Annotated in this window: 105 protein-coding genes (2 of these 105 running past the window's edge); 44 read left to right on the top strand and 61 right to left on the bottom strand. The window is 60.2% G+C overall.

Annotation, left to right across the window (positions count from 1 at the left end; genetic code table 11):
* The 5 genes in view from ACTJK9_RS15330 to ACTJK9_RS15310 are tightly spaced (each overlapping or abutting the next) and all read right to left on the bottom strand, a layout consistent with a single transcriptional unit that may run on beyond the window.
* Nucleotides 1–30 carry the beginning of a class I SAM-dependent methyltransferase gene (locus ACTJK9_RS15330; RefSeq protein ID WP_085612457.1) on the bottom strand. It extends 789 nt beyond the left edge of the window, so 30 of the gene's 819 nt are visible here — the first part of the coding sequence; the start codon lies at nt 28–30; the stop codon falls past the left edge of the window.
* Entirely contained in the window at nt 24–1,178 is a 1,155-nt protein-coding gene (locus ACTJK9_RS15325; RefSeq protein ID WP_440814679.1) for an acyltransferase family protein, read from the bottom strand. The genes ACTJK9_RS15330 and ACTJK9_RS15325 overlap by 7 nt, the downstream gene beginning before the upstream one ends.
* Complete coding sequence (locus ACTJK9_RS15320) at nt 1,175–2,059, bottom strand: class I SAM-dependent methyltransferase (RefSeq protein WP_221398380.1); 885 nt, start codon at nt 2,057–2,059, stop codon at nt 1,175–1,177. Before ACTJK9_RS15320 ends, ACTJK9_RS15325 begins: the two co-directional genes overlap by 4 nt.
* Nucleotides 2,056–3,360: a glycosyltransferase gene (locus tag ACTJK9_RS15315; RefSeq protein ID WP_440814676.1), complete on the bottom strand. Its 1,305-nt coding sequence runs from the start codon at nt 3,358–3,360 to the stop codon at nt 2,056–2,058. Before ACTJK9_RS15315 ends, ACTJK9_RS15320 begins: the two co-directional genes overlap by 4 nt.
* A complete protein-coding gene (locus ACTJK9_RS15310; protein WP_440814673.1) occupies nt 3,354–4,901 on the bottom strand; it encodes a glycosyltransferase in 1,548 nt (515 codons plus the stop codon). The genes ACTJK9_RS15315 and ACTJK9_RS15310 overlap by 7 nt, the downstream gene beginning before the upstream one ends.
* 426 nt (nt 4,902–5,327) lie before the next feature.
* Between ACTJK9_RS15310 and ACTJK9_RS15305 the strand changes: the two genes are divergently transcribed.
* Genes ACTJK9_RS15305 through ACTJK9_RS15270 form a run of 8 tightly spaced genes read left to right on the top strand, consistent with a single transcriptional unit; the run spans nt 5,328 to nt 14,313 of the window.
* Nucleotides 5,328–6,242, top strand: coding sequence for a GDP-mannose 4,6-dehydratase (locus ACTJK9_RS15305; RefSeq protein WP_085612462.1), 915 nt, complete (start codon nt 5,328–5,330; stop codon nt 6,240–6,242).
* Nucleotides 6,239–7,210 (top strand): GDP-mannose 4,6-dehydratase, encoded by a 972-nt coding sequence (gmd, locus tag ACTJK9_RS15300; RefSeq protein WP_039765008.1) that lies wholly within the window; start codon nt 6,239–6,241, stop codon nt 7,208–7,210. Before ACTJK9_RS15305 ends, gmd begins: the two co-directional genes overlap by 4 nt.
* A 3-nt stretch (nt 7,211–7,213) precedes the next feature.
* Nucleotides 7,214–8,656 (top strand): mannose-1-phosphate guanylyltransferase/mannose-6-phosphate isomerase, encoded by a 1,443-nt coding sequence (locus ACTJK9_RS15295; RefSeq protein ID WP_085612463.1) that lies wholly within the window; start codon nt 7,214–7,216, stop codon nt 8,654–8,656.
* Nucleotides 8,657–9,454 (top strand): ABC transporter permease, encoded by a 798-nt coding sequence (locus tag ACTJK9_RS15290; protein WP_440814669.1) that lies wholly within the window; start codon nt 8,657–8,659, stop codon nt 9,452–9,454.
* Nucleotides 9,454–10,704, top strand: a complete 1,251-nt coding sequence (locus ACTJK9_RS15285; RefSeq protein ID WP_085612465.1) for an ABC transporter ATP-binding protein — start codon at nt 9,454–9,456, stop codon at nt 10,702–10,704. Before ACTJK9_RS15290 ends, ACTJK9_RS15285 begins: the two co-directional genes overlap by 1 nt.
* Nucleotides 10,701–12,068: a glycosyltransferase family 4 protein gene (locus ACTJK9_RS15280; protein WP_440814666.1), complete on the top strand. Its 1,368-nt coding sequence runs from the start codon at nt 10,701–10,703 to the stop codon at nt 12,066–12,068. The genes ACTJK9_RS15285 and ACTJK9_RS15280 overlap by 4 nt, the downstream gene beginning before the upstream one ends.
* Entirely contained in the window at nt 12,052–13,182 is a 1,131-nt protein-coding gene (locus ACTJK9_RS15275) for a glycosyltransferase family 4 protein (RefSeq protein WP_085612524.1), read from the top strand. The genes ACTJK9_RS15280 and ACTJK9_RS15275 overlap by 17 nt, the downstream gene beginning before the upstream one ends.
* On the top strand, nt 13,183–14,313 hold the full coding sequence (locus ACTJK9_RS15270) for a glycosyltransferase family 4 protein (protein WP_064600616.1): 1,131 nt from the start codon (nt 13,183–13,185) through the stop codon (nt 14,311–14,313). It begins immediately after the preceding gene.
* A 4-nt stretch (nt 14,314–14,317) separates the two neighbouring features.
* Here the strand turns inward: ACTJK9_RS15270 and ACTJK9_RS15265 are convergent, their stop codons facing one another.
* The 20 genes from ACTJK9_RS15265 to mnmG form a co-directional block, all read right to left on the bottom strand.
* Nucleotides 14,318–16,348: a 2Fe-2S iron-sulfur cluster-binding protein gene (locus ACTJK9_RS15265; RefSeq protein WP_236187640.1), complete on the bottom strand. Its 2,031-nt coding sequence runs from the start codon at nt 16,346–16,348 to the stop codon at nt 14,318–14,320.
* Between the two features lie 38 nt (nt 16,349–16,386).
* Entirely contained in the window at nt 16,387–17,013 is a 627-nt protein-coding gene (locus tag ACTJK9_RS15260) for a glutathione S-transferase family protein (RefSeq protein WP_085612468.1), read from the bottom strand.
* A 104-nt stretch (nt 17,014–17,117) separates the two neighbouring features.
* The gene (locus ACTJK9_RS15255; RefSeq protein WP_085612469.1) at nt 17,118–18,044 is read right to left on the bottom strand and encodes a LysR family transcriptional regulator; all 927 of its coding nucleotides are present in this window, start codon (nt 18,042–18,044) and stop codon (nt 17,118–17,120) included.
* A gap of 10 nt (nt 18,045–18,054) precedes the next feature.
* Nucleotides 18,055–19,254, bottom strand: a complete 1,200-nt coding sequence (locus ACTJK9_RS15250; RefSeq protein ID WP_440814661.1) for a Fic family protein — start codon at nt 19,252–19,254, stop codon at nt 18,055–18,057.
* 199 nt (nt 19,255–19,453) lie between these two features.
* Nucleotides 19,454–21,286 (bottom strand): glutamine--fructose-6-phosphate transaminase (isomerizing), encoded by a 1,833-nt coding sequence (gene glmS, locus ACTJK9_RS15245; protein WP_085647147.1) that lies wholly within the window; start codon nt 21,284–21,286, stop codon nt 19,454–19,456.
* Between the two features lie 2 nt (nt 21,287–21,288).
* Nucleotides 21,289–22,065, bottom strand: a complete 777-nt coding sequence (locus tag ACTJK9_RS15240) for a DeoR/GlpR family DNA-binding transcription regulator (protein ID WP_085612471.1) — start codon at nt 22,063–22,065, stop codon at nt 21,289–21,291.
* Nucleotides 22,066–22,195: 130 nt separating this feature from the next.
* Nucleotides 22,196–23,563, bottom strand: coding sequence for a bifunctional UDP-N-acetylglucosamine diphosphorylase/glucosamine-1-phosphate N-acetyltransferase GlmU (gene glmU / locus ACTJK9_RS15235; protein ID WP_085612472.1), 1,368 nt, complete (start codon nt 23,561–23,563; stop codon nt 22,196–22,198).
* A gap of 118 nt (nt 23,564–23,681) precedes the next feature.
* On the bottom strand, nt 23,682–24,107 hold the full coding sequence (locus ACTJK9_RS15230) for a F0F1 ATP synthase subunit epsilon (protein ID WP_007954164.1): 426 nt from the start codon (nt 24,105–24,107) through the stop codon (nt 23,682–23,684).
* A 45-nt stretch (nt 24,108–24,152) separates the two neighbouring features.
* Entirely contained in the window at nt 24,153–25,529 is a 1,377-nt protein-coding gene (gene atpD, locus ACTJK9_RS15225; protein ID WP_007954162.1) for a F0F1 ATP synthase subunit beta, read from the bottom strand.
* Between the two features lie 27 nt (nt 25,530–25,556).
* Nucleotides 25,557–26,417, bottom strand: coding sequence for a F0F1 ATP synthase subunit gamma (atpG, locus tag ACTJK9_RS15220; RefSeq protein ID WP_007954161.1), 861 nt, complete (start codon nt 26,415–26,417; stop codon nt 25,557–25,559).
* 50 nt (nt 26,418–26,467) lie between these two features.
* Entirely contained in the window at nt 26,468–28,012 is a 1,545-nt protein-coding gene (gene atpA / locus ACTJK9_RS15215; protein WP_039764983.1) for a F0F1 ATP synthase subunit alpha, read from the bottom strand.
* 21 nt (nt 28,013–28,033) lie between these two features.
* Complete coding sequence (locus ACTJK9_RS15210) at nt 28,034–28,570, bottom strand: F0F1 ATP synthase subunit delta (protein WP_007911956.1); 537 nt, start codon at nt 28,568–28,570, stop codon at nt 28,034–28,036.
* Nucleotides 28,571–28,582: 12 nt separating this feature from the next.
* Nucleotides 28,583–29,053: a F0F1 ATP synthase subunit B gene (locus tag ACTJK9_RS15205; protein WP_007954149.1), complete on the bottom strand. Its 471-nt coding sequence runs from the start codon at nt 29,051–29,053 to the stop codon at nt 28,583–28,585.
* Nucleotides 29,054–29,110: 57 nt separating this feature from the next.
* A complete protein-coding gene (atpE, locus tag ACTJK9_RS15200; RefSeq protein ID WP_003097235.1) occupies nt 29,111–29,368 on the bottom strand; it encodes a F0F1 ATP synthase subunit C in 258 nt (85 codons plus the stop codon).
* A 134-nt stretch (nt 29,369–29,502) separates the two neighbouring features.
* Nucleotides 29,503–30,372, bottom strand: a complete 870-nt coding sequence (atpB, locus tag ACTJK9_RS15195; RefSeq protein WP_042607991.1) for a F0F1 ATP synthase subunit A — start codon at nt 30,370–30,372, stop codon at nt 29,503–29,505.
* Between the two features lie 16 nt (nt 30,373–30,388).
* Nucleotides 30,389–30,796: a F0F1 ATP synthase subunit I gene (locus tag ACTJK9_RS15190; RefSeq protein ID WP_003229783.1), complete on the bottom strand. Its 408-nt coding sequence runs from the start codon at nt 30,794–30,796 to the stop codon at nt 30,389–30,391.
* A 148-nt stretch (nt 30,797–30,944) separates the two neighbouring features.
* A complete protein-coding gene (locus ACTJK9_RS15185) occupies nt 30,945–31,817 on the bottom strand; it encodes a ParB/RepB/Spo0J family partition protein (protein WP_064600630.1) in 873 nt (290 codons plus the stop codon).
* Nucleotides 31,818–31,826: 9 nt separating this feature from the next.
* Entirely contained in the window at nt 31,827–32,624 is a 798-nt protein-coding gene (locus tag ACTJK9_RS15180) for a ParA family protein (protein ID WP_007954142.1), read from the bottom strand.
* An 18-nt stretch (nt 32,625–32,642) separates the two neighbouring features.
* Entirely contained in the window at nt 32,643–33,287 is a 645-nt protein-coding gene (gene rsmG / locus ACTJK9_RS15175; protein ID WP_007911906.1) for a 16S rRNA (guanine(527)-N(7))-methyltransferase RsmG, read from the bottom strand.
* Complete coding sequence (mnmG, locus tag ACTJK9_RS15170; protein WP_440814652.1) at nt 33,284–35,182, bottom strand: tRNA uridine-5-carboxymethylaminomethyl(34) synthesis enzyme MnmG; 1,899 nt, start codon at nt 35,180–35,182, stop codon at nt 33,284–33,286. Before mnmG ends, rsmG begins: the two co-directional genes overlap by 4 nt.
* 571 nt (nt 35,183–35,753) lie before the next feature.
* On the opposite strand from mnmG, the gene ACTJK9_RS15165 reads away from it, so the two are divergent.
* From ACTJK9_RS15165 to ACTJK9_RS15155, 3 genes are all read left to right on the top strand, one after another.
* Nucleotides 35,754–36,260, top strand: a complete 507-nt coding sequence (locus ACTJK9_RS15165; protein ID WP_085612475.1) for a sigma-70 family RNA polymerase sigma factor — start codon at nt 35,754–35,756, stop codon at nt 36,258–36,260.
* Nucleotides 36,260–37,207: a FecR domain-containing protein gene (locus tag ACTJK9_RS15160; RefSeq protein ID WP_085612476.1), complete on the top strand. Its 948-nt coding sequence runs from the start codon at nt 36,260–36,262 to the stop codon at nt 37,205–37,207. Before ACTJK9_RS15165 ends, ACTJK9_RS15160 begins: the two co-directional genes overlap by 1 nt.
* A gap of 120 nt (nt 37,208–37,327) precedes the next feature.
* Complete coding sequence (locus tag ACTJK9_RS15155; RefSeq protein WP_085612477.1) at nt 37,328–39,763, top strand: TonB-dependent siderophore receptor; 2,436 nt, start codon at nt 37,328–37,330, stop codon at nt 39,761–39,763.
* A 43-nt stretch (nt 39,764–39,806) separates the two neighbouring features.
* Here ACTJK9_RS15155 and mnmE read toward each other — a convergent pair whose 3' ends face one another.
* From mnmE to rpmH, 5 genes are all read right to left on the bottom strand, one after another.
* Complete coding sequence (mnmE, locus tag ACTJK9_RS15150) at nt 39,807–41,177, bottom strand: tRNA uridine-5-carboxymethylaminomethyl(34) synthesis GTPase MnmE (protein WP_440814648.1); 1,371 nt, start codon at nt 41,175–41,177, stop codon at nt 39,807–39,809.
* Nucleotides 41,178–41,258: 81 nt separating this feature from the next.
* Nucleotides 41,259–42,941: a membrane protein insertase YidC gene (yidC, locus tag ACTJK9_RS15145; RefSeq protein ID WP_085612479.1), complete on the bottom strand. Its 1,683-nt coding sequence runs from the start codon at nt 42,939–42,941 to the stop codon at nt 41,259–41,261.
* Nucleotides 42,942–42,943: 2 nt separating this feature from the next.
* On the bottom strand, nt 42,944–43,189 hold the full coding sequence (yidD, locus tag ACTJK9_RS15140; RefSeq protein ID WP_010465488.1) for a membrane protein insertion efficiency factor YidD: 246 nt from the start codon (nt 43,187–43,189) through the stop codon (nt 42,944–42,946).
* The gene (gene rnpA / locus ACTJK9_RS15135) at nt 43,182–43,583 is read right to left on the bottom strand and encodes a ribonuclease P protein component (RefSeq protein ID WP_218191696.1); all 402 of its coding nucleotides are present in this window, start codon (nt 43,581–43,583) and stop codon (nt 43,182–43,184) included. The genes yidD and rnpA overlap by 8 nt, the downstream gene beginning before the upstream one ends.
* Before the next feature lie 16 nt (nt 43,584–43,599).
* The gene (gene rpmH / locus ACTJK9_RS15130; RefSeq protein WP_003213577.1) at nt 43,600–43,734 is read right to left on the bottom strand and encodes a 50S ribosomal protein L34; all 135 of its coding nucleotides are present in this window, start codon (nt 43,732–43,734) and stop codon (nt 43,600–43,602) included.
* A 567-nt stretch (nt 43,735–44,301) separates the two neighbouring features.
* Here rpmH and dnaA point away from each other — a divergent pair.
* From dnaA to gyrB, 4 genes are read left to right on the top strand one after another with little or no spacing between them, the layout of a single operon-like run.
* Nucleotides 44,302–45,825, top strand: coding sequence for a chromosomal replication initiator protein DnaA (gene dnaA / locus ACTJK9_RS15125; RefSeq protein WP_085612481.1), 1,524 nt, complete (start codon nt 44,302–44,304; stop codon nt 45,823–45,825).
* A gap of 39 nt (nt 45,826–45,864) precedes the next feature.
* The gene (gene dnaN / locus ACTJK9_RS15120) at nt 45,865–46,968 is read left to right on the top strand and encodes a DNA polymerase III subunit beta (protein ID WP_011331733.1); all 1,104 of its coding nucleotides are present in this window, start codon (nt 45,865–45,867) and stop codon (nt 46,966–46,968) included.
* A 14-nt stretch (nt 46,969–46,982) separates the two neighbouring features.
* Entirely contained in the window at nt 46,983–48,086 is a 1,104-nt protein-coding gene (gene recF, locus ACTJK9_RS15115; protein WP_003220208.1) for a DNA replication/repair protein RecF, read from the top strand.
* Nucleotides 48,087–48,091: 5 nt separating this feature from the next.
* On the top strand, nt 48,092–50,509 hold the full coding sequence (gyrB, locus tag ACTJK9_RS15110) for a DNA topoisomerase (ATP-hydrolyzing) subunit B (RefSeq protein WP_011331734.1): 2,418 nt from the start codon (nt 48,092–48,094) through the stop codon (nt 50,507–50,509).
* A 63-nt stretch (nt 50,510–50,572) separates the two neighbouring features.
* Here gyrB and ACTJK9_RS15105 read toward each other — a convergent pair whose 3' ends face one another.
* Complete coding sequence (locus ACTJK9_RS15105; protein ID WP_064592400.1) at nt 50,573–51,289, bottom strand: response regulator transcription factor; 717 nt, start codon at nt 51,287–51,289, stop codon at nt 50,573–50,575.
* Between the two features lie 166 nt (nt 51,290–51,455).
* On the opposite strand from ACTJK9_RS15105, the gene ACTJK9_RS15100 reads away from it, so the two are divergent.
* The gene (locus tag ACTJK9_RS15100) at nt 51,456–52,997 is read left to right on the top strand and encodes a sensor histidine kinase (RefSeq protein ID WP_440814644.1); all 1,542 of its coding nucleotides are present in this window, start codon (nt 51,456–51,458) and stop codon (nt 52,995–52,997) included.
* A gap of 157 nt (nt 52,998–53,154) precedes the next feature.
* Here the strand turns inward: ACTJK9_RS15100 and ACTJK9_RS15095 are convergent, their stop codons facing one another.
* The 4 genes from ACTJK9_RS15095 to glyQ form a co-directional block, all read right to left on the bottom strand.
* Nucleotides 53,155–53,934 (bottom strand): lysophospholipid acyltransferase family protein, encoded by a 780-nt coding sequence (locus tag ACTJK9_RS15095; protein ID WP_064592402.1) that lies wholly within the window; start codon nt 53,932–53,934, stop codon nt 53,155–53,157.
* Between the two features lie 82 nt (nt 53,935–54,016).
* The gene (gene gmhB, locus ACTJK9_RS15090) at nt 54,017–54,556 is read right to left on the bottom strand and encodes a D-glycero-beta-D-manno-heptose 1,7-bisphosphate 7-phosphatase (RefSeq protein WP_164872121.1); all 540 of its coding nucleotides are present in this window, start codon (nt 54,554–54,556) and stop codon (nt 54,017–54,019) included.
* A gap of 4 nt (nt 54,557–54,560) precedes the next feature.
* A complete protein-coding gene (gene glyS, locus ACTJK9_RS15085) occupies nt 54,561–56,615 on the bottom strand; it encodes a glycine--tRNA ligase subunit beta (RefSeq protein WP_085612486.1) in 2,055 nt (684 codons plus the stop codon).
* Complete coding sequence (glyQ, locus tag ACTJK9_RS15080; RefSeq protein ID WP_003187265.1) at nt 56,612–57,565, bottom strand: glycine--tRNA ligase subunit alpha; 954 nt, start codon at nt 57,563–57,565, stop codon at nt 56,612–56,614. The genes glyS and glyQ overlap by 4 nt, the downstream gene beginning before the upstream one ends.
* An 81-nt stretch (nt 57,566–57,646) precedes the next feature.
* Here glyQ and tag point away from each other — a divergent pair, with 81 nt between their 5' ends.
* Together tag and ACTJK9_RS15070 are read left to right on the top strand one after the other, a co-directional pair.
* Nucleotides 57,647–58,204: a DNA-3-methyladenine glycosylase I gene (gene tag, locus ACTJK9_RS15075; RefSeq protein WP_064592405.1), complete on the top strand. Its 558-nt coding sequence runs from the start codon at nt 57,647–57,649 to the stop codon at nt 58,202–58,204.
* A gap of 40 nt (nt 58,205–58,244) precedes the next feature.
* Complete coding sequence (locus ACTJK9_RS15070; protein ID WP_085612487.1) at nt 58,245–59,132, top strand: lysophospholipid acyltransferase; 888 nt, start codon at nt 58,245–58,247, stop codon at nt 59,130–59,132.
* Nucleotides 59,133–59,183: 51 nt separating this feature from the next.
* Here ACTJK9_RS15070 and ACTJK9_RS15065 read toward each other — a convergent pair whose 3' ends face one another.
* Genes ACTJK9_RS15065 through def form a run of 5 tightly spaced genes read right to left on the bottom strand, consistent with a single transcriptional unit; the run spans nt 59,184 to nt 63,746 of the window.
* Nucleotides 59,184–59,498: a tetratricopeptide repeat protein gene (locus tag ACTJK9_RS15065; RefSeq protein ID WP_085647159.1), complete on the bottom strand. Its 315-nt coding sequence runs from the start codon at nt 59,496–59,498 to the stop codon at nt 59,184–59,186.
* Between the two features lie 19 nt (nt 59,499–59,517).
* Complete coding sequence (gene trkA / locus ACTJK9_RS15060; RefSeq protein WP_039764938.1) at nt 59,518–60,894, bottom strand: Trk system potassium transporter TrkA; 1,377 nt, start codon at nt 60,892–60,894, stop codon at nt 59,518–59,520.
* A gap of 22 nt (nt 60,895–60,916) precedes the next feature.
* Nucleotides 60,917–62,227: a 16S rRNA (cytosine(967)-C(5))-methyltransferase RsmB gene (rsmB, locus tag ACTJK9_RS15055; protein WP_085612489.1), complete on the bottom strand. Its 1,311-nt coding sequence runs from the start codon at nt 62,225–62,227 to the stop codon at nt 60,917–60,919.
* Nucleotides 62,224–63,183, bottom strand: coding sequence for a methionyl-tRNA formyltransferase (fmt, locus tag ACTJK9_RS15050; protein WP_085612490.1), 960 nt, complete (start codon nt 63,181–63,183; stop codon nt 62,224–62,226). The genes rsmB and fmt overlap by 4 nt, the downstream gene beginning before the upstream one ends.
* A 56-nt stretch (nt 63,184–63,239) precedes the next feature.
* Nucleotides 63,240–63,746 (bottom strand): peptide deformylase, encoded by a 507-nt coding sequence (gene def, locus ACTJK9_RS15045; protein ID WP_007954104.1) that lies wholly within the window; start codon nt 63,744–63,746, stop codon nt 63,240–63,242.
* Between the two features lie 169 nt (nt 63,747–63,915).
* Here def and ACTJK9_RS15040 point away from each other — a divergent pair, with 169 nt between their 5' ends.
* From ACTJK9_RS15040 to ACTJK9_RS15005, 8 genes are all read left to right on the top strand, one after another.
* Nucleotides 63,916–64,941 (top strand): LysM peptidoglycan-binding domain-containing protein, encoded by a 1,026-nt coding sequence (locus ACTJK9_RS15040; protein WP_440814637.1) that lies wholly within the window; start codon nt 63,916–63,918, stop codon nt 64,939–64,941.
* A gap of 79 nt (nt 64,942–65,020) precedes the next feature.
* Nucleotides 65,021–66,121 carry a DNA-processing protein DprA gene (dprA, locus tag ACTJK9_RS15035; RefSeq protein WP_440814635.1) on the top strand — a complete coding sequence of 367 codons (1,101 nt, stop codon included), beginning with the start codon at nt 65,021–65,023 and terminating at the stop codon, nt 66,119–66,121.
* Nucleotides 66,122–66,175: 54 nt separating this feature from the next.
* Complete coding sequence (locus ACTJK9_RS15030) at nt 66,176–66,733, top strand: L-threonylcarbamoyladenylate synthase (protein ID WP_085612492.1); 558 nt, start codon at nt 66,176–66,178, stop codon at nt 66,731–66,733.
* Nucleotides 66,734–67,004: 271 nt separating this feature from the next.
* Entirely contained in the window at nt 67,005–67,676 is a 672-nt protein-coding gene (locus ACTJK9_RS15025; protein ID WP_085612493.1) for a hypothetical protein, read from the top strand.
* On the top strand, nt 67,654–68,388 hold the full coding sequence (locus ACTJK9_RS15020; protein ID WP_085612494.1) for an iron-containing redox enzyme family protein: 735 nt from the start codon (nt 67,654–67,656) through the stop codon (nt 68,386–68,388). The genes ACTJK9_RS15025 and ACTJK9_RS15020 overlap by 23 nt, the downstream gene beginning before the upstream one ends.
* A gap of 42 nt (nt 68,389–68,430) precedes the next feature.
* Complete coding sequence (locus ACTJK9_RS15015) at nt 68,431–69,525, top strand: DUF3419 family protein (protein WP_221398402.1); 1,095 nt, start codon at nt 68,431–68,433, stop codon at nt 69,523–69,525.
* Nucleotides 69,522–70,790: an aminotransferase class I/II-fold pyridoxal phosphate-dependent enzyme gene (locus ACTJK9_RS15010; RefSeq protein ID WP_085612496.1), complete on the top strand. Its 1,269-nt coding sequence runs from the start codon at nt 69,522–69,524 to the stop codon at nt 70,788–70,790. Before ACTJK9_RS15015 ends, ACTJK9_RS15010 begins: the two co-directional genes overlap by 4 nt.
* On the top strand, nt 70,780–72,078 hold the full coding sequence (locus ACTJK9_RS15005; protein WP_440814629.1) for a phenylacetate--CoA ligase family protein: 1,299 nt from the start codon (nt 70,780–70,782) through the stop codon (nt 72,076–72,078). The genes ACTJK9_RS15010 and ACTJK9_RS15005 overlap by 11 nt, the downstream gene beginning before the upstream one ends.
* 23 nt (nt 72,079–72,101) lie before the next feature.
* Here the strand turns inward: ACTJK9_RS15005 and ACTJK9_RS15000 are convergent, their stop codons facing one another.
* The gene (locus ACTJK9_RS15000; RefSeq protein WP_221398404.1) at nt 72,102–73,079 is read right to left on the bottom strand and encodes an NADPH:quinone reductase; all 978 of its coding nucleotides are present in this window, start codon (nt 73,077–73,079) and stop codon (nt 72,102–72,104) included.
* Nucleotides 73,080–73,226: 147 nt separating this feature from the next.
* On the opposite strand from ACTJK9_RS15000, the gene hemF reads away from it, so the two are divergent.
* Both hemF and aroE read left to right on the top strand, forming a co-directional pair.
* Nucleotides 73,227–74,141, top strand: coding sequence for an oxygen-dependent coproporphyrinogen oxidase (gene hemF / locus ACTJK9_RS14995; protein ID WP_007954079.1), 915 nt, complete (start codon nt 73,227–73,229; stop codon nt 74,139–74,141).
* A gap of 9 nt (nt 74,142–74,150) precedes the next feature.
* A complete protein-coding gene (aroE, locus tag ACTJK9_RS14990; RefSeq protein ID WP_085612499.1) occupies nt 74,151–74,972 on the top strand; it encodes a shikimate dehydrogenase in 822 nt (273 codons plus the stop codon).
* 105 nt (nt 74,973–75,077) lie between these two features.
* On the opposite strand, the gene ACTJK9_RS14985 is transcribed toward aroE, so the two are convergent.
* The 3 genes from ACTJK9_RS14985 to betC all read right to left on the bottom strand — a co-directional run bounded on the left by ACTJK9_RS14985 (nt 75,078) and on the right by betC (nt 79,197).
* The gene (locus ACTJK9_RS14985) at nt 75,078–76,646 is read right to left on the bottom strand and encodes a SulP family inorganic anion transporter (protein ID WP_440814627.1); all 1,569 of its coding nucleotides are present in this window, start codon (nt 76,644–76,646) and stop codon (nt 75,078–75,080) included.
* Between the two features lie 102 nt (nt 76,647–76,748).
* Nucleotides 76,749–77,666: a choline ABC transporter substrate-binding protein gene (gene choX, locus ACTJK9_RS14980; protein WP_085612501.1), complete on the bottom strand. Its 918-nt coding sequence runs from the start codon at nt 77,664–77,666 to the stop codon at nt 76,749–76,751.
* A gap of 16 nt (nt 77,667–77,682) precedes the next feature.
* Nucleotides 77,683–79,197, bottom strand: a complete 1,515-nt coding sequence (gene betC / locus ACTJK9_RS14975) for a choline-sulfatase (protein WP_221398405.1) — start codon at nt 79,195–79,197, stop codon at nt 77,683–77,685.
* Between the two features lie 114 nt (nt 79,198–79,311).
* Here betC and ACTJK9_RS14970 point away from each other — a divergent pair, with 114 nt between their 5' ends.
* On the top strand, nt 79,312–80,262 hold the full coding sequence (locus ACTJK9_RS14970; RefSeq protein WP_440814623.1) for a choline sulfate utilization transcriptional regulator: 951 nt from the start codon (nt 79,312–79,314) through the stop codon (nt 80,260–80,262).
* A gap of 4 nt (nt 80,263–80,266) precedes the next feature.
* On the opposite strand, the gene ACTJK9_RS14965 is transcribed toward ACTJK9_RS14970, so the two are convergent.
* Complete coding sequence (locus tag ACTJK9_RS14965) at nt 80,267–80,926, bottom strand: NAD(P)-dependent oxidoreductase (RefSeq protein ID WP_064592438.1); 660 nt, start codon at nt 80,924–80,926, stop codon at nt 80,267–80,269.
* An 84-nt stretch (nt 80,927–81,010) separates the two neighbouring features.
* On the opposite strand from ACTJK9_RS14965, the gene ACTJK9_RS14960 reads away from it, so the two are divergent.
* A complete protein-coding gene (locus ACTJK9_RS14960) occupies nt 81,011–81,337 on the top strand; it encodes a DOPA 4,5-dioxygenase family protein (RefSeq protein ID WP_074689769.1) in 327 nt (108 codons plus the stop codon).
* Here the strand turns inward: ACTJK9_RS14960 and ACTJK9_RS14955 are convergent, their stop codons facing one another.
* Genes ACTJK9_RS14955 through ACTJK9_RS14945 form a run of 3 tightly spaced genes read right to left on the bottom strand, consistent with a single transcriptional unit; the run spans nt 81,338 to nt 83,274 of the window.
* Nucleotides 81,338–81,739 carry a GFA family protein gene (locus tag ACTJK9_RS14955; RefSeq protein WP_085612505.1) on the bottom strand — a complete coding sequence of 134 codons (402 nt, stop codon included), beginning with the start codon at nt 81,737–81,739 and terminating at the stop codon, nt 81,338–81,340.
* An 18-nt stretch (nt 81,740–81,757) separates the two neighbouring features.
* Complete coding sequence (locus ACTJK9_RS14950; RefSeq protein ID WP_143492957.1) at nt 81,758–82,264, bottom strand: hypothetical protein; 507 nt, start codon at nt 82,262–82,264, stop codon at nt 81,758–81,760.
* Complete coding sequence (locus ACTJK9_RS14945) at nt 82,261–83,274, bottom strand: AAA family ATPase (protein ID WP_440814619.1); 1,014 nt, start codon at nt 83,272–83,274, stop codon at nt 82,261–82,263. The genes ACTJK9_RS14950 and ACTJK9_RS14945 overlap by 4 nt, the downstream gene beginning before the upstream one ends.
* Nucleotides 83,275–83,690: 416 nt before the next feature.
* On the opposite strand from ACTJK9_RS14945, the gene ACTJK9_RS14940 reads away from it, so the two are divergent.
* The 9 genes from ACTJK9_RS14940 to ACTJK9_RS14900 all read left to right on the top strand — a co-directional run bounded on the left by ACTJK9_RS14940 (nt 83,691) and on the right by ACTJK9_RS14900 (nt 93,868).
* Nucleotides 83,691–84,998 (top strand): CitMHS family transporter, encoded by a 1,308-nt coding sequence (locus ACTJK9_RS14940; protein WP_007954069.1) that lies wholly within the window; start codon nt 83,691–83,693, stop codon nt 84,996–84,998.
* 71 nt (nt 84,999–85,069) lie between these two features.
* Entirely contained in the window at nt 85,070–85,837 is a 768-nt protein-coding gene (locus tag ACTJK9_RS14935) for a TerC family protein (RefSeq protein ID WP_039764900.1), read from the top strand.
* 214 nt (nt 85,838–86,051) lie between these two features.
* Nucleotides 86,052–87,710, top strand: a complete 1,659-nt coding sequence (locus ACTJK9_RS14930; protein ID WP_108558906.1) for a Na/Pi cotransporter family protein — start codon at nt 86,052–86,054, stop codon at nt 87,708–87,710.
* Nucleotides 87,711–87,804: 94 nt separating this feature from the next.
* A complete protein-coding gene (locus ACTJK9_RS14925; RefSeq protein WP_440814615.1) occupies nt 87,805–89,196 on the top strand; it encodes a M16 family metallopeptidase in 1,392 nt (463 codons plus the stop codon).
* 76 nt (nt 89,197–89,272) lie between these two features.
* Nucleotides 89,273–90,301 (top strand): DUF5924 family protein, encoded by a 1,029-nt coding sequence (locus tag ACTJK9_RS14920; RefSeq protein ID WP_440814613.1) that lies wholly within the window; start codon nt 89,273–89,275, stop codon nt 90,299–90,301.
* A gap of 55 nt (nt 90,302–90,356) precedes the next feature.
* Complete coding sequence (locus ACTJK9_RS14915) at nt 90,357–91,505, top strand: ABC transporter permease (RefSeq protein WP_064592455.1); 1,149 nt, start codon at nt 90,357–90,359, stop codon at nt 91,503–91,505.
* Complete coding sequence (locus ACTJK9_RS14910; protein ID WP_039764888.1) at nt 91,502–92,305, top strand: ABC transporter ATP-binding protein; 804 nt, start codon at nt 91,502–91,504, stop codon at nt 92,303–92,305. Before ACTJK9_RS14915 ends, ACTJK9_RS14910 begins: the two co-directional genes overlap by 4 nt.
* A gap of 1 nt (nt 92,306) precedes the next feature.
* Nucleotides 92,307–93,245 (top strand): MlaD family protein, encoded by a 939-nt coding sequence (locus tag ACTJK9_RS14905; RefSeq protein ID WP_039764886.1) that lies wholly within the window; start codon nt 92,307–92,309, stop codon nt 93,243–93,245.
* Complete coding sequence (locus tag ACTJK9_RS14900; RefSeq protein ID WP_440814609.1) at nt 93,242–93,868, top strand: ABC-type transport auxiliary lipoprotein family protein; 627 nt, start codon at nt 93,242–93,244, stop codon at nt 93,866–93,868. The genes ACTJK9_RS14905 and ACTJK9_RS14900 overlap by 4 nt, the downstream gene beginning before the upstream one ends.
* A 3-nt stretch (nt 93,869–93,871) precedes the next feature.
* On the opposite strand, the gene ACTJK9_RS14895 is transcribed toward ACTJK9_RS14900, so the two are convergent.
* The 5 genes from ACTJK9_RS14895 to ACTJK9_RS14875 all read right to left on the bottom strand — a co-directional run bounded on the left by ACTJK9_RS14895 (nt 93,872) and on the right by ACTJK9_RS14875 (nt 98,216).
* Complete coding sequence (locus tag ACTJK9_RS14895) at nt 93,872–95,101, bottom strand: nucleoside recognition domain-containing protein (protein WP_007954056.1); 1,230 nt, start codon at nt 95,099–95,101, stop codon at nt 93,872–93,874.
* A gap of 102 nt (nt 95,102–95,203) precedes the next feature.
* Nucleotides 95,204–96,535, bottom strand: coding sequence for a glutamate/aspartate:proton symporter GltP (gene gltP, locus ACTJK9_RS14890; RefSeq protein ID WP_085612511.1), 1,332 nt, complete (start codon nt 96,533–96,535; stop codon nt 95,204–95,206).
* A gap of 697 nt (nt 96,536–97,232) precedes the next feature.
* The gene (locus ACTJK9_RS14885) at nt 97,233–97,697 is read right to left on the bottom strand and encodes an inhibitor of vertebrate lysozyme family protein (protein ID WP_440814605.1); all 465 of its coding nucleotides are present in this window, start codon (nt 97,695–97,697) and stop codon (nt 97,233–97,235) included.
* Nucleotides 97,698–97,699: 2 nt separating this feature from the next.
* Nucleotides 97,700–97,864: a DUF1328 domain-containing protein gene (locus ACTJK9_RS14880; protein ID WP_003177151.1), complete on the bottom strand. Its 165-nt coding sequence runs from the start codon at nt 97,862–97,864 to the stop codon at nt 97,700–97,702.
* A 67-nt stretch (nt 97,865–97,931) separates the two neighbouring features.
* Nucleotides 97,932–98,216, bottom strand: a complete 285-nt coding sequence (locus ACTJK9_RS14875; RefSeq protein ID WP_039764878.1) for a hypothetical protein — start codon at nt 98,214–98,216, stop codon at nt 97,932–97,934.
* 427 nt (nt 98,217–98,643) lie between these two features.
* Between ACTJK9_RS14875 and algB the strand changes: the two genes are divergently transcribed.
* Nucleotides 98,644–99,990, top strand: a complete 1,347-nt coding sequence (algB, locus tag ACTJK9_RS14870) for a sigma-54-dependent response regulator transcription factor AlgB (RefSeq protein WP_039764876.1) — start codon at nt 98,644–98,646, stop codon at nt 99,988–99,990.
* A gap of 10 nt (nt 99,991–100,000) precedes the next feature.
* Nucleotides 100,001–101,791 (top strand): KinB sensor domain-containing domain, encoded by a 1,791-nt coding sequence (locus ACTJK9_RS14865; RefSeq protein WP_085612512.1) that lies wholly within the window; start codon nt 100,001–100,003, stop codon nt 101,789–101,791.
* On the opposite strand, the gene ACTJK9_RS14860 is transcribed toward ACTJK9_RS14865, so the two are convergent.
* The 7 genes from ACTJK9_RS14860 to ACTJK9_RS14830 form a co-directional block, all read right to left on the bottom strand.
* Nucleotides 101,788–103,404 carry an EAL domain-containing protein gene (locus ACTJK9_RS14860; protein WP_440814600.1) on the bottom strand — a complete coding sequence of 539 codons (1,617 nt, stop codon included), beginning with the start codon at nt 103,402–103,404 and terminating at the stop codon, nt 101,788–101,790. The genes ACTJK9_RS14865 and ACTJK9_RS14860 overlap by 4 nt on opposite strands.
* A 72-nt stretch (nt 103,405–103,476) precedes the next feature.
* Nucleotides 103,477–104,256: an N-acetylmuramoyl-L-alanine amidase gene (locus ACTJK9_RS14855; protein WP_039764871.1), complete on the bottom strand. Its 780-nt coding sequence runs from the start codon at nt 104,254–104,256 to the stop codon at nt 103,477–103,479.
* Nucleotides 104,257–104,357: 101 nt separating this feature from the next.
* On the bottom strand, nt 104,358–106,448 hold the full coding sequence (locus ACTJK9_RS14850) for a diguanylate cyclase (protein WP_440814597.1): 2,091 nt from the start codon (nt 106,446–106,448) through the stop codon (nt 104,358–104,360).
* On the bottom strand, nt 106,445–107,323 hold the full coding sequence (locus ACTJK9_RS14845) for an endonuclease/exonuclease/phosphatase family protein (RefSeq protein ID WP_440814594.1): 879 nt from the start codon (nt 107,321–107,323) through the stop codon (nt 106,445–106,447). The genes ACTJK9_RS14850 and ACTJK9_RS14845 overlap by 4 nt, the downstream gene beginning before the upstream one ends.
* A gap of 14 nt (nt 107,324–107,337) precedes the next feature.
* On the bottom strand, nt 107,338–107,979 hold the full coding sequence (locus ACTJK9_RS14840) for a thiol:disulfide interchange protein DsbA/DsbL (protein ID WP_007954043.1): 642 nt from the start codon (nt 107,977–107,979) through the stop codon (nt 107,338–107,340).
* Nucleotides 107,980–108,179: 200 nt separating this feature from the next.
* Nucleotides 108,180–108,791: a c-type cytochrome gene (locus ACTJK9_RS14835; protein ID WP_085612514.1), complete on the bottom strand. Its 612-nt coding sequence runs from the start codon at nt 108,789–108,791 to the stop codon at nt 108,180–108,182.
* A gap of 32 nt (nt 108,792–108,823) precedes the next feature.
* Entirely contained in the window at nt 108,824–109,129 is a 306-nt protein-coding gene (locus ACTJK9_RS14830; RefSeq protein ID WP_041475093.1) for a c-type cytochrome, read from the bottom strand.
* Nucleotides 109,130–109,320: 191 nt separating this feature from the next.
* On the opposite strand from ACTJK9_RS14830, the gene yihA reads away from it, so the two are divergent.
* Nucleotides 109,321–109,965: a ribosome biogenesis GTP-binding protein YihA/YsxC gene (yihA, locus tag ACTJK9_RS14825; RefSeq protein WP_011331778.1), complete on the top strand. Its 645-nt coding sequence runs from the start codon at nt 109,321–109,323 to the stop codon at nt 109,963–109,965.
* Nucleotides 109,966–110,248: 283 nt separating this feature from the next.
* On the opposite strand, the gene polA is transcribed toward yihA, so the two are convergent.
* Nucleotides 110,249–113,053 carry a DNA polymerase I gene (polA, locus tag ACTJK9_RS14820; protein ID WP_440814589.1) on the bottom strand — a complete coding sequence of 935 codons (2,805 nt, stop codon included), beginning with the start codon at nt 113,051–113,053 and terminating at the stop codon, nt 110,249–110,251.
* Between the two features lie 74 nt (nt 113,054–113,127).
* Here polA and ACTJK9_RS14815 point away from each other — a divergent pair, with 74 nt between their 5' ends.
* Both ACTJK9_RS14815 and ACTJK9_RS14810 read left to right on the top strand, forming a co-directional pair.
* Complete coding sequence (locus ACTJK9_RS14815) at nt 113,128–113,424, top strand: DUF2782 domain-containing protein (protein WP_011331780.1); 297 nt, start codon at nt 113,128–113,130, stop codon at nt 113,422–113,424.
* Between the two features lie 61 nt (nt 113,425–113,485).
* Nucleotides 113,486–114,132, top strand: the 5' portion of a protein-coding gene (locus tag ACTJK9_RS14810; RefSeq protein WP_085612516.1) for a homoserine kinase. It continues 307 nt past the right edge of the window; only the first 647 of its 954 coding nucleotides appear in the window; it begins with the start codon at nt 113,486–113,488; its stop codon lies beyond the right edge, outside the window.

Here is a 114,132-nt window from a genome sequence, read left to right as displayed (position 1 = left end):
CGCCGTGAGTTTTTTCAGAAGGCTCAGCATGAGGTGGCTCCAGGGGACGAGACGACGGTTCGCGAAGTGGCGAGGCGTTTCACCAGCGTGGCGCCTCGATTGCGCATGGGCATTTCGATCAAGCGGTAATTGAGTTCGCTGAGCAGCACGATCAGGCCACCGGCAATCAGCAGTGTCAGGATCGGATGTCCCGCCGGGCTCGGTAGGCCGGCGCCCTGCAAACGAAAGATCAGTTCTCGCACCAGTTGATAGGCCGGGATGTGAATCAGGTAAATGCCGTAGGAGCGGCTGCCGATCCAGGCCATCAGCCGTTGCAGGCCACCGGCCGGCAGCAGGTAATTGCGGTCGTATGAAGCAATCCACACCAGCACGGCGCTGAGCACGGCGATCGACCCGATGCGGTAACCGGCGAAGGTGAAACGGTCGGTGGCCATGAAGCTCAGCAGCGCTCCGAAGCCGATCAGCGCGAATACTCCGGCCCATGGCCGCCGCAGGAATACCGGCTCCCAACGGCGATAACCCGGCTGCACGCTCCACATGGCCAACAGCACACCCAGCGCCAGCGCATCGGTACGAATCACCATCAGCAGCGGCGTGCGCACCGTGAACAATTGCACCGCCACCAGCGCCAGCAATGCCCACACCAGATATTTGCGGCACAGCATGATCACAAGCGGGAACAACAGGTAGAACTGCTCCTCCAGCGCCAGGCTCCAGTAGACAAAACTGCTGCCGTATTCGTAATGAAAGAACGCATCGGCAAAGCGGAAATTGGCGTACTGCAGCACCCCGGCCAACGTGGCCTGAACGTTGGCGGACCACGTCCCGAACGCGCCTGATCGATTCAGAAACACGCACGCCAGCAGCATCAACGCCAGCCACAGCCAGGCCGAGGGCAACAGACGAAACGCCCGACGCAGCCAGAAATTGCGCGTCTGCTCCCAGTATTCCTGGCGATTGCTGCAACCGCGCAGCGCCGGGATCAGGCTGCGGGCGATGACAAACCCCGAGATCGCAAAAAACAGGTCAACGCCCCACCATGGCTGCGCCCAGGCATGGATCCTTTCAAGCAGCGGCACCGGGTCGGTGAACAGGCTGCCTTGCAAGTGATGAAACAGCACGCCGAGTACCGCGACAGCGCGCAGGACTTCAATGTCCATGATCCGCTTGCCGCTCATGACACACGTCCTGCATCGAGCGGTTTGCGGGCGATGATCACCTGACTCTTGGGCATGAACCGGTCGAGCATCTGCTTGATCGCCAAACCGTCTGGCTGCGCCAGCAAGTCCTGCCAGGTTCTGGCCCAACTCTCCATCAACGGTGGATACGGCGCCTGGATCCGGTCGCGCACGGCACCGCCCAGGTCACGTCCTGCAGCCCGTTCGCTGGCCCAGAAAAAGATCATGCCCATGACCCAGAAAAATCCCGTGGCCTGACGATGCTCAATCACCAGACCGGCATCCTCAACCAATGCCGCGAAGCGCTCCGGGGTGAAGATCTGCACATGATTGGGTGACTGGTAATAACCCGCCGGGGCAATGCCCTGCTGCAAATGCTCGCCCACCGGCGCCGGCACACTGAGCAGGTACAGCGCACCGGGACGGCCCATGCGTACCAGCTCGGCCATGAACGGCTCGGGATGATCGATGTGTTCCAGCACTTCCATGCACACGACCTTGCTCGCACAGCCGTCGCTCAGCGGCAATGGCAGGCTGTTGCTGACCAGACCGAGACTGGCCTTGCGGCTCTGCGCTTCGACTTGTCGGGCGAGGTCGCGCACCTTGTCGTGCTCGCTGTCGGTGAAGATCACCGAGGCGCCCTGGCGCACGGCGAACAATGTCGCCACACCCTCGCCACACCCCACGTCGAGCAGGGTGTCGTCCGCGTCAATGACAAAGCCCTTGAGCAACTCACCACTGTCGCCGTGAAACCAGCCGTCGAGCATGGCGTCATGCAGACCCACATCCCTGGGCGACACGCCCGCGGCAACCGGTTCAGGCACGGATACCGGCGCCGGATGCGCAACTGGACGCAAACGCCTCAGCAATGCGCGGATCATGTGCCCGTGGCTTCCGTTGCAGCGACAGCGCGGAGCTCGTGCACTTGAGCGAGAAAATCGCGCAAACGCTGCTCGGCCACCGCCTGACTGCAGAACGCCTGGAGACTGGCAACGGCTTGCGCCGACATTTGCGCATAACGCCCGGGATCGTTCTTCGCCACCTCATAGCTGTCGCGATAGGCCACGCAGACCGATGCCCAGTTGGTCATGTAGCGCAACGTGCGGAACGCCTTGCGCGGATCGTGAGGCCAGGCGGTGAGTTCATCGGTGGACTCGACCAGGAACGCGTTGTCGGTACTCAGATAATCGATCATCGCCGTGGTCCGCGGCGCCACGGCCGGTTTGCCGCAGGACATGAATTCCATCAGCGGCAGGCACTGGCCCTCGCCGTAGGAAGTGTTCACCACGTAACGGGTGGCCTGCACCAGACGCTCGTAGTCGGCATCCGCGAGGTAGCCGTAAATCAGCACGATGCGGCAGCGGTAGGACTGGTTCTTGTACAGGTGATGAAGAATGTCGCCGAGCGCTTCTTCGGCATCGTGGTGCGTGAGCTTGAGCACCAGCGTCGCGTCTTCGACCTCGCGAAACGTCACGCAGAAGGCGCTGAGCATGTCTTCCCAGTTCTTGCGTCCGTCACCGGGATTGAACACCGATGTGTAGACGACACCGTCCAGCAGCAGCTCCTGCTCGCGCGCCGGCGCCTGGAAATCGATGCCCTTGCCACGGCGCAGGTGTTTCGGGCCGAACGCGTCGAGATCGAGCTGACGACTGTCGGCGACCAGCCCCTTGATCGTCAGGCGCACCGGCCCTGTCGAGGGCTGGCCCTGAAGCTGCGCGCCACGGGCCGCGAAGCGATCCCACACCGGCGCCGGCACCGCGACGATCGGGTAATCGGCGCCCATGGCCTCGCGCACGGCGTTGACCGTGTAGCTGGAATGGGTGATCGCCGCGCCGCAGGCCCGGAGCACCGTGCGCCAGTCATTGCGCGGCTCGTTGTCGAAGGGTTCGTTGGGGATGGTGCTGAATTCCCAGGCGAACACCGGCAGCGTCGGACACGCCAGGTGGATCGGCGTGCGGTGCGGCGGCGAGAACGACAGGAACACGCACGGCTCGCCACGGGCTAGGCACTCCAGGTACAGCGCATCGACTTCGCGCGCCGGGTCGACGACCTCCACCACACGACCAAGGCGTTCGAGCACCGGCCGGTATTCCTTGAGGACGAAGTAATAGCTGTACTCCGAACGCCCGAGGTTTTGCGCGATGGTGTGCTGGTTGGTTTCCGAATGAATGATGATCAGCATGAGGCGTTGTCCGTCACGGGGGCGGCATCGGCAGCCAGCGGCACGAGGCCGAAAAAGTCCGCCATGCGCCGCTGCACCGGAGCAAACGCGCAGTAGTCGTGCATGCGTTCGACAGCGGCGGCAGACATGCGCGCGTATTCCTGCGGCTGCGCCTTGGCCATCCGGTAGCTGTTCTCATAGGCGCTTTTGAGCGAAGCCCAATCCGGCCGGTAGCGCAGGGTGCGGTAAATGATGCGGGTGTCCTGGGGCCAGATCGTCAGCTCTTCGCTGGACTGCACGACGAAGGCCACGCTGTCGTCGATGTAGTCTTCCATGGCCGTGTGATCCGGGGCGATCACCGGTTTGCCGCTGGACATGAACTCCATCAACGGCAGGCACAGGCCTTCGCAGCGTGAGGCGTTCACGTAGAAACTCGCAGCCTGGTAGAGCCGTGCGTATTGCGCGTCGTCCAGATAACCGTGCATTACCAGCACCCGGCAGGCGAACGGTGTCAGTTGAGCGAGCAGGGTCATCAGTTCGCTGTAGTAGGACGCCAGATCGTTCTGCGTGATCTTCAGCACCAGCGTCGCGTCAGGCGTTTCGCGAAAGGCCCAACAGAAGGCGGTAACCAGATGATGCCAGTTCTTGCGGCCGTCCCTGGGGTTGAACACCGTCACGTAGATCACGCCTTCCACCGTGGTCTCGACCACCGAGGACGTGTCCGGCAGATCCAGCGGCGGTGGCTCGGCCACGGCCACGGCATGCGGTGCGGCAATGGCCGGCAGGCGTTTCTCGAGCCAGGCGTGTGTGCGATCCGACAGCAGATCCTGCACACCTTCCCAGTACCAGTGATGCAGGAACTTCACCCGTTCTTCACCCGCCCCCAGCCTCCACAGACGCAGATAATGGCGGGCAATGACCAGGCGGCGTTTGAACGTCAGCGGTGGCGGGCGTAGCGCCTCGATTTCAGCCAGTTGTTCGGCAGTCAGCGGCTTGGGCAACAGGTCGTCGGCAGATAACGCCAGCGTGCGACTGTCGAAAATGCAGCCCTTGATGGCCAGGGTCGCGCCGGGATTGATCGGCGCACTGACATGCTGCTCACGAATGGCGGCGAAGTTTTCCCACAAGGGCGTCGGCAGCACGAGTACCGGAAAGTCCTCGCCCATGGCGCGGCGAATCGCGCGGGCGGTGTGGCTCGACAGCGTGATGACCCGTCCCTGTCGGGCGAGCATCTGCGTCCAGTCGTGGCGCGGATCATCGTCCCATGACTCATCGGGGATCGAATCGAATTCCCATGCAATCACGCAGATCGTCGGGCATTCAAGGTCGGTCGGGGTATTTTGTGGCGGCGTGAAGGACAGGAAAACGCTGCTTTCACCGACGGCGAGCAGTTGTCGGTAGAGTGGATCAACCTCGGCGCTGGTGGACACCACATGCACTCGCCCCAGGCTTTCCAGCACCGGGCGATAGGCCTTGAGCACGAAGTAGTAGCTGTATTCGGGACGCCCCAGACTCTGGCTGATGGAGCGGTCGTTGACGTCCGAGTAGAGAATGAAATTCATGGCATCCCACGGTGCAACCGCCATCCCGGCAGCTTCACGCTATGACGGCCGAGCGTCGGATCGAACCGGCATCAGCGCGGTTCGTCCTGCATCATCGGGCACGTCTCTGTTCTTGTTTTAATGGTCGGTTTTACCCTGTCGCACGATCCTTGCGAGCAGCCGCCGGGGATCGCGACGAGGGGCATTCTAAACACATCCGTCGCGCATTCGGGAACCGCCCGGCGAGAAAAAACCGACTACTCTGACGAGAACTGACCAGTCACGATTTGCCCTGTTGAAATTGCTGCGCAATTGGCACAGATTGGCAACCAAACAACTACAACAACGACTTCACCCGTTGTCTCGGCCGGATTTTCTCTCGGTCTGACAGACATCCCCTTATAGCCTGTGGGAAGAGGTGAAAGTTAAAGACCAAGGGGTCGCTGTTTGAAAAAAAGTCTGTTCATCACGGGTCTCAGTGGATTCGTGGGACAACACATCCAGTCACGCCTCCAGGGGGAAGACGCGTCGTGGGAGCTGCTGCCTGCCGCCTCACCCTACGACCTGACAAACCCGGACAGCCTCATCGATCTGTGGCCGCAACTGCCCGATGCGGTCATTCATCTCGCCGGCCAGACCTTTGTTCCTGAAGCGTTCCGCGATCCGGCACGAACCTTCGACATCAACCTGCTCGGCACCCTGAACCTGTTGCAGGCCCTCAAGGCCCGCGGCTTCAAGGGCACGTTCCTGTATGTCAGCTCGGGCGATGTCTACGGCCAGGTCGAAGAACCCGCGCTGCCGATCACCGAACAACAACCACCCTGCCCGCGCAATCCCTATGCAGTCAGCAAGCTGTCGGCGGAGTTCCTCAGCCTGCAATGGGGGCTGAGCGAAGGCTGGCCGGTACTGGTCGCGCGGCCGTTCAACCACATCGGCACCGGGCAGAAGGAAAGCTTCGTCATCGCCAGCGCCGCGCGGCAGATCAACCGCATCAAGCAAGGGCTGCAAGCGCCGCGCCTGGAAGTCGGCGACATCGATGTCACCCGCGATTTCCTCGACGTCAGAGACGTAGTCTCGGCCTATTTCGCCCTGCTGGAAAAAGGCACGCCGGGACAGGTCTACAACATTTGCTCAGGCCATGAGCAAAGCATCCGCAGCCTCATCGAACAGATGGGCGACCTGGCCCAGGTCAAGCTGCAACTGGTTCAGGATCCGGCACGCATGCGCCGCGCGGATCAGCGTCGCGTCTGCGGCAGCCACCAACGGCTGGCCCGGACCACAGGATGGACGCCGCAAATCACTACACAACAATCCCTGCGGGCGATCCTGTCCGACTGGGAGAAGCGAGTACAACAAGAATGACAAAAAGTGCATTGATCACCGGGATCACCGGCCAGGACGGCGCGTATCTGGCCAAGCTGCTGCTCGACAAGGGTTACAAGGTTCACGGCCTTGTTGCACGGCGCAGCAGCGATTCACGCTGGCGCCTGCGGGAGATGGGCGTCGAAGCGGACATCGTCTACCTGGATGGCGACATGGCCGATGCCTGCTCGGTGCAGCGCGCGGTGATCAAGTCGGCGCCGGACGAGGTGTATAACCTGGCAGCCCAGAGCTTCGTCGCGGCCTCCTGGGACCAACCGGTGACGACCGGCATCGTCGATGGCCTGGGCGTGACCCACCTGCTCGAAGCGATCCGGCAGTTCAGCCCGCACACGCGTTTCTATCAGGCGTCCACCAGCGAAATGTTCGGTCTGATCCAGGCCGAGCAACAGGACGAGAACACCCCGTTCTACCCGCGCAGTCCTTACGGTGTGGCCAAACTCTATGGCCACTGGATCACCGTCAACTACCGCGAAAGCTTCAACCTGCACGCCAGCAGCGGCATTTTGTTCAATCATGAATCGCCCCTGCGCGGCATCGAATTCGTGACCCGCAAGGTCACCGACGCCGCCGCCCGGATCAAACAGGGCAAACAGCAGGAGCTGGCCCTGGGCAACATCGACGCCAAACGCGACTGGGGCTTTGCCGGTGATTACGTCGAGGCGATGTGGCTGATGCTGCAACAGGACAAGCCCGACGATTTCGTGGTCGCCACCGGCGTCACCACCACCGTGCGCGAGATGTGCCGCATCGCCTTCGATCACGTCGGCCTGAACTACCGGGATTACGTGAAGATCGACCCGGCGTTTTTCCGCCCGGCGGAAGTCGAAGTGCTGCTCGGCAACCCGGCCAAGGCCCAGCGCGTGCTCGGCTGGAAACCCAGGACCGACCTCGACACCCTGATTCGCATGATGATGGATGCGGACATGAAGCGCGTCGCCAAGGAGTAGGCCATGCTGATCCCCGTGATTCTGTCCGGCGGTGCCGGCACCCGTTTGTGGCCGGTGTCCCGCGAGGGCCATCCGAAGCCGTTCATGACCCTGCCCGACGGCCAGTCGCTGCTGGGCAAGACCTACCGGCGCGCCGCTGCGCTGCTGGATGGCTGGGGCGACATCGTCACGGTGACCAACCGCGAGTATTACTTCCAGAGCAAGGATCACTATCAGGCCGCGCGCCTGTCCCGGCATCGCGGGCACTTCCTGCTCGAGCCCACCGGGCGCAACACGGCCCCGGCCATCGCGGCGGCAGCGCTGTCGCTGCAAGCGCTGCACGGTGATGCGGCAATCATGGTGGTGATGCCCGCCGACCATTTGATCGTCAACGAAGACGCGCTCAAAAGCGCGGTCGAGCACGCGGTCAATCTGGCGAAGGACGGTTATCTGGTGACCTTTGGCGTGGTGCCGACCGCACCGGAAACCGGATTCGGCTACATCGAGACCGGCGCCCCGCTGAATGACCGGGGCGCGGCCAAAGTCCAGCGATTCGTGGAAAAACCCGACCTGCAGACCGCCACCCATTATCTGGAGAGCGGCAACTTCCTGTGGAATTCGGGGATGTTCTGTTTCTCCACCGCAACGGTGATCGCCGAGCTGGCGCTGCACGCCCCCGAGCTGCTGGAACAGGCCCGCGCCTGCATGGCCGCCAGCGAACCGGTGGAAACCGCTGGTTGTCTGCAACAGGAATTGTCCGCGCAGCTGTTCGCCGAAATCACCGACATTTCCATCGACTACGCACTGATGGAGCGCTCGGAAAAGGTTGTGGTGGTGCCGGCGGGTTTCGACTGGAGCGACATTGGGTCCTGGGGTGCAGTGGCCGCGCTGGTGCCGGCCGACGCCGATAACAACCGCGCCAGCGGCGAGGCGATCTTCATCGACAGCCGCAACAACTTCGTTCAAAGCGATGGCCGGCTGGTGGCCGCCGTCGGTGTGGAAGACCTGATAATCATCGACACCGCCGACGCCGTGCTGGTAGCCCATGCCGACCGTGCGCAGGATGTGCGACGCGTGGCCAAGCAGCTCAAGGACAAGTCCCACGAAGCCTATCGCCTGCACCGTACGGTCAGCCGTCCGTGGGGCACCTACACCGTGCTCGAGGAAGGCCCGCGCTTCAAGATCAAGCGCATCGTGGTCAAACCCGGCGGCAAGCTGTCGCTGCAGATGCACCATCACCGCAATGAACACTGGGTGGTGGTCGAAGGCATGGCCAAGGTCACCAACAACGGCAGCGGCACGACCCTGGTGGCGAAGAACGAATCGACGTTCATTGCCGCCGGTCACAAGCACCGTCTGGAAAACCCCGGCGTGATCGACCTGGTGATCATCGAAGTGCAAAGCGGCGAATACCTGGGAGAGGACGACATCGTCCGCTTCGAAGACCAATACGGCAGGACGGTGTGAATGCTGCTTTCCCTGTACCGCTCGCTGCACGACTACCGGGGTTTCATCCTCGGTAGCGTCAAGCGGGAGTTTCAAGCGCGGTATCGCAATTCGCTGTTCGGCGCGGTGTGGACGGTACTCAACCCGCTGTCGATGATCATCGTGTACACGGTGATCTTTTCCCACATCATGCACGCCCGTCTGCCCGGCGTGGACGACGGCATGGCCTACAGCGTCTACCTGTGCGCCGGGCTGCTGACCTGGGGCCTGTTCTCGGAAATCACCCTGCGCAGCCAGAACATGTTTCTGGAAAACGCCAACCTGCTGAAGAAAATCAGCTTCCCGCGCCTCTGCCTGCCGGTGATCGTGCTGCTCAATGCCGGAATCAACTTCGCGATCATCATCGGCCTGTTCCTCGGGTTTCTGTTGATCAGCGGACGCTGGCCGGGCATGGCATTGCTGGCACTGGTGCCGCTGCTGGCGCTGCAAGTGCTGTTCTGCGCCGGACTGGGCATGATCCTCGGCGTGCTCAACGTGTTCTTTCGCGATGTCGGGCAATTGTTCGCCATATGCCTGCAATTCTGGTTCTGGCTGACGCCGATCGTGTATCCGCTGAGCATCCTGCCCGAGTGGGTGCAGCGCCTGCTGCAACTCAATCCGCTGACCAACCTGATCGGCAGTTACCAGAACCTGTTTCTCTACGGTCAGTGGCCGGTGTGGAGTTCGCTGCTGCCGATCTTCGTGATCGGCCTGCTGCTGTGCGCGATCGGCCTGCGCCTGTTTCGTCGGCGGGTCGGGGAAATGGTGGATGAACTCTGATGGGGCACATACGCGTCACAGGCCTGGGCAAGGCCTACAAGCAGTACCCCACCCGCTGGAGTCGCCTGGCCGAATGGCTGATTCCGTTTTCGCCGATGCGTCATCGTCAGCACTGGGTGCTGCAGGACGTGAATTTTGAAATCGCTCCCGGTGAAGCGGTGGGTATTGTCGGGGTCAACGGCGCCGGCAAAAGCACCCTGCTGAAAATGATCACCGGCACCACTCAACCGACCTGCGGCCAGATTCAACTCGAGGGCCGGGTCGCGGCGCTGCTGGAACTGGGCATGGGGTTTCACCCGGACTTCACCGGCCGACAGAACGCAATCATGGCCGGGCAACTGCTGGGCATGCAGGTCGAAGACATCGAAGCCCTGATGCCGGACATCGAACGCTTTGCGGAAATCGGCGAGGCCATCGATCACCCGGTGCGCACCTACTCCAGTGGCATGCAGATGCGCCTGGCCTTCAGCGTCGCCACCGCGCGCCGCCCGGACATTCTGATCGTCGACGAAGCGCTGTCGGTGGGCGATGCCTACTTCCAGCACAAGAGCTTCGACCGCATCCGCAGCTTCCGCAAGGCCGGCACCACGCTGTTGATCGTGTCCCACGACCGCTCCGCGATCCAGTCGATCTGCGACTCGGCGATCCTGCTTGAAGGCGGCCACATGGTGATGCACGACAAGCCCGAAGCGGTCATGGATTACTACAACGCCCTGCTCGCCGAACGCGAAGGCCAGACCGTGCGCCAGGAACTGCTCGACGGCGGCCAGGTACGCACCGTGTCCGGCACCGGCGAGGCAGGGATCCTCAGCGTGCGCCTGCTCGATGAACGCGGACGCTCCATCGACGCCGCCGAAGTCGGTCAGCCGGTGACGCTGGAAGTCGAGGTGGAGATTCGCCAGGACATCGAACGGCTGGTGCTCGGCTTCATGATCAAGGATCGCCTGGGCCAGGCCATGTACGGGATCAACACCCACCGTCAGAACCAGGCGCTGGAAGACCTGCGTGCGGGTGAACGCATCACCTATCGCTTCGCCTTCGTCATGGGCCTGGGCAAGGGCAATTACTCCGTGGCCCTGAGCCTGTCGCGACTGGACTCGCACCTGGACCGCAACTTCGAATGGCGTGACTACGGCCTGGTGTTCCACGTGATCAACAACCGTCAGGAAGATTTCGTCGGCTGTTCCTGGCTGGGCGCCAGCACCTCGATCACCCGCCACGCGCACAGCCTCGCGGAGCGCGCGCCATGACCCGCCTGCTGGTTGAATGCACCCACGTGTTCAAACACCCGAAGGTCAATTCAGGGATTCAGCGGGTGGTGCGCAACGTCATCAAACAGCTGCCGCCGAGCGCCGAAGGCGTCGAATGCGTGCCGGTGGTTCTGCTCAAGGGCCAGTTGTACCGAGTGAAGCGTCTGGCGCCGCTGGATTCGCCGCTGTTCAATGCCATCGTCACGTTTGGCGAACGCCTGGAGCGGCTGGCCCATCGTTTCTGGCAACTGCATCAGCGGCTGGATACCGGTTGCCGCACAAAACTGGTACGACGCCTGTTGTACGTCGGCTATCGCCTGACCTCGTTCGGTGCATTCGGAATACCGCTGCGGCTGGTCGAGCAGGTCAATCGCTATCAATTGCCTCAACGCTGCGAACCACTGCAACACCAGACTGGCGATCATCTGGTGCTGCTGGATTCGTCCTGGCATTCGGACTTTTTCCTGCATGCCGAGCGCCTCAAACAGGAAGGCCTGGGCATCGTTGCAGTGATCTACGATCTGATTCCCCTGTCCCACCCGCAGTTCTACGACACGCGGCTGGTCGAGGTGTACAGAGAGTGGTTCGACTGGATCGCCCGTAATGCCGACGGTTTCATGGCCATCTCCGCCACTGTGCGCGATCAGCTGCGTGCAGAACTGCAACGTCGCCTTGGTTCGGCACAAGTCGGCAAACGTTGGTTCGACTACTTTCACCTCGGTTCGGAGCTGGATCTGCAGAGCGTCGAAGCCGCCGTCGAACCGCGTCTGCAAAAGCTGTTCGCAATAAAGGAGCCGGTGTTCCTGATGGTCAGCACCATCGAACCGCGCAAGAACCACGACTATCTGCTGGATGCCTTCGACCATGCCTGGGCGAACGGCTCGAACGCCCGGTTGTGCATCGCTGGGCGCATCGGCTGGAAGTGCGACGCGCTGCTGGCCCGGATTCGCCATCATCCGGAGCTGAACCGGCGCCTGTTCATGTTCAACGACTTGAGCGACACCAGCCTCGAACACGCCTACGCCCATGCCAGTGCGCTGGTGTTTCCGTCGTTCGTCGAAGGCTTTGGTCTGCCGCTGGTGGAAGCCATGCAACGCGGGCTGCCGGCGATGGGCAGCGATATCCCGGTGTTTCGCGAGATCGGCGGTGAGTTCATGGCGTATTTCGATCTGCAATCGCCACAAAGCCTCGCCGATCTGCTGCAGACCTTTGAGCGCAGCGGTCGATTCCCCGCCGCTCGCGATGTGAGTGACTGGCAATGGATCGGCTGGCGGGAAGCCAGCGCGCAACTGGCCGAGCGTACCGCGCGCCAGGTGCTGGAGGCACCTCAGGTGTCAGCGAGGCAACATGCGCATAGCCCTTAACGCCCGCATCCTCCAGGCACCGCGCACCGGCATCGGCCATTACGTGGCCGAACTGGTGAATGCCTTGCACGCTGAAACCGATATCGAGCTGGCGTTGTTCCATGGCTGGGGCTGGAGTTCGCAACTGCCGGAAGCAGCGATGCCCGGTTATTCGCGCCTGACGCCGCTGCTGCGGCAGATCCCCGGCGCCTATCAGGCGCGCCGCTGGCTGGAGCAGAAACGCTTCGATCAGGGCCCGGCGCAACCGGTCGATCTGTACCACGAACCGAGCCTGTGGCCGCTGGCCTTCGATGGCCCGACCGTGATTACCCTGCACGATCTCACGCACCTGCATTTCCCCGAGACCCAGCCGCCGGCGCGGCTGCGGGAAATCGAGCGCCGGCTCACCGAAGGCGTACGCCAGGCGCGGATCATTCTGACCGACTCGCAAGCCATCGCTGACGAGGCCCGGGAGTATTTCGGACTGCCTGCCGAGCGCTTCGTGGTCGCGCCGCTGGGTGTCGCCGAGCGTTTCAGGCCGCGCGATCCACAAGACATCGATGCGGTGCTCAAGGCCCATGCGGTCGAGTACCGGGAGTACTTCCTCTGCGTCGGCACCCTGGAGCCGCGCAAGAATCTGAACCTGGCCCTGCGCGCCCACGCGCTGTTGCCAGATCGGGTGCGCCAGCGTTTCCCGCTGTTGATCGTCGGCATGGCCGGCTGGCAGCGCGACCAGTTCAGTGATGAATTGAATCAGGCGCTGGCTTGCGGGCACGTGTGCCTGCTCGGCTACCTGCCCGATGAGCAAGTCGCGCAATTGCTGGCCGGCGCCCGGGCGCTGATTTTTCCGTCGCTGTATGAAGGTTTCGGCCTGCCGGTGCTGGAAGCGATGGCCAGCGGCACGCCAGTGGTAATCACCCGCTCTTCGGCCATGCCGGAAGTGGCGGGCGACGCCGGCAACTATATTGAAGCTGAAGATGCAGACGGCTTGCGTGATGCGATGAGCCGACTGATCGATGATCAAGCGCACTGGCAGGCATGCCGGGAAGCCGGATTGCAGCAGGCACGGCTTTTTTCCTGGAAGCGTTGCGCGCAGGCCACGGCCGGCGCCTACCACCAGGCCATGGGAGGTTGAATGCGAGTTCTTCATTTCTTCAAGACGTACCTGCCGGACTCGGTCGGCGGTATCGAGCAAGTGATCTTTCAACTCTGCGAAAGTGGCGCCCAGCACGGCATCGAAGGCCAGGTGCTGACCCTCAGCGCCAATCCAGAACCTGCGGTGGTGCGTCTCGGCCAGCATGAAGTGCATCGGGCCAAACTGGATATCCAGTTCGCCTCCACGGGTTTTTCCTGGAGCGTGTTCAAGCAGTTTCGTGAACTGGCCGCCGAAGCCGACGTAATCAACTACCACTTCCCGTGGCCGTTCATGGATCTCGTGCATTTTGCCAGCGGCGTGAACAAACCGACGGTGGTGACCTATCACTCGGACATCATTCGCCAGAAGCACCTGCTCAAACTCTATCGCCCGCTGATGAACCGCTTTCTCGCCAGCGCCGACCGGATTGTCGCGGCTTCGCCAAACTATCTGCACACCAGTGATGTGTTGCAGCAATTCCAGGACAAGACTCGCGTCATCCCCTATGGCTTGAACAAGGCCGGTTATCCACAGCCTGACGTCGAGCGCATGAACCGCTGGCGTCAGCAGCTTGGGGACAAGTTTTTCCTGTTCGTCGGGGTGATGCGCTATTACAAAGGCCTGCACATCCTGCTCGAAGCCTTGAAAGACGTGGACTATCCGGTAGTGATCGTCGGCGCCGGCCCGCTGGAGCAGGAACTGCACGCCCAGGCCGCGGCCCTGGGTCTGCGCAACATTCATTTCCTCGGGCGGCTGAGCGATGAAGACAAGGTCGCCCTGCTGCAACTGAGCTACGCCATCGTCTTCCCATCGCACCTGCGCTCGGAAGCGTTCGGCATTTCGCTGCTCGAAGGCGCGATGTACGGCAAACCGATGATCTCCAGCGAAATCGGCACCGGCACCAGCTACATCAACATCCACAACGAAACCGGACTGGTGGTGCCACCGAGTCATCCTCCGGCATTTCGCGAAGCGATGCGCACCCTGTGGGAAAACCCGGCCCGCGCCGCCGAAATGGGCCTCAAGGCTGAAGCCCGCTATCGGCAGTTATTCACAGCCGATGAAATGGGCCGCAAGTGGACCGAGCTGTATCAGGAGCTGCTGGAGGAAAAGGCGTTGTCCTACGCCTGATCCGTTACAGATCCAGCACCAGCGGCTGGGCACTCTGCGCCGGCACCGCGCAGCAAATCAGCACCTGCCCCTCCTCCGGCACTTCTGCCGGAGGCTGTGGATAATTCACCGCGCCGCTGATCAGCCGCGTCCTGCAGGTGCCGCACGAACCCCCGCGACAACTGAATTCCGGACGCAGGCCGCGACTTTCCGCCAGCTCCAGCAAACTGCCGCCATCGGGCTGCCAGCGCGCTTCCTTGGCTGAACGTTCGAACACCACCGGCACCGACGTGGTCGCAGCCGGCGGTTGTTCCATCACGATCGCGTCCGGATCGGCCTGGCGCTTGAGGGTCGAAGGGCCGAAGGTTTCGGCATGGATCTGCCCGTCCCGCACATCCAGTTCGCGCAAGATGTCATAAATACCTTGGGTAAAACCGCCGGGACCGCAGAGCACGAAGTCGACCTGATCGAAGTCCTCGTCGGTCAGCAGATTGCGCAACAGATCGCCATCGATACGGCCACGCAGGTCGAAGTCTTTTCCTTCGACCAGATCGTCTTCCGGCTGACTTAGCACTCGCAACACTTTCACGGCATCACCGGCATCCTCCAGCAACCGATCCACCTCTGCGCGGAACGGCTGGTCGGCGAGGCTGCGGGAACTCTGAACAAACAGGGTCGGACGAATCCGCCGGGTCCGCAGGCCCTGATACACCACCTCACGCAGCATCGACAGCAGCGGCGTAATGCCGACGCCGGCCGCCAACAGCACCAGTGGACGACGCTCCAGCGCCGCGACCGTGAAATGCCCTTGAGGCAAGCGCGCCTCCAGCACATCGCCCACGCGAATCTGCTCATGCAGGTGCGTCGACACCCGTCCTTCGCGCTTGACGCTGATCCGGAAAAAATCGTCCGACGGCGCGCCGGACAGGCTGTAGGTACGGATGTGCACCTCGCCATCGAGAGTGAACCGCAGCGGCAGATGCTGCCCGGCGAGAAACACCGGCAGTCCTGCGCCATCGTCCGGCTCCAGATAAATCGAGCGGATGTGACGGCTTTCCATTTCGACTTTTGCCACGCGCAACGGCCGCCAGCTGTCCCCCAATGCCTTGGCCTGCAACCGTGCATCGGCCTGGGCCCAGTTACCGGTCAGCAGGCTGGTGGGTGACATGCCGTCGAAGCGCCAGCGAAGAGCCAGCGCTGCCGGACGCCGAACCAGTTTTTCCACCTCGAAAGTCCACAACCGTTCGGCGCCCTGGAAGGCCTCGATCTGCGGCGCCTCGAGAATGATCTCGGTGCGACCGCTGAGCTGCAACACATCGCCTGTGGAAAAGTCGATGAACAGCAACCCGGCCAAGGGATTGAGCAGCAGATTGCCGAGTGTGTTGAAGTGCAGGTTGCCGGCAAAATCAGGGATCGTCAGGCGATTACCCTCGATTCGCACAAAACCGGGTTGACCGCCGCGGTGGGAAACATCCACCGAACGCTCGCCATCAACATCGACATAACTGGCGACGAAGAAAGTATCGGCGCTTTCGATCAGCGCAATGGCGGCGTCATCTAGGCTGTCACGGTGTTCGGCTTTGCGGGTCTGCGGATCGGTCAGCGGCACCCGCTGAAACTGACGCAATTGAATGTATTGCGGGCAGTTGCCGAACGATTGATCCACCGTCAGCCCGAAGCCGTTCGCGTCAAGATTATCGATGTGGCCATTGAGCCGATTGCGCCGGCGGGTGTGCAGTTCGATACCAAGCAGACCGATGGCGGCGCCGGCTTGTAACTGCGCCGGGTCATCAGCAGCCGGCAGACTGGCGAACTGCAGTTGCGTCGGCTCGGGAGAGTGAGCAAAGCCCGGTTCGCCCTCCAGCACACTGGCCCAGGGGCGACCTTCGGCATCCACCGCGCCATACAGCATGAAGGGCAATTGCTCATAGAACTGACGGTGCTGATCCGGCATCCAGGTGCGAATCACCTTACGCCCGAATTCCGCCATGCGCTCGGCAACGCCGACATGGGCCTGTAACTGTTGCTCGCCAGCGTGCCACGGTGAACGTTCCATCACGGTCTCTCCCCTGCGCCATCGGCACAGATTGAATGTCAGACGGTGGTTTGCAGGCCGGCAACGGTGCGCGGCATGCCGACAAAACCGGGCAGCGCCTCGATGCGCGAGAGCCAGGCGCGAACGTTAGCGTAGTCGTCCAGCGACACATTGCCTTCCGGTGCGTGGGCGATGTAGCTGTAGGCCGCCACGTCAGCGATGGTCGGCTCAGTACCTGCCAAATACGGGGTTTTGCCCAATTCCAGGTCCATCACCTTGAGAAAATTGTGCGCGCGGGTGATGACTTCCTCGGCGTTGAACTTCGCCCCGAACACCGTGATCAGGCGGGCGGCGGCAGGGCCGAAAGCAATCGGCCCGGCGGCAGCGGACAACCAGCGCTGCACATGCGCGGCGCCGACCGGATCGCTTGGCAGCCAGCGACCATTACCGTATTTCTGTGCCAGGTAGACGAGAATCGCGTTGGAGTCGGCGAGTACCACGCCATTGTCATCAATGGCCGGAACCTGACCAAAGCTGTTGATAGCCAGGTATGGCGCCTGTTTATGCTCGCCCTTGGCCAGATCGACAAAGATCAGCTCGGTCGGCAGTTGCAACAGTGACAACATCAGTTCGACGCGATGGGCGTGGCCGGAACGCGGGAAGTTGTAGAGTTTGATCGCTTGCATGGTCGACTCCGCTGGATGAAGGCGCCGTTCAGGGTGGACGGCGGCCGTGGGAGCCATCTTCCACCTATCGTGAAAACAACAGAATTACCAGCAAACGCAATCCATTATTTCTCTGGATGAAATAAAGCGGCATTTTTCAAGGCGGGATGCTCACGCAATGCGTTCACCATGAAGTCGACAAAACTGCGCACCCGCGCCGGCGCCTTGCGTCCGCCCTGATACACCACATGGATCGGCAACGCAGGCAGTTCGAACTCGGCGAGGACGATTTCCAGTTCGCCGGAGGCGACCTTGCCGGCCACCTGATAAGACAGCACCCGGGTCAGCCCCAGGCCCAGCGACGCCGCCGTGATCGCAGCCTGATTGGCCGTGACCACCAGACGCGGTTCCGGTTTTACGCCGATGAGTTCACCGTGTTCCATGAATGGCCAACTGCGCTGTTGACCGATGGCCGATGTCGCCACCACCGGCGCCCCTGCCAATGCCTGTGGATGGGCAGGCCGACCATGGACCGCGAAGTATTCCGGCGAGCCGCAAATCACCCGCCGTACCTCACCGACCCGGATCGCATGCTGATTGCTGTCCGGCAACTCGCCGATACGCACCGCGACGTCGATGCCCTCCTCGACCATGCTTACCACGCGGTCGAGCAACAGGGCGTTGATGGAAACGTCCGGGTATTGCGTCAGATAACGCGCCATCACCGGCGTGACGAATTGTTCACCGAATAAAACCGGCGCCGTCACCGTCAACTGCCCACGGGGCTGGGTATGACTGCCGGCAGCGGAATCCTCCGCTTCCTGCACCTCGGCGAGAATTCTCCGACAGTCTTCCAGGAAACGCAGACCGGCTTCGCTCAAATGCACGCTGCGGGTGGTACGGATCAACAACTGCGTGCCGATCCGCTGCTCCAGCGCGGCCACCGCCCGGGTCACGCTGGCTGCCGACAAACCCAGGCGCCGCGCGGCAGCGGAGAAGCCCTGCTCCTGGGCGACGATGGCGAAAACCTGCATTTCCTGGAAGCGATCCACTGTTTAACTCCTAAACCGCGGCGTTTATCCGCTGATGCAAGTCCGGGAACAGCAGTTGAGCAAACCAGATCGGCAATCCCGGATAGAGATCACGCGCCTTGGGCGTTGCACTTTCGACCAGCCCCAACTGTACGAGACTTTTCAATTGATCCGTTGCCACCCGATCGGACAATCCCGTGAAGATCTTGAAATCCGCGCGGCTCAACGTGCCTTGCGTCAGCAGAACATGCAAGGCCCGTGCGGTTTCCAGCTTGATCCCCGCCCGTTTGATCCGCTCGTCCCAAGCAAAAATGGTTTGCAACCTTTCGCGCATATTGGAGATGTTCAACGCCTGCTCTGTGTAACGCATCTGGTCGAGACAAGTTTCCAGCATGAACCCGACAAATTCGAACAAACCGGCTTGCGTCAGTTGACCACGACCATCCAGATCCCCACGACGCGGCTTGTCGGCGTTTGCCAGTCGGGCGTAATAGGACGCTTGCTGTCGAGCAAGCCCGCGGGATAAGGACCAGAGCGGCGAAACCAACCCGAGTTTCTGCAACTGGAGATGCGTCACCAGCCTGACTGTCCGTCCATTTCCGTCAACGAAAGGATGCACCCACGCCAATCGATGGTGATAAGCCATGACGGCAAGCAGTCGACTCCGTGCGTCCGGCAAACGACCGTATATCTGCTGCATTCGGTTAAGCATGGGCGATACGGATTGGCAGGGGGGGGCCGCGTGATTGCCAACGAGCACTTCCTGACCCGCCACATCCCGTAACTGACCAGGCACCAGTTGACTCCCGTCACTCAGACTCAGCTGCTCGTCGCCAGCACCGAGAAACAGACGCTTGTGCAGGCGCGCAACGAATGCCGAACTGAACAGGGTTTCCCATGACAGGTCCTTGTGCATAGTCAGCGCTCGTTCGAATGCCTGCTGCGTGCCGATGTGCGTCATAGCCAGCTCTGTGAGCTCTTTGCGGTGACGTTTTGGAGCTGTCGGAGCAAGCGTCAAAGGCTCCGTGAACTGACCTTCTATCAAGTTGCTGTAGAAACTGCTGGTGACACGCAGTAGACCGCCGACCCGTTGCAGCATGGGGGGAGAAACCATAGCGCTGAGTTTTCCAGCCTGGAAGGGCACTTGCTCGGCCAGTTGCAATATTTCACTTGGAAATACCGGCATCAGCGGCTCGAGCCAATGGTTTCCCAAGACAGATTCAGCACTCATAAAATCTCCAGAATCGCGGATTTTTTTGCGAATTCAAGATTACGCTCAAAGCCTTTATTTACCTAGCCTTGAGTAATGTAGGAGATTTCATGAATGGGTGTAGTTAGCGGATTTGTTTGCGGATTTACTGTAGGAATTTACTGCTGTGTATCTGTGTTCTGCACAAGAGCGCGAATAACTCGCGCTCTTGTGCAACCCATCACTCCACCGTCACCGACTTCGCCAGGTTACGCGGCTGATCCACGTCCGTGCCCTTGAGCACCGCAACGTAGTACGACAGCAGTTGCAGCGGAATGGTGTAGAGGATCGGCGACAGGATGTCGTGGATGTGAGGCATCTGCACCACGTGTGTGCCTTCGCCGTTGGTCATCCCGGCCTTTTCGTCGGCGAACACGACCAGTTCGCCACCGCGGGCGCGGACTTCCTGCAGGTTGGACTTCAGTTTCTCCAGCAGTTCGTTGTTCGGTGCGACGGTCACCACCGGCATGTCGTTATCCACAAGCGCCAGCGGACCGTGCTTCAGTTCGCCGGCCGGGTAGGCTTCGGCGTGGATGTACGAGATTTCCTTGAGCTTCAAGGCCCCTTCCATCGCCACCGGGAATTGCGCGCCACGGCCCAGGAACAGGGTGTGGTTCTTCTCGGCGAACAGCTCTGCGATTTTTTCCACGGTGCTGTCCATCGCCAAGGCTTCGCCCAGACGGGTTGGCAGGCGACGCAGTTCTTCGACCAGCGTGGCTTCAACGCCTTTGCCCAAAGTACCGCGCACCTGACCCAGAGACAGGGTCAGCAGCAGCAGACCGACCAACTGCGTAGTGAACGCCTTGGTCGAGGCCACGCCGATTTCACGACCAGCCTGGGTCAGCAGGGTCAGGTCGGACTCGCGCACCAGCGAGCTGATGCCGACGTTGCAGATCGCCAGACTTGCGAGGAAGCCCAGTTCCTTGGCGTTGCGCAGGGCGGCCAGGGTGTCGGCGGTTTCGCCGGACTGGGAGATGGTGACGAACAGGGTGTCCGGCTGCACCACCACCTTGCGGTAGCGGAACTCGCTGGCGACTTCGACCTGGCACGGAATGCCGGCCAGCTCTTCGAGCCAGTAACGGGCAACCATGCCGGCGTGATAGCTGGTGCCACACGCCACGATCTGCACGTTGCGCACTTTGGCGAACAATTCGGCCGCTTGCGGGCCAAACGCCTGCACCAGCACCTGGTCCGCACTCAACCGACCTTCCAGGGTGCGCTGCACCACGGATGGCTGCTCGTGGATTTCCTTGAGCATGTAGTGACGGAACTCGCCTTTGTCGGCGGCTTCGGCGCCATCGGTGTACTGGACGGTCTGGCGCTCGACGGCTTTGCCGGTCACGTCCCAGATCTGCACCTTGTCGCGCTGGATTTCGGCGATATCGCCCTCTTCCAGGTACATGAAACGGTCGGTGACCTGACGCAGGGCCAGTTGATCGGAAGCGAGGAAGTTTTCGCCCAGGCCCAGACCGATCACCAGCGGGCTGCCGCTGCGAGCAGCAACGAGTCGATCCGGTTGCTTTGCGTGGATAACCGCCAGACCGTAAGCGCCATGCAGCTCCTTGACCGCAGCCTTCAGCGCATCGGCGAGGTCTGGCAACGACTTGAGTTTTTCGGTCAGCAGGTGAGCGATGACTTCGGTGTCGGTGTCCGAGGTGAACACGTAGCCCAGTGCTTTCAGTTGTTCACGCAGCGCCTCGTGGTTTTCGATGATGCCGTTGTGCACGACAGCGACGTCACCGGAGAAATGCGGGTGGGCATTGCGCTCGCTCGGCGCACCATGGGTGGCCCAGCGGGTGTGGGCAATACCGAGACGGCCAACCAGCGGATGTTCGGCCAGCGCCGCGTCGAGTTCGCTGACCTTGCCCACACGACGAGTGCGTTCCAGAATGCCGTCATTGGTGTACACCGCCACACCGGCACTGTCATAGCCCCGGTATTCGAGGCGTTTGAGGCCTTCGACCAGAATGGCGGTGATGTTACGTTCAGCTACCGCACCGACGATTCCACACATGCTTATTTCTCCTGACTGACAGTCGCGCAAATCAAGTTGATACCGCGCGCCTGAATCTGATCGCGCGCATCCAGAGGCAGGCGATCATCGGTAATTAGGGTATGGACGCTGCTCCATGGCAGCTCCAGGTTGGGGATCTTGCGGCCGATCTTGTCGGCCTCGACCATCACGATCACTTCCCGCGCCACTTCCGCCATCACCCGGCTCAGGCCGAGCAATTCATTGAAGGTGGTGGTGCCACGCACCAGGTCGATGCCATCGGCACCGATAAACAACTGGTCGAAGTCGTAAGAGCGTAGTACCTGCTCGGCGACCTGGCCCTGAAAGGATTCCGAGTGCGGATCCCAGGTTCCGCCGGTCATCAACAGCACAGGCTCGTGTTCAAGTTCGCTCAGGGCGTTGGCTACGTGCAGGGAGTTGGTCATCACCACCAGGCCTGGCTGTTGGCCGAGCTCGGGAATCATGGCGGCGGTAGTGCTGCCGCTATCGATGATGATGCGGGCGTGCTCGCGGATGCGTGTAACCGCAGCGCGGGCGATCGCCTGTTTGTATTTGGAAACGTTGAGGCTCGTGTCCGCCACCAGTTCCTGCGGCATGGTGATCGCACCACCATAGCGACGCAGCAGCAAGCCATGACTTTCAAGGACGGCGAGATCCTTGCGAATCGTAACTTCCGAAGTTTCGAAGCGCTTGGCCAGTTCATCCACACTCACCTCGCCCTGCTCATTGAGCAAAGCCAGAATGTTGTGACGGCGCTGAGGTGTGTTGCGTTTCGACATGGCTAATTAAGTTTCGATTCGAAAGATAACGGAAGCAATCAAAACCTATCAGCTGCGAATCGTCAAGCTGGCGCCCCAAAAAAAAGACCGCTGGCGGCGGTCTTTTTGTGATTCGAGCTTTGTGGATAACTCAGCTCTTCTTGATCTTCTCCGGCCGCTTCCAGCCATCGATGTTCTTCTGGCGTGCGCGGCCAACAGCCAATTGCGCGTTATCCACATTCTGGGTGATGGTCGAACCGGCAGCGGTGGTTGCACCGGCAGAGATATCCACAGGCGCCACCAGCGAATTGTTGGAACCGATGAACACGTCTTCACCCAACACGGTTTTCCACTTGTTGGCGCCGTCGTAGTTGCAGGTAATGGTGCCGGCGCCGATGTTGGTTCGCGCACCGATCTCGGCGTCGCCCAGGTAAGTGAGGTGCCCGGCCTTGGCGCCTTCGCCCATGCGCGCGTTTTTCAACTCGACGAAGTTACCCACATGGGCGCGGGCTTCCAGCACAGTGCCCGGACGCAGACGGGCAAACGGGCCGGCATCGCTGCCTTCGCCCAGCACCGCGCCTTCGATGTGACTGTTGGCCTTGACCACCACGCCCTTGCGCAGGGTGCTGTCCTTGATCACGCAGTTCGGGCCGATCACCACGTCGTCCTCTATGACAACCTTGCCTTCGAGAATCACGTTGATGTCGATCAGCACATCGCGCCCCACGGTCACTTCGCCACGTACATCAAAGCGCGCCGGGTCACGCAGGGTGACACCCTGAGCCATCAAACGGCGACCGGCACGCAATTGGTAATGACGCTCCAGCTCGGAGAGCTGTTTGCGATCGTTGGCGCCCTGCACTTCCATCGGATCGTGAGGTTGTTCGGTGGCGACGGTCAGGCCATCGCTGACCGCCATCTCGATCACGTCGGTCAGGTAGTACTCGCCCTGAGCGTTGTTGTTCGACAGGCGACTCATCCAGTCCGCCAGACGATTGGCCGGCACTGCCAGGATGCCGGTGTTGCCTTCAGTGATCGCCCGTTGCGCTTCGCTGGCGTCCTTGTGTTCGACGATGGCGGCAACCTTGCCGTCGGCATCGCGCACGATGCGGCCATAACCGGTCGGATCGTCCAGCTCGACGGTGAGCAAGCCCATCTGCCCGGGTACAACGTGCTTGAGCAGACGTTGCAGGGTCTCGACTTCGATCAACGGCACATCGCCGTAGAGAATCAGTACGGTATCGGCGGTGATGAAAGGAACAGCCTGGGCCGTGGCGTGGCCGGTGCCCAGCTGCTTGTCCTGCAATACGAAATTCAGATCGTCAGCGGCCAGACGCTCGCGCACTACATCGGCGCCATGGCCGATGACGACATGAATGCGCTGTGGATCAAGTTGACGGGCGCTGTGGATAACATGGCCAAGCATGGAATCGCCGGCAATCGGATGCAGCACTTTTGGCAGCGCGGAACGCATGCGGGTGCCTTGACCGGCCGCGAGGATAACGATTTCAAGAGACATGACTGGCTACCAATCCTGGGTGGTCAGCAACTGCGACCGGGTTTGTAGAATTCTGAAAAGAAAAAAGGGTAGCCGAGGCTACCCTTTTTTATCAATCGCACAAGAAGTGGCTGACGGATCAACCGCCAAACTTCTTGCGGATCTGCTGGACGGTGCGCAGCTGAGCTGCAGCCTCGGCCAGACGTGCGGACGCAGCTCCGTAGTCGAAATCTGCGCTCTTCTCATGCAGAGCAGCTTCGGCAGCCTTGAGAGCTGCTTGAGCCTGAGCTTCATCCAGGTCGGCGGCACGTTGCACGGTATCGGCAAGCACCTTGACCATGTTCGGCTGAACCTCGAGGAAACCACCGGAGATGTAGAACACCTCGGCTTCCCCGCCTTGCTTGATCAGGCGGATCGGACCTGGCTTCAGATTAGTGATCAGCGGCGCGTGGCCCAGAGCGATACCAAGATCACCCAGAGCACCGTGCGCAATCACCATCTCGACCAGGCCGGAAAAGATTTCTCCTTCCGCGCTGACGATGTCGCAATGGACTGTCATAGCCATCTGATTGCCTCAACCTAAATTAGCGCCCGTTGCCGGGCGCCTGGATTACAGTTTCTTGGCTTTCTCGATCGCTTCTTCGATGCCGCCGACCATGTAGAACGCTTGTTCTGGCAGGTGGTCGTAGTCACCGTTGAGGATGCCTTTGAAGCCAGCAATGGTGTCTTTCAGGGAAACGTATTTACCCGAAGCACCGGTGAAGACTTCAGCCACGAAGAACGGCTGCGACAAGAAGCGCTGGATCTTACGAGCACGGTTTACCAACTGCTTGTCGGCTTCCGACAGCTCGTCCATACCCAGGATCGCGATGATGTCCTTCAGCTCTTTGTAACGCTGCAGCACGTACTGAACACCACGAGCGGTCTCGTAGTGATCGTTGCCGATCACGTTCGGGTCCAGCTGACGCGAAGTCGAGTCCAGTGGGTCTACCGCCGGGTAGATACCCAGGGAAGCGATGTCACGGGACAGAACGACGGTGGCGTCCAGGTGAGCAAACGTGGTCGCTGGCGACGGGTCAGTCAAGTCGTCCGCTGGTACGTATACGGCCTGGATCGAAGTAATCGAACCTTGTTTGGTCGAAGTGATGCGCTCTTGCAGCACGCCCATCTCTTCAGCCAGGGTCGGCTGGTAACCTACTGCCGAAGGCATACGGCCCAACAGTGCGGATACTTCGGTACCGGCCAGGGTGTAACGATAGATGTTGTCGACGAACAGCAGAACGTCGTTACCTTCGTCACGGAACTTCTCGGCCATGGTCAGACCGGTCAGCGCTACGCGCAGACGGTTTCCCGGTGGCTCGTTCATCTGACCGTAGACCAGGGCTACCTTGTCGAGAACGTTGGAGTCCTTCATCTCGTGGTAGAAGTCGTTACCCTCACGAGTACGCTCACCCACACCGGCGAACACGGAATAACCGCTGTGCTCGATGGCGATGTTACGGATCAGTTCCATCATGTTCACGGTCTTGCCTACACCGGCACCACCGAACAGACCGACTTTACCGCCCTTGGCGAACGGGCAAACCAGGTCGATAACCTTGATGCCTGTTTCCAGCAGCTCGTTGCCACCGGCCTGTTCAGCGAAGGAAGGAGCGGCGCGGTGGATACCCCAGCGCTCTTCTTCGCCGATCGGGCCAGCTTCGTCGATCGGGTTGCCCAGTACGTCCATGATCCGGCCCAGAGTCGCTTTACCGACCGGTACGGAGATGGCTGCGCCAGTGTTGTTGACGTCCAGACCGCGCTTCAAGCCTTCGGTGGAGCCCATCGCAATGGTACGAACCACGCCGTCGCCCAGCTGCTGCTGAACTTCCAGAGTGGTTTCGGCGCCTTGAACCTTCAAGGCGTCGTAGATGCTCGGTACGCTGTCGCGTGGAAATTCCACGTCGATAACGGCGCCGATGATTTGAACGATACGTCCGCTACTCATAGCTGGATCCTCTGAATATTTGAACCGTTAAACCGCGGCAGCGCCGCCGACGATTTCCGAGATCTCTTGGGTGATCGCAGCCTGACGCGCCTTGTTGTAGATCAGCTGCAAATCGCTGATCAAATCACCGGCGTTGTCGGTAGCGTTCTTCATCGCGATCATCCGCGCAGCCTGTTCAGCCGCGTTGTTCTCGACCACCGCCTGGTACACCTGCGACTCCACGTAACGCACCATCAAGCCGTCAAGCAGCTCTTTGGCGTCTGGTTCGTAGAGGTAGTCCCAGTGGTGCTTGAGTTCTTGATCCGGGGTCGCCACCAATGGAATCAACTGCTCCACGGTAGGCTGTTGCGTCATGGTGTTGATGAACTTGTTGGATACCACGGACAGGCGGTCAATACGGCCGTCCAGGTAGGCATCCAGCATCACCTTGACGCTGCCGATCAGATCATTGATCGACGGCTCTTCACCCAGGTGGCTGATAGCTGCAACGACGTTACCGCCGAAGTTGCGGAAAAAGGCCGCACCCTTGCTACCAACGACACACAGATCGATCTCGACGCCGTTTTCGCGGTTTACCGCCATGTCCTTGACCAGGGCCTTGAACAGGTTGGTGTTCAAGCCGCCGCACAGACCACGGTCACTGCTCACGACGACATAACCGACGCGTTTAACTTCGCGATCGATCATGAACGGGTGGCGGTATTCCGGGTTGGCGTTGGCCAGATGCCCAATTACCTGGCGGATACGCTCCGCATAAGGACGGCTAGCAGCCATGCGCATTTGTGCCTTGCGCATTTTGCTGACCGCCACTTTTTCCATGGCGCTGGTAATTTTTTGCGTGCTTTTGATGCTCGCAATCTTACTGCGAATCTCTTTTGCGCCTGCCATGTAACACCTATCAGGTTAGCAAGCGGGAGCCTTGCGGCTCCCGCTGCGGCTTACCAGGTTTGGGTGGCCTTGAACTTCTCGATACCAGCCTTCAGGCCAGCGTCGATTTCGTCATTGAAGTCACCTTTAACGTTGATCTTCGCCATCAAGTCGGCGTGATCGCGGTTGAAGAAAGCGATCAGCGCTTGTTCGAAGCTGCCGATCTTGGCGATTTCAATGTCAGTCAGGAACCCACGCTCAGCGGCATACAGCGACAGCGACATGTCGGCAATCGACATTGGCGCGTATTGCTTCTGCTTCATCAGCTCGGTAACGCGCTGACCATGCTCAAGTTGCTTGCGGGTCGCTTCGTCCAGGTCAGAAGCGAACTGGGCGAATGCCGCCAGTTCACGGTACTGAGCCAGAGCGGTACGGATACCACCGGACAGCTTCTTGATGATCTTGGTCTGAGCGGCACCACCCACACGGGATACCGAAACACCGGCGTTCACTGCAGGGCGGATGCCCGAGTTGAACATGGCCGATTCCAGGAAGATCTGACCGTCGGTGATGGAAATCACGTTGGTCGGAACGAACGCGGAAACGTCGCCAGCCTGGGTTTCGATGATCGGCAGTGCGGTCAGGGAACCGGTTTTGCCGGTCACTGCGCCGTTGGTGAACTTCTCTACGTACTCTTCCGAAACGCGGGATGCACGCTCCAGCAGACGGGAGTGGAGATAGAACACGTCGCCTGGGTAAGCTTCACGGCCTGGTGGACGGCGCAGCAGCAGGGAAATCTGGCGGTAAGCCACTGCTTGCTTGGACAGATCGTCATAAACGATCAGCGCGTCTTCACCGCGGTCGCGGAAGAATTCACCCATGGTGCAACCGGAGTACGGAGCCAGGAATTGCAGTGCTGCAGATTCCGAAGCGCTCGCTGCAACGATGATGGTGTTAGCCAGTGCACCGTTTTCTTCCAGCTTGCGAACCACGTTGGCGATGGTCGATTGCTTCTGACCGATTGCCACGTAGACGCAGAAAATGCCGCTGTCTTTCTGGTTGATGATCGCGTCGATCGCCAGAGCGGTTTTACCGATCTGACGGTCACCGATGATCAGCTCACGCTGGCCACGGCCGACAGGGATCATGGCATCGACAGCCTTGTAGCCAGTCTGTACAGGCTGGTCTACCGACTTACGCCAGATCACGCCCGGAGCAACTTTCTCGACCGCGTCGGTCTCGGTGTTGCCCAGTGGACCTTTGCCGTCAACAGGGTTACCCAGTGCGTCGACAACGCGACCCAGCAGTTCCTTACCAACCGGAACTTCGAGGATGCGGCCGGTGCACTTGGCGCTCATGCCTTCAGCCAGACTGGTGTATGCGCCCAGTACAACGGCACCTACGGAGTCTTGCTCCAGGTTGAGGGCCATACCGTAGACGCCGCCCGGAAACTCGATCATCTCGCCGTACATGACGTCGGCCAGACCGTGAATCCGCACGATACCGTCAGATACGCTGACGACAGTGCCTTCGTTACGGGCTTGGGAGGTCACATCGAGCTTTTCGATGCGGCCCTTGATAATTTCACTTATTTCGGAAGGATTGAGTTGCTGCATTGCTCTGCTGCCCCTTCAAACTCAAGATTTCAATGCTTCGGCAAGTTTCGCGATTTTGCCGCGAATCGAGCCATCGATAACCAGGTCGCCGGCGCGGATAACGACACCACCTATAAGGGCAGCATCCTCCGCAACTTGCAGGCGCACTTCCCGGTTGAGTCGTGCACTGAGAACCTTGGCGAGTTTGTCTTGCTGTTCTTGGTTCAATGCAAAAGCACTGGTCACTTCAACGTCTACCGATTTCTCTTGCTCGGCCTTGTACAGGTCGAAAAGAGCGGCGATCTCCGGCAGAAGCGGGAGACGGTCGTTTTCGGCAACGACATTGATGAAGTTCTGTGCCTTGGCATCAAACTTGTCGCCGCACACGTCAATGAACGTGGCGGCCTTTTCTGCGCTCGTCAGTCGCGGGGCCTTGAGCACGCGCTGCATGGTGTCGTCTTGCGACACCGCTGCTGCCAGGCCGAGCATGGCTGACCAATTGGCCAGTTGCTGGTGGGCCTGAGCGTGCTCGAAGGCCGCCTTAGCGTAAGGTCGGGCCAACGTGGTCAGTTCTGCCATGATCGCCCTCGCTTAGATTTCAGCAGCCAGTTGGTTAACCAGCTCTGCGTGCGCGTTTTGATCGATTGTGGCACCCAGGATCTTCTCGGCGCCGCCGACAGCCAGCAAGCCCACTTGGGCGCGCAGCTTGTCTTTGACACTGTTCAGTTCCTGTTCGATCTCGGCTTGAGCCTGAACCTTCACACGGTCAGCGTCGACGCGGGCCTTTTCAACGGCCTCTTCGACAATCTGGTTACCGCGTTTCTTGGCTTGCTCGATGATTTCAGCTGCCTGAGCTTTCGCTTCGCGCAGTTGCTGACCCGCTTTCTCTTGGGCCAACTCCAGGTCGCGAGCTGCACGGCTGGCAGCGTCCAGACCATCAGCGATCTTCTTTTGACGTTCGTGCAGAGCCGCGATGACCGGAGGCCATACGAACTTCATGCAGAACAGTACAAAAATCAGGAACGCAACGGACTGGCCAATCAGGGTCGCATTAATGTTCACGCCAACACCTCGCAGTTACGTTGTCCATCACACCAAATCACTCGGAGATCCGAATGATTAGCCAGCGATCTGACCAACGAACGGGTTCGCAAAGGTGAAGAACAGAGCGATACCAACACCGATCATGGTTACGGCGTCGAGCAGACCGGCAACGATGAACATTTTAACTTGCAGCATTGGAACCATTTCTGGCTGACGCGCTGCGCCTTCCAGGAACTTGCCGCCCAGCAGGCCGAAACCAATTGCGGTACCCAGTGCGCCCAGGCCGATCAACAGTGCAACAGCGATAGCGGTTAGACCAACTACAGTTTCCATCTTTCCTCCCGACTTTTACGTCGTATGGTTTAGGTTTTTTAGATTAAAGCGGTAAAACAAATCGTTTCATGGTGCCCCGTGAGGAGCCCCTTCCCGTTTGACCGGGAAGGACATCAGACTAGTCGAGACTGGTCTTAATGGTTTTCTTCGTGCGCCATCGACAGGTAGACGATGGTCAGCATCATGAAGATGAACGCCTGCAGGGTAATGATCAGGATGTGGAACACAGCCCACGCCCACTGCAGGACAACGCCCAGGCCGCTGAGCCAGAGCAGGCCGCTGCCGAACATCACAGCGATCAGGATGAACACCAGCTCGCCGGCATACATGTTGCCGAACAGACGCAGAGCCAGAGAGATCGGTTTGGCGATCAGGGTCACGAATTCCAGCAGGAAGTTCACCGGGATCAGCAGGGCCTGAACGAAGATGTTCTTGCTGCCGAACGGGTGCAGGGTCAGTTCGCCGATGAAACCGCCGATGCCCTTGACCTTGATGCTATAGAAAATGATCAGTGCGAAAACCGAGAACGCCATGCCCAGGGTCGCGTTCGGGTCGGTCGTCGACACGGCGCGGAACGGGATGTGGTGATCGCCGGAGATCAGGATGGCCAGCTGAGGAATCCAGTCGACCGGTACCAGGTCGACGGCGTTCATCAGGAACACCCAGACGAAGATGGTCAGTGCCAGCGGTGCAATCACCGGGCTACGGCCATGGAAGCTGTCTTTCACGCTGCCATCGACGAATTCGACCAGGACTTCAACGAAGTTCTGCAGTGCACCCGGCTGACCGGAAGTCGCCTTCTTGGCCGCCATGCGGAAAAGAAGAACGAAAATCAGACCCAGCGCGACCGACCAGCCGAGAGTATCGACGTGGAAAGCCCAGAAGCCCATTTCCTTGGCTTCTGCTGCGGTGTGGGCAAAGCCCCAGCCGCCGTTGGGTAGCTGACCGAAGGTCAGGTTCTGCAAGTGGTGCTGGATATAGCCCGAAGCGGTTGTTTCTGCCATGGTTGCCTCAAACGCCCTAAGGTCTCGAAAGTCTTGTTCTCATCAGCAGGGGAGCGAACCAGCTGACCGACTGAGTCAGCACGAAGGCGCCGAATACAGCGATCGGCGCCAGTGGCTTCACACCTGCAAACACCAGTGCAAACAGCACTGCCGTCAAAATCAGTTTGCCTGCCTCGCCGGCATAGAAAGACCGGACGATGGACTGGGCTGCTCGGGCGCCGGAAAACCGAAATGCCTTGTGAGCGAAATAAACATTGGGCAGCAAGGCTATCAGGCCTCCGCAAAGTCCCGAGTATCCGGCAACGACTCCGTGCCATTGCCAGAGCGCCAAAGCGGCAATGAGCAAAATGACAAATTGAGCCATTAACACCGGAAAAACCGCCAGGCGATGGAACGGCAGGCGGTTTGGCTTGCGGGTTTCCATCACTATTGCTCTCCAATGGCCGGCTGCCGAAATTCAATAACTTGGCATAATTTGTGCCGACAAAATGCGCGCAGAGTATAGGGGCGGTTCTGCCCCTATTCAACTGTCAGGTAGTGATTTCCGACTGCGCGCTACAAGAGGAATTGTTTCAGCGGATGTGTGCGAGCACACCTTGAAGCTCATCGAGGGAGTTGTAACCGATCACCAGCTGACCCTTGCCCTTCTTCCCGTGGCGGATCTGCACCGCAGAGCCCAGGCGCTCGGCCAGACGCTGTTCGAGGCGGGCGATATCCGGGTCGGGTTTGGACGGTTCGACCGGCTCCGGTTTGCCACTCAACCATTGGCGAACCAGTGCCTCAGTTTGGCGCACGGTGAGACCGCGTGCGACAACATGTCGCGCCCCTTCCACCTGCTGATTGTCCGGCAGACCAAGCAATGCACGGGCATGACCCATCTCCAGGTCGCCATGGGACAGCATGGTCTTGATCACTTCCGGCAGCGCAATCAGGCGCAACAGATTGGCCACGGTGACGCGGGACTTACCCACAGCCTCGGCAACCTGTTGCTGAGTGAGCTGGAATTCCTGCTGCAAGCGCTGCAGGGCTACCGCCTCTTCAATCGGGTTCAGGTCTTCGCGCTGGATGTTCTCGATCAGCGCAATGGCGATTGCCGTTTCATCCGGCACATCACGCACCATCGCCGGAATGGTTTCCTGCCCGGCTTGTTGACTCGCGCGCCAGCGACGTTCGCCGGCAATGATTTCAAAACGACCACCACCAATCGGGCGAACCACGATCGGCTGCATCACGCCCTGGGCCTTGATCGACTGCGCCAGCTCTTCCAGCGCCTGCGGATCCATGTCCCGGCGTGGCTGATACTTGCCGCGCTGCAGCAGGTCCAGCGGCAGGTGCTGCAACTCGCGGCTGTCAGCCTGCGCCGCTTGTTCTTCCAGCGAGCTGACAGTCGGACCGCTCAACAGCGCATCCAGTCCTCGTCCGAGACCTCGTTTCTTGACGGCCATGGGGATTCCTTAAGTTGGCTGGGCAGCGGCGATGCGTGAATTTTTGCGCTGACGGCGAACCATCTCGCCCGCCAGGGCCAGATAGGCCAGCGCGCCACGCGATTGCTTGTCGTAGGCCAGCGCCGGCATGCCGTAGCTCGGTGCTTCGGCCAGACGAATGTTGCGCGGGATCACCGTGTCGTACAGCTGATCGCCGAAGTGTTCCTTGAGCTGGGCCGAAACGTCGTTCATCAGGCTCAGGCGCGGGTCGTACATGGTCCGCAACAGGCCTTCGACTTTCAGGTTCGGGTTCAGCAGTTCAGCGATGCGCTTGATGTTATCCACAAGGTCGCTCAGACCTTCGAGCGCAAAGTACTCGCACTGCATGGGGATAATGACCCCGTCAGCGGCGACCAGTGCGTTCAGTGTGAGCATCGACAGTGACGGCGGGCAGTCGATCAGAATGTAATCGTAGTTCTCGCGGATCGGCGCCAGCGCGCTGCGCAGACGGCTTTCCTTCATCTGCATTTCCAGCAGCACCACTTCGGCCGCCGTCAGGTCACGGTTGGCCGGCAGCAGTTGATAACCGCCATGTTCGGAGTAGTGCATCGCCTGGGCCAGATCGCATTCGCCGATCAGCAGGTCGTAGACCGAGTTTTCCAGGCCATGCTTATCCACACCGCTACCCATGGTGGCGTTGCCCTGTGGATCGAGATCGATCAACAGCACCCGGCGCTTGGTCGCGACCAGGGATGCTGCGAGGTTGATGCAGGTGGTGGTCTTGCCCACACCACCCTTCTGGTTCGCTATCGCGAATACCTTAGCCATTCTTGCTTGTGTTCCCAATCATGCCGTGCGGCGCAGTATCAGCAGATGGCGTTGGCCTTGGCAACCGGGTACGGCCAGGGCGTGTTCGCTATCGAGTTTGAAGTCTGCCGGCAATGCTACCAGCTCATCCGCCGGATGGACGCCCTTCATTGCCAGCCAGCGCGTATCGGCGTCGCCGAGGTGGCGAGTCCAGTTGGTGAAGTTCTCCATGCTGCTGAACGCCCGGGAAATGATCCCGTTGAACGGCTGTGCAGGCTGGAAGGCTTCGACGCGACTGTGGATAACTTGCAGGTTATCCAGTTTGAGTTCGAGTTTGACCTGGGTCAGGAAGCGGGTTTTCTTGCCGTTGCTGTCCAGACAGGTCACCTGCGAGTCCGGATACAGGATCGCCAGAGGGATCCCCGGCATTCCGCCGCCGCTGCCGACATCCAGCCAGCGCCCATTTTCGATGAACGACATCACGCTGAGGCTATCGAGCAAGTGGCGGGAGACCATTTCGTCCGGATCGCGAACGGCAGTCAGGTTGTAGGCCTGGTTCCATTTGATCAACAGGGCCAGATAACCCAGCAGCAGTTCGTGCTGGGTTTCAGTGAGATTGACACCGAGCTCGCGGGCTCCTGTGGATAACTCTTCGGCGTGTTGCGAAGTGACCTTAGAACTCAAGCGCTTTGCTCCAACTGACGGCCCGCGCCGCGTTTTTTCAAATGAATCATCAACAGCGAGATCGCTGCCGGGGTCACACCGGGGATCCGCGAAGCCTGGCCCAGCGTCTCGGGACGCGTGGCACCCAGCTTGCTCTGGATCTCCTTGGAGAGACCGGAAATGTTGGTGTAATCGATATCCACAGGCAGTTTCGTGTCTTCACTGGCGCGCAGACGGGCGATTTCGTCCTGTTGACGATCGATGTAACCGGCGTACTTGGTCTTGATCTCGACCTGTTCGGCGACCTGTGGATCTTCGGCGCCCTGCCCGGTCACTTCGACCAGACCAGCGTAGTCGATTTCCGGACGGCTCAAGAGATTGAGCAAGTTGTATTCGTGAGTCAGCGGCGTGCCGAATTTTTCGGCAATCGCATCGCCCTGCGGGGTGCCCGGGCGAACCCAGGTGCTTTTCAGGCGTTGCTCTTCGAGTTCGATGCTTTCGCGTTTCTTGCAGAACGCCGCCCAACGCGCGTCATCGACCAGACCCAGCTCGCGACCTTTTTCGGTCAGACGCAGGTCGGCGTTGTCCTCACGCAGGATCAGGCGGTACTCGGCACGGGAAGTGAACATGCGGTACGGCTCTTGAGTACCGAGGGTGATCAGGTCGTCGACCAATACCCCGATGTAGGCTTCATCGCGACGCGGACACCAGGCTTCTTTGCCTTTCGCACGCAGTGCAGCGTTCGCGCCAGCCAGCAAACCCTGGGCGCCGGCTTCTTCGTAACCGGTGGTGCCGTTGATCTGGCCAGCGAAGAAAAGACCGCCGATGACTTTGGTTTCCAGACTGTACTTCAGGTCGCGCGGATCGAAGTAGTCGTACTCGATCGCATAACCCGGACGCACGATGTGCGCGTTTTCCATGCCGCGGATCGATTGCACGATCTGCAATTGCACGTCGAACGGCAGGCTTGTGGATATCCCGTTCGGATACAGTTCATGGGTGGTCAGGCCTTCCGGCTCGATGAACACCTGATGGCTTTCCTTGTCGGCAAAGCGGTGGATCTTGTCTTCGATCGACGGGCAATAACGCGGACCGACGCCCTCGATTTCGCCTGCAGCGGAATACATCGGCGAACGGTCGAGGTTCGCGGCAATGATTTCGTGGGTGCGGGCGTTGGTGTGGGTAATCCAGCAACTGACTTGCCGTGGGTGCTGTTCCTTGTTGCCCATGAACGACATCACCGGGATCGGCGTATCGCCTGGCTGCTCGGTCATCACCGAGAAATCCACAGACTTGCCGTCGATACGTGGTGGCGTACCGGTCTTCAGGCGACCGACGCGCAGCGGCAGTTCACGCAGACGATGCGCCAGGGCGATCGACGGTGGATCACCAGCACGACCGCCGGAGAAATTCTGCAAACCGATGTGGATAAGTCCGCCGAGGAACGTACCGGTGGTCAATACCACGGAATCGGCAAAGAAACGCAGACCCATTTGGGTGACAACACCGCGTACCTGTTCCTGCTCGACGATCAGGTCGTCAGCGGCTTGTTGAAATATCCACAGGTTCGGCTGGTTTTCCAGAATTTCGCGGACAGCGGCCTTGTACAGAATACGGTCCGCTTGCGCACGGGTCGCCCGTACGGCCGGGCCTTTGCGGCTGTTCAATACGCGAAACTGGATGCCGCCCTTATCGGTAGCCATGGCCATCGCGCCGCCGAGGGCGTCGATTTCCTTGACCAGGTGGCTTTTGCCAATGCCGCCGATGGCCGGGTTGCAACTCATGGCACCGAGGGTTTCCACGTTGTGCGTCAGCAGAAGGGTTTTTGCACCCATGCGTGCTGAGGCCAGTGCTGCCTCGGTACCGGCATGACCGCCGCCGATGACGATCACTTCAAAACGGGAAGGGAAATCCACCACGCACCTCGTGCCTGCTTAAGTAGGTAATTCAGGAATAGTTTGAGATCAGGTTTCTGGACCTGGTCGGCAAGTATAGGGACTTCGCCCTTCCTAAAGAACCCTTTGCACAAAATTTAACCAGCTGTGGAGAACTCGCGGATAAAAGAATAAAAAAGAGAGAAATTTATAAAACCTTTGTTTTAAAGCTTATTCTTACTGCCCATGATATCTGTGGATAGATTTACACAGGCCTTTATTTTCAATGTGTACAGAGATTTAAAACCCTGTGGCCATGTCGCCATGAGGCCCTTGGATAACCGGTGTAAGCCTGTGGATGGATGAGGTGGTTATCCACAGCGGCAGTTATGTTCAGTTTTCATGCCCTGTTATCAACTGCCCTTAGCGGCAGTTATTCACAGGGCTTAATCCACAGAAAATCGACGAAACGGCTTTTTCAGGGCGTCATGAAAGCGCCTGTCCGGGGGCAAATGACGGCGGAGAAGCTGATGGAGGGAAGTGCCAGGGCTATTGTGAGAGAACGTAACAGAGGCTAATAATAGCCATTATCATTAACTCGCCAGTTGCTCTCATGTCCCTACCCGCCCATAACGCTGCGATCGAGCAAATCTACGAGCAACACCATTCGTGGCTATATGGATGGCTGAAGGGAAAATTGCATGACGCCTGCGATGCGGCCGATGTCGCGCATGACACGTTTGTGCGGATCCTGGCCGCCCGCAATGCGGCTCAGATTCGCGAACCTCGGGATTATCTGGCCACCGTTGCACGCGGCCTGGTCATTGACCGGTATAGAAGACGCGCGATCGAGGCCGCGTATTTGCAGACCCTCGCCGCCAGACCTGAAGCCACGGCCATCAGCGAAGAAGACAAGGCGCTGATCATCGAAACCCTGGTTGCTGTGGATAAAGCCTTGGCCGGTCTTGGCGCACGAACCCAGCGGATCTTCATGCTTTCGCAGATCGATGGGCTGACTTATCAACAGATCGCCGTGCAGTTGAAGGTGTCGCTGACAACAGTGAAGAAGCACATGATCCGCGCTTTGACGGAATGTGCCCTGATCATGGCGCAGCGTTGATGGCCATCGCACCCAGCCGCAAGGTTTTCGAAACCGCCGCCAGTTGGTACGTGCAGTTTCAAGCCGACCCGCCGACCCTCACCGAACAGAAAGCCTGGCAACTGTGGATAGATAGTGATCCAGCGCATCTGGCGGCGTGGAATCAGATGGAACAACTACAGCGTCACCTCGGCACCCTGCCGCAGGATTTGAAACGTCGTGCGCTGAATACCGGCCAGCAACGGCGCCAGGTACTGAAGTTGTTGTTGCTCGCCGCAGGAACTGGTTTCGTTGGCTGGAATGTTCAGCAGCGTACCTCCCTTGGCGATGTCTGGGCCGACTATAAAACCGGCGTCGGCCAGCGCCGCAACATTACATTGGCCGATGGCAGCCAGATTCAGCTCAATACCGGCACAGCGATTGATGTGTCTTTTGACGCAGCCCAGCGACTGATCCGTTTACGCTCTGGAGAGATCCTGATTCAAACCGGCAAGCTCGGTGATCAACGGCCTTTTTTCGTCGAAACCCGCAATGGCCGGATTCAAGCGCTGGGTACCCGATTCTCTGTACATCAGTTGTCGGTTTCTACCCGTGTGGGTGTGCTGGAAGACCGGGTCAGCGTCCAGCCGGCCGATCTGTCGACAACCGCAATCATCCTGAAGGCGGGCGAAGGCGCCGACTTTGATAGTCGGCACATCGGGTTGATTCATCCTTTCAAATCCTCGGAAGTAGCGTGGACCAACGGTCAGTTGATTGTGCTCAATGCCCGGTTGGGCGAGGTGATCGACGAGTTGGGGCGCTATCGCAGCGGTGTTTTGCATTGCGATACCCGTGCCCGGGATCTTCGGGTTTCCGGCACCTTTCGTCTCGACTCCACCGACGCAGTGCTGGCCAATCTTCAGGCGTCCTTGCCGATCAAGGTCCGCTACTTCACCCGTTACTGGGTTTCGATCAGTCAGGACGCCTGAGCGAAAAAATACCTGGGGAAAAATAATTGAACACAAGGGTTATCTTTTTTTGCCCTGACCCGGCCCTACAGGTAATCGCGATAAACGCGGCTCTTTGCCACTTTCAGAGCTTATCCACACATGCGTCTTCCCACGTTCCGTCAGCGTTTTTCCCACCACTGCATTGCCTACAGCTTACTGATGACCAGTGCTGCGTCCTGCCTGGTCATCACCGATGACGCCTTCGCTGCAACAGCGGCTCAGCGGTACGCCATTGCTGCGGGACCGCTCGATACCGCCCTGAGCCAGTTCGCCTCGGCCGCGAATGTGATTCTGTCGTTCTCGCCGCAACAGACCAGCCGTTTGCGCAGCGCCGGGCTGAACGGCAACTTCAGCGTGGAACAAGGGTTTGCCCAACTGCTGCAGGGGTCGGGATTGCAAGCCGTGCCACAGGCGCCGGGCAGCTACATTCTGCAGGCACTGCCAAACGGCGATTCGCTGGAGCTGGCACCGACCAATATCAATGGTCAGTTGGCCAACCCGATGAACCTGGATTACGCCGACGACGTCGGTTACAAGGCACAGAACAGTCGGGTCGGTACGAAAACCAGTACGCCGTTGTCGCAAACACCACGTTCGGTGTCAGTCGTAACCGCCCAACGCATGAAGGATCAGAAATCTCAGACACTCACCGAAGTACTTGGCTACGTACCGGGGATCTTTGCCCCACCGTTTGCCGCCGGCGACAGTCTGGCGGGGGATCTGTTCTACATTCGCGGTTTCAACGCCACCGATTACGGCTACGGTCTGTTGCGTGATGGACTACGCGTACAGGGCAACCGGTATGACACCAGCACCGAGCCTTATGGCCTTGAGCGAGTGGAGATTTTCCGAGGTCCTTCTTCGCTGCTTTATGGGGAGAACGCACCGGGCGGGCTGGTGAATCTGGTGAGCAAACGTCCAACCGCTGTACCCCAGGGTGAAGTGCAACTGAGCTATGGCTCGAACAATCGCCGGCAGGTCGGCGTCGATGTATCCGGTCCGCTCAACGACAGCGGCAACATTCTCGGGCGGGTGGTGATGCTCGGACGTAAATCGGACACCCAGACCGATCATGTCCCCGATGACCGGATCTACGTTGCTCCATCCCTGACCCTGAATTTTGACGACTTCAATACCCTGACCCTGCTGGCCAACTACCAGAAGGATCACACCAACATGGAACTTGGCCTGCCGGCCGCCGGGACTTTGCTGACAAACCCCAACGGCAAGTTATCCAAAGGCACCATGCTCGGAGACCCGGACTGGAACACCTTCGAAAGGGAAACGTGGAGCACTGGCTACGAATTCAGCCACTCGTTCAACGATGACTGGCAGTTCCGTCAGAACTCTCGCTACATGCAGTCGCGCATCACCCGACATGAGACCTGGCCGGGCAACCTTAACAACGCCGGGTTCGGCACACGTCTGAACATGACCGCCTACGATCGCTTCAATAAGTCGATGGTGTACTCGCTGGATAACCAACTGGAGGGCAAATTCCAGGTCGGTGGCTTGGAGAATACGGTGCTGGTCGGCGCCAGCTATGATCGTACCTCCTTCAATCAGGACTGGAATGCAGGGCTGGTCGGGTCGATTGATGTGTATAACCCCGTCTACCTGCGCGATCCGACCACGCCGATCGCGGTGCAAAACACCTTGCTCGAACAACAGATGAAAGGTGTTTATGCACAGATCCAGAGCAAATACGACCGCTGGCTGTTCCTGCTCGGTGGTCGTCAGGACTGGGTCGACAGTGATTTCCGCGACAAGGTGGCCCGCTCCAGCGACATCAGTTCCGAGGACAAGAAGTTCACCTATCAGGGCGGAGTGATGTACCAGTTCGACAACGGTATGACGCCGTATGTCAGCTATTCCACCTCGTTCGTGCCGGTACAACAGATCTCCAACGCCGGCGCGCCTCTCGATCCGATCACCAGCAGCCAGTACGAAGTGGGTCTCAAGTACGAACCGATCGGCTGGGACACCGCATTCACGGCGTCGGTGTATGACCTGCGCAAAAAGGACGACACCTACTTCGATGCCACGACGTCGAGTTACCGTCAGGTGGGCGAAAGCCGTTCCAAAGGTGCAGAACTTGAACTCAACAGCAATCTGACACAGAACCTGAATGTCACTGCGGCCTACACCTATACCGACGCCCGAATCACCAAAGACGCGACGACATCATTGGTCAAAGGCCACCAGATGACGGGCGTGCCGCGTAATCAGGCCTCGGTCTGGGCCAAATACCGCTTCCTTGATGGCGATCTGAAAGGATTGTACGTAGGAGGTGGTGTGCGTTACTTCGACAGTGCGTTCGCCTACACCTCGCCTTCGCTATACGGAAAGCTGGACGCCGGCGATGTGACGTTGGTGGATGCGGCGATCGGTTATCAGATCGACACGCACTGGAGCGTCGACCTGAACGCGAAGAACCTGTTCGACAAGGAATATGTGTCGGGATGCAACGATGCCGGCCGCTGTTACTGGGGCGAGGACCGCACCTTGCTCGGTACGGTTTCTTATAACTGGTAAGACGAAAAAGGGGCTGTGGATAAAATGTCCACAGCCCCTTTTATCATTTGCCGATACAGAAGCTGGAAAAGATCCTTCCCAGCAGATCATCGGAACTGAAGGCCCCGGTGATTTCACCCAGAGAATGCTGGGCCTGACGCAAATCCTCAGCGAGCAATTCGCCAGCACCCGCCAACGTCAGTTGGGCACGTCCATGTTCCAAGGCATCACTGGCATGACGCAGGGCTTCCAGGTGCCGGCGGCGTGCGCTGAAGCTGCTTTCCGATGTTTGTTCATAGCCCATGCAGGCTTTGAGGTGATCACGTAGCAGGTCCAGACCTTCACCTGCAGACTTGGCGCTCAGGCTGATCGTCACATGGCCATCCTCACTGACTTCCAGGGCAATGGCTTCGCCAGTCAGATCGGCTTTGTTCCGGATCAATGTGACTTTCGCCGGATCCGGCCGGGTTTCGAGGAATTCGGGCCACAAGGCGAACGGATCAGCGGCCTCTGGCGCAGTGGCGTCGACGACCAGCAGCACTCGGTCAGCCTCGCCAATGGCTTTCAATGCTCGTTCAACGCCGATCTTTTCCACATGGTCATCGGTATCGCGCAGACCAGCGGTGTCCACAACGTGCAGCGGCATGCCGTCGATGTGGATATGTTCGCGCAGGATATCCCGGGTAGTGCCGGCGATTTCGGTCACGATCGCGGCTTCACGACCGGCCAGAGCGTTGAGCAGGCTGGATTTGCCGGCATTCGGACGACCGGCGATCACCACGGTCATGCCGTCACGCAGCAACGCGCCCTGCCCGGCTTCGCGCAATACGGTGGATAACTCGTTACGAACCTTGTCGAGCATGCTCAGCACGTGGCCGTCGGCGAGGAAGTCGATTTCTTCTTCCGGGAAATCGATAGCCGCTTCTACATAGATCCGCAGGCCGATGAGCTGTTCGGTGAGGTTATGCACACGTTGGGAAAATGCACCTTGCAAGGAGCGCAAGGCATTGCGCGCGGCCTGTGCAGAACTGGCTTCGATCAGGTCGGCGATGGCCTCGGCCTGAGCCAGGTCGAGTTTGTCATTGAGGAATGCTCTTTCGCTGAATTCTCCGGGACGGGCCAGACGGCAGCCCAGTTCCAGGCATCGCTTGAGCAACATGTCGAGGACGATCGGGCCGCCGTGGCCCTGCAGTTCCAGTACGTCCTCGCCGGTGAACGAGTTCGGCCCGGGGAAATACAGCGCCAGACCTTCATCCAGCACCTGTTGATCGTCAGTTAAGAACGGGCCGTAGTGGGCAAATCGTGGTTTCAGTTCACGGCCGCTGATGGCTTTGGCAGCAACGCCGGCCAGCGGCCCGGAAATTCGAACGATGCCCACACCACCACGGCCTTGGGCGGTGGCGACAGCTGCGATGGTTTCACGAGGTGCGCTCATAAACCGGTATCCAGACAAAAATGGCAGATAGCAAAACGCCCCACTAGGGGGCGTTTTGAGTGGTGTTATCCACAGAGTAAGTTACGCCTCGGCTTTTTTCGTCGCCGCTTCGATCTTACGCGTGATGTACCACTGTTGGGCAATCGACAGGCAGTTGTTCACAACCCAGTACAGCACCAGACCTGCCGGGAACCACAGGAAGAAGAAGGTGAAGATGATCGGCATCATTTTCATCACCTTGGCCTGCATCGGATCCGGAGGTGTAGGGTTCAGACGCTGCTGGATGAACATGGTCGCGCCCATGATGATCGGCAGGATGAAGAACGGATCCTTGATCGACAGGTCGGTAATCCACAGCATGAATGGCGCCTGGCGCATTTCCACGCTTTCCAGCAAAACCCAGTACAGGGAAAGGAAAACCGGCATCTGCACCAGGATCGGCAAGCAGCCACCCAGCGGATTGATCTTCTCTTTCTTGTACAGCTCCATCATGGCTTGCGACATTTTCTGCCGGTCATCGCCATGTTGCTCTTTCAGTGCAGCCAGCTTCGGAGCCACGGCGCGCATGCGGGCCATCGACTTGTAACTGGCGGCCGACAGAGGAAAGAAAATCCCTTTGATCAGCATGGTCAGGAAGATGATCGACCAGCCCCAGTTGCCGACGATGCTGTGGATATGTTGCAGCAGCCAGAAGATTGGCTGGGCAATGAACCACAGAATGCCGTAGTCGACAGTCAGTTCCAGACCTGGGGACAACTCTTTCAGCACAGCCTGGCTCTTCGGACCGGCGTACAGAACAGCGCTGGTCTCGACTTTCGCACCCGGTGCAGCGGTCAACGAAGGACCGGTGTAACCGATGATGTAGTTGCCTTTGCTGTCTTTACGGGTCTGGACGATGTTGTTTTCGCCCTTCGGAGCAACCCATGCAGTCACGAAGTAGTGTTGCAGCCAGGCTACCCAGCCACCGGTGACGGTTTCCTTGAGCTGAGCTTTGTCCATGTCCTTCATGGACACTTTCTTGTACGGCTCGGAACTTGTCCACAGGGCGGCGCCCAGGTACGTCGCGGTACCGGTAGCAGTGGTCGACGAAGGATCGGCGCTGGCATCGCGTTTCAGCTGGGCGAACATCGAACCGGACCAGGGCTGAGCGCTCTGGTTGTCGATCAGATAGGTCACGGTCACGTCATACAGGCCACGTTTCAGAGTGAAACGCTTGATGTAATTGACGCCGTCCTTGCTGAATTTCAGGTCGACGACCAGTTGGTCCTGACCTTCAGCCAGTTGATAAGTCTTCTTCTCCGAAGAGTAGATCGGGCGACCGGCCGGGTTTGCATCCGGACCATTAGTGCCAATCAGACCGCTCTGTGCCAGATAGGTACGTTCGCCACCGTTGTCGAACAGCTGGAACGGAACGTCCGGACGATCCTGACGACGTGGATACAGCGGCAAGGTCAACTGAGCAACATCACCACCTTGTGGATCGATCGCGAGATCGAGCACGTCGGTCTTGATCTGGATCAGATCCTTGCTGACGGCGACCGGCGTTTCGGCAGGTGCGCTGGTATCGCTTGCGGCGCGCGGAATATCGTCACTGGCGGCAGCGTTATTGCCAGTGGCGGTGTCCGGCAAACCGGATGTAGTCGTACTGGAAGCAACATTCTGAGTCGGCAGGGCAGCCTGGCCATAGTCCTGGTTCCATTTAAGGACCATGACGTAGGACACGATTGCCAGGGCGACGATCAGGATCGTGCGTTTGATATCCATGATTACTCGGCCATCGAAGAAGAACGGGAGGTAGGGATAGGTGGAACCGGGTCATAACCACCGGGATTCCACGGATGACAGCGACCTAAACGACGAAAGGTCAGCCAGCCACCGCGCAGAAGGCCATGATTTTCGATGGCTTCATACGCGTAGCAAGAACAACTGGGGTAGAAACGACAGTGACTGGCCATCAGGGGACTAATGGCGTAGCGATAAAACTGGATCGGAACGAGTGCCAGTTTACGCATCTGTACTGTCTACCCCTACAGTTTCGGTTTTGACTGCTGGTGCCGGCTTGTTGCGTGCCAGACGTTTCCAGAGTTTGCCGAAATGCTGAATCAATTCGGGGTTTTCTACGTCACCCAAACCTTTGCGCGCGACGATAACGATGTCCCAGCCGACCAGTGAATCCTGGTGCAGGCGAAACGATTCGCGCATAAGACGTTTGAGGCGATTGCGCTCGACGGAGAGCTTGACGCTCTTTTTCCCGATAACCAGCCCGAGACGGGGGTGATCGAGATCGTTGTTGCGCGCAAGGAGCAGGAGATTTTTCCCCGGAACCTTGCCGGTAGGGGAGTCAAAGACTGCCTTGAAATGCCGGGGTGTAAGCAGACGCTTTTCCCGACTGAAGTCCTGACTCACCTCCAGTGCCGGATTATCAAACTGCCAGACGTGCGCGGCCTTTGGCGCGACGACGCGACAGTACGGCACGACCGTTCTTGGTAGCCATGCGAGCACGGAAACCGTGGGTACGAGCGCGTTTGATAGTGCTTGGTTGGAAAGTACGTTTCATGTCGTGTTACCTGGTTCGTCCACAACGGGCCGGAATGGCCCCCGTTTTAAGAGACCGGGGATTCTAGAGAAAGCAAGCCAATAGGTCAATTTCCAACCAACGTTTCCTTATAAATAGATCTTCAGAGCGTCCAGGACCTGATTACCCGTTTGCCAGAGATAAAAATAAAGAAGGGAATTATTTAAAGCTTTTCTGTAAAGCTTGTAAAAGCTAGGAACCCCACTGTCTGTGGATAACTGGCTCAAGGCCTTGTTTCAAGCGATGTACAGAGAATGACAACTACAGTGGAAAACCGTGTTCAGCCTGTGCTGCGCTGTCGGATAACCTGTGTGTGGAATGGGTGGTTATCCACAGGCTGGTTATCCACCGAGTTTCGCCCCCAGTTGTCCAGTGTGCTCAGATAGGGTTATCCACAGAGCTTATGCACACACCGTCGGTCGCCTTTTTCTCGTTTAACGCATTGATAAATCATGTCCACCGGGCAACCTGCATGTGGATAAGTGGACGACTGGCCGCTACAATGGCCGCTTGTTTTTGCCTCACCGGCTTTCAACTTAGGGGATATCCGTGTCAGTGGAACTTTGGCAGCAGTGCGTGGAGCTTTTGCGCGAAGAGCTGCCTGCCCAACAATTCAACACCTGGATCCGTCCACTACAGGTCGAAGCCGAAGGCGACGAGTTGCGCGTCTACGCACCGAACCGTTTTGTTCTGGACTGGGTCAACGAAAAGTACCTGGGGCGCGTCCTTGAACTGCTGGATGAGCATGGCAACGGTCTGGCACCGTCGCTCTCCTTATTAATAGGCAGCAAACGCAGTTCAGCGCCGCGTGCCGCACCGAATGCGCCATTGGCTGCTGCGCAAGTGTCTCAGGCTCACGCCAATGCCGCGCCGGCCAGCGTTCCAGCGCCAGCTCCAACGCCTGCACCGACCAAGCGCTCGACACAGAAAACCGAAGAAATCAGTGAAGAGCCGTCCCGTGACAGCTTCGATCCGATGGCCGGTGCTGCCTCGCAACAGGCCCCGGTTCGTGCCGAACAGCGCACTGTGCAGGTCGAAGGCGCGCTCAAACACACCAGCTATCTGAATCGCACCTTCACCTTTGAAAACTTCGTCGAAGGTAAATCCAACCAGCTCGCCCGTGCGGCGGCCTGGCAGGTGGCAGACAACCCGAAGCACGGCTACAACCCGCTCTTCCTTTATGGGGGCGTGGGTCTGGGTAAGACGCACTTGATGCACGCGGTGGGCAACCATCTATTAAAGAAGAACCCGAATGCCAAGGTCGTGTACCTGCATTCCGAGCGTTTCGTGGCCGACATGGTCAAGGCGCTGCAACTGAACGCGATCAACGAGTTCAAGCGTTTCTACCGTTCGGTGGACGCCCTGCTGATCGACGACATTCAGTTCTTCGCCCGCAAGGAACGTTCCCAGGAAGAGTTTTTCCACACTTTCAACGCCCTGCTTGAAGGTGGCCAGCAGGTCATTCTCACCAGTGACCGCTACCCGAAAGAAATCGAAGGCCTTGAAGAGCGCCTTAAATCCCGCTTCGGCTGGGGCCTGACGGTTGCCGTCGAGCCGCCGGAGCTGGAAACCCGCGTAGCGATCTTGATGAAGAAGGCCGACCAGGCCAAAGTCGAGTTGCCACACGATGCGGCGTTCTTCATTGCCCAGCGCATTCGCTCCAACGTCCGTGAGCTGGAAGGCGCGCTGAAACGCGTGATCGCCCACTCGCACTTCATGGGCCGCGACATCACCATCGAGTTGATTCGCGAATCCCTGAAAGACCTGTTGGCGCTGCAGGACAAACTGGTCTCTGTGGATAACATTCAGCGCACCGTCGCCGAGTACTACAAGATCAAGATCTCCGACTTGCTGTCCAAACGCCGCTCGCGTTCGGTCGCTCGTCCGCGGCAGGTGGCCATGGCATTGTCCAAGGAACTGACCAACCACAGCCTGCCGGAAATCGGCGATGTGTTTGGCGGTCGCGACCACACGACTGTGTTGCACGCCTGCCGCAAGATCAACGAACTTAAGGAATCCGACGCGGACATCCGCGAGGACTACAAGAACCTGCTGCGTACACTGACCACTTGATGAACACCAGCGCAGCTTATTAAGGCAAGGGACTAGACCATGCATTTCACCATTCAACGCGAAGCCCTGTTGAAACCCCTGCAACTGGTCGCAGGCGTCGTCGAGCGCCGACAGACCTTGCCGGTACTGTCCAACGTGCTGCTGGTTGTCGATGGCCAGCAACTGTCGCTGACCGGTACCGACCTGGAAGTCGAGCTGGTCGGTCGCGTGCAACTCGAGGAGCCGGCTGAAACAGGTTCCATCACCGTGCCAGCGCGCAAGCTGATGGACATCTGCAAGAGCCTGCCGAACGATGCGCTGATCGACATCAAGGTCGACGAGCAGAAGCTGGTGGTGAAAGCCGGCCGTAGCCGTTTCACCCTGTCGACCCTGCCGGCCAACGACTTCCCGACTGTGGAAGAAGGCCCGGGTTCGCTGACCACCAGCCTGGAACAGAGCAAGTTGCGTCGCCTGATCGAACGCACCAGTTTCGCCATGGCCCAGCAGGACGTGCGTTATTACCTCAACGGTATGTTGCTGGAAGTGTCGACCGGTGTGATCCGTGCCGTGGCCACCGACGGTCACCGTCTGGCCATGTGCTCGATGCAAGCCGACATCGGTCAGCAGGATCGCCATCAGGTGATTGTGCCGCGTAAAGGTATTCTCGAACTGGCACGTCTGCTCACCGAGCCGGATGGCAATGTCAGCATCGTGCTGGGCCAGCACCACATCCGCGCGACCACCGGCGAATTCACCTTCACCTCCAAGCTGGTCGACGGCAAGTTCCCGGACTACGAGCGTGTTCTGCCGAAAGGCGGCGACAAGTTGGTACTGGGCGATCGTCAGGCGCTGCGTGAAGCGTTCAGCCGTACCGCGATTCTGTCCAACGAGAAGTACCGCGGTATCCGTCTGCAACTGGCCAGCGGTCAGTTGAAGATCCAGGCCAACAACCCGGAGCAGGAAGAAGCGGAAGAAGAAGTGGGCGTGGAATACAACGGCGGCTCCCTGGAAATCGGCTTCAACGTCAGCTATCTGCTCGACGTGCTGGGCGTGATGACCACCGAGCAGGTTCGTCTGATCCTGTCCGACTCCAACAGCAGTGCGCTGGTGCAAGAGTCCGACAACGACGATTCGGCTTACGTTGTTATGCCGATGCGTCTGTAATCAGCTGACTCTGGATGTCGCTAAGTCGCGTCTCGGTCACCGCGGTGCGCAATCTGCACCCGGTGACCTTCTCCCCCTCCCCCCGAATCAACATTCTTTACGGCGCCAACGGCAGCGGCAAAACCAGTGTTCTGGAAGCCATTCACCTGCTGGGGCTTGCCCGTTCGTTTCGTAGCACGCGGCTGTTGCCGGTCATCCAGTATGAGCAACTCGCCTGCACTGTATTCGGCCAAGTCGAACTCGCTGAGGGGGGCCACAGCGCATTGGGGATATCTCGCGACCGTCAGGGCGAGTTCCAGATTCGCATTGACGGCCAGAATGCCCGTAGCGCCGCTCAACTGGCGGAGATCCTGCCGCTGCAGTTGATCAACCCCGACAGCTTCCGCCTGCTGGAAGGTGCGCCGAAGATTCGCCGGCAGTTTCTCGACTGGGGCGTGTTCCACGTTGAACCGCGGTTCATGGCCACTTGGCAGCGTTTGCAGAAGGCCTTGCGCCAGAGAAACTCCTGGCTGCGGCATGGTACACTTGACGCCGTTTCGCAAGCGGTTTGGGACAGGGAACTGTGTCAGGCCAGCGCTGAAATCGATGAATACCGCCGCGCTTACATCAAAGCCTTGAAACCAGTCTTTGAACAAACCTTGAGCGAACTGGTTGAGCTCGAAGGTTTGACGCTCAGCTATTACCGAGGCTGGGACAAAGACCGGGAATTGAGCGCTGTACTCGCCGGATCCGTGCAACGGGACCAGCAGATGGGTCACACCCAGGCCGGGCCACAACGGGCTGACTTGCGTCTTAGATTGGGCGCACACAACGCCGCGGACATCTTGTCCCGGGGTCAGCAGAAGTTAGTGGTCTGTGCGTTGCGGATTGCCCAGGGGCATCTGGTGAGCCAGGCCCGACGCGGCCAGTGTATTTATCTGGTGGATGACTTGCCGTCCGAGCTGGACGAGAGCCACCGTCGCGCGCTGTGCCGCTTGCTGGAAGACTTACGCTGCCAGGTTTTTATCACCTGTGTAGATCACGAATTATTGAGGGAAGGCTGGCAGACGGAAACGCCAGTCGCTCTGTTCCACGTGGAACAGGGCCGTATCACCCAGACCCACGACCATCGGGAGTGAAGGCATTGAGCGAAGAAAATACGTACGACTCATCGAGCATTAAAGTGCTGAAAGGCCTGGATGCCGTGCGCAAACGTCCCGGTATGTACATTGGTGACACCGACGATGGCAGCGGTCTGCACCACATGGTGTTCGAGGTGGTCGACAACTCGATCGACGAAGCCCTCGCCGGCCACTGCGACGACATCAGCATCATCATCCACCCGGATGAGTCCATCACCGTTAAAGACAACGGCCGTGGCATCCCGGTAGACGTGCACAAAGAGGAAGGCGTTTCCGCCGCCGAGGTCATCATGACCGTCCTCCACGCCGGTGGTAAGTTCGACGACAACTCCTACAAGGTATCCGGCGGTTTGCACGGTGTAGGTGTTTCGGTTGTGAACGCGCTGTCCGAAGAGCTGGTCCTGACCGTTCGCCGCAGCGGCAAGATCTGGGAACAGACCTACGTCCACGGCGTACCTCAGGCGCCAATGGCGATCGTTGGCGACAGCGAAACCACCGGTACCCAGATCCACTTCAAGGCTTCCAGCGAAACCTTCAAGAACATTCACTTCAGCTGGGACATCCTGGCCAAGCGCATTCGTGAACTGTCCTTCCTCAACTCCGGTGTCGGCATCGTCCTCAAGGATGAGCGCAGCGGCAAGGAAGAGCTGTTCAAGTACGAAGGCGGCCTGCGTGCGTTCGTTGAATACCTGAACACCAACAAGACTGCGGTCAACCAGGTGTTCCACTTCAACATCCAGCGTGAAGACGGCATCGGCGTGGAAATCGCCTTGCAGTGGAACGACAGCTTCAACGAGAACCTGTTGTGCTTCACCAACAACATTCCACAGCGCGACGGCGGCACCCACCTGGTGGGCTTCCGTTCCGCACTGACGCGTAACCTGAACAACTACATCGAGCAGGAAGGTCTGGCGAAGAAGCACAAAGTCGCCACCACCGGTGACGATGCCCGTGAAGGCTTGACCGCGATCATCTCGGTGAAGGTGCCGGATCCGAAGTTCAGCTCCCAGACCAAAGACAAGCTGGTGTCTTCCGAAGTGAAGACCGCGGTTGAACAGGAAATGGGCAAGTACTTCTCCGACTTCCTGCTGGAAAACCCGAACGAAGCCAAACTGGTCGTCGGCAAGATGATCGACGCTGCCCGTGCCCGTGAAGCCGCGCGCAAGGCTCGTGAGATGACCCGCCGCAAAGGCGCGCTGGACATCGCCGGCCTGCCGGGCAAGCTCGCTGACTGTCAGGAAAAAGACCCGGCGCTGTCCGAACTGTACCTCGTGGAAGGTGACTCCGCGGGCGGCTCTGCCAAGCAGGGACGTAACCGCAAGACCCAGGCCATCCTGCCGCTGAAGGGCAAGATCCTCAACGTCGAGAAAGCCCGTTTCGACAAGATGATCTCGTCCCAGGAAGTGGGCACCCTGATCACCGCGCTGGGCTGCGGCATCGGTCGCGAAGAGTACAACATCGACAAGCTGCGCTATCACAACATCATCATCATGACCGATGCTGACGTCGACGGTTCGCACATCCGTACCCTGCTGCTGACCTTCTTCTTCCGTCAGTTGCCTGAGCTGATCGAGCGCGGCTACATCTACATCGCCCAGCCGCCGCTGTACAAGGTCAAGAAAGGCAAGCAAGAGCAATACATCAAAGACGACGACGCCATGGAAGAGTACATGACGCAGTCGGCCCTGGAAGATGCGAGCCTGCACCTGAACGAAGACGCCCCGGGCATTTCCGGCGAAGCGCTGGAACGTCTGGTGAATGACTTCCGCATGGTGATGAAGACCCTCAAGCGTCTGTCGCGCCTGTATCCGCAGGAGCTGACCGAGCACTTCATCTACCTGCCGGCCGTCAGCCTGGAAATGCTCGGCGATCACGCAAAGATGCAGGACTGGCTGGCCCAGTACGAAGTCCGTCTGCGCACCGTCGAGAAGTCGGGCCTGGTCTACAAGGCCAGCCTGCGTGAAGACCGCGAGCGTGGCGTGTGGCTGCCAGAGGTCGAACTGATCTCCCACGGCCTGTCGAACTACGTCACCTTCAACCGCGATTTCTTCGGCAGCAACGACTACAAGACCGTCGTCACCCTCGGCGCTCAACTGAGCACCCTGCTCGATGAAGGCGCGTACATCCAGCGCGGCGAGCGCAAGAAAGCGGTCACCGAGTTCAAGGAAGCCCTGGACTGGCTGATGGCCGAAAGCACCAAGCGCCACACTATCCAGCGATACAAAGGTCTGGGCGAAATGAACCCGGATCAGCTGTGGGAAACCACCATGGACCCAAGCGTGCGCCGCATGCTGAAAGTCACCATCGAAGACGCCATTGGCGCAGACCAGATCTTCAACACCCTGATGGGTGATGCGGTCGAACCTCGCCGTGACTTCATCGAGAGCAATGCCCTGGCGGTGTCCAACCTGGACTTCTGATCCCGGTCAGCACCAACGAAAAGGCCAACGCACCAGCGTTGGCCTTTTTTTATTGCCTGCGATTCACTCCCCTGCCGCCACACTCTCCAACCGATACCCATACCCATAAATCGTCAACAACTGCCAACCCCGATCCGCCGTCAGCCCGAGCTTGTTGCGCAGGCGATAGATATGCGTGTCCAACGGTCGCGACGTGGACATCTCTTCGTGGGGCCAGAATCGTTCGTACAGGTAATCCCGTGACAGTGGTCGGCCGAGGTTGCTGAACAGACAATGGGCGAGGCGATACTCACGTTCAGTCATAACAATCGGTTTCCCGTCGCGGGTAACGGTGAGTTCGGCGTCGTCGAACACCAGGTCGTTGAAACGCAGAACCTCGGCCGGTGCGCTTCGTTGCAGGCTGTGCCGGCGCAATACCGCCGCCACGCGCGCCTTCAGTTCATTGGGCCGAAACGGCTTGCTGACATAATCGTCGGCACCCGCATTCAGGGCCTGGACGATATCGCTCTCACCATCGCGGCTGGTGAGCATGATGGCGGCTGGTGGGGCTTCCATGTGTTCGCGGGTCCAGCGCAGCAGCGCCAGGCCGGTGAGGTCGGGCAATTGCCAGTCGAGGATCAGCAGGTCGAAGGTTTCCCGGCGCAACTGTCGCAGCAGGTCTTCACCGCTTTCGAAGCTGTGCAGTGACCAGGGCTGTCCTCCGGCCTCGGCCATTTGTTGCAGGGTCTGCTCGACCCGGCGCAGTTCGGCGGGTTCATCGTCCAGTATCGCAACGCGCATACGCGGTGGTTCCTTGTCGCTCGGGCAATGGGTGCCGACCGGATCGGCTCACTCCATGCAGTGAAAGTAAGCGGCACGCCGAGGGGTGAGCCGCTATGATTCTTCGGGTCTACGTCCTCAGACCGGCCGCCTATGAAACCATTCAACCCGCCCTGCCCTGTTTCCCATGAATAACCACCGCCGACGCGAAAGCCGCGTACCCAGCCAGGTTCAGCGTTTGTTCCGGCAACTGGTGCGCGAGTGGGTGTGGATAAGTCTAGTGCTGTTGCCGCTGACTGCACTGCTTTCCTGGCGTGCGCAGATCAATTTGGATGATCCGGCGCCGTTGATGGGCGCGGGACTTTCAGTTGCCTTGGTCGCGTGCGTACTTGGGTTGCTGCTGTGGCGCCCGCGTCTGGCACTCTGGCTGACATTGGGCGGGATGGCCTGTGTGCTGCTGACCAGTGCAGGCCTGGCTGAAATGCGGCGTTGGTGGTCACCCACGCCGGCGGTGCTGGGCATGTTATTCGGTTATCTGATCTGGAACTGGCGACGCCTGAGTGTGGTGCTGACCTACTTCGGCTGGGAGCTGGCGCGGCTGGACAGTGAACCGAAAGTCTTTCCCGAACGGCGCCGGGCGCAGTTTCCCAGCGCCGACCGCTTGCAGGGGCAGATCATGGCGCTTGAGCAAGCCATGAGCCGTACCCGCGATACCCGCCGATTCATTGCCGACGGGCTGGAATATCTGCCGGTCGCGACCCTGATCAGCGATCCGCGGGGGCAAGTCTTGTTGGGCAATCGCAAGGCCCGGAGCCTGTTCGACCACAATCTGGTGGGCGAGGATGTGCTCGAGCAGCTGGCGAGCCTGGGCTATCCGGAGTTGTCCACAGAGTCGCGCCCACCGCTCTCCGAGCTGCCTCTGCTGGAGTTTCGTGACCACAGGGAACGTAGCCTGCGCCTGGAGCGCGCCGCTTTATTGCCGGTCGATGGCGACTTGCCGATCGGCTGGCTCCTGAGCCTCACTGACCTCAGCGCCGAACGCGCCGCCGAGGAACAGCGCGGTGTATTGCTGCGTTTTCTGTCCCATGACCTGCGCGCGCCCCATTCGGCGATTCTTGCCCTGCTCGAGGTGCACCGGCATCAGACAGGAACGGATTCGCCGCTGTTCGAACAGATTGAACGCCAGGTACGTCGGGCGCTGGAGCTCACCGATGGCTTCGTTCTGCTGGCCCGGGCCGAATCCGAGGCGTATCAGTTTCAACCGAGCCTGTTCGGGATGCTGGTCATGGACGTTCTGGATCAGGCGTTGCCCATCGCTCAGCAAAAACGCATCGAGCTCTTGAGCGACATGGACGAACAATCACAGGAGCGTCTGATTCTGGCCGATCAAGGCTTGTTGACCCGCGCACTGTTCAACCTGCTGGAAAATGCGATCAAGTACAGCCCGGCCGGATCCACAGTGAATCTGCGTGTCAGTTGCGACAACGACTGGCTGCGTTGTGAGCTGTCCGATCAAGGCAAAGGCATCGCTGCAGAAGAACTGCCTGACCTGTTCAGCCAGTACCGGCGGTTTTCCTCTGCGCAGGGTATCGATGGCGTGGGGCTTGGGCTGTCGATGGTCAAAGCCGTGGTCGATCACCACGGCGGTCGGATCGAATGCCTGAGTGTGGTCGATCAAGGCACGACGTTCCGTCTGGAACTGCCACTGATCGCTGAAGAGCAGGCATAAAAAAACCGGCTATATCAGCCGGTTTCCTTACTTCCGAAAAAAACTTATGCACCTTTTACGGTGTTTTATCAGCTTCGGAAATATATAAGTAAATCAGTAAGTTAATTCGATAATTCTGGATTTTGCGAACAAACCGTACACAGGTTATCCACAAATCTCAGACAGCGATCTGATCGTTCGCAGCCGGTGCCTGAGGGGCCGGAGGCAGCGAGCCCATTTCTCGTTGCGTTTTCTCGTTCCACGCCTGCACCCGGTCATTCAGATCGGCGATGGCGCGCGGGCCACTGCCCTCGGCGTACATCGGCTCACCGATGACCACGGTGATCACACCCTGCTTTTTACCCCAACCGATTTTCGGCCAGAACTTGCCGGCATTGTGTGCAATCGGCAGTACCGGAAGCGCCGCATTCACCGCCAATGCGCTGCCACTGCGGGAGAACTTGCCGATGGTGCCATGGGGAACGCGAGTACCTTCAGGGAAAATCAGCACCCAGACATCGTCCTTGAGCAGCTCGTCACCTTTCGCCGCCACCTGCTTGAGGGCGGCTTTCGGGTTGTCGCGGTCAATCGCGATCGGTCGCAGCATGGCCATGGCCCAGCCGAAGAACGGCACGTACAGCAGTTCGCGCTTGAGCACTTGGCTCAAGGGCGAGAAATAAGCGGAGAGAAAGAACGTCTCCCAGGTGCTCTGGTGGTTCGATTGAATCACGCAGGGCCGGTCAGGCACGTTTTCCGCGCCTTTGACTTCGTAACGGATACCGAGGAACACCTTGGTCAACCACAAGGCGCAACGGCACCAGTACACGTTGATGAAACGATAGCGCGCCTTGAACGGCAGAAAGGGCGCGATAAAAAAGCTCAGGCTGCACCACAGCAGAGCGGTGGTACCCAGCAGCAGGTAAAAGAGGAAGATTCTGATGGCCTGCAGTATCGACATGGCGACGTTTACCGTTACGGGCAATGCCCGACTGTTCAAGCGCACTCCCGATCAATCCCTGGTCAGGAACTTCAGAAGCACTCTAGTTGTGGATAAGTTCTGCGGCAATCGCCGCGAGATCGTCAAAAATCAGGGTGCCCACCGGCAAGGTCTTGGCCTGAGTCTTTTCGCCTTTCCCGGTCTTTACCAAAACGGGCTGTGAATCGACGGCTTTGGCGGCCTCCAGGTCACCAAGGCTGTCGCCGACGAACCAGACATTCGTCAGCGCGACGTTGTAATGCTGTGCGATGGTTTTCAACATCCCCGGTTTCGGCTTGCGACAATCGCAACCCTCATCCGGCCCATGCGGGCAATACACGATCAGCCCGACTTCACCGCCCTGCTCCGCCACCAGTTCGCGCAGGCGCGCGTGCATGGCATCGAGGGTGGCGAGGTCGTAGTAGCCGCGAGCAATGCCCGACTGGTTGGTGGCGACCGCCACCGTCCAGCCGGCCTTGCTCAACTGCGCAATCGCTTCGATCGAGCCGGGGAGCGGAATCCACTCCTCCACCGACTTGATGTAAGCATCGGAGTCGTAATTGATCACTCCGTCCCGATCGAGAATCAGCAGTTTCAACAGCAATCCCTCAACCCAGCAGCGAAATGTCGGCAACGCCCAGGAACAGGCCCCGCAGACGCGCCAGCAGCGCGTAACGGTTGGCCCGCACATTGGCGTCGTCGGCATTGACCATCACCGCGTCGAAGAACGCGTCCACCGGCTCGCGCAGTGCAGCCAGGCGTGCCAGCGATTCGTTGTACTGACGCGCCGCAGCCATTGGCTGTACAGCCTGGTCCGCTTGCTGGATCGCCGAGTACAGCGAGAACTCGTTGGCATTGTCGAAGTATTTGGCCTGGACTTCGGTCGGCACCGAGCCTTCCACCTTGCTCAACAGGTTCGATACGCGCTTGTTCACCGCCGCCAGTGCTGCCGCTTCCGGCAGTTTGCGGAAGGCCTGAACCGCTTGCACACGCTGGTCGAAGTCCAGCGCCGAACCCGGCTTCAGGGCACGCACCGACAGGTAGGTGGCGACATCCACGCCTTCGTCTTCGTAACGCGCACGCAGACGGTCGAAGATGAATTCCAGCACCGCGTCGTTCAGGCCGGCAGCCTTGACCTTGGCACCGAAGGCATTCACGGCGAATGCCACGGCGTCGTTCAGGTCCAGATCCAGTTGTTTCTCGATCAGGATCCGCAGCACGCCCAGTGCCGCACGGCGCAGGGCATACGGGTCTTTGCTGCCGGTCGGCAGCATGCCGATGCCGAAGATGCCGACCAGGGTGTCGAGCTTGTCGGCGATGGCCACGGCCGCACCGGTCAGGGTGGCAGGCAGTTCAGCGCCGGCACCGCGCGGCATGTACTGCTCGTTCAGCGCCAGGGCGACGTCTTCCGGCTCGCCGTCATTGAGGGCGTAGTAGTAGCCGGCGACACCTTGCATCTCCGGGAACTCGCCGACCATTTCGGTCGCCAGGTCGCACTTCGACAGCAGGCCAGCACGGGCAGCCCACGAAGCGTTGCCGCCGATGCGTGCGGCGATGTACGCCGCCAGTTTCGAGACACGCTCGGCCTTGTCGTAGACGCTGCCGAGTTTTTCCTGGAACACCACGTTCTGCAGGCGATCGTTGAACGCTTCGAGCTTCTGCTTCTTGTCCTGCTTGAAGAAGAACTCGGCGTCGGTGAGGCGTGGGCGAACCACCTTCTCGTTACCGGCGATGATCTGCTGCGGGTCTTTGGATTCGATGTTGGCCACGGTGATGAAACGTGGCAGCAACTTGCCGTCGGCATCGAGCAGGCAGAAGTACTTCTGGTTGTCCTGCATGGTGGTGATCAGCGCTTCCTGCGGCACGTCGAGGAAACGCTCCTCGAACGAGCAAACCAGCGGCACCGGCCACTCGACCAGCGCGGTCACTTCGTCGAGCAACGCAGGAGGCACGATCGCGGTGCCTTCCTGACGGGTCGCCAGCTCTTCGGTGCGTTTGCTGATGATTTCGCGACGCTCGTTGGCGTCGGCCAGTACGTAGGCGGCACGCAGGTCGGCCAGGTAGCTCGCCGGCGAACCGATGCGCACGCTTTGCGGGTGGTGGAAACGGTGGCCACGGGATTCACGGCCAGCCTTCTGCGCGAGGATCGTGCAGTCGATGACCTGATCGCCGAGCAGCATCACCAGCCACTGGGTCGGACGCACGAACTCTTCCTTGCGCGCCCCCCAACGCATGCGTTTCGGGATCGGCAGGTCGTTCAGCGAGTCTTCGACGATGGTCGGCAGCAGACTTGCAGTCGGCTTGCCGGCGATGTTCTGGCTGTAGCGCAGTTTCGGACCGCTCTGGTCGATTTCGCTCAGCTCGACGCCGCACTTCTTGGCAAAGCCCAGTGCCGCTTGAGTCGGGTTGCCGTCGGCATCGAACGCGGCCTGACGCGGCGGGCCGTCGAGGTTGATGCTGCGGTCCGGCTGCTGGGTGGCCAGCGCAGTGATCAGCACAGCCAGGCGACGCGGCGCGGCGTAAACGGTTTTGGTCTCGTAATTCAGGCCGGCAGCCTGCAGGCCCTTGTCGATACCGGCCAGGAACGCTTCGGCCAGGGTGTTCAGGGCTTTGGGTGGCAGTTCTTCGGTGCCCAGTTCAACCAGAAAATCTTGAGCACTCATTGTGCAGCCTCCAGCTTGGCCAGTACTTCGTCACGCAGGTCCGGGGTTGCCATCGGGAAGCCCAGCTTGGCGCGGGCCAGCAGGTAGGCTTGGGCGACGGAACGCGCCAGGGTGCGAACGCGCAGAATGTATTGCTGACGCGCGGTCACCGAGATCGCCCGGCGCGCATCCAGCAGGTTGAAGGTGTGCGAGGCCTTCAGGACCATTTCGTAACTTGGCAACGGCAGCGGCTGGTCGAGTTCGATCAGGCGCTTGGCTTCGCTTTCATAGAAGTCGAACAGTTCGAACAGCTTGTCGACGTTGGCGTGTTCGAAGTTGTAGGTGGACTGCTCCACCTCGTTCTGGTGGAACACGTCGCCGTAGGTCACTTTGCCGAACGGACCGTCAGCCCAGACCAGGTCGTAGACCGAATCCACGCCCTGCAGGTACATGGCCAGACGCTCGAGGCCGTAGGTGATCTCGCCGGTCACCGGGTAGCACTCGATGCCGCCCGCTTGCTGGAAGTAGGTGAACTGAGTCACTTCCATGCCGTTCAGCCAGACTTCCCAGCCCAGACCCCAGGCGCCGAGGGTCGGCGATTCCCAGTTGTCTTCGACGAAGCGGATGTCGTGGACCAGCGGGTCCAGGCCGACATGCTTGAGGGAGCCCAGGTACAGTTCCTGGAAGTTGTCCGGGTTCGGCTTCAGGACCACCTGGAACTGGTAGTAGTGCTGCAGACGGTTCGGGTTTTCGCCGTAACGGCCGTCAGTCGGACGGCGGCTTGGCTGCACGTAAGCGGCGTTCCAGGTTTCCGGGCCGATGGCGCGCAGGAATGTCGCGGTGTGGAAAGTGCCGGCGCCTACTTCCATATCGTAGGGCTGAAGTACCACACAACCTTGCTCGGCCCAGTACTGCTGGAGCGCGAGGATCAAGTCTTGGAAGGTACGCACGGCTGGCGTAGGCTGGCTCACGAAATTCACCTGTTTCTTGGGCTGCGATTTAAAGAGCGGGAGTATACCCGATTCAGTCGCACCTCCACCCCCTGGAGCCTTATGCCACGCTGCTTTTGGTGCAACGAAGATCCGCTGTACATGGCTTACCACGATCAGGAGTGGGGTACGCCGCTACGCGATGCGCAGGGTTTGTTCGAGTTGCTTTTGCTCGAAGGGTTCCAGGCCGGGCTGTCGTGGATCACCGTGCTGCGCAAGCGCGAGCGATATCGCGAGGTGCTGTTCGGCTTCGACGTACAGCGTGTGGCGCAGATGAGCGACGCGGAAATCGACGAATTGATGCTCGATCCGGGGATCATCCGCAACCGTCTCAAACTCAATGCCGCCCGGCGCAACGCCCAGGCCTGGCTGGCGCTGGAAGATCCGGTGGCGTTTCTCTGGTCGTTTGTGGATAACCGCCCGGTGATCAATCATTTCAAGGATCGCAGCGAAGTCCCGGCCATCACCCCGCAGGCAGTGGCCATGAGCAAAGGCCTGAAAAAGGCCGGTTTCACCTTCGTCGGCCCGACCATCTGCTACGCGCTGATGCAGGCCTCGGGCATGGTCATGGATCACACTCAGGACTGCGACCGCTACGCGCAGCTCGTCAACGGCGGTTAGAATGGCCGCCTCGCGCACCGCACAAGATCAGGAGTGACCTGTGGAAAAGTTTAAAGGCGCCATGCTGGTTGGCGCTCTGCGGCTGTTTGCCCTGCTGCCGTGGCGGGCCGTGCAGGCCGTGGGTTCGGCGATCGGCTGGATCATGTGGAAAACCCCCAACCGTTCCCGCGATGTGGTGCGGATCAACCTGGCCAAATGTTTTCCCCAGATGGACCCGGCCGAACGCGAGCGTCTGGTCGGCCAGAGCCTCAAGGACATCGGCAAGTCCCTGACCGAAAGCGCCTGCGCCTGGATCTGGCCGGCCCAGCGCTCCATCGACCTGGTGCGCGAAGTCGAAGGCCTCGAGGTGCTGAAAGAAGCGCTGGCCTCGGGCAAGGGCGTGGTCGGCATCACCAGTCACCTGGGCAACTGGGAAGTGCTCAACCACTTCTATTGCAGCCAGTGCAAACCGATCATTTTCTACCGGCCACCAAAGCTCAAGGCTGTGGATGAATTGCTGCGCAAGCAGCGGGTGCAATTGGGCAACCGCGTGGCGGCGTCGACCAAGGAAGGCATCCTCAGTGTCATCAAGGAAGTGCGCAAGGGCGGTCAGGTGGGGATTCCTGCGGATCCGGAACCGGCGGAATCCGCCGGGATCTTCGTGCCGTTCTTCGCCACACAGGCCCTGACCAGCAAGTTCGTGCCGAACATGCTCGCCGGTGGCAAAGCTGTCGGCGTGTTCCTGCATGCCCTGCGCCTGCCGGACGGTTCCGGCTACAAGGTGATCCTCGAGGCGGCGCCGGAAGCGATGTACAGCACCGACACCGAAACGTCCTGCGCGGCGATGAGTCAGGTGGTCGAGCGTTATGTGGCGGCTTATCCGAGCCAGTACATGTGGAGCATGAAACGCTTCAAGAAGCGTCCGCCGGGCGAGGCGCGCTGGTACTGATCGGCGATGGGCGTTTGTGGATAACCTGAACAAACGGGTTATCCACAGCCGTCATGGCTTCCGCCGATCCAGCTTCTTCAGAAACACCGTCATTTCCTTTTCGGCCTGCTTGTCGCCATGGGCCCGCGCCGCTTCCAGCCCCTGCTCCCACGCCTGGCGAGCAGCCGCCAGATCACCCAGCGCCAGTTGCGCCTTGCCCAACAGCTTCCAAGCCGCCGAATACTTCGGATCAAAGCCGACGCAATGCTGGAAATGCTCGGCCGCCTTCGCGTTCTCTCCCAGATCCAGATAACCCTTGCCCAAGCCGAAGCGCAGCAGCGAGTTATCCACACCCTTGGCGAGCATTTTTTCCAGGGATTCGATCATCGGTCTCGCCTCTGGTCGATCAGAAGAAACTCAGGCCCACGTGGAACAGCTTCTCCACATCGCGAATATGCTTTTTATCCACAAGGAACAGAATCACATGGTCGCCGGCGGCAATCACCGTGTCGCCATGGGCGATGATCACTTCTTCATCGCGGATGATCGCGCCAATGGTAGTTCCCGGCGGCAGCGCAATGTTGTCGATGGTCTTGCCGATGACCTTGCTCGACTTCGAATCTCCGTGGGCCACCGCTTCGATGGCTTCCGCCGCGCCACGGCGCAATGAGTGCACGCTGACGATATCGCCGCGCCGCACATGCGCCAGCAAGGTGCCGATGGTTGCCAGTTGCGGGCTGATGGCGATGTCGATGTCACCGCCCTGGATCAGGTCCACGTAGGCCGGGTTGTTGATGATCGTCATCACCTTCTTCGCGCCCAGGCGCTTGGCCAGCAGCGACGACATGATGTTGGCTTCGTCATCGTTGGTCAGGGCGAGAAAGATGTCGGCGTCGGCGATGTTCTCTTCCAGCAGCAGGTCGCGATCCGACGCGCTGCCCTGCAACACCACGGTGCTGTCGAGGGTGTCGGAGAGATAACGACAGCGCGCCGGATTCATCTCGATGATCTTCACCTGATAGCGGCTTTCGATGGCCTCGGCCAGCCGTTCGCCGATCTGCCCGCCACCGGCGATGACGATACGCTTGTAGCTTTCGTCGAGCCGGCGCATTTCGCTCATCACCGCGCGAATGTTCGCACGGGCGGCAATGAAGAAGACTTCGTCGTCGGCCTCGATCACCGTGTCGCCCTGGGGAAGAATCGGTCGATCGCGGCGGAAAATCGCGGCCACCCGTGTTTCCACATTCGGCATGTGTTCGCGCAACTGGCGCAGCTGCTGGCCTACCAGCGGCCCGCCGTAGTAGGCGCGCACCGCGACCAGTTGCGCCTGGCCTTCGGCGAAATCGATCACCTGCAGGGCGCCGGGGTGCTGGATCAGACGCTTGATGTAGTTGGTGACGACCTGCTCGGGACTGATCAGCACGTCGACCGGAATCGCCTCGTTCTGGAACAGCTGCTCCTCGCGGGTCAGATAAGACGCTTCGCGCACCCGGGCAATCTTGGTCGGGGTGTGGAACAGGGTGTGAGCGACCTGGCAGGCAACCATGTTGGTTTCGTCGCTGTTGGTCACCGCGACCAGCATGTCGGCGTCGTCGGCACCGGCCTGACGCAGAATGTTCGGCAGCGAGCCTCGGCCCTGCACGGTGCGGATGTCGAGGCGATCGCCAAGGTCGCGCAGACGGTCGCCGTCAGTGTCGACCACCGTGATGTCATTGGCCTCGCTGGCCAGATGTTCAGCCAGCGAACCGCCGACCTGTCCCGCACCGAGGATGATGATTTTCATCCAGTCACTCCATTGAATCCGTTTAGCTGCGCGCGGCAGCGATCTTGATCAGCTTGGCGTAGTAGAACCCGTCGTGCCCGCCCTGCTGGGCCAGCAATTGGCGACCATGGGGCTGCTTGATCCCGGCGGCGGTGGCCAGATCGAGCTCCCGCGCGCCCGGCGTACGCTCAAGGAACGCAGCGATGACTTCGGTGTTTTCGGTCGGCAAGGTCGAGCAGGTGGCGTAGAGCAGGATGCCGCCCACTTCGAGGGTTTTCCACATCGCGTCGAGCAACTCGCCTTGCAGTTGCGCGAGGGCGGCGATGTCGTCGGCCTGACGGGTCAGCTTGATGTCCGGATGGCGGCGGATCACTCCGGTGGCCGAGCATGGCGCGTCGAGCAGGATGCGCTGGAACGGTTTGCCGTCCCACCACGCTGCCGTGTCGCGACCGTCGGCGGCAATCAGTTCGGCGCTCAAGCCGAGGCGTTCGAGGTTTTCCTTCACTCGCACCAGCCGCTTGGCTTCCAGATCCACTGCTACCACGCCGACCAGTGCCGGTTCGGCTTCGAGGATGTGGCATGTCTTGCCGCCCGGCGCGCAGCAGGCGTCCAGCACTCGCTGGCCCGGCGCGAGGTCGAGCAGGTCGGCGGCCAGTTGCGCGGCTTCGTCCTGCACACTGATCCAGCCTTCGGCGAAACCCGGCAGGCTGCGCACATCGGCGGCAGTGTCGAGGATGATGCCGTCGCGGCTGAAGGTGCATGGCTGTGCGGCGATACCCGCTTCAGTCAGCAGACTCAGGTAGGCATCGCGGCTGTGATGACGGCGATTGACCCGCAGGATCATCGGCGGATGCGCGTTGTTGGCTTCGCAGATCGCTTCCCATTGCTCGGGCCAGAAGGCCTTGAGGGATTTTTGCAGCCAGCGCGGGTGAGCGGTGCGCACCACCGGATCGCGTTCCAGTTCGGCGAAGATCGCCTCATGTTCGCGCTGCGCATTGCGCAGTACGGCGTTGAGCAAACCTTTGGCCCACGGCTTTTTCAGCTTGTCGGCGCAACCGACGGTTTCGCCGATGGCGGCGTGTGGCGGGACGCGGGTGTAGAGCAGTTGATAGAGACCCACCAGCAGCAGCGCCTCGACATCGGCGTCCGCCGCCTTGAACGGTTTCTGCAGCAGTTTCTCCGCAAGCGCCGACAAGCGTGGCTGCCAACGGGCGGTGCCGAACGCCAGGTCCTGGGTGAAACCGCGATCGCGATCTTCGACCTTGTCCAGTTGCGTCGGCAGGGAGCTGTTGAGCGAAGCCTTGCCGCTCAAGACAGCGGCGAGTGCCTTGGCGGCGGCCAGACGCGGGTTCATTGCGCGTCCACCGCTGCGCCCAGCACGGTGCCGGTGGCGAATTTCTCACGACGGCTGTTGAACAGATCGCTGAAGTTCAGCGCCTTGCCGCCGGGCAATTGCAGGCGGGTCAGGCACAGCGCCTGTTCGCCGCAAGCGACGAGCAGACCGTCCTTGCTGGCGCCGAGGATGGTGCCCGGTGCGCCTTTGCCTTCGGCCAGTGTCGCCGCCAGCACTTTCAGCGCTTCGCCGTTGAGCGTGCTGTGGGTGATCGGCCATGGATTGAAGGCGCGGACCAGACGTTCCAGCTCAACGGCCGGGCGGCTCCAGTCGAGGCGTGCTTCGTCCTTGTTCAGTTTGTGCGCGTAGGTGGCGAGCTCGTCGTTCTGCACTTCGCCTTCCAGGGTGCCAGCGGCCAGACCGGCAATCGCCTGCACGACGGCTGGCGGGCCCATTTCAGCGAGGCGATCGTGGAGGCTGCCGCCGGTGTCTTCGGCGCTGATCGGGGTCACGACTTTGAGCAGCATCGGCCCGGTATCGAGGCCTGCTTCCATGCGCATGACGGTCACGCCGCTCTCGGCGTCGCCCGCTTCCACGGCGCGCTGGATCGGCGCCGCTCCGCGCCAGCGTGGCAGCAGCGAGGCGTGGCTGTTGATGCAGCCCAGGCGCGGAATATCCAGCACCGCTTGCGGCAGGATCAGGCCGTAGGCGACCACCACCATCAAGTCAGGCTTGAGCGCCGCGAGCTCGGCTTGAGCGTCAGGGTTGCGCAGGGTCGGCGGCTGCAACACCTGGATATTGTTTTCCAGGGCGAGCTGTTTGACCGGGCTCGGCATCAGTTTTTGCCCACGACCGGCCGGACGATCCGGTTGGGTGTAGACCGCAACGATCTCATAAGGGCTGTCCAGCAGGGCCTTGAGGTGTTCGGCGGCGAATTCCGGGGTGCCGGCAAAAACGATGCGCAGTGGCTCAGTCATGGGGGAGTCTCATAAAAAGAAAAAGGCTTGCCGCAGCAAGCCTTTGGAGAGGGGCATCAAGCGTTCTGGCGGTGCTGCTTTTCCAGTTTCTTCTTGATCCGGTCGCGTTTGAGCGTGGACAGGTAATCGACGAACAACTTGCCGTTGAGGTGGTCGCATTCATGCTGGATGCATACTGCGAGCAGGCCTTCGGCGATCAGTTCGTAAGGCTTGCCATCACGGTCCAGAGCCTTGATTTTGACCTTCTGCGGGCGGTCAACGTTTTCGTAGAAACCCGGCACCGAGAGGCAACCTTCCTGGTATTGCTCCATTTCGTCGGTCAGCGATTCGAACTCGGGGTTGATGAACACCCGCGGTTCGGTGCGGTCTTCGGAAAGGTCCATCACGACGATACGTTTGTGCACGTTGACCTGGGTCGCGGCAAGGCCGATGCCCGGCGCTTCATACATTGTTTCAAACATGTCATCGACCAGCTGACGCACTTCGTCGTCCACTACAGCCACAGGTTTGGCGATAGTGCGCAGACGCGGGTCCGGAAATTCGAGGATGTTCAAAATGGCCATAAGCTTGATTGCTGCACGTGTGAGGTAAAGTCGGGCGATGGCCTGGCGGGTCCGAAGATGCAGGCTACCGTTGTGAAACGTAGCTCCTTGATTTTCAGCATAGAGCAGGGAGCGAGCCACGGGGGCTCTGGCGTTTCACGCGAACGCACATAATAAAGGGATTCACCGCATGAGGAAATCACTACTCGCCCTGCTGTTTCTGGCCTCGGCCGGTACCGCGCACGGGCAAGTGCAACTCAAGGAAGGTTTTCCACAGCAATACACGGTGGTTTCGGGGGATACGCTCTGGGACATCTCCGGTAAATATTTGCGCGAACCCTGGCAGTGGCCGCAGCTGTGGCGGGCCAATCCGCAGATCGAAAACCCCAACCTGATCTATCCGGGCGACACGCTGACGCTCAGTTACGTCAACGGCCAGCCGCGCCTGACCGTCAATCGCGGCGAGTCACGCGGCACCATCAAGCTGTCACCGCGCATCCGCACCAGTCCGGTGGCCGAGGCGATTCCGAGCATTCCGCTCAAATCGATCAACAGCTTTCTGCTGAGCAACCGCATCGTCGACAAGGTCGAGGACTTCGACAAGGCGCCGTACATCGTCGCCGGCGATGCTGAACGGGTGCTCAGCGGCACCGGTGACCGGATCTTCGCCCGTGGCCATTTCGATCCGAACCAGCCGGTCTACGGCATCTTCCGCCAGGGCAAGGTCTACACCGATCCGCAGAGCAAGGAGTTTCTGGGGATCAACGCCGACGACATCGGCGGTGGTGAAATTGTCGCCACCGAAGGCGACGTCGCCACCCTCGCCCTGCAACGCACGACCCAGGAAGTGCGCCTCGGCGACCGCTTGTTCAGCGGCGAAGAGCGTTCGATCAACTCGACCTTCATGCCCAGCGCGCCCTCCACCGACATCAACGGCCTGATCATCGATGTGCCGCGCGGCGTTACCCAGATCGGCGCGATGGACGTGGTGACCCTGAACAAAGGCAAACGCGACGGTCTGGCCGAAGGCAACGTGCTGGTGGTGATGAAAACCGGGGAAACCGTGCGCGACCGGATCACCGGCCAGCCGCTGAAAATCCCGGATGAACGTGCCGGATTGCTGATGGTGTTCCGCACTTACGACAAGCTCAGTTACGGCCTCGTGCTGAACGCATCGCGCTCGCTCGCGGTGCTGGACAAGGTGCGAAATCCTTAGCTGGCTTCACAAGTTACCAACAGAGTTATCCACAGCTTGTTCCGAAAGGTTCGGGCCTTATAACGATCAAGGATGATCCATGATGATGCCTGTCTCTCAGTCGGTTTCCCCAGCGGAACTGGAAGCGCGCCTGCGCCTGCACCGGTTGCCGGAAATCGGCCCCAAGCGTTTCACCAAACTGCTCGAAGCATTCGGCTGCGCCTCGAAGGCGATCAGCGCACCGGCCAGCGCCTGGCGCTCGCTGGGTCTGCCGGCGGCTTGTGCCGAAGCCCGACGCTGTCCTGAAGTTCGCGACGGCGCCAGCCACGCATTGCGCTGGCTAGAGCGTCCGGATCAACATTTACTGATGTGGGACCAAGCGGATTACCCGGCCTTGCTGGCGCAGATTCCTGACCCTCCGCCCCTGCTGTTCGTCGCTGGCGACCCGCAGATTCTGGAAAAACCGCAACTGGCGATGGTCGGCAGTCGCCGCGCATCCCGCCCGGGCATGGACACTGCCGCTGCGTTTTCCCGCAGTCTCGCGGGGGCCGGATTTGTCATCACCAGTGGCCTGGCGCTGGGCATCGATGCGGCGGCGCATCAAGCCGCTGTGGATGTCGGTGGGCAAACGGTCGGCGTGCTCGGTACCGGCCTGGAAAACTTTTATCCACAGCGCAACCGTCGGCTGGCGGACGCGATGATTGCGTCTGGCAGTGCGGTGCTTTCGGAATTTCCTCTGGACACCGGGCCGACGGCGAGCAACTTCCCGAGACGCAACCGCATCATCAGCGGCTTGTCCCTCGGCGTGCTGGTGGTCGAGGCCAGTGTCGCCAGCGGTTCCTTGATCACCGCACGGCTGGCGGCGGAACAGGGGCGCGAGGTGTACGCCATTCCGGGTTCGATCCATCACCCCGGCGCTCGGGGCTGTCATCAACTGATACGTGACGGAGCCGTGTTGGTGGAAACCATCGAGCATATTCTCGAAGCCCTGCGCGGCTGGCAGCAGTTGCCGCTGTCCGCCTCGGCGCCGGATCCCGATCATCCTCTACTGGATCTGTTGCACGCCGCACCGCACACCAGCGAGGGTCTGGCCGACAGCAGTGGCTGGGCGTTGCCCAAAGTGCTGGCGGCATTGACCGAACTGGAGATGGATGGCCGCGCCGTGTGCGAAAACGGCCGCTGGTTTGCGCGCGTAAGCTAGGTTTTACATTGAAGATCGGTAAACTGCGCGAAACCTGTTTGCGGAGAGTTTTTCATGGTCAACAGTTGGCGTGTGCAACAAGCCGCACGAGAGGTTCGCGCCGGGGCGGTGATTGCCTATCCAACCGAAGCCGTCTGGGGGCTGGGGTGCGATCCTTGGAATGAAGAAGCGGTGGATCGCCTGCTGGCGATCAAGAACCGTTCGGTGGACAAGGGCTTGATCCTCGTCGCCGACAACATTCGTCAGTTCGATTTTCTGTTCGAGGATTTCCCGCAGGACTGGATCGACCGCATGGCCAGCACCTGGCCGGGCCCGAACACCTGGCTGGTGCCGCATCAGAACCTGTTGCCGGAGTGGGTGACCGGGGTGCATGACACCGTGGCGCTGCGGGTCAGCGATCATCCGCAGGTGCGGGATCTGTGCTCGCTGGTAGGGCCGTTGATTTCGACGTCGGCCAATCCGCAGGGGCGGCCGGCAGCGCGCACGCGCTTGCGGGTCGAGCAGTATTTCCGTGGTCAGGTCGATCTGGTGCTTGGCGGAGCGCTTGGCGGTCGCAAGAATCCGAGTCTGATTCGGGATCTGGCCACCGGCAAGATCGTGCGCCCGGCCTGATATCACCCTTGGTTGATTCTGTGAGTACTCCTCGGCTTCCATGGCGAGGAGTACTACGCGCGCCTACGATTTTTCCTTCATATGGCTGAAGTTACAGCCCGGTTTTTGCTTTGAATTTCTCCTTTCTACGTCAGATGAATCTTTAAGTATTCAATTGTTGTAATTTTTCCGACGTTATTCTCAGAAGCCACACAGTGGCGATTTTTCTAAAACCATTCATTATTTCAATGCGCTCAGAAAACTTCGAAAAGTTAACGGCTGCGGAGAAGAAATGGATATCAGGAATTCGCAATTAACGGATTATCTGCAGGAGATTCAGACGACCTTTAAAAGGCGTCATGAAAACTATCGCATCGTTATTCTTGAAGCAGGATCAGACACACGAGAGTTTGAACGGTTTGTTTCCCGTCATTTTCGATTGCGATTGCAACACTACATGTTGACACCCAGAGCCAGGTCACTTGAAACACGCCTGGCGATTATTTCGCGCAGTACCCACTTTCTGTTGTATCAGCACGACAGGCCCACGGCCGTATTGAGAGTGACCCCTGCGCCGTTCGAATGGGCCTCACTGGCGCAGCAGCAACTGTCTCCCGCCACGACGCTGTCGCGCCATGTCGAGTTCAGTCGCTTGATCAGTCACTCGCAAACTCAGTTCCCCCTGTCGATCAACAGCCTGCTGGCGGCTGCCACGGAATGGGCGGTCACGCGGGGTTATGAGGGCGTTACCGCGCTGTGCCGATCACCGCAGCGGCGACTGTTCCAGCGCTTCGGCCTGACGCCCATCACCACCGACGCCCTTCGCATCGAACAGCGCCAACGCGGCGATTACTGGCTGCTCTCGGCTCAATGGCAGCAAATCCTCACAGCACTTCAACAGTCTGCCCACCTGCTCGCCAACCCATTGGAGACCCCCGTTGATGAATACGCCTCTCAGTTTTGAACAACAATTAAGCCTGCTCGATGAGCGAATCGAAAAGTCATGGACCGATATTCTGGAAAGTTCGCGGCTGGTGAAAGCCATCCGTGAGGGCAGCGTTTCCAAAGCCTTGTACGCGATCTATATGATTCAGACTTTTCACTACACGGCGCACAATGCGCGAAATCAAGGATTGGTCGGTGTCCGACATGCGGATAATCCGGTGTATGCCAAGTTCTGTTTTGAACATGCGGCACAAGAAGTCGGCCATGAAAAAATGGCACTGCACGATGTCATGAGTCTTGGTTTGAAGAATGAAGTGTTTGATATTCCGCCTGCACTTCCGGCCACTGATGTGCTGATCGCTTATTTATATTGGATCTCCTTTACCGGTAACCCGTTACAACGGCTTGGTTATAGTTATTGGGCAGAAAATGCCTACCAGTTCATTACTCCGCTCATCGATAGCCTGAGTGAAACACTGTCGCTAAAACCCGCTCAACTTACATTCTTCATTGCACATTCCGACATTGATATCGAGCACTTCAACGAAATCAAACTGATGCTGCAGCGCACCTGCAAGCGTCAGGAGGACTGGGATGCGATAGCCACTGTGATGGAAACCAGCCTGCGTCTGACCGGCAACATGCTCGAGGCGGTTTATGAGCAGTTCGAGGCCTGGCAAAACGGGCTGGCGCCCCGTTATGAATTCCTCCACGCCCTGGCCAACCAATGAAGGCCGCCCGCCGATGTTCCGATCAGATGGCTGGAGGCAGACATGGCTGATTATTTCGACCGGCTCAACTACACGCTTGGGGACGAGGACACCGCGCTTGAATACGCGATCCTGCCCAGACATGCCGGGCACGTGCTGGGTATCGCCGGATGTGGCGGCCGGTTGTTGCCGTTGCTGGCGGCTGCCCCTTCACGCATGACCTGTACCGACATCAGTGCGCCGCAACTGGCGTTCACCCGATTGCGTTTTGCCCTGCTGGAACAGACCGATCACGAGTCGTTCATGGCGTTCATGGGCTATCGAACGGAAGGCCTGAGGTCGAAACGCCGATCCATTTTCCAGCAACTGGTTTTACCGCCGGAGGATCGTCGCTGGTTGTCCGGGTTGTTCCAGGCCCGGCACTGGGAAGCGCCGATTTACATGGGCGCATTCGAGCAGACCCTGAAGCGGTTGGCGAAGATCACCGGACTGTTTACCGGCAAGGCCGGCCGGGGCATTTTTCAGTTCAGTCAGCTTGACGAACAAACGGAATATTACCGAAACCGCTTTCCGCTCAAGCGCTGGAAAGCCGTGATCGCGTTGCTGGGAAACGCAGCAGTCCTCAATTCGCTGCTGTACAAGGGCGCGTTTCCACCCAACAACCTGGGGATCAGTTCCCGCGCGGCGTATCTGGAAATTTTCCATACGTTGTTCACCACTCAGGTGGTCCGAGAGAGCTTTTTCCTGCAAATGCTGTTTTTTGGTGAGCTGCGTTATCCACAAGGCTTTCCGCTGGAGTGTGATCCGGCAATTTTCCAGCAGGCCCGTGAGGGGCTTCGGCAGTGCGAGTTACGCGTGGTGCAGGCTGACATCCTCGACTGTGCTGCCGGGGAAACCGCCATCGATTTCGTATCGCTGTCGGACGTGCCTTCCTTCATGCCCGAAGTGGCCGGCAAGAACGTTTTGCTGCGCCTGGCACCGGTCCTTTCGGAAAATGCACAGGTGGTCATGCGGGGGCATTTGCATGTAGTGCGGCCTGATTGCGCAGGCTTCTGCGATATCACCCACCAGTACCAGGCAGACATTGCACGAGAAAGAACCCAGCTTTGGCATGTCCAGGTCTATCGCCGCTCTCCCTCTTCGCAGGTATCCCGATGAACACCTTTCAACCGACCGTCAATTGGGTCAAAAACCGTGTCCGGCAAGCGCGTGACGATCAGCAGCAGCTGTTCGATGCAGGGCTGAATGGCCTGAAGCTGGCTAAACGTGAAGGCAAAGAGATCGAACTCGAAAGCGGCGAGCGGCTGACCGAGTTTCTCTCGTGTTCTTATCTGGGGCTGGAGTGTGATCCTCGCTTGATTCAGGGGGCGATGCACTCCGTCGAGTCCTTCGGCGTGCAATTCGCCGCCGCACGGACCCGAGCGCTGTTGCCACCCATGCGTGAGCTGGATGAACTGCTGAACCGGATATTTCAGGGGCATTCAGTCACCTTCAACTCGGTGGGCAGTGCACATCTTGGCTGTCTGCCGCTGCTTGGCTCCGGTGAGATGCCCTCCTATCCCATGCGTCGTGGCCCGTGCTGGATTGTCGACCGTGCCGCTCATGCTTCGATGCAAGTGCTGCAAGGCATTCTCTGGCAATTCGGCCCGATACAGCGCCGCGATTGCAGCGATGTAGAGCAGGTCGAAGAAGCGTGTTCAACGGCAGTCGCGGCGGGTAATACGCCCATCATCCTGACCGACAGCATTGGCTCGATGCGCGGTGTTTACCCGATCAATCGCCTGTTGCAACTGGCGGAGCGTTTCGACGGTTATCTCTATGCGGATGACGCCCACGGTACCTCGATCCATGGCGTGGCCGGAGGTGGTTACGCGCTGGACGCGGCAGATGAACGACACCGCGGCCGACTGATCCTCCTGTCATCGCTGTCCAAGGCGTTCGGCGCAACCGGTGGGGCAATCACTGTGCGTACCGAAGCCGATGCCGAGATGATTCGGCGCCATGCATCGACCTATACGTTTGGCGGACCATTATCCGTTGGCGGGGTGGGCGCGGCAGTCGCTTCGGGGAACGTTCATTTGTCGCCGGAGCTGGGTCATTTGCAGGTAGCGCTGTGGCGAAACATCGCCACGGTCGACAGGTTGCTGGGGCCAGTGCTGGGCAATCATCACGTCGCGTCTCCCATTCGTTTTATCCGTGTCGGGGCCGAGAGAGATGCGATAAGCCTGGCGCAGCATTTGCGCCGGCAGGGCATGGCGGTCACCACCGCGGTGTTTCCGGTGGTGGCCAAGGGCGAGGCCATTTTGCGTCTGGCCATCAGCGCGAGCCACAGTCAGCTCCAGTTGGAGTCTCTGGCGAACGCTGTCCGTAGCGGATTCGATGAGTTGGGCATTCGTCAGGGAGGGCGCGGCAATGAGCAATGAACCGATCACCGATGTTTTGGCCGAGGCGTTTGCGAATAAATTGGCTCACGCACGCTCACTGTCGTGGTTCCGTGCGCTGTATCCGCGAATCCTGGAAGTGCGGGGATTGGCCGATCTCCATCGATTGCCGGTTCTGGCGGTGGAAGACGAGTCCGGCGGCGTATTGTTTTCCACCCTCGGTGAAGCCTCCCATCGAGCACCGGGCGGCGGGCTGACCCTGACCTCGGGAGGCAGCACCGGCAATCGCAAACAGATCACCCATTCCTGGGCGTTCAACGCTGCAATCGTGCCTTTGGGGGCACGGATGTTCGGTGCGACGGACGAACGCCCCGAGGTGGTCGTCAACTGCCTGACAGCCGGGGAAATGCAGGGTGCCTTTCAATACGCGGCAGCTATCGTCCAGCACATTGGCGCACGCCTGCTGCCTGCCGGTTCACAGGTGGGCGTGCAGCGCGTTGCCGAGCTTATTGAGGCACACAAGGCTGATGCGTTGATATGCACTCCCTCCTTCGCCGCCGCGTTGTTCAATCATGAGAAAGTCGGCGCTGTGCAATTGTGCAGCCTGAAGTGGCTTTACTACATTGGAGAACCTTGCAGTCAAACGCTGCGCGACCAGTTGGCCCGGGACTGGCCGATGCTGAAGATCCGCTCGCTGGGCTACAGCTCGACGGAGACCGGTCCCATCGGTTTTCAGTGTGCCCATCTGGAGCACGGTTTTTTTCACCTGCATGCGGACGCCATGCTGCTCGAGGTGGTTGATTCTCTGACCCTGCAAGCTGTAACTGAAGGGGAAGCCGGTGAGTTTCTGCTGACGCCATTGCTTCCTGATCATGTGCCGTTGTTGCGTTACCGGATCGGCGATCGTGGGCGAATCCTGCGCACAGTGACGAAGTGCGACTGTGGCAGTTCCATGCCGGTACTGGCGCTTGAGGGGCGGGTGGAAACATCGATCAAACTGGGGGGCGCGATCATCACTCAGTCACAGGTGTTGCACGTACTCCGACAGCTTTTGCCGCAGCTGCAGAACACCGATGTCCAGGTGCAGATTGATCGACAGCCCGAGGGGGCACGCATGCGTCTGGTCATAGCCGAGGACGCACTGACAGCCAACACACAGAGCGTCATTGAAGATGCGTTGCAAGTCGAAGGACAGGCCAGTGCATTGCTCAGGCTGCCGGGCGTTTTGGGGTTGGAGGTGAAGCGTCTTGCCCGTCAGGAATTCGAAACTACCCTGGCCGGCAAGACGCCGTTTTTCGTGACGACGGAAAAGACCCCGGTACCGTCATGAAGATGCGCCGAGGTCATTGGTGGTCAGGGCAGCAGGACAGTGGAGCCCGTGGTGCGCCGTGACGAAAGCTCGGTCTGCGCTTTCGCCGCATCAGCCAGTGGATAACGCTGGCTGATATCCACTTTCAGCTTGCCGCTGGTGATCATCCCGAACAGCTCGTCGGCCATGCGCTGCAGGTTTTCGGCGTTATTGGCGTAGGTCGCCAGGGTCGGACGGGTGACGTACAGCGAACCTTTCGCCGCCAGAATCCCCAGGTTCACCCCGTCCACCGCGCCCGACGCATTGCCGAAGCTCACCAGCAAGCCACGGGGCGCCACGCTGTCCAGCGAAGCCGGCCAGGTGTCCTTGCCAACGCCGTCGTAGACCACCGGGACTTTTTTCCCATCGGTCAATTCCAGCACTCGTTGGGCGACGTTTTCGTGGCTGTAATCGATGGTTTCCCAGGCGCCATGGGCCTTGGCCAGATCGGCTTTGGCTTTCGAGCTGACGGTGCCGATCAGCTTCACGCCCAAGGCCTTGGCCCATTGACAGGCGAGCAAACCGACGCCGCCGGCCGCTGCGTGAAACAGAATGGTTTCGCCACCCTTGAGTTCGTAGGTCTGGCGCAGCAGGTACTGCACGGTCAGGCCCTTGAGCATCACTCCGGCGGCGGTTTCGAAGCTGATGGCGTCCGGCAGTTGCACCACATTCGCTTCCGGCAGAACGTGAACGTCGCTGTACGCGCCCAACGGGCCGCTGCCGTACGCCACACGGTCACCGACCTTGAACCGGGTGACCTCGCTGCCCACGGCCTCGACAATGCCGGCGCCCTCCGCACCCACGCCCGACGGCAAGGCCGGTGGCGCGTAAAGACCGCTGCGGTAGTAGGTGTCGATGAAGTTCAGGCCGATGGCCTTGTTGCTCACGCGAACCTGCTGCGGACCGGGTTCGGCCGGTTGATAGTCAACGTACTCGAGCACTTCGGGGCCGCCGTGGGCGCGGAACTGGATTCGCTTGGCCATCTGCCTACTCCTTGGGTCATTTGGGAAGGTCCCTATCGAACGCTCATGCTTGATCTTCGTCAACTGCGGCGTGCTGGTTTGCGATGGTATGCTACGCGCCCATTTGCGCGGGGCGCCGCGCAGTTCCGCCCGATCCAAGGTGAAGCCATGACGACCCGCACCGACGCCGTAAAGGCCTATCTGCTCGACCTGCAAGACCGCATCTGCGCCGCGCTGGAGACCGAAGACGGTGGCACGCGCTTCGTCGAAGACGCATGGACCCGTCCGGCCGGCGGTGGCGGTCGGACCCGGGTGATCGAGAATGGCACGGTGATCGAAAAGGGCGGCGTCAACTTTTCCCACGTCTTCGGCAGTGGCCTGCCACCGTCCGCCAGTGCCCATCGGCCGGAGCTGGCCGGGCGTGGCTTCGAAGCCCTCGGCGTGTCGCTGGTGATCCACCCGCACAATCCGCATGTACCGACGTCCCACGCCAACGTGCGCTTTTTCATTGCCGAGAAGGAAGGTGAAGAACCGGTCTGGTGGTTCGGCGGTGGCTTCGACCTGACCCCGTACTACGGCAACGAAGAAGACTGCATCCACTGGCACCGCGTCGCCGAGCAGGCCTGCGCGCCGTTCGGCCCGGACGTCTACCCGCGCTACAAGGCCTGGTGCGACACCTACTTCCACATCAAGCATCGCCACGAACCGCGCGGTATCGGCGGGTTGTTCTTCGATGACCTGAACGAGTGGGACTTCGACACCAGTTTCGCCTTCATGCGCGCCATCGGCGATGCGTACATCGACGCTTACCTGCCAATCGTGCAACGGCGCAAGAACGACGCCTTCACCGCCAAACAGCGCGAGTTCCAGGAATTCCGCCGTGGCCGCTACGTCGAATTCAACCTGGTTTACGACCGTGGCACCCTGTTCGGCCTGCAATCGGGCGGGCGCACCGAGTCGATCCTGATGTCGCTGCCACCGCAAGTGCGCTGGGCCTACGACTGGAAAGCCGAGCCGGGCAGCGAAGAAGCGCGCCTGACCGAGTACTTCCTGCAAGACCGCGACTGGCTGGCTCAGGCCTGAGGACTTCTGATGGATCGTTACGTTGTTTTCGGTAACCCGGTTGGTCACAGCAAGTCGCCGATGATTCACAAACTGTTCGCCGAACAGACCGGGCAGCGTCTCGACTACAGCACCCTGCTGGCGCCGCTCGAGGACTTTTCCGGCTGCGCCACGGCGTTTTTCCAGGAAGGTCGCGGCGCCAACGTGACCGTGCCGTTCAAGGAAGACGCCTATCGCCTGGCCGACAGCCTGACTGCCCGCGCCAAACGCGCGGGTGCGGTGAATACTTTGAGCAAGCTCGACGACGGCAGCCTGCTCGGCGATAACACCGACGGCGCCGGGCTGGTGCGCGATCTGACGGTCAACGCCGGGTTCAGCCTCGCCGGCAAACGCATTCTGCTGCTCGGCGCCGGTGGCGCGGTGCGCGGTGCGCTGGAGCCGTTGCTGGCGGAGAAACCAGCCTCGGTGATCATCGCCAATCGCACGGTGGACAAGGCCGAGCTACTGGCCGAACTGTTCTGCGACCTGGGGCCGGTGTCGGCCAGTGGTTACGACTGGTTGCGTGAGCCGGTGGACGTGATCATCAACGCCACGTCCGCCAGCCTCACCGGCGATGTGCCGCCGATTGCCCCAAGCCTGATCGAGCCCGGCAAGACCCTGTGCTACGACATGATGTACGGCAAGGAACCGACCGTGTTCTGCCGCTGGGCCAGCGAGCATGGCGCGGGCGTGGTGATGGACGGGTTGGGCATGTTGGCCGAACAGGCTGCCGAAGCCTTTTTCGTGTGGCGCGGCGTACGTCCGGACACTGCGCCGGTCCTGACGGAATTGCGTCGGCAGTTGGCGCAGTAACCCCTGTAGGAGCGAGCCTGCTCGCGATGACGTCGCCAGATCCAGCATCAATCTGACAGACAGATCGCCATCGCGAGCAAGCTCGCTCCAGCAATGGGTTCTTCTTCAATCTTCAAAGCGGATCGGACATTTCTCCGGCCCTTCGAGTTTGCGCAACTCCTCCACCACCTGCGGTCGCGCCTGACGCAAGGTCAGGCTGCGATCCTGGCGCAGCAGGCGCCGGGCTTCCTGATGGAGCATTTCCACGCCGGAATAGTCGATGAAGTTGATCTGCTGCGCCTCGATCACCACTCGCGCGCCGTGCATGCGTTGCAGGCGCACTTGCAGATAGTGGCTGGCGCCGAAGAAGATCGAGCCGCCGACCCGCAGTACATCATCTTCGCCATCACGCCAGTGCTGCACTCTCGGCTGCGAGGTGCGCTTGAGGTAGAAAAACAGCGAGGCGAGCACGCCGGCATAGATTGCCGTCTGCAATTCCAGCAGCAACGTGGCAATGCAGGTCAGGCCCATCACCACGAATTCCGCCCGGCTGACCCGCAGCAGCGCACGAATGCCGCGATGATCCACCAGTCCCCAGGCGATCAGCAGAATGCTGCCGGCCATGGCCGGGATCGGAATATGCGCGATCAGCCCCGCACCGAATATCGCGAACAACGCCACCCACACCGCCGAAAACACCCCGGCCAGTGGCGAACACGCCCCGGCCTCATAGCTCAGCCCGGAACGGGTGAACGAGCCGGCGGACAACGATCCCGAAAAGAACGCCCCGACAATGTTCGAAAGCCCTTGCGCGCGGACTTCCTGATTGGCATCGAGCAGCTGTTGCGAGCGCGCGGAAATCGAACGGGCAATCGACAGGCTGGTGACCAGCCCGAGCATGCCCACCGCCACGGCGCTGGGCAGCAGGCGCAGAATCAGGTCCATATCCAGCGGCAATCCACTGAACGGCGGCAGGCGCCCGACAAACGCGCTGACCAACTGAACGTGGCCGAACATCGCCGGCCACAGCCACACCGCCAGACTGCCGAGCACCAAGGTCATCAACAGCGTCGGCCAGCGTGGCAGCCATTGTTTGAGCAGCGCACCGACCACCACCGTGGCTACACCAAGGATCAGCGACGGTTTATCCACAGCCCCGAGATGGCGCAGCAGATCCATCAGGCTGGCCAGCGCCGTGGCCTTGGCTGGTAGATCCAGCCCCAGCAGGTTCGGCAATTGACCGATGGCAATCACCACCGCCGCGCCGAGGGTGAAGCCCAGCACCACGGAATGCGAGACGAAATTCACCAGCGCGCCGAAGCGCAGCAGGCCGAGCAACCACTGGAAAATCCCGGCGAGGAAGGTCAGCAGCAGGATCAGGGTGATGTAGTCCTGTGATGCAGGCACCGCCAGTGGGCTGACACTGGCGAACAGCACAATCGAAATGGCCGCTGTCGGGCCGCAGATCAGATGCCACGACGAGCCCCACAGGCAGGCGATCAATACCGGAACGATCGCGGCGTAAAGCCCGTATTCCGGTGGGAGACCGGCGATCAGGGCGTAGGCAATCGACTGGGGCAACGCGAGAATCGCCCCGCTGAGGCCGACGACCAGATCCCGCCCGACGCTGGCGCGGGTCTGCCGGGGCAGCCAGGTCAGGAAGGGGAAAAGTGAGCGACGGCTGGGGAGGGCCATGGATCCTCTCGGGTGAAATTTTGCGCATTGTACGCAGCCCTGGACGCGGAGCGTCCATTGCGGCATTCCCACGCAGAGCGTGGGAACGATCGGCCCGCGCAGTTACAGTTTGGCTTTAACAGCCGCCAACGCATCTTTGCCATCCACCGTCTTCACACCATCAAGCCACTTGTCCAACACCGCCGGATTCGCCTTGATCCAGGCCTTCGCCGCCTCCGCATTGCTGACTTTCTTGTTCACCACCTCGGCCATGATGCTGTTCTCCATCTCTTGAGTGAACGCAAGATTGGTCAGCAATTTACCCACATTCGGACAGGCCTCGGCGTAGCCCTTGCGGGTCAGGGTGTAGACGCTACCCGTGTCGCCGAAGTACTTCTCGCCGCCCTTGAGGTAATGCATTTTCAGCTGCACGTTCATCGGGTGCGGGGTCCAGCCGAGGAAAGTGACGAATTTCTGTTTCTTCACCGCCCGCGAGACTTCAGCCAGCATCGCCTGTTCGCTGGACTCGATCAGCTTCCACTGGCCCAGGTCGAAGTCGTTTTTCTTGATGATCTCTTGCAGCGAGATGTTCGCTGGCGCGCCGGAGCCGATGCCGTAAATCTTCTTCTCGAATTTATCGGCGTACTTATTCAGGTCGGCAAAGCTATGCACACCCGCGTCCCACACGTAATCCGGCACGGCCAGGGTGAATTCGGTGCCGTCGAGGTTCTTCGCCAATTGGGTGACGTCACCGGTGGCGACGAATTTGTCGTAGAAACCCTGCTGCGCCGGCATCCAGTTGCCGAGGAACACGTCGACCTGGCCATCCTTCAAGCCGCCGAAGGTGATCGGCACCGCGAGGGTGTCGACCTTGGCCTTGTAGCCCATGCCATCCAGCAGAAACCCGGTGATGGCATTGGTCGCGGCGATGTCGCTCCAGCCGGGGTCGGCCATTTTCACCGTGTCGCAGCTCTCGGCGAACGCGGATGCGCTGCCCAGTGCCAGCAGGCTGACCGTCAGGACTGTGGATAACTTGACCATGGACTTCCCCTTAACGTTATTGGTTTTGGCAGGGTTGTGGATAACGGGCCTTGCGCTCCAGGTCATCGAGGTCGATGTGGTTGCGCATGTATTGCTGACTGGCGTCTACCAGCGGCTGGTGATCCCAGCTCTTCAGCTTGCCGATCGTCAGCGCCTCGGCGACGAAACGCCGACGGCGCTGGCTTTCGAGGACTTCGCGGTGGATTGCCGGGATGTCCCACCTGGCCCGCGCTTCGGCCAGAAAATCGTCGAACAGCTGGCGATGTTGTGGCGATTGGCTGAGTTCTTCCTGCTCGCGTGGATCGTTATCCACATCGAAGAGTAGGCAAGGGTCGGTTTCGCTGTAGATGAATTTGAAGGCGCCACGGCGGATCATCATCAGCGGGCTGACGGTGCCTTCGGCCATGTATTCGCCGAACACTTCGTCGTGACCGCCCTGCCCTTGCAGGTGCGGAACCAGCGAACGGCCGTCCAGCGGCAGGTCAGGCTCCAGGCTGCCGCCGGCCAGTTCGACGAAGGTCGGCAACAGATCGGCGGTGGACACCGCGGCGCTGACACGGCCTGATTGGAACTGGCCAGGTGCACTTATCAACAGGGGCACTCGCGCGGCCATTTCGTACCAGTGCATTTTGTACCAGAGGCCCTTCTCTCCCAGCATGTCGCCATGGTCACCGGAGAACACGATGACGGTGTCGTCCGTCAGCCCACAATCCTCGAGGGTTTGCAGGAGTTTGCCGACGTTGGCGTCGATATAACTGCATGCACCGAAGTACGCGCGGCGTGCGTCGCGGATTTTATCCACAGGCAGCGGCTTGTCCCACAGATCGTAGACCTTGAGCAAACGCTGGGAGTGCGGATCGAGTGAATGCTGATCCGGCGTCGTCGGAAGCGGGATATCCGCATCGTCGTACAAATCCCAGAACGCCTTGGGAATCGTGTACGGATCGTGAGGGTGAGTCATCGACACGGTCAGGCAGAACGGCTGGTCGCCGTCCTCGCGAATATGGTCGAACAGGTATTGCTGAGCCTTGAACACCACTTCTTCGTCGAAGTCGAGCTGGTTGGTGCGCACACACGGCCCGGCCTGCAACACCGACGACATGTTGTGATACCAGCTCGGCCGCACATCAGGCTCGTCCCAGTTCACCGCCCAGCCGTAGTCGGCCGGATAGATGTCGCTGGTCAGGCGTTCTTCGTAACCGTGCAGTTGATCGGGGCCGCAGAAATGCATCTTGCCCGACAGCGCGGTGCGATAGCCGAGGCGGCGCAGGTAATGCGCGTAGGTGGGAATGTCGGCGGGGAAATCGGCGGCGTTGTCGTAGGCGCCGATCTTGCTCGGCAACTGGCCACTGACCAGGGTGAAACGCGACGGCGCACACAGCGGGCTGTTGCAATACGCGGCATCGAACACCACGCCTTGTTCGGCGAGGCGGCTGAGATTCGGCAGTTTGATTGGCGACGGGCCGTAGAACGGCAACATTGGCGCGGCCATTTGATCGGCCATGATGAAAAGAATGTTCTTGCGCTTCATGTGATCGCGGCATTCCATAGTGAATATTTATGCGACATTGCTGCGATCGAGCATGGATTCCACGCAATATCCGGTAAAGCCCGCGCCGGACAATGACTAGGATAAGCACAGCTTATGTATGAAGCCCTCGGTGTTTTGTCGCTGGACCTGTTGCGCGCCTTCGAGGCGGCGGCCCGTCATCGCAGTTTTACCGCTGCGGCGGTTGAGCTCGGCACGACGCAACCGGCCATCAGCCAACAAATCAAACGGCTGGAAGAACAGCTCGGCACGCGGCTGTTCGATCGTATCTACCGTGGCATCGAAATGACCGAGGTCGGCTCGATCCTGTTCGAGCAAGTTACCCTTGGTTTGCAGAATATCGACGCGGGATTAAGCGCGATCAGCTCACAACAGCAGCACGAAGTGCTGCAGGTCGCTACCGACTTCGCCTTCGCCGCGTATTGGCTGATGCCGCGCCTGCACCGCTTCCATGAAGCTTATCCACAGGTGGATGTGAGCCTGGTCACCAGCGAGCGCAATCACAACATGCTGCGTCCGGATGTCGATGTTGCCGTGCTATTCGGCGACGGTCGCTTCAAACAGGGCGAGAGTCACTGGTTGTTCAGCGAAGAAGTGTTTCCTGTTTGCAGCCCGCAATTGCTCAAGGATCGTCCCCTGCCCTTGCCGGCCCAGGCACTGATGGAGTTTCCGCTGCTGCACCTGCGCGGGGAAAACAGCAGCAACTGGTTCGATTGGAGCGGGCTGTTCCGCGCGCTGAACATCAGCGCGCCGCCAGCGCCGGGCCAGCTGCGCTTCGACAATTACACCCTGCTGATTCAAGCGGCGATTGGCGGTCAGGGCGTGGCGATTGGCTGGCGGCACCTTGTGGATAACTTGCTCACTCAAGGTCTATTGTGCCGGCCGATCGCCGAAACCACCCTGTCGCGTCTCGGTTATTACGTGGTGCTGCCACAGCGCAAGCGCCGGGGCGCGTTGATCCAGACGTTCGTCGATTGGCTGATGGCCGAACAGGCCAGCAGCGCCGAATCCCTGGCCGGGCTGCCGCTGCCGGCGATTGCGGTTTGACGGCTCAGGAAGCGGCAACAAAATCCACGTGTTGATGGATATGCAGATTCAGTCGCAGCTCATCGGCAATCCCCACCGCCACCCGGTTCAGGCGTTCCAGCGGTTCGGCCAGACCCGGTTCCAGCGTGCGGCCGACCTGACTGAAATGCTCGATCGTCAGCCCGGCGACGCTGCGCGGTGCGTTCACCAGCGTCCAGTGCAGAGGGCTGCTTTGCAGGGCTTCGCGCACTTCCAGAGCGGCGTGGCGTTGCAGCGGTTCGGCGTTTTCCGGATCGTCCAGTGCTTCGAATTCGCCGATGACAAACAGCCGCGAGACGTTTGCCGCCTGTAGCCCATCGATAAGCGCATCCACCGCCAGCACCTGTTCCACCGGCCCCAGCACCACGGATTTTTCGACATGATCGCTGCTCAGCGGCAAGCCCGGCGCATTGAGCAGGCAGATCACTGCCGAGCTGCCGGCGACACTCTGGTTGACCCGCTCGGCATCGAGCAGATCGCCGCTTTTGGTGCGCAGCCCCGGCCGTGGCGCGAGCGCCGTCAGATCGTCGAGGATGGCAATGACTTCATGCTGGCGACGCAGCAGTTCAGCCATCAACGCACTGCCCAGGCTACTCATGGCACCATAGAGCACCACTTTCACCGCCGGGGTTTCGGCATTTTTCATGGCTGAGGTTCCTTTTGTTTTCCCTTGTATGGCGTGTGACATACGGGCAACGGCGAGGGTTCGAACCGATTCAGAGGGTTTGCGATGCAGACGATCAAGGGTTATCACGCCCACGTTTATTACGACGCCAGCACCATTGAACAGGCGCGGGCGCTGTGTGAGCAGGCAGCAGCGCTGTTTCCATTGAAGATGGGCCGCGTGCACGAACGTCCGGTTGGCCCGCACCCGGACTGGAGCTGCCAGCTGGCCTTCGGCCCGGAGCTGATCGGCGATGTGCTGCCGTGGCTGGCGCTCAATCGCAAGGGATTGGTGGTGTTCCTGCACCCGGACACCGGCGATGACTTGCTCGACCACACCGACCATGCAATCTGGATGGGCGCGATGCGGCCGCTGGATCTGTCTGTTTTTTAATCAGATGGTTTCTTCGGGTTCGCCAGGTAAATGCTCGTCCAGGTGCAGCCATGGCAACTGGCTGTCGGTCCAGATATGCCGCTCTGCGGCGGCCTGCTCCGGATGATCCAGTGTGGCGACCGTCAGATCGATGCTCTCGGGGCTGAGCAGCGTCACCAGCGCCAGTTGTGCGCCGCAGTTCGGGCAGAAGAACCGTGCGCAGCTGTCTGAAGAGTCGTAGCGCGAAGGTGTTCCGGCCAGCCACAGGAAGTTCGCTGCCGGCAGCGTGATCCAGGTGGTGACGATGCCACCGCTGACTTTTCGGCAAATCGAACAATGACAGTGGGCGATGTCGTGCAATGCTCCGCTGAACTGATAGCGGATACGTCCGCAGTGGCAGCCACCGCCGTGCAAATCAGTCATAGTGATTCCACCGTCGCGTCAGGTGATCAGGTTGAGTTCTCGCGCCTTCTCGTCGTTGATGACTACGACCGACGTAGGGCTGAAGCCCATAGTCTTTACCAGTGTTCTCATTTCTCTGCTCAATGACTCCTGCAGAGGGGCAATCCATTCTTTACGAAAATTGCGGATCACCAGAACACACTTTACCGGACAGTTGCCAAGATTCAGCTTCCTGAACTCTGCAGGAAGAAGATCCTCTGCATCATCATGACGCTTGAGGCAGGCAGCGAATGTCAGTTGCACCGAGTTTGTAAATTTCTGTCGGATTTCCTCAACGTAGATCGCATGCTCTCGTGGTGCGCTTGATTTTGCCTCTATGAACCAAGCTGCCTGAGTATTATTTGGTGCATCTCGCAATAGAACAAACTCAGAGACCTTTAACCCTTCTCCCAATCTGGTGAAAATTGGGCTGGTCTCAATCGGGAAGCACTTGTCCTTAGGGTAAGGTCCGAAATTCATTCCGGATTCCTGGATTGAAATGCTCATCCCAATGCCAACTCCACTTCTTCCTCATAGAGTCGAATTGATTCATCAACAATCGGATTTGTCGGCATGCCTTTGAGCAGATCATCACCCATCCATTCACCATCAATAGACGACAAGACCGGAATGGATATTTGTTGTTTTTGAGCCGCCAGATACAAAGCTTTGATGACGAAATACGAGTGACTGGCAATGAAAAACTGAATGCCACTTCCGGCCAGGGATACGATGATTTCTACCAGTTTGGTAATGGCAACCGGGTGAAGAGCTGACTCCGGTTCGTCAATGAATACCATCGAGTCTTTCGTCAAAAAACGGTTGCCCAGCAAGGTATCGAGAATGGCAATTTTCTTGATGCCCTCAGCCGTTGATCCGATCTGGAACTTCTGGTTGCCCTTCTTGAATTGCCAGCGATTTGAACTGCTATCGAATTCGACTTTTCCCCCGAACATCTCTTCCAGGTTCTCTCTGGCTTTTGCGAAGTGCGTGTGGTTTCTTCCTTTCGTAGGAAGGAGGCGCAGGGCTTTGGCCAAGTCGTAGTAGGTGTCGTCGAATCCGAAGTCCTTATCAATATCGCGGCTTTTTAGAATGATGTGTTGCAGCGAAAGCACTTCCTTGGGAGGAAGAAAAATTGAATTGCTGCTCCGAGGTGGGACGTGGTTCTCTAAAGAAGTGATGTTCTTCGTCGTATCTTTGCCGAAGCTGTAACGAAATTCACGCGCATCCACCTTGACTCTGCAGGACAAAGGGCCGTCTGCACTTTTGGTTACCAGATCGCCAATCTTGTCGGCCTGATATGTCCAATAAAGCTTGTCAGTCAGGATTTCTGCTGCCGAACGCTGATCATTTCCCCGCTGATACTCTTCGAGTGTTCGCATCGTGCAATACAGCGCCTTGAGCAAAAAGGTTTTGCCAGCACTGTTTGCACCGATGATCAGATTCAGGTTTGAGAGCTTGCTCCAGCGAATTTTCTGTAATGGGCCGAAATTGTCTAAATCAACGCTGTTGAGCATTGGTTGGAGCTCCTCTCAAACTTTGCCGTGGTCGCAAGCCTAGCATTGCGAATGCCTTCCATACAGCGGTGAACATGGCCCTTCAAAATCTCCGGAAGGATCTTACGATCACGTTCTATTGCAGATTCACTTGTTGCACGAAACTGTCCGAGCCTCCCGTCAGACCTTTCATCCGCGAAAGGTAGCTGAAAGGTTCCCCGATTAGGATCGCCCCCACTGCCGGCAACAGACCGGTTGGCCAACGCGTGTGATTGCTCGCACGACAGGCCCAATTAACAACAACAATGGTGATTCTGATGTCCTCTGCAACCCGCCTCCTCGCTGCAACTCCGCCCGTACGCCTCGTGCTTCCCGTTCTGCGCTGATCCCGCCCGATCCGCTCACTTACTTAGCCGCGCTACGCCTGGAGTATTCCCATGCTGACTTTCCTTGGCTTCGCCATGGTCATCACGTTCATGTTCCTGATCATGACCAAGCGCCTGTCTGCGCTGATCGCTCTGATCATCATCCCGATCCTGTTCGCCCTGTTCGGTGGCTTTGCTCCGAAGATCGGCCCGATGATGCTCGAAGGTATTACCAAGCTCGCGCCGACCGGCGTGATGCTGATGTTCGCGATTCTGTATTTCGCCCTGATGATCGACTCCGGCCTGTTCGACCCGGCCGTGCGCAAGATCCTCAAACTGGTCAAGGGCGACCCGCTGAAGGTTTCGGTCGGCACCGCCGTACTGGCGCTCGTCGTTTCCCTCGATGGTGACGGCGCGACCACTTACATGATCTGCGTGGCCGCCATGCTGCCGCTGTACAGCCGCATCGGCATGAGCCCGCGGATCATGGCCGGTCTGATCATCCTCGCCGGTGGCGTGATGAACATGACCCCATGGGGTGGCCCGACCGCCCGTGCCGCCAGTGCGCTGCATGTGGACCCGTCGGACATCTTCGTACCGATGATCCCGGCGATGGCCGCCGGTGTGGTGGCGATCCTGATCATTGCCTACTTCTACGGCAAACGTGAGCGTGCGCGTCTGGGTGAGCTGCACCTGATCGGCGACGAAATCGATCACAGCGAAATCAGCGTCTCGCAATTCCCGGATGCCCGCCGTCCGAAACTGATCTGGTTCAACGGCCTGCTGACCCTGGCGCTGATGTGCACGTTGATTGCCGGCCTGTTGCCGCTGCCGGTGCTGTTCATGGTGGCGTTCAGTATTGCCATGATCGTCAACTACCCTTGCCTGCAAATGCAGAAGGATCGCGTCGCGGCCCACGCCGGCAGCGTGCTGTCGGTGGTCAGTCTGATCTTCGCGGCGGGCATTTTCACCGGTATCCTGTCGGGCACCGGCATGGTCGATGCGATGTCGAAAAGCCTGCTGGCGGTGATCCCTGATTTCCTCGGCCCGTACCTGGCGGTGATCACGGCGCTGGTGAGCATGCCGTTCACGTTCTTCATGTCGAACGACGCGTTCTACTACGGTGTGTTGCCGGTGTTGTCCGAAGCGGCCAGCCATTACGGCATCACCGCGGTGGAAATGGCCCGTGCCTCGATCGTCGGTCAGCCGGTTCACCTGCTGAGCCCACTGGTGCCGTCGACATACCTGCTGGTGGCACTGGCGGGGATCGAGTTCGGCGATCACCAGCGTTTCACCCTGAAGTGGGCAGTGCTGGTCTGCCTGTGCATACTGGTCGCCGCCTTGCTGTTGGGGACTTTCCCGCTGTTCAGCACGTTGTAACGGCACCAAACTCACCCGGACGCCAGCTGATTGCTGGCGTCCTGGTTTAACACTCGCTCAAAGGAATACACATGGAATGGCTGACCAACCCTGAGATCTGGGTTGCCTTCTTCACCCTGACCGCCCTGGAAATCGTTCTGGGCATCGATAACATCATCATGATTTCGATCCTGGTCAGCCGCATGCCCAAACACATGCAGCAGCGGACCCGGATCTTCGGTCTTGGCCTGGCCATGATCACGCGGATCCTGTTGCTGCTGTCGATCACCTGGGTCATGCGCCTCACCGCCGACCTGTTCGAAGTGTTCGGCCAGGGCATTTCCGGTCGCGACCTGATCCTGTTCTTCGGTGGCCTATTCCTGCTGTGGAAAAGCTCCCAGGAGATGTACCACGCACTGGAAGGTGAAGACGAAGCTGGCGACGAGCCTTCGGGCAAGGGCGGCAACTTCCTCTACACCATCATCCAGATCGCAATCATCGACATCGTGTTCTCGCTGGACTCGGTGATCACCGCCGTCGGCATGGTGTCCCACGTTCCGGTCATGGTCGCGGCGATCATCGTGGCCGTGCTGGTGATGATGCTGGCCTCGGGCAAGATCAGCGAATTCATCGACAAGCACCCGTCGCTGAAAATGCTCGCGCTGTCGTTCCTGCTGGTGGTCGGCACCGTGCTGATTGCCGAATCGTTCGACGTGCACGTACCGAAAGGCTACGTCTACTTCGCCATGGCGTTCTCGCTGGCGGTCGAAGCGATCAACATCAAGATGCGCACCGCCATCGCGAAAAAACGCAAACAGCAGGATCCGGTGAAGCTGCGCAAGGATATTCCGGGTCAGTAACCCGAACGCAGTGAACATGACAAAGGGGCCTTCGGGCCCTTTTTTCATGGCCGCATGAACCTGTTTTCATGACACTTTTGTTTCAATCCCCGCTTTAGCTGTGCAATGCTGGCGCCCAGACCGTTAGCCAACTACAGCTTAAGTATCAGAACGTAGAAATTGCGCGGTACCGTCCACTTGCCCCTCTGGGGCGCTGCTATTACAGGGGGTCTGCATGCTCACCCTGCTCAATTTGCTGTCTGCCGTGGCCCTGCTGATCTGGGGCACGCATATCGTTCGAACCGGCATCCTGCGGGTGTACGGCACCAATCTGCGCCACGTGATCGGCCAGAACATGTCCAGGCGCTGGCTGGCCTTTGTCGCCGGCATCGTTGTCACTGCGATGGTGCAGAGCAGCAACGCCACCGCCATGCTCGTGACGTCGTTTGTCGGTCAGGGCCTGATGGCGTTGACCCCGGCCCTGGCGACCATGCTGGGTGCCGACGTCGGTACGGCACTGATGGCGCGGGTGCTGACGTTCGACCTGTCGTGGCTGTCGCCGCTGCTGATTTTTATCGGGGTGATTTTCTTTCTGTCGCGCAAACAGACGCGGCTCGGGCAGATGGGCCGCGTGTCCATTGGGCTGGGGCTGATCATTCTGGCGCTGCAACTGATCGTCGAGGCCGCTGCGCCGATCACCCATGCCCAAGGGGTGAAGGTGATTTTCGCCTCGTTGACCGGCGATATCCTGCTCGACGCCCTGGTCGGCGCGCTGTTCGCGATGATTTCCTACTCCAGCCTGGCGGCCGTGCTGCTGACCGCGACGCTCGCCGGCGCTGCGGTGATCAGCCTGCCGGTGGCGATCGGTCTGGTGATCGGCGCCAACATCGGCAGCGGCGTGCTGGCGTTCATGAGCACCAGCATGCAGAACGCCGCCGGCCGGCAGGTGGCGCTGGGCAGCCTGCTGTACAAACTGATCGGGCTGTTGCTGATCATTCCGGTACTCGACCCGCTGGTGCACTGGATCGACAGCCTGGATTTCAGCCCCCAGGAAATGGTCATCGGCTTCCACCTGCTCTACAACACCGCGCGCTGCCTGATCCTGCTGCCGAGCGTCGGGCCGATGGCGCGGCTGTGCGCCTGGCTGCTGCCGGAGCGGCCGGAGGTCAACGGCACCGCCAAGCCCCGCCACCTTGATCCCACCGCGCTGGTCACGCCGAGCCTGGCACTGGCCAACGCCGCCCGGGAAACCCTGCGCATGGGCGACCTGATCGACAACATGCTCGACGCGACCCTCGACGTGCTGCGCGGCAAACAGACCGCCGTCACCCAGGAAATGCGCAAGCTGACCGATGACGTCGAAGCGCTGTACAGCGCGATCAAGCTGTACCTGGCGCAAATGCCTCGCGAGGATCTCGGCGAACAGGACAGTCGGCGCTGGGCGGAGATCATCGAGCTGGCGATCAACCTCAAACTCGCCAGCGACCTGATCGAACGCATGCTGCGCAAAGTGCAGCAGCAGAAGACTTCGCAGCGCCGCTCGTTTTCCGAAGACGGACTGGAAGAACTGGCCGGCCTGCAACAGCAATTGATCGCCAACCTGCGACTCGGGCTGTCGGTGTTCCTCAGCGGCGACAAGGAAAGCGCCCGCCAGTTGCTGCGCGAGAAACGTCGCTTTCGCGCCCAGGAGCGGCGTCTGGCCCACGCCCATGTCAGCCGGTTGCAACGCAAGATCGTGCAGAGTATCGAGACCAGTTCGTTGCACCTGGAGTTGATTGCCGACATGAAACGTTTGAATTCGCTGTTCTGCAGCAGCGCCTATGTGGTGCTGGAAACTTCCGATACCGGCGCGCTGGCGGCGGACGATATGGCGGACATCACGCATTCGCCTTGAACGTCTGGGGTTGTGGTCAGTCAGTAACTCAAGGTTCGGCCTCGCGGCCGGACTGACGACACGGATCTCCAATTCAGCCGTATGGAAGCTCGTTATGCGTTGCCTGTTGTTCGCCTGTCTGCTGCTCGGTTCCCTGCCCGCCTTCGCCCTGGATCGTTTTCAGGTCGAAGGCTATGCGCTGCCCAACGGTTTGCAATTGCTGCTCAAGCCCGGCACCGAGCGTGGGCACGTGGCGATCCGGTTGGTGATCGGTGTCGGTCTCGACGATTTCGACTGCAATGAAAAGGAGCTGCCGCACCTGCTCGAACACTTGCTGTTCAGCGGCATCGACGCCACCGGCGAAGGTGGCCTCGAAGAACGCATGCAGGCCCTCGGCGGCGACTGGAACGCTTTCACCAGCAACGCCGACACCACGTTCGTCATCGAAGCCCCGGCGAAAAACCAGCGCAAGGTCCTCGACCTGCTGCTGGACCTGCTGACCCAGACCCGCTTCGATGACAACGCGATCAACGCCGCGAAACGGGTGGTCGAGCGCGAGGACGGCGGCCATTACACCCGGTTGCAACGCTTCCTCGACCGGCAGGACCTGGGCCACACCGCGAGCAATCAGCTGGCGGTCGAGCTGGGTCTGAAATGCCCGCAGCGGGCCGAAGTCGATGGCCTGACTCGCGAACAACTGGAGAAGGTGCGCAAGGCCTGGTACGCGCCGAACAACATGACCCTGATTGTCGTCGGCGACCTCGACAAACTGCTGCCGGCCTATCTGGAACGGGCATGGGGCGCGCTGGAAGCGGTCGAGCCGAGCGAACACCGTCCGCTGCCGGACATCCGCGCCAGCGCCGCTCACGAACGCACGATCACTCGCGGCTTCATCGGCAACAGCGCCAAGCTGCACTGGCTGGTGCCGGAGCCGGTGCTGGACGATCAGTACGACGAAACCTTCGACCTGCTCAAGGAATACCTGGAGTGGGCGTTGTACCGCCAACTGCGCCTGAACCACGGTTTGTCCTACGGGCCGTGGGCCGAGCGCGAAGTGTTTGGCGGCGTCGGTTTCATGAGCCTCAACGCCGACCTGGATCGCGGCGATATCGCCGAAGCCGAGCAGGTGCTGGAAGACCTCAAGGCCGACCTGCTGAAAAACGGCCTCGACGCCGACACCTTCAATCGCTTGAAACAAGCCGCCATTGCCCACCAGGCCTGGGCCGTGCAAGGCACCAGCGCCATGGCCGACTATTACTGGAGCGCGCTGGGCGACTACGAGGATGGCCGCTTTGCCGATCCTGCGCGGGAGCTGCAAGGCGTGACGCTGGAGGCGGCGAACAAGGCCATGCGCGAGTTGTTGCTGCAACCGGGCTATCTGCGGATCGAGAAACCGCTGCTCAGCGACGATCAGGTGTTGTGGCTGCTGGCGGGCGGATTGGGCGTGCTGGTGCTGATTCTGCTCGGCTGGCGCCTGCATCGGCGCAAGTCCGTGCATCCAGACTGACCGGCAGCCTCGCCACACGGCCCGGCGGGCGGTACTCTGTCGAGGTTTTTTTCCTATCCAGTCGTGAACCGCCCCCATGTCTAAATTGACCCTCCTGATCCAGCGCATTCTCGAACTGATGAAGCGCTACCCCGGGGTCATTGCGCTCGGTGGTTTCATCTCCGGAGTCGGCAGCTTCATTCTGGTCGACCGGCAGCAGGGGCTGGCGAGCTGGATCACCACGATCATGCTGCTGAGCTGGATCTGGCTGATGCTGGAAAACAGCCTGACCAAACTGTTCACGCGCATCTTCAAACGGGAAATCCCTCAGCCGCTGCTGCGTTACGCGACGCAGATGATCCACCAGGAAAGCCTGTTTTTCGTCCTGCCGTTCTTCTTCATCACCACCACCTGGAACAGCGGCCAGCTGTTTTTCACCGGGCTGCTGTGCATCGCGGCGCTGATTTCGATCATCGACCCGCTCTACTACAAGTGGCTGGCGCCACGGCGCTGGGCATTCCTCGCGCTGCACACCCTGACCCTGTTCGCCGCCCTGCTTACGGCGCTGCCGGTGATCATGCACCTGACCACTTCGCAAAGCTTCAAATGGGCGCTGGGGATTGCGGTGGTGTTGTCGTTCCCGAGCCTGGCGTCGATCTTCCCGATCCGCACCGTGCGCAATGCGCTGGCGATCCTGTGCATTACGGTCGGCATCGGTGGCGTCGGCTGGGTCCTGCGTTCTTGGGTGCCTCCGGCAACGTTGTGGATGACCGACGTGGCGATCAGCACCCAGGTGCAGGACCGGGTTCCGGGCGCCAGCCTCAAGGAAGTCAGCGCCGAGCAGATCCGTGGCGGCGGGCTCTACGCCTACACCGCGATCAACGCGCCGCGCGGGCTCGACGAGCGGATTTATCACGTCTGGCAGTTCAACGGCAAAGAGGTCGACCGCATCGCCCTCGACATCCACGGCGGGCGCAAGGAAGGCTACCGGGCCTGGACCCACAAGCAGAACTTCCCCGGCAACCCGGCAGGCAAGTGGCAGGTGCGGGTGTTGACCGAAGACGGTCAGGTGATTGGCGTGCTGCGCTTCGAGGTCACGGACAGCACACCGACCAAAGAAAAGTAACCGGGTTCGTGCTATTACGTAGGTTCGTCTCGATAGCCGAACAAGCACGGAGCTTATGACCAGCAGCCCAATGACCGGCAGTGCCCGCCTGGACACCTCGATCACCCCTGCCCGCCTGCGGGTCACCGGGGACTGGACGCTTGCCCATTACGCCGACCTCAAGCAACTGAGCGAAACGCTCCACGGCCAGTACGACGCCAACACTCCCATCGACCTCAACGGCCTCGGCGCCCTCGACACCGCCGGTGCGTCGCTGCTGGTGGAACTGCTCGGCTCGGAGCGGCTGGGCAAGTCCGCCGAACACCCCGACTGCACGATTTCCAGCGCCGACCGCGCCCTGCTGCAGACCGTGTATCGCTCGCTGACCGATTTCTGCGTGCCGATCAAGGAACCGGAAATCAGCGTCAGTGTGCAACTGCTGACGCGCATCGGTCGGGCTGTCGACACGGTCTGGCGAGACACCTTGCAATTGCTCGGCTTCGTCGGCCTGATTCTCGAAACCATCGCCCGCAGCCTGTTCCGGCCCAAGCGTTGGCGGATCACGCCGATGATCGCCCACATCGAACAGACCGGCCTCGACGCTGCGCCCATCGTGGCGTTGCTGACCTTTCTGGTGGGCGCGGTGGTGGCGTTCCTCGGGGCGACGGTGCTGGCCAGTTTCGGTGCCAGCGTATTCACCGTGGATCTGGTGGGCTTCGCCTTCCTGCGGGAGTTCGGCGTTTTGCTCACAGCGATCCTGATGGCCGGCCGCACGGCCAGTGCCTTCACCGCGCAGATCGGCTCGATGAAGGCCAACGAGGAAATCGACGCGATTCGCACCCTCGGCCTCGACCCCATGGAATTGCTGGTGGTGCCGCGGGTGCTGGCGCTGCTGGTGGCGCTGCCGATGCTGACCTTTCTGGCGATGATTTGCGGGATCGTCGGCGGCGCGGTGGTGTGCGCGGTGTCGCTGGATATCTCGCCGGCGATGTTCCTGTCGCTGCTGCAAAGCGACATAGGGATTCAACATTTCCTGGTGGGTCTGGTCAAAGCCCCGATCTTTGCTTTCCTGATCGCCGCCATCGGCTGTCTGGAAGGCTTCAAGGTCAGCGGCAGCGCCGAATCGGTCGGCGCCCACACCACCTCAAGCGTGGTGCAATCGATTTTCGTGGTGATCGTGCTCGATGCGGTTGCCGCGCTGTTTTTCATGGAGATGGGCTGGTGAGTCGTCTACCCCGCGCGCCCTCCGAGGCGGTGATCGAAGTCCGTGGCCTGTGCAATCGCTTCGGCAGCCAGAGCGTGCACGAGAACCTCGATCTCGACTTGTACAAAGGCGAAATCCTGGCCGTGGTCGGCGGTTCCGGCAGCGGTAAATCGGTGTTGCTGCGCAGTATCGTCGGCCTGCGCCAGCCCAGCGAAGGCATGGTCAAGGTGTTCGGCCAGAACCTGCCAAGCTTGCCGGAGCATGAGCGCTCGCTGATCGAGCGGCGCTTTGGCGTGCTGTTTCAGAAAGGCGCGCTGTTTTCGTCGCTGACCGTCACCGAGAACGTCGCCCTGCCCCTGATCGAACACGCCGGTCTGAGCCGCGACGACGCCGAGCATCTGGCGGCGGTGAAGCTGGCGCTGGCCGGTCTTCCGCTGTCGGCAGCGGACAAGTACCCGGCTTCGCTGTCCGGCGGCATGATCAAGCGCGCGGCACTGGCCCGGGCGCTGGCGCTGGACCCGGACATCCTGTTTCTCGACGAACCCACCGCCGGCCTCGATCCGATTGGCGCGGCGCAGTTCGACCAATTGATCCTGACCCTGCGCGATGCCCTGGGCCTGAGCGTGTTTCTGGTGACCCACGACCTCGACACGCTCTACACCATCACCGACCGCGTCGCGGTATTGGCGCAGAAGAAGGTGCTGGTGGCCGGTCCCATCGACGTGGTCTCGGAAACCGACGACGCGTGGATTCACGAATACTTCCACGGCCCTCGCGGCCGCTCGGCGCTGGACGCCGCCAAACAGCTCAACGAGGTCTGACATGGAAACCCGAGCCCATCATGTGTTGATCGGCCTGTTCACGGTGATTGTGGTGGCAGGCGCCCTGCTCTTCGGTCTGTGGCTGGCCAAGTCCAGTGTCGACACCGAGTTCAAGGATTACGAAGTCGTGTTCAACGAGGCGGTCAGCGGCCTGTCCCGGGGCAGCCCGGTGCAGTACAGCGGGATCAAGGTCGGCGACGTGGTCAGCCTGCGCCTCGACCCGCAGGACCCACGTCGGGTGCTGGCACGGATTCGTCTGGCCGGCGACACGCCGGTCAAGGAAGATACCGAAGCCAAACTGGCCCTGGCCGGGATCACCGGCACCTCGATCATCCAGCTCAGCGGAGGCACGCCGCAAAGCCCGAAACTCAAGGGCCATGACGGCAACCTGCCGACCATCGTCGCATCGCCCTCGCCCATCTCGCGGCTGCTCAGCGACAGCAACGATTTGATGAGCGGGGTCACGACGTTGCTCAGTAATGCCAATCAGATGTTCTCTGCCGACAACATCGAGCGCGTGAGCAAGACCCTCGAGCATCTGGAGCAGACCACCGGTTCGATCAACGATCAGCGCGGCGACCTGCGTCAGGCCATGCAGCAACTGGCGACGGTCGGCAAACAGGCCGGCAACATGCTCGAACAGACGTCCGCGCTGATGCGCAACGCCAACGGCCTGCTCAACGATCAGGGCAAACAGGCGCTCGGCAGTGCCGAACAGGCGATGAAATCCCTGGAGCAAAGCAGCGTCACCATCAACGGCCTGCTCAGCAAGAATCAGAATTCCCTCGACAGCGGCATGCAGGGCCTCAACGGCCTGGCCCCGGCGATCCGCGAACTGCGTGAAACCCTGAACTCGCTGCGCGCCATTTCCCAACGCCTGGAGGCCAACCCCAGCGGCTACCTGCTGGGCAGTGACAAGAACAAGGAGTTCACGCCATGAAGCTGACTCGCCTCGCCCTCCTCGCCGGCTTCACGCTGATCAGCGCGTGCTCGATCCTGCCCAAGTCCGAACCGTCGGATGTCTATCGCCTGCCGACGGCACAGGCGCCCGCCTCGGCCAGTTCGGCATCTACGCAGCACTGGTCGTTGCGTCTGAACAAACTGCAGGCCAGCGAAGCACTGAACCGGCCAAGCATCGCGGTGATTCCTCAGGGCGATGTGATCAGCAGCTACAAGGCCTCGCGCTGGAGCGATCCGGCGCCGGTGCTGGTGCGTAACCGGTTACTGGATGGATTCCAGCGCGATGGCCGGATATCGCTGTTGAGCACCGACGACAGCAACTTCCAGGCGGACCTGGAACTGGGCGGCAGCCTGCAGGCGTTTCAGACCGAGTATCAGGGCACGCAGGCCAGCGTGGTGGTGCGGGTCGATGCGTTGCTGGTGCGCGGTTATGACCAGCGGATTCTCGCCAGTCGCCGCTTCGAAGAGCGTCAGCCGCTCAGTGATGTGAGGGTCCCGGCGGTGGTGGCCGGATTCGGTCAGGCCAGTGATCGTCTCACCGCGAAAGTCGTGGCGTGGGCGGTGGAGCAAGGGCAGAAAGTTGCTCCACCTGCCCGGCCTTGAGGCTTAACCGAAGAACCAGTAGCAGACACCGATTGCGCCGAGCACGCCCGCGAGCTCGGCCAGCAGCGCGCAACCCACAGCATGCCGGGCGCGCTGGATGCCCACCGCGCCGAAGTACACCGCCAGCACGTAGAAGGTGGTTTCGGTGCTGCCCTGAATCGTCGCCGCGACCAGCGCCGGGAAGCTGTCCACACCCGAGGTTTTCATCGTTTCGATCAGCATCGCCCGGGCGGCGCTACCGGAGAACGGTTTGACCATGGCGGTCGGCAGCGCATCGACGAAGCGCGTGTCCCACCCTGCCCACTCCACCAGATGGCGGATGCCGTCGAGGCCGAAGTCCAGCGCGCCGGATGCGCGCAATACGCCGATCGCGCAGAGCATCGCCACCAGATACGGCAGCAGGTTCTTGGCCACGTCGAAACCTTCCTTCGCACCTTCGACAAAGGCCTCGTAAACCTTCACCTTGCGCAAGGCGCCGATCACCAGGAACAGCATGATCAGGCCGAACAGCGTCAGGTTGCCGAGGATCGACGACAGGCCCGCCAGCGCAGTGGCCGACATTGTCGCGAGCAACGCCATGAAGCCGCCGAGGATCAGCGCGCCGGGAATCAGGTAGGCCAGCACCACGGGGTCCCACACGCGCAGGCGCTGCATGAACGCCACCGACAGGAAGCCGACGATGGTCGAGCAACTGGTGGCCAGCAGGATCGGCAGGAACACCAGCGTCGGGTCCGGCGCGCCTTGCTGGGCGCGATACATGAAGATCGTCACCGGCAGCAGGGTCAGGGACGAGGCATTCAGTACGAGGAACAGGATTTGCGCGTTGCTGGCGATGGTCGAGCTGGGGTTGAGCTCTTGCAGCGCCTTCATGGCCTTGAGGCCGATCGGCGTGGCGGCGTTATCCAGGCCCAGGCCGTTGGCGGCGAAGTTCAGGGTAATCAGGCCGATGGCCGGGTGGCCCGCCGGCACTTCCGGCATCAGCCGCAGGAACAGCGGGCCCAGCGCTTTGGCCAGCCACTCGACAATCCCGGCCTTCTCGGCGATGCGCAGGAAGCCCAGCCACAGGGTCAGCGTGCCGAACAGCAGCACCATGACTTCGACCGACAGCTTGGCCATGGCAAAAATGCTTTCCACCATCGCCGCGAAGATCCCGGCGTTGCCGCCGATCAGCCATTGCCCCAGCGCCGAAACGGCTGCCACGATGAAGAAGCCAAGCCACAGGCCATTAAGCATCAGTCAAATCCCCCGGAAGATGCGGCGAATGATAGCGGGGTCGCCAGAAACGACAAACCCCGGATTTCTCCGGGGTTTGTCAGGGTGCCTTGCGGGCGGGGATCAGTTTTTCGAAACGTCACCGGCCGGCAGTTTTTCCTTGCTGCGCCAGTGCGGCAGCGAGTTCCAGTAGCGCTGGCCCTTGGCGTCGTCGTACATGCCTTCCCAACGAGCGATGACCAGTACGGCGAGGGCGTTGCCGATCACGTTCAGGGCGGTACGCGCCATGTCCATCACACGGTCGACACCGGCGATGAAGGCCAGGCCTTCCAGCGGAATACCCACGCTGCCCAGGGTGGCCAGCAGCACCACGAAGGACACGCCCGGTACGCCGGCGATACCTTTGGAGGTAACCATCAGCGTCAGGACCAGCAGCAGTTGCTGGCTGATCGACAGGTCGATGCCGTACAACTGCGCGATGAAGATTGCCGCGATGGACTGGTACAGGGTCGAGCCGTCGAGGTTGAACGAGTAACCGGTCGGCACTACGAAACTGCAGATGGCTTTTGGTGCGCCGTAGGCTTCCATCTTCTCGATCACCCGTGGCAGCACGGTTTCCGAGGAGGCGGTGGAGTAGGCCAGGACCAGCTCATCCTTGAAGATGCGCATCAGCTTGATCACCGAGAAACCGAACATCTTGGCGATCAGGCCCAATACCACAAAGGCGAAGAAGGCGATGGCGACGTAAACCAGGATCACCAGCTTGGCCAGCGGCAGCAGCGAGGCGAAACCGAAGTTGGCCACGGTCACCGCGATCAGGGCGAACACGCCGATTGGCGCGTAGTTCATGATCATGTGGGTGACTTTGAACATGCTTTCCGATACGCCCTGGAACATCTTCACCAGCGGCTCGCGCAGGTCCGACTGCAGGCTCGACAGACCGAGACCGAACAGCACGGAGAAGAAGATGATCGGCAGCATTTCGCCGCGTGCCATGGCCGCGAAGATGTTCGACGGGATCAGGTTGAGGATGGTCTCGATGAACGCGTGTTCATGCTGCACTTCGGCGGCGGTCGCCTGGTACTTGGAGATGTCCACAGTGCCCAGGGTGCTCATGTCGATGCCGGCACCCGGATGGAACAGGTTGGCCAGCAGCAGGCCGACGACGATGGCGATGGTGGTGACGATTTCGAAGTAGATGATGGTTTTCAGGCCGATGCGCCCGAGTTTCTTGGCGTCGCCCACGCCGGCGATGCCGACGATCAGGGAAGAGATGACGATCGGGATCACGATCATCTTGATCAGACGGATAAAGATATCGCCTGCCGGTTGCAGGACGTTGCTGATCCACCAGGCCTTTTCGGCGCTGAAATGGTTAAGCAACGCGCCGATTGCAATCCCCAATACCAGACCGATGAGGATCTGCCAGGCGAGGCTAAGCTTTGCCTTCTTCATTATCTTTACCCTTACTTGCGTTTGACTCAGGCACATGCAGGAACTGGAACGCTCATCAGCGGAAAAGTCTGTGCATCTGCCTCCGTATAAGGTGCCCCGAAGCGCGTATTTACGGCTCTCCGGCAGGCGAAAAAAGGCGCAACTATTCCGATGCAAGGTTGCGCCGTCTAATGCCGTAAACGCCTACCCTATGCCGAATCGGCATGAGCTTTTTTTTATGAAACTGGCGTCCCAACCGGTTCGAATACGACATTTCGGCAGGCATAAGTGCCGTGAACCGGCCATTACAGCGTAGGTTGGTTATTTTTTGAACGAGTGATTTCGACGAAAAATTTAGGAAAAAGCCTACGTTCGGAAACTAAATGTCCGACTTACTCGATCGACTCTTTCTCGATATACGGTCGCCAGGAAACACCGCGAAATGCTTTCGCATGCAGTGTGAGCGATAAAAAAGTTGAGCAGAACGCTCTGGATCAACGTTTTGTCACGTTGAAAGCCCAGCGCAAGTCCGTCGAACCACTCCGGTTGGCGAACTTGCGTCGCAGCTTTTACCCTGACCCGGCCCTCATCGCAGGCACTCCCTGTACCCGTAGGTCACTCCGACCCTGCAACAGTCAGAACGTCCCGGCCCCCTGGTCATGCACCGGCCTTCCTCGGGCCGACGCAATGGAGGACAGCCTTTCGGCTGCCCTCGTGTTCAATACCAGTTCGGATCTTTCTTCAGCGTTTCCATCAGAAGGTTTTGCATGCCCTGATCGGGTTTGCCGAGGAAGCGGTAGGTGGCATGTCGCGTTGGCGACTTGTCCGCCGGCAGTCCTTCGGGCACATCCACAAGCATGGCGTAAGCGTCTTTCTTGTCGAAACTGAACGCGACGATCAAGCGATGGTTCATGCACTTGTCTGCGGATTCGCAGAGCGGACCGACCAGATACTTGTCGCCATCTTCGGTCACGGCATTCATCTGCTGGTCAGGCGTGCCGGACAGGTTCATCACCCATTCCGGCAGGCGCTCTTCCTTCTTCACCACGCCTTCCCAGGTTTCCCTGTATTGCGGGTCGGAACTCAACAGTTCGTTGACCCGCGCCTGGCCGTCATTGGCCGCGATTGCCATGGAACTACCGCCCAGGAGCAGGGCGGCTGCCAGTGTCTTTAACCCCTTCATGTTCAACCTCGACCGCGACGGCCAAAGAAGAAGGAAGCGATGAACATCACCAGGAACACGACAAACAGAATCTTGGCGATACCCGTGGCGGTGCCCGCGATACCACCGAAGCCCAGTACTGCGGCGATGATGGCAATGATCAGGAATGTGATTGCCCAGCTCAACATGGTGATTCTCCTTGCTTCTATTTAGGGATGTTGCCGGTCTCGGCGCAGGGGCGCCCAGATTCGTGAATCAGAAAACCCAGCGTTCTTCACGGGGCATGTCGCCCAGCGGTTGTGGCTGGTCGACGTCCATCATGCGCATCGCGCCGTTGTCGGCCTGGCTGCTGCTGACGGCGCTGAAGTGCGTCTGCGTCGCGTGTTGCATGGAAATCAGGGGCTCAGGCTGCTGGCTCTGCTCCCAGCGCAGATATTGCTGGCAGGCGATCAGAGTGATCAGCAGCGCAAGTGCGCCAAACAGGGCCTGCTGCAGATGCAGTGGCGAAATACGCATTTGGGCGGCACGTTGGCGAGTCATCCTGGGTTCCTCACTCTTGTTCGGTGGGGGCAGTGCATTTCTGCCCGGGCTGAATGATGTATTGCAGCCCGCATGCCAGCTTTTTTGTTTAAAAAAATCTAATAAAATCAGTTAGTTATAGATGCTGCAAAAGTTACTGACGACGCATCCTGCACGATGACCCTCGCAGCGTCGTGCGTAATGCACGATTATTTCGTAGGAGGAATCATTCTTTTTGAATTGAGAGCAGGGTGCGGATGTCAGAAAAGGAGGCAGGAAACCGTCCTGAAACTGTGCGATGTTTAAAAAATCAACAAAATCAGTGGATTAGCCGTGAGGGCAGGAGAGAGCTACCCTGCTATGACTGGAATCGATCAGAATCAACCATGCAACTTGCCCGATTTTTCCGGGACTAACCCAAGACATTCATTTATGGAGCGTAGGAAAAATGGAATCAGCCACTGAGCACCAAGGCCGCATTCTGCTGGTGGATGATGAATCCGCCATCCTGCGAACCTTTCGTTATTGCCTCGAAGACGAAGGTTATTCTGTCGCCACTGCCAACAGTGCGGCCCAGGCTGAAGCGCTGTTGCAACGCCAGGTGTTCGATCTGTGCTTTCTGGATTTGCGTCTGGGCGAAGATAACGGCCTGGATGTATTGGCGCAGATGCGCATTCAGGCGCCGTGGATGCGGGTGGTGATCGTCACCGCCCATTCGGCCGTCGACACCGCGGTGGACGCCATTCAGGCCGGCGCTGCCGATTATCTGGTCAAGCCGTGCAGCCCGGATCAATTGCGCCTGGCGACCGCCAAGCAACTGGAAGTACGTCAGCTGTCGGCGCGTCTGGAAGCCCTCGAAGGCGAGATCCGCAAACCCAAGGACGGCCTCGATTCCCACAGCCCGGCGATGAAAGTCGTCCTGGAAACGGCGCGGCAAGTGGCGGGCACCGACGCCAACATCCTGATCCTCGGTGAGTCCGGCACCGGTAAAGGTGAGCTGGCCCGAGCCATTCACGGCTGGAGCAAGCGCGAGAAGAAATCCTGCGTCACCATCAACTGCCCGTCGCTGACCGCCGAACTGATGGAAAGCGAGTTGTTCGGTCACAGTCGCGGCGCGTTCACCGGGGCCAGTGAAAGCACGCTGGGTCGAGTCAATCAGGCCGATGGCGGTACGCTGTTTCTCGACGAGATCGGCGATTTTCCGCTGACATTGCAGCCCAAGTTGCTGCGTTTCATTCAGGACAAGGAATACGAGCGGGTAGGCGATCCGGTCACCCGCCGCGCCGATGTGCGCATCCTCGCCGCCACCAACCTCAATCTTGAGGACATGGTGCGCGACGGCCGTTTCCGTGAAGACCTGCTCTATCGTCTGAACGTCATCACCCTGCATTTGCCGCCGCTGCGCGAGCGGGCCGAAGACATCCTGACCTTGGCCGACCGGTTCCTCGCCCGCTTCGTCAAGGAATACGCGCGTCCGGCCCGGGGCTTCAGTGATGAGGCTCGCGAGGCGCTGCTGGGCTATCGCTGGCCGGGCAACATCCGCGAGCTGCGTAACGTGGTCGAGCGGGCCAGCATCATTTGCCCGCAGGAGCGTGTGGAAATCAGCCACCTCGGCATGGCCGAACAACCGGCGAACAATGCGCCACGGGTCGGCGCTGCGTTGAGCCTCGACGAGTTGGAGAAAGCCCACATCGGCGCGGTACTGGCGACCGCCGGAACTCTCGATCAGGCCGCCAAGACCTTGGGGATCGACGCTTCGACCCTGTATCGCAAGCGCAAGCAGTACAACCTGTGAGCATCCGCGGATGAAACTGGCGATGAAGTTGCGGACTCGCTTGTTCCTGAGCATTTCCGCGCTGATCACCGTGGCCTTGCTCGGGCTGATGCTCGGGCTGGTCAGTGTGATGCAGATGGCCGGCACTCAGGAGGCGCTGATCCGCAACAACTTCGTCACCCTCGATCTGGGGCTCAAGCTGCGCCAGACCCTCGGCGATCAACTGATCATGATGCTCGCCGAAAAGCCCGACCCCGTGGCGTTCGAGGCGTCCAAACAGCATTACTTCCAGTTGCTCGAAGAGGGCATCGCCCAGGAGCAGAAAGACGACGATCGCCAGTATGGATTCAGTCAGGCCAAAGCCGATTACCTGAGCTTCCTCCAGGCCTTCGACATCTCCCGCGACCCGGCTGCTGCCCTGAGTGGCGGTGGCGACTTGCGTGAGCGCTTCAACACCCTGCGCAACGGATTGATTACCGAGCACAAGCACGCACTGGACAATATCAATTCTGTCCAGCATGCCGCCCGCGACCGCGCGTTGCTGATCGCTGGCCTGTTGGGACTGGTGGGGCTGGCGGTGCTGATCATTGGCTTCGTTACCGCCCAGGGCATTGCCCGGCGGTTTGGTGCGCCGATCGAAGCGCTGGCCAAAGCGGCGGACAATATCGGCCAAGGCAATTTCGAGGTGACCCTGCCGGTGTCCTCGGCCATGGAAATCAACCTGCTGACCCGGCGCTTCGGGCTGATGGCCGAAGCCCTGCGCGAACATCAGGCGACCAATGTCGACGAATTGCTCGCCGGCCAGCAGCGCCTGCAAGCGGTGCTCGACAGCATCGATGACGGTTTGCTGATGATCGACCGTCAGGGTCGTCTGGAACATTTGAACCCGGTGGCCCAGCGACAACTGGGCTGGGACAGCGACCGTTTCGGCGAAGGCCTCGGCACGGCGCTTCAGCGACCGGAGCTGGATGCACAGCTGCAACTGGTGTTGCGCGGCGGCAACCTTGAGCGGGCGCCGGAAGATTTGAGCATTGAGGTCGATGGCGAAACGCGCCTGCTGACCTACAGCCTGACGCCGGTCAGCCATACCCAGGGGCATATCCTCGGCGCCGTGATGGTCCTGCACGACGTCACCGAGCAGCGCGCCTTCGAACGGGTGCGCAGCGAATTCGTGTTGCGCGCCTCTCACGAACTGCGCACGCCGGTCACGGGCATGCACATGGCGTTCGGACTGTTCCGTGAGAGGGCGAAGTTTCCTCCGGAGTCGCGTGAGTCCGACCTGCTCGACACGGTCAATGAAGAAATGCAGCGCCTGATGCAGTTGATCAACGATCTGCTCAACTTTTCGCGTTATCAGAGCGGTTTGCAGAAACTCACACTGGCGCCGTGCTCCATCGAGGATCTGCTGGAGCAGGCGCGTTTGCGTTTCGCCGATTCGGCAGCGCAGAAGGGCGTTACCTTGACCGTCGAAGCGCAGAGCCCGCTGCCACGCTTGCAGGCGGATCAGGCGCAGCTCGATCGAGTCCTCGACAACCTGATCGACAACGCCTTGCGCCACACGGCGCGCGACGGGTTGATCCGCTTGCAGGCCCGTCGCCATGGCGAACGGGTGATCATCAGCGTCGAAGACAACGGCGAAGGGATTGCCTACGGTCAGCAAGGGCGGATTTTCGAACCCTTCGTTCAGGTGGGCCGCAAGAAGGGTGGGGCCGGGCTGGGTCTGGCGCTGTGCAAGGAAATCGTCCAGTTGCACGGTGGGCGGATGGGCGTTTACTCGCGGCCGGGGCAGGGCACGCAGTTCTATATGGCGCTGGCGGTTTAGGCTTCGTCGTCGATCCGGCGGCCGGCGAGTCGCCGTCCACGGGTAATCAGTTCGATGAACTGCACCGCGCTCAAGGCGTGGGCGAACAACCAGCCCTGACCGAACTTCACCCCTTCGCTGCTCAGCAGCGCCGCTTGTGACTCGAATTCGATTCCTTCGGCAATCACCTTCAGGTCCAGCGCCTGGGCCATGTGAATGATGTGTGGCGCGACACCGCTGCTGGCGGCGTCATGGCCGAGGGCGTCGATAAATGCCTTGTCGATCTTCAGGCAATCCACCGGCAGGGTTTGCAAATAGGCCAGGCTGCAATAGCCGGTGCCGAAATCGTCGATCAGCACCTGATGCCCGACATCGCGCAGCGCCTGCAGGTTTTCCCGGGCTACCACCACATCGATCAGGCCGCGCTCGGTCACCTCGAAAGCAATCTGCCGCGCCGCCACCCGATGCAGGGTCAGCAGCCGCGCCATGACCTGGCCGATGCGCGGCACCATCACGTCGCAGGCGGCCAGATTCACCGAGATGTACAGCTGCGGATTGGCCCGCAGCAACTGACCCAACTGCTCGAGCAGGCGTTGCAGGACGAAGTCGGTCATCTGGCGAATCTGTCCGGTGTTCTCGGCCATCGGGATGAACAGGTCAGGGCTGGTCAGCGTGCCGTCCGGCCGGCGCCAGCGCAGCAGGGCTTCGGCACCGACGCAGTTGCGGCTGTCGAGATCGAAGATCGGTTGATAAAGAACCTGCAACTCGCCACGGCGGATGGCGCCGTGCAGCTCGGCGTCGAGCGACTGGCGCTGGCGCACGACCCAGAACACCAGAACGCCCACCAGCGCACCGAGCACCAGACAGAAAGGCACCATCCACCACCAGAGCTCCGGAATGTGCATGCCCGAGCGCGGGCTGATCAGCACCAGTTGGTATTCCGGGTTGTCAGTGGGCATGCGGTAGATCAGGTGTGACTGGGTGACTTGCAGCGCGTTCGGGGTTTTCGGCGGCCAGGGCTCGGTGGGCGGCCAGACCTGTGGGACGCCGAGCACCGGAATCGCCCGGGTCCCGTGATCCAGCACTACCAACAGGCTGCTGCCGGGCAACAGGTCGACCATGTCGGTGAGATGTCCGCGCGAGGTGGCTACGCGAAAGTTGCCGCGCCCGAGCATCAGCGCTGCGCGGTTTTCATCGGGTTCGGTGGTGGTGTTCAGCCAGTAGCTGTAGGTCGGGCCCTTGATGTCCGGAGGACGGATCACCGACAGGCCTTCCTGGCGCGGACGGTTGGAGCAAATCCGCGTGGCGTCCATGTAGGCGGCTTCATAGACGAAGCGGTAGTTGAACGTCACTTGCTGCAACGTGGCGATCATTTCGTCGTCGCAGCTGCGCAAGGGCTGGGCTTCGAGGTCGTCGAGGCTTTCGCGCAACTGGCCGAAGAGTTGCTCCAGACGTGCCAGGAACCGCTCGCCCTGGGCGTTCATTTCCTGGCTTTCGCTTTGCTCGACCTGGCGCATGGCCACGAACAGCCCACCGGTGATCAGCAGGCTCGCACTGAGGACAGCCGCGATCATCGCCAGAAACCAGGGGCGATAAAACCAGCTACGCAGCGTCTCTCGGGTAGCAACCATCATGGATATCCGAAGAATTACCAATGAGTTATAGCTGCTGATTGCGATTTCGCCCTGACCGTCGGGCGGGCGTCATTATTTTGTCTGATTCAGCACCAGCAGCAACGCTGCCGTTTGCGCATCCGGCGTGCCGTCAAAGCGCGCAGGGCGGTAGTGCATCTGGAAGGCCGCGAGCACATGGCGGGTCGCTACATCCAGCTCACCGGTTTGCGGCGTCGAGTAGCCCAGGCGTGCCAGTTGGCTCTGGAACCAGGTGATGCTCGGCAGCTCGGCGTCGAACTGCGCTTGCTGGCGTGCCACGGCTTGCTCGTCGGGCCAGAGCCCCAGCCCCTCGGCCGCCAGGCGCTTCCAGGGGAACAGCGGCCCCGGGTCGAGCTTGCGCAACGGGGCGATGTCACTGTGGCCGATGATGTGGCGCGGGCTGATGCCCTGGCGTTTACTGATGTCCTTGAGCAGGACGATCAACGATTGCACCTGTGCTTCGCTGTAGGGATACCAGAGGCGACCGGTCGGTGTGTCCTTGAAACCCGGATTGACGATTTCAATGCCGATCGAACTGGAGTTGAGCCAGGTACGGCCTTGCCATTCGCTTTCACCGGCATGCCAGGCACGCAGGTTCTCGTCCATCAACTTGTAGATGGTGGCGTTCTTGTCGTCGCCGATCAGGTAATGACTGCTGACTTCGCCGTGAGTCAGCAACTGCAATGAGCGTTCGAGCGAAGCGGAGGTGTAGTGCACGATCACGAACTGCACACGGCTGTCGTGATTGACCGAAGGATGGCTGGTGTCGAAACGCGGGCCGCTGGCACAACCGGCCAGTAAGAGGAGCGACGCGAGGAGGGTAAAAAATTTCATGGCAGAGGGCAGTACACGCAAGACGATAATGCAACAGTGTAACGTATCGCCTTGCGCTTCGACGCTTAAAGGGCTGATTTAAACAATATGGAACAATTGCCTCAGCCCAGCTCTACCCGGTTACGCCCTGCGTTTTTCGCCCGGTAAAGCGCCTGATCGGCTCTTTTGAGCACCAGATCGCTGTGTTCTCCCGGCCGGAAAGCCGCCAGCCCCATGGAAACGGTAATCGTGACGCGCTCGCCCTTGAAGTGAAACGGGCAGGCTTCGATGGCGGCGCGCAGGGTTTCCAGGAGTTTGGCGCCGACCGCCGGCGGGGTGGCCGGGAGCAGAAGGACAAACTCTTCCCCGCCGAAACGGGCGATGAAATCACTGCCCCGCAGACGCTTGCGCAGCACCGTGGTGATGATTTTCAAGACCTTGTCGCCGGCCAGATGCCCGTAGTTGTCGTTGATTCGTTTGAAGTGATCGAGGTCGAGCATGGCCAGGCTCAAGGTATTGCCGTGCTGCTGCCATTGGGCGATTTCATATTCGAGCCGTTCGGTCCAGGCGGCGCGGTTGGGCAGGCCGGTGAGCGGATCGATCAGGGCTTTCTGGCGTTGCTCTTCGAGGTGTTCGCGATATCCCTGCGCTTCCTGCTCCATGTGTGCGACGCGTTCAGCGAGGCTTTTCAGGCGTCCAGCCACTTCCTGTTCCCGGGCGTCACGTTGCTTCTGGTGCTGATCCATGGTGCCGAGCAGGCCTTCGAGGTGGTTTTCCAGCACTTGCTTCAGATCATCCAGATCGGCCGCTTCCTGCACGCTGTTCTGCAGGCCGTCGACCTGTTCGCGGATCTGCGTGTCCATCGCTCGCGCCGCAGAGCTGTTGTCGGCGTGGCCTTCGCTGGCGGCCTGCAAGTTGCTCTGGAACGCTTCGAGGCGCTCGTTGAGTTGCTGCAGGTAGGCTTCGAATTCGTGTTGGCCGCTATCGGTAATGGCCAGCATCAAAGTTGCGAGATCGTCGAGGATCGGCAGCAATTCGTACCAGTTCAGGCCGTTTTTCAATCGATCGCGCATGGCCTCGGCTTGCGGGCGATGGCGCTCCGGCAAGGTCAGGTCATCCAGCAGCCCGATCAGCGTGTCTTCGATGTGTTTGGCGACCGAGCTGTAGGATGGCTCCGGCGAGTCCGGCAGGGCGTAGAGGATGTCGTGCTCGGATTGTTCCGGATCGATGGCGGCCAATGCCTGGGCGATGGGCTCGGGCAGGGGCAGGCTGTCAAGGATCACGGGCGGCGGCGTATCGCCGGGGTGGATCAGTTCGTCCGGGTTGATGGCTGTTGGCACTGCCGGCGCGAAAACCGGAGGAGGCGTGAAGGTCTGCGGCTCCGGTTCTGGCTCGGCGGTTTCTGGTTCGCTGGGGGCGGAGGGGGATTCGGTGAGGATTCTGGCAGGCTCAAAGGCCGCCACCTCCGGTTCCGCAAGATATTCGGGGATTGGTTCTGGCGCTTTGAAGGGCTCGGCCACGGGGGCGGCGATCGGCGCTTGGCTGACGCTCGCAGTGGCGACCGGTTCGGCGCTTGTAACAGGCGCTTCCGGCGCTGGCGCAGCTTCATGTGTGACGGGCGCTTGCTGTGGCTGCACTGGTGGTGCGACCGCAGCGGCTTGAGCCACTGGAGCAGGCGTTTCCTCGCTGTCGCGACTGCCGAACAGGCGCTGCAACAAGCCCGGGCGTCCCGGTTCCGCCGGCGTTGCCAGCTGGCTCAAGGCCTTGCCCTGCAGGCCGCTGAGTTCGCTGAGCAGCAGCGGCATCTCTCTGGCCTGACTCACCCGGCCATCCAGCTGCTTGGCGAATTTCTTCAGCGGCTGGGCCACATCGCGAGGCAGCGGGAGAGATTGCAACTGAGTGACCAGCGCAGTCAGTGCGGTGCTGACCTGTTCGATCCGGGTTTCCCGGCGCTGCTCGGAATCGAGCACGGCTTTTTCCAGTCGCGGCAGCAGGGCGGCGAGGCCGGCGTCCATGTCGTCGGTGCGCACTACGTCGCGCATCTCTTTCATGCACTGATCGACCACGCGGTCGGTGCCTTCCGCCGCCAGGGTGCTGCGCACCAGGCCGCGGCGCAGCAGGTCGAGCCGGGCGTCCCACCGACGTTCGAGCTTTTCCTGTTGTTCGATGCTTTTGAGGTATTTCTCTTTCCAGCGCTGGGCTTCGTCGCTCATTCAGGGGTTCCGCGAAGGGCAGTGCTCAACGCGGGCAATGCATCGGCCGTGAGCGAACCCGGCAGACGAATCTCTACCGCGACCGGCAGGTGATCGGAAATCGGTTGTGCCAGCACTTCGACTTTTTCCAGGGTCAGGGTCGGGCTGAGCAGAATATGATCCAGGCAGCGCTGCGGGCGCCAGCTGGGGAATGTCGCTTCGAGTTGCGGGGCCAGCAGGCCGAGGTCGCGCAAAGGCGAGTGTCGCAACAGATCGCTGGCGTGGGTGTTCATGTCGCCCATCAGCACCTGATGCTTGTAGCCGCCGATCAGCTCGCGGATGTAAGCCAGTTGCATGCTGCGCACCCGGGCGCCGAGCGCCAGGTGCATCATCACCACCACCAGCGCTTCCGGGCCTTCGCCGAAGCGCACCAGAATCGCCCCGCGTCCCTTTGGACCCGGCAGCGGGTGGTCTTCAATCGCCCACGGCCGCAGGCGACTGAGCACGCCATTGCTGTGCTGGGCCAGTCGGCCAAGGTTGCGATTGAGTTGTTGATACCAGTAGGGGAAGGCGCCGAGCTGGGCCAGGTGTTCGACCTGATTGACGTAGCCTGAACGCAGGCTGCCGCCATCGGCTTCCTGCAGGGCGACCAGATCGAAGTCTCCGAGCAGATTGCCGATCTTTTGCAGATTGGTGGAACGCCCGGGGTGCGGCAGCAGATGCTGCCAGCTGCGGGTCAGGTAGTGCCGATAGCGCTCGGTGCTGATGCCGACCTGAATATTGAAGCTGAGCAAGCGCAGACGGCTGTCTGCGGGCAGGCCCGTCGATTCCAGGTGATGCTCGTTGACCTGCGGTTCATGCAGGCCAACGACGCGTTCGGTTCCCCAGCGGCGCATGGCGATTGCCGCGCTTAGTTGGCAGCTGCCTTGTTGGTCGCTCGCTCTTTGGCCACCAGTTGGTCAGCCAGTTTCAGCGCCTGTTCGGCACCGCCGGCAGAGCCGATGTCGAAGCGGTACTTACCGTTGACGATCATGGTTGGAACACCGGAGATTTCATACTTCTTGGCCAGTTCGCGGGCTTTCACGATTTGCCCTTTGATGGCGAACGAATCGAAGGTCGCCAGGAACTTATCCTTGTCCACGCCTTGAGTGGCGAGGAAGTCGGCCATGTCGTTCTTGTCGGTCAGCTTCTTGTGTTCTTTCTGGATGGCGTTGAATACGGCAGCGTGCACATTGTGCTCGACGCCCATGGCTTCCAGCGTCAGGAACATCTGGCCATGAGCGTCCCACGGGCCACCGAACATCGCAGGAATGCGCACGAAGTTGACGTCGGACGGCAGTTTTTCAACCCACGGATTGATCACCGGCTCGAACGCGTAGCAGTGCGGGCAGCCATACCAGAACAGCTCGACCACTTCGATCTTGCCAGGCACGGCGACCGGTACCGGGTTGCTCAGTTCGACGTAAGGGGCAGCAGGGGCTTCGGCGGCCTGGGCGGTCACGCCGAACAGGCTGGCAGCGACGAGGGCGGCGCTGATGATCAGATTACGCATGCTTTACTCCTGGACAATTTTGGTCGCCTCGCGCGACCTGTTTTCAGACAGATCCTGGCGGGCATGAGTTCTGTAGTGTAACGGCAGCGGCCACAAAAAAGGGCGGCCAAAGCCACCCTTTTTATACTTCGTGCAACGGATTAATCGAGCGTTAACGTGGCAGGCGTTTGCCATCGCACTCGACGCTCGAATCGCGCGTCTTAGTGCAGGCCCTGAATGTAGCTGGAGACTGCCGCGATGTCTTCGTCGCTCAGCTTACGGGCGATGGTGCGCATGGTCATTGCGTCGCCGTCGTTGTTGCGACCGGCTTCTTCCTTGCGGAAATCGGTCAGCTGCTTGGCGATGTACTGAGCGTGTTGGCCACCCAGGTGCGGGAAGCCGGCGGCTGCGTTGCCGGCGCCGTTCGGCGAGTGGCAACCGGTGCAGGCTGGCAGGCCTTTCTCGATATTGCCGCCACGGAACAGGGCTTCACCGCGAGCGACGATCTTCGGATCGGCGGCGCCGACGCTGCCTTTCTGGCTGGCGAAGTAGGCGGCGATATCGGCCAGGTCCTGATCGCTCAGGTTGGTCAGCAGGCCGGTCATTTCCAGAACGGTGCGCTTGCCCGACTTGATGTCGTGCAATTGCTTGGTCAGGTAGCGTTCACCCTGTCCGGCCAGCTTTGGAAAGTTTGGCGCCATGCTGTTGCCATCCGGGCCATGGCAGGCGCCGCATACGGCGGCTTTTGCCTGGCCTGCGGCTGCATCACCGGCAGCATGGGCGAAGCCTGAGATTCCCACGGTCAACAGCAGACTCACGATCAGTTTGTTCATCAGCTAATCCAACTACGGCTAAGGGTTAAGAGTTATGGACCGGGCTTACTCTCGCTCATCCAGAGGATGAGGGCCTGGTAATCCTCGGCACTGCAGTCCATGCACAAACCACGCGGCGGCATCGCCTTGAAACCCTGGGTCACGTGTTGCACCAGCGTCTCCATACCTTTCGCCAACCTCGGCGTCCAAGCTGCCTGATCGCCTCTTTTGGGCGCCATGGGTAGTTGGCCGGAATGACAGGCTCCACAAACACGGTTGTACACGGCTTCCGGATCCTGTGTAGCCTGTGCGCTGTAAAGCGGCATCAAGACTCCGGCAGCCAGCAGCCATTTCGTCATAAAACGACCTTTTCAGGGTTGAGAGCGTTCTGCGTTCTAATGCGCAATCAAGGTCTGTCGCTCTCGTGAACTTCATCCTTCGCTGGGACAAAGCACACACAAAATCTGCGGCATTATATACTGGCGTCACTGAAACGGAAGCGACACCGCGTTCCGCGCCTAATCCCGGCGCCGCCCACATCGGAAATCCCATGCAACTCAAGAATCCCATCCTCGGCCTGTGCCAACAGTCCACGTTCATGCTCAGTGCCGCCAAAGTCGATCAGTGCCCCGACGACGAAGGCTTCGAAGTGGCGTTCGCCGGTCGTTCCAACGCCGGTAAATCCAGCGCGCTGAACACCCTGACTCACGCCAGCCTGGCGCGCACCTCGAAAACACCGGGTCGCACACAGCTGTTGAACTTCTTCAAGCTAGACGATGAACGGCGTCTGGTCGACCTCCCGGGCTACGGTTATGCAAAAGTACCGATCCCGCTCAAGCAGCACTGGCAGCGTCACCTCGAGGCTTACCTCGGTGGCCGCGAGAGTTTGAAGGGTTTGATTCTGATGATGGACATCCGTCATCCAATGACCGACTTCGACCTGCTGATGCTGGACTGGGCCGTTGCCGCCGGCATGCCGATGCACATCCTGCTGACCAAGGCCGACAAACTGACCTACGGCGCAGCCAAGAACACGCTGCTCAAGGTGCAGTCGGAAATCCGTAAGGGGTGGGGTGATCAAGTGACGATCCAGCTGTTCTCCGCCCCAAAACGCATGGGGCTGGAAGAGGCCTACACTGTGTTGGCAGGCTGGATGGAACTGGCAGACAAAGGCGCTGAATTGCCTGCTGAGTAAATCGCAGGCAAAAAAAGCCCCGGACTTCATATGGGGAGGGAGAAGTTCCGGGGTTTAAGTTCCGAACCGCTAGGGCGGGGTTCAGATATCTGCCAACACTTAACACAACATAGGAGCATCGAAGGGCTTCACCAGCCATTCAGTATCTCTGAGTGCCCTGGCGCAAGATTAGTTCAGAATCTTTTCAAAAAACTTTGGAATAAGCTCAAGAACGATCAGACCTAAGCGTTTTTCGATGCCTTGCCGCGACGCTCTGTCGCGGCAAAACCCCGCCCCAGAGGCCTCAGTGCGCCTCGTCCCAGTTGTTGCCAACCCCCACTTCCACCAGCAACGGCACGTCCAGTTTCGCCGCTTCGCTCATGTGCACGCGAATTTCTTCGCGAACCTGATCGACCAGATCCTCGCGAACCTCCAGCACCAGTTCGTCGTGCACCTGCAGGATGACTCTGGCGTCCAGCCCCGAAGCGCTCAGCCAGTTGTCCACCGCCACCATGGCTTTCTTGATGATGTCTGCTGCGGTGCCTTGCATCGGCGCGTTGATCGCTGTGCGTTCGGCGGCAGCGCGTTCCTGCGGCTTGTTCGAGTTGATTTCCGGCAGATACAGACGACGACCGAAGATCGTTTCCACGAAGCCTTGGTCCGCTGCCTGCGCGCGGGTGCGATCCATGTATTCACGAACGCCCGGGTAACGCGCGAAGTAGGTTTCGATGTAGGCCTTGGCGGTCTTGGTGTCGACGCCGATGTCCTTGCCCAGCTTCTGCGCGCCCATGCCGTAGATCAGGCCGAAGTTGATCGCCTTGGCGCTGCGGCGCTGGTCGGACGTCACTTCGTTGAGCTCGACCTTGAATACTTCGGCCGCGGTGGCGGTGTGCACGTCCAGGTTGTTGCGGAACGCATTCATCAGCCCTTCGTCGCGGGACAGGTGCGCCATGATCCGCAATTCGATCTGCGAGTAGTCCGCCGCCAGCAGTTTGTAGCCTTTCGGCGCGACGAACGCCTGACGGATGCGTCGGCCTTCGGCGGTGCGCACCGGGATGTTCTGCAGATTCGGATCGCTCGACGACAGGCGACCGGTCGATGCCACAGCCTGATGGTACGAAGTGTGGATACGCCCGGTGCGTGGGTTGATCTGCTCCGGCAGGCGATCGGTGTAGGTGCTTTTCAGCTTGCTCATGGAACGGTGTTCCATGAGCACTTTCGGCAAGCGGTGATCGTCTTCGGCCAGTTTCGCCAACACTTCTTCGGCGGTGGACGGCTGGCCCTTGGCGGTTTTTTTCAGCACCGGCAGGCCGAGCTTTTCGTAGAGGATCACGCCCAGTTGCTTTGGCGAGCCGAGGTTGAATTCTTCACCGGCGATCTCGAAGGCTTCACGTTCCAGCGCGACCATCTTGTTGCCCAGCTCAATGCTCTGAATGCCGAGCAGGTCAGCGTCGACGAACGCGCCCTGGCGCTCGATGCGAGCGAGCACCGGCACCAGCGGGATCTCGATGTCGGTCAGCACGCTGGCCAGGCTCGGGATGGCGCTGAGTTTTTCGAACAGGGTCTGGTGCAGGCGCAGGGTCACGTCGGCATCTTCGGCGGCATACGGCCCGGCCTGCTCCAGAGCGATCTGGTCGAAGGTCAGCTGCTTGGCGCCTTTGCCGGCGATGTCCTGGAAGCTCACGGTGGTGTGGTCCAGGTATTTCTGCGCCAGGCTGTCCATGTCGTGACGGGTGGCGGTGGAGTTGAGCACGTAGGACTCAAGCATCGTGTCGAAGGCAATCCCGCGCACGGTGATGCCTTCGTTCTGGTCGCCACCGATGGCGCAGTTGGCCAGGATGTTCATGTCGAACTTGGCGTGCTGGCCGACCTTGAGTTTGTTCGGATCTTCAAGGATCGGCTTGAGTGCGCGCAGCACGGTGTCGCGATCCAGCTGCTCCGGCACGCCGATGTAGGAATGGGTCAGCGGGATGTACGCCGCTTCGTTGGCCTGTACCGCGAAGGAAAGCCCGACCAGTTGCGCCTGCTGCGCGTCGATGCCGGTGGTTTCGGTGTCGAAGGCGAACAGCTTGGCGTTCTTCAGCTTTTCCAGCCAGACGTCGAATCGCGCCTGGTCGAGGATGGTTTCGTAAGCGGCTTCAGCGGATGTTGCAGGCGCTTCGGCTTCTGGCGCGCTGAACAGATCGCCGGCCGGCGCAGGCTCGGCGGCAGCGCTCAGTTCCTGGCGCTTGGCATCGCGATCCAGGTCATTCAGCCAGCTCTTGAACTCCAGCAGGGTGTACAGCTCGTAAAGTTTGGCCGGGTCTTCCGGACCCATTTGCAGGTCGTCGAGGCCGATGTCCAGCGGCACGTCGACCTTGATGGTCGCCAGTTGATAGGAGAGGAAGGCCATCTCCTTGTGCTCTTCGAGCTTGGCCGGCAGGGTCTTGGCGCCACGGATCGGCAGGGTCGGCACGATGTCGAGTTGCGCGTACAGCTCGGTCAGACCGCCGTTGACGCCCACCAGCAGGCCGGAAGCGGTTTTCGGGCCGATGCCCGGAACGCCGGGAATGTTGTCGGAAGAATCGCCCATCAGGGCCAGATAATCGATGATCTGCTCCGGAGCGACGCCGAATTTCTCCTTCACGCCCTCCACGTCCATCGAACTACCGGACATGGTATTGACCAAGGTAATGTGGCCGTCGACCAGTTGCGCCATGTCCTTGTCGCCGGTGGAGATGATCACCGGACGGTCGGCGGCTGCGCTGCTGCGGGCCAGGGTGCCGATCACGTCATCGGCCTCGACGCCTTCGACGCACAGCAGCGGGAATCCGAGGGCGATCACGCTCTGGTGCAGCGGCTCGATCTGCACGCGCATGTCGTCAGGCATGCTCGGGCGGTTGGCCTTGTATTCGGCGTACATCTCATCGCGAAATGTCCCACCCTTGGCGTCGAACACCACGGCGAACGGGCTGTCCGGATACTGCTTGCGCAGGCTCTTGAGCATGTTCAGCACGCCTTTGACCGCACCGGTCGGCAGGCCTTTGGAGGTGGTCAGCGGTGGCAGCGCGTGAAAGGCGCGGTACAGGTAAGACGAACCGTCCACCAGGACGAGGGGGGCTTGGCTCATGAGTAGAATCAACCTTTTCGGCGGGCCCGGCGCTAGAATAGCGGGACCGTTGACGACAAAGGGACAAGGTTATCATGCGTACGTTAAATCGCTTGCTGCTGGTCAGTCTGATTGCTGTCTCACCGCTGGCCGCGATCGCGGCGGATGATGCGCCATCATCGGAGCCGGAAGTTACCATCAGCACGCATACGGAAGGCGACAAGGTCATTCAGGAATACAGCCGGAGTGGATTCGTGTACGCGATCAAGGTCACACCGAAGGGCGGCAAACCCTATTTCCTGGTGCGCGCCGATGGTACGGACGCGAACTACATCCGGTCCGACCAGCCGGATATGCTGATTCCGTCGTGGGAAATCTTTACCTGGAAGTAAGTTTCCTGACTTTTAATCGGCGCCGTTTGATGGCGGCGCCAGAACTGAGCAGTTTTTAACCATGTCTGTGTTCACCCCCCTGGCTCGGCCCGAGCTGGAAACCTTTCTCGCCCCTTACGGGCTCGGCCGTCTGCTCGATTTCCAGGGGATCGCCGCCGGCAGCGAAAACACCAACTTCTTCATCAGCATGGAACAGGGCGAGTTCGTCCTGACCCTGGTCGAACGTGGCCCGGTGCAGGAAATGCCGTTCTTCATCGATCTGCTCGACGTGCTGCACGAAGCCGATCTGCCGGTGCCTTACGCGCTGCGCACCACCGACGGCGTGGCCCTGCGCGAGCTGAAAGGCAAACCGGCGCTGCTGCAACCGCGCCTGGCCGGCAAGCACATCAAGCAGGCCAATGCCCAGCATTGCGCGCAGGTCGGTGACTTGCAGGCGCATCTGCACCTGGCGACCCAGGGCGACAACATGATCAAGCGCAAGACCGATCGTGGCCTGGACTGGATGCTGGAAGAGGGCACGCAGTTCCTTTCGCACCTGAGCGAGCAGCCGCGCGCGTTGCTGCAAAAGTCTCTGGATGAAATCACCCAACAGAAAGAGAAAATTCTCGCGCTGCCTCGGGCAAACATTCACGCCGACCTGTTTCGCGACAACGCGATGTTCGAAGGCACGCACCTGACCGGGCTGATCGACTTCTACAACGCCTGCTC

The organism is Pseudomonas sp. 22082 (assembly GCF_052046055.1).
Classification (GTDB): domain Bacteria; phylum Pseudomonadota; class Gammaproteobacteria; order Pseudomonadales; family Pseudomonadaceae; genus Aquipseudomonas; species Aquipseudomonas pharyngis.
The sequence above is the reverse complement of the archived record's forward strand: the minus strand, read 5'-3'. Positions and strand labels throughout refer to the sequence as shown.

What these genes read in the sequence shown, in the direction of transcription:
- ACTJK9_RS14915 (WP_064592455.1), top strand. Translation starts at nt 90,357, where the DNA reads ATGACCAGCAGCCCAATGACCGGCAGTGCCCGCCTGGACACCTCGATC.
- ACTJK9_RS14865 (WP_085612512.1), top strand. Translation starts at nt 100,001, where the DNA reads ATGAAACTGGCGATGAAGTTGCGGACTCGCTTGTTCCTGAGCATTTCC.
- ACTJK9_RS15165 (WP_085612475.1), top strand. Translation starts at nt 35,754, where the DNA reads ATGTCCCTACCCGCCCATAACGCTGCGATCGAGCAAATCTACGAGCAA.
- ACTJK9_RS14950 (WP_143492957.1), bottom strand. Translation starts at nt 82,264, where the DNA reads ATGAGCATTTCAATCCAGGAATCCGGAATGAATTTCGGACCTTACCCT.
- ACTJK9_RS15230 (WP_007954164.1), bottom strand. Translation starts at nt 24,107, where the DNA reads ATGGCTATGACAGTCCATTGCGACATCGTCAGCGCGGAAGGAGAAATC.
- ACTJK9_RS15270 (WP_064600616.1), top strand. Translation starts at nt 13,183, where the DNA reads ATGCGAGTTCTTCATTTCTTCAAGACGTACCTGCCGGACTCGGTCGGC.
- ACTJK9_RS14930 (WP_108558906.1), top strand. Translation starts at nt 86,052, where the DNA reads ATGCTCACCCTGCTCAATTTGCTGTCTGCCGTGGCCCTGCTGATCTGG.
- ACTJK9_RS15185 (WP_064600630.1), bottom strand. Translation starts at nt 31,817, where the DNA reads ATGGCCGTCAAGAAACGAGGTCTCGGACGAGGACTGGATGCGCTGTTG.
- dprA (WP_440814635.1), top strand. Translation starts at nt 65,021, where the DNA reads ATGATGATGCCTGTCTCTCAGTCGGTTTCCCCAGCGGAACTGGAAGCG.
- rsmB (WP_085612489.1), bottom strand. Translation starts at nt 62,227, where the DNA reads ATGAACCCGCGTCTGGCCGCCGCCAAGGCACTCGCCGCTGTCTTGAGC.
- ACTJK9_RS14960 (WP_074689769.1), top strand. Translation starts at nt 81,011, where the DNA reads ATGCAGACGATCAAGGGTTATCACGCCCACGTTTATTACGACGCCAGC.
- ACTJK9_RS14885 (WP_440814605.1), bottom strand. Translation starts at nt 97,697, where the DNA reads ATGAAGGGGTTAAAGACACTGGCAGCCGCCCTGCTCCTGGGCGGTAGT.
- yihA (WP_011331778.1), top strand. Translation starts at nt 109,321, where the DNA reads ATGCAACTCAAGAATCCCATCCTCGGCCTGTGCCAACAGTCCACGTTC.
- atpE (WP_003097235.1), bottom strand. Translation starts at nt 29,368, where the DNA reads ATGGAAACTGTAGTTGGTCTAACCGCTATCGCTGTTGCACTGTTGATC.
- trkA (WP_039764938.1), bottom strand. Translation starts at nt 60,894, where the DNA reads ATGAAAATCATCATCCTCGGTGCGGGACAGGTCGGCGGTTCGCTGGCT.
- ACTJK9_RS15025 (WP_085612493.1), top strand. Translation starts at nt 67,005, where the DNA reads ATGGATATCAGGAATTCGCAATTAACGGATTATCTGCAGGAGATTCAG.
- ACTJK9_RS15105 (WP_064592400.1), bottom strand. Translation starts at nt 51,289, where the DNA reads ATGCGCGTTGCGATACTGGACGATGAACCCGCCGAACTGCGCCGGGTC.
- ACTJK9_RS14850 (WP_440814597.1), bottom strand. Translation starts at nt 106,448, where the DNA reads ATGAGCGACGAAGCCCAGCGCTGGAAAGAGAAATACCTCAAAAGCATC.
- ACTJK9_RS15180 (WP_007954142.1), bottom strand. Translation starts at nt 32,624, where the DNA reads ATGGCTAAGGTATTCGCGATAGCGAACCAGAAGGGTGGTGTGGGCAAG.
- glyS (WP_085612486.1), bottom strand. Translation starts at nt 56,615, where the DNA reads ATGAGTGCTCAAGATTTTCTGGTTGAACTGGGCACCGAAGAACTGCCA.
- ACTJK9_RS15275 (WP_085612524.1), top strand. Translation starts at nt 12,052, where the DNA reads ATGCGCATAGCCCTTAACGCCCGCATCCTCCAGGCACCGCGCACCGGC.
- ACTJK9_RS15015 (WP_221398402.1), top strand. Translation starts at nt 68,431, where the DNA reads ATGGCTGATTATTTCGACCGGCTCAACTACACGCTTGGGGACGAGGAC.
- ACTJK9_RS14815 (WP_011331780.1), top strand. Translation starts at nt 113,128, where the DNA reads ATGCGTACGTTAAATCGCTTGCTGCTGGTCAGTCTGATTGCTGTCTCA.
- ACTJK9_RS15295 (WP_085612463.1), top strand. Translation starts at nt 7,214, where the DNA reads ATGCTGATCCCCGTGATTCTGTCCGGCGGTGCCGGCACCCGTTTGTGG.
- ACTJK9_RS15100 (WP_440814644.1), top strand. Translation starts at nt 51,456, where the DNA reads ATGAATAACCACCGCCGACGCGAAAGCCGCGTACCCAGCCAGGTTCAG.
- ACTJK9_RS14945 (WP_440814619.1), bottom strand. Translation starts at nt 83,274, where the DNA reads ATGCTCAACAGCGTTGATTTAGACAATTTCGGCCCATTACAGAAAATT.
- recF (WP_003220208.1), top strand. Translation starts at nt 46,983, where the DNA reads ATGTCGCTAAGTCGCGTCTCGGTCACCGCGGTGCGCAATCTGCACCCG.
- ACTJK9_RS14965 (WP_064592438.1), bottom strand. Translation starts at nt 80,926, where the DNA reads ATGAAAAATGCCGAAACCCCGGCGGTGAAAGTGGTGCTCTATGGTGCC.
- ACTJK9_RS14855 (WP_039764871.1), bottom strand. Translation starts at nt 104,256, where the DNA reads ATGAAATTTTTTACCCTCCTCGCGTCGCTCCTCTTACTGGCCGGTTGT.
- ACTJK9_RS14905 (WP_039764886.1), top strand. Translation starts at nt 92,307, where the DNA reads ATGGAAACCCGAGCCCATCATGTGTTGATCGGCCTGTTCACGGTGATT.
- ACTJK9_RS14830 (WP_041475093.1), bottom strand. Translation starts at nt 109,129, where the DNA reads ATGACGAAATGGCTGCTGGCTGCCGGAGTCTTGATGCCGCTTTACAGC.
- ACTJK9_RS14845 (WP_440814594.1), bottom strand. Translation starts at nt 107,323, where the DNA reads ATGCGCCGCTGGGGAACCGAACGCGTCGTTGGCCTGCATGAACCGCAG.
- ACTJK9_RS14940 (WP_007954069.1), top strand. Translation starts at nt 83,691, where the DNA reads ATGCTGACTTTCCTTGGCTTCGCCATGGTCATCACGTTCATGTTCCTG.
- aroE (WP_085612499.1), top strand. Translation starts at nt 74,151, where the DNA reads ATGGATCGTTACGTTGTTTTCGGTAACCCGGTTGGTCACAGCAAGTCG.
- ACTJK9_RS14895 (WP_007954056.1), bottom strand. Translation starts at nt 95,101, where the DNA reads ATGCTTAATGGCCTGTGGCTTGGCTTCTTCATCGTGGCAGCCGTTTCG.
- ACTJK9_RS14985 (WP_440814627.1), bottom strand. Translation starts at nt 76,646, where the DNA reads ATGGCCCTCCCCAGCCGTCGCTCACTTTTCCCCTTCCTGACCTGGCTG.
- tag (WP_064592405.1), top strand. Translation starts at nt 57,647, where the DNA reads ATGCCACGCTGCTTTTGGTGCAACGAAGATCCGCTGTACATGGCTTAC.
- polA (WP_440814589.1), bottom strand. Translation starts at nt 113,053, where the DNA reads ATGAGCCAAGCCCCCCTCGTCCTGGTGGACGGTTCGTCTTACCTGTAC.
- fmt (WP_085612490.1), bottom strand. Translation starts at nt 63,183, where the DNA reads ATGACTGAGCCACTGCGCATCGTTTTTGCCGGCACCCCGGAATTCGCC.
- ACTJK9_RS14955 (WP_085612505.1), bottom strand. Translation starts at nt 81,739, where the DNA reads ATGACTGATTTGCACGGCGGTGGCTGCCACTGCGGACGTATCCGCTAT.
- ACTJK9_RS15020 (WP_085612494.1), top strand. Translation starts at nt 67,654, where the DNA reads ATGAATACGCCTCTCAGTTTTGAACAACAATTAAGCCTGCTCGATGAG.
- ACTJK9_RS15010 (WP_085612496.1), top strand. Translation starts at nt 69,522, where the DNA reads ATGAACACCTTTCAACCGACCGTCAATTGGGTCAAAAACCGTGTCCGG.
- yidD (WP_010465488.1), bottom strand. Translation starts at nt 43,189, where the DNA reads ATGCGTAAACTGGCACTCGTTCCGATCCAGTTTTATCGCTACGCCATT.
- ACTJK9_RS14900 (WP_440814609.1), top strand. Translation starts at nt 93,242, where the DNA reads ATGAAGCTGACTCGCCTCGCCCTCCTCGCCGGCTTCACGCTGATCAGC.
- betC (WP_221398405.1), bottom strand. Translation starts at nt 79,197, where the DNA reads ATGAAGCGCAAGAACATTCTTTTCATCATGGCCGATCAAATGGCCGCG.
- gltP (WP_085612511.1), bottom strand. Translation starts at nt 96,535, where the DNA reads ATGAAGAAGGCAAAGCTTAGCCTCGCCTGGCAGATCCTCATCGGTCTG.
- ACTJK9_RS15280 (WP_440814666.1), top strand. Translation starts at nt 10,701, where the DNA reads ATGACCCGCCTGCTGGTTGAATGCACCCACGTGTTCAAACACCCGAAG.
- ACTJK9_RS14835 (WP_085612514.1), bottom strand. Translation starts at nt 108,791, where the DNA reads ATGAACAAACTGATCGTGAGTCTGCTGTTGACCGTGGGAATCTCAGGC.
- atpD (WP_007954162.1), bottom strand. Translation starts at nt 25,529, where the DNA reads ATGAGTAGCGGACGTATCGTTCAAATCATCGGCGCCGTTATCGACGTG.
- yidC (WP_085612479.1), bottom strand. Translation starts at nt 42,941, where the DNA reads ATGGATATCAAACGCACGATCCTGATCGTCGCCCTGGCAATCGTGTCC.
- atpB (WP_042607991.1), bottom strand. Translation starts at nt 30,372, where the DNA reads ATGGCAGAAACAACCGCTTCGGGCTATATCCAGCACCACTTGCAGAAC.
- ACTJK9_RS15250 (WP_440814661.1), bottom strand. Translation starts at nt 19,254, where the DNA reads ATGAGTGCTGAATCTGTCTTGGGAAACCATTGGCTCGAGCCGCTGATG.
- ACTJK9_RS15040 (WP_440814637.1), top strand. Translation starts at nt 63,916, where the DNA reads ATGAGGAAATCACTACTCGCCCTGCTGTTTCTGGCCTCGGCCGGTACC.
- ACTJK9_RS14920 (WP_440814613.1), top strand. Translation starts at nt 89,273, where the DNA reads ATGTCTAAATTGACCCTCCTGATCCAGCGCATTCTCGAACTGATGAAG.
- rpmH (WP_003213577.1), bottom strand. Translation starts at nt 43,734, where the DNA reads ATGAAACGTACTTTCCAACCAAGCACTATCAAACGCGCTCGTACCCAC.
- ACTJK9_RS14860 (WP_440814600.1), bottom strand. Translation starts at nt 103,404, where the DNA reads ATGATGGTTGCTACCCGAGAGACGCTGCGTAGCTGGTTTTATCGCCCC.
- ACTJK9_RS14935 (WP_039764900.1), top strand. Translation starts at nt 85,070, where the DNA reads ATGGAATGGCTGACCAACCCTGAGATCTGGGTTGCCTTCTTCACCCTG.
- ACTJK9_RS15320 (WP_221398380.1), bottom strand. Translation starts at nt 2,059, where the DNA reads ATGATCCGCGCATTGCTGAGGCGTTTGCGTCCAGTTGCGCATCCGGCG.
- ACTJK9_RS15155 (WP_085612477.1), top strand. Translation starts at nt 37,328, where the DNA reads ATGCGTCTTCCCACGTTCCGTCAGCGTTTTTCCCACCACTGCATTGCC.
- ACTJK9_RS15190 (WP_003229783.1), bottom strand. Translation starts at nt 30,796, where the DNA reads ATGGAAACCCGCAAGCCAAACCGCCTGCCGTTCCATCGCCTGGCGGTT.
- ACTJK9_RS15285 (WP_085612465.1), top strand. Translation starts at nt 9,454, where the DNA reads ATGGGGCACATACGCGTCACAGGCCTGGGCAAGGCCTACAAGCAGTAC.
- ACTJK9_RS14880 (WP_003177151.1), bottom strand. Translation starts at nt 97,864, where the DNA reads ATGTTGAGCTGGGCAATCACATTCCTGATCATTGCCATCATCGCCGCA.
- ACTJK9_RS15310 (WP_440814673.1), bottom strand. Translation starts at nt 4,901, where the DNA reads ATGAATTTCATTCTCTACTCGGACGTCAACGACCGCTCCATCAGCCAG.
- mnmE (WP_440814648.1), bottom strand. Translation starts at nt 41,177, where the DNA reads ATGAGCGCACCTCGTGAAACCATCGCAGCTGTCGCCACCGCCCAAGGC.
- ACTJK9_RS15160 (WP_085612476.1), top strand. Translation starts at nt 36,260, where the DNA reads ATGGCCATCGCACCCAGCCGCAAGGTTTTCGAAACCGCCGCCAGTTGG.
- glmU (WP_085612472.1), bottom strand. Translation starts at nt 23,563, where the DNA reads ATGTCTCTTGAAATCGTTATCCTCGCGGCCGGTCAAGGCACCCGCATG.
- ACTJK9_RS15000 (WP_221398404.1), bottom strand. Translation starts at nt 73,079, where the DNA reads ATGGCCAAGCGAATCCAGTTCCGCGCCCACGGCGGCCCCGAAGTGCTC.
- atpA (WP_039764983.1), bottom strand. Translation starts at nt 28,012, where the DNA reads ATGCAGCAACTCAATCCTTCCGAAATAAGTGAAATTATCAAGGGCCGC.
- ACTJK9_RS15325 (WP_440814679.1), bottom strand. Translation starts at nt 1,178, where the DNA reads ATGAGCGGCAAGCGGATCATGGACATTGAAGTCCTGCGCGCTGTCGCG.
- def (WP_007954104.1), bottom strand. Translation starts at nt 63,746, where the DNA reads ATGGCCATTTTGAACATCCTCGAATTTCCGGACCCGCGTCTGCGCACT.
- ACTJK9_RS15065 (WP_085647159.1), bottom strand. Translation starts at nt 59,498, where the DNA reads ATGATCGAATCCCTGGAAAAAATGCTCGCCAAGGGTGTGGATAACTCG.
- ACTJK9_RS14970 (WP_440814623.1), top strand. Translation starts at nt 79,312, where the DNA reads ATGTATGAAGCCCTCGGTGTTTTGTCGCTGGACCTGTTGCGCGCCTTC.
- ACTJK9_RS15240 (WP_085612471.1), bottom strand. Translation starts at nt 22,065, where the DNA reads ATGTCGAAACGCAACACACCTCAGCGCCGTCACAACATTCTGGCTTTG.
- ACTJK9_RS15210 (WP_007911956.1), bottom strand. Translation starts at nt 28,570, where the DNA reads ATGGCAGAACTGACCACGTTGGCCCGACCTTACGCTAAGGCGGCCTTC.
- ACTJK9_RS15260 (WP_085612468.1), bottom strand. Translation starts at nt 17,013, where the DNA reads ATGCAAGCGATCAAACTCTACAACTTCCCGCGTTCCGGCCACGCCCAT.
- ACTJK9_RS15315 (WP_440814676.1), bottom strand. Translation starts at nt 3,360, where the DNA reads ATGCTGATCATCATTCATTCGGAAACCAACCAGCACACCATCGCGCAA.
- ACTJK9_RS15290 (WP_440814669.1), top strand. Translation starts at nt 8,657, where the DNA reads ATGCTGCTTTCCCTGTACCGCTCGCTGCACGACTACCGGGGTTTCATC.
- choX (WP_085612501.1), bottom strand. Translation starts at nt 77,666, where the DNA reads ATGGTCAAGTTATCCACAGTCCTGACGGTCAGCCTGCTGGCACTGGGC.
- hemF (WP_007954079.1), top strand. Translation starts at nt 73,227, where the DNA reads ATGACGACCCGCACCGACGCCGTAAAGGCCTATCTGCTCGACCTGCAA.
- algB (WP_039764876.1), top strand. Translation starts at nt 98,644, where the DNA reads ATGGAATCAGCCACTGAGCACCAAGGCCGCATTCTGCTGGTGGATGAT.
- ACTJK9_RS14875 (WP_039764878.1), bottom strand. Translation starts at nt 98,216, where the DNA reads ATGACTCGCCAACGTGCCGCCCAAATGCGTATTTCGCCACTGCATCTG.
- ACTJK9_RS15095 (WP_064592402.1), bottom strand. Translation starts at nt 53,934, where the DNA reads ATGTCGATACTGCAGGCCATCAGAATCTTCCTCTTTTACCTGCTGCTG.
- gmd (WP_039765008.1), top strand. Translation starts at nt 6,239, where the DNA reads ATGACAAAAAGTGCATTGATCACCGGGATCACCGGCCAGGACGGCGCG.
- ACTJK9_RS14925 (WP_440814615.1), top strand. Translation starts at nt 87,805, where the DNA reads ATGCGTTGCCTGTTGTTCGCCTGTCTGCTGCTCGGTTCCCTGCCCGCC.
- dnaN (WP_011331733.1), top strand. Translation starts at nt 45,865, where the DNA reads ATGCATTTCACCATTCAACGCGAAGCCCTGTTGAAACCCCTGCAACTG.
- ACTJK9_RS15005 (WP_440814629.1), top strand. Translation starts at nt 70,780, where the DNA reads ATGAGCAATGAACCGATCACCGATGTTTTGGCCGAGGCGTTTGCGAAT.
- ACTJK9_RS15265 (WP_236187640.1), bottom strand. Translation starts at nt 16,348, where the DNA reads ATGGAACGTTCACCGTGGCACGCTGGCGAGCAACAGTTACAGGCCCAT.
- ACTJK9_RS15030 (WP_085612492.1), top strand. Translation starts at nt 66,176, where the DNA reads ATGGTCAACAGTTGGCGTGTGCAACAAGCCGCACGAGAGGTTCGCGCC.
- atpG (WP_007954161.1), bottom strand. Translation starts at nt 26,417, where the DNA reads ATGGCAGGCGCAAAAGAGATTCGCAGTAAGATTGCGAGCATCAAAAGC.
- glmS (WP_085647147.1), bottom strand. Translation starts at nt 21,286, where the DNA reads ATGTGTGGAATCGTCGGTGCGGTAGCTGAACGTAACATCACCGCCATT.
- ACTJK9_RS14840 (WP_007954043.1), bottom strand. Translation starts at nt 107,979, where the DNA reads ATGCGTAATCTGATCATCAGCGCCGCCCTCGTCGCTGCCAGCCTGTTC.